The sequence below is a fragment of the Streptomyces sp. NPDC051921 genome (assembly GCF_040680975.1).
Lineage (GTDB): Bacteria > Actinomycetota > Actinomycetes > Streptomycetales > Streptomycetaceae > Streptomyces.
Map to the genome: position 1 here is coordinate 1 of NZ_JBFAXU010000018.1, position 111,805 is coordinate 111,805.

At 72.6% G+C, this 111,805-nt stretch carries 107 protein-coding genes and 1 pseudogene (1 of these 108 cut by a window edge); 42 read left to right on the forward strand and 66 right to left on the reverse strand.

Features of this window, described 5'->3' with window-relative positions; genetic code table 11:
- Positions 1-539: 539 nt before the first annotated feature.
- On the forward strand, positions 540-1,538 hold the full coding sequence (gene trpS / locus AB0M16_RS23190) for a tryptophan--tRNA ligase (protein ID WP_365345831.1): 999 nt from the start codon (positions 540-542) through the stop codon (positions 1,536-1,538).
- Here the strand turns inward: trpS and AB0M16_RS23195 are convergent.
- Complete coding sequence (locus AB0M16_RS23195) at positions 1,505-2,515, reverse strand: helix-turn-helix domain-containing protein (protein ID WP_365345833.1); 1,011 nt, start codon at positions 2,513-2,515, stop codon at positions 1,505-1,507. The two genes, trpS and AB0M16_RS23195, sit on opposite strands and share 34 nt — an antisense overlap.
- A 74-nt stretch (positions 2,516-2,589) precedes the next feature.
- On the opposite strand from AB0M16_RS23195, the gene AB0M16_RS23200 reads away from it, so the two are divergent.
- Entirely contained in the window at positions 2,590-3,180 is a 591-nt protein-coding gene (locus tag AB0M16_RS23200) for a cysteine hydrolase family protein (RefSeq protein WP_365345835.1), read from the forward strand.
- 15 nt (positions 3,181-3,195) lie between these two features.
- Here AB0M16_RS23200 and proC read toward each other — a convergent pair whose 3' ends face one another.
- From proC to AB0M16_RS23225, 5 genes are all read right to left on the reverse strand, one after another.
- On the reverse strand, positions 3,196-4,005 hold the full coding sequence (gene proC, locus AB0M16_RS23205) for a pyrroline-5-carboxylate reductase (protein WP_365345837.1): 810 nt from the start codon (positions 4,003-4,005) through the stop codon (positions 3,196-3,198).
- Positions 4,006-4,089: 84 nt separating this feature from the next.
- Positions 4,090-4,827, reverse strand: a complete 738-nt coding sequence (locus AB0M16_RS23210) for an ABC transporter permease (RefSeq protein ID WP_365345839.1) — start codon at positions 4,825-4,827, stop codon at positions 4,090-4,092.
- Positions 4,828-4,855: 28 nt separating this feature from the next.
- Entirely contained in the window at positions 4,856-5,677 is an 822-nt protein-coding gene (locus tag AB0M16_RS23215; RefSeq protein WP_365345841.1) for an ABC transporter ATP-binding protein, read from the reverse strand.
- A gap of 110 nt (positions 5,678-5,787) precedes the next feature.
- Positions 5,788-6,294: a hypothetical protein gene (locus AB0M16_RS23220; RefSeq protein WP_365346135.1), complete on the reverse strand. Its 507-nt coding sequence runs from the start codon at positions 6,292-6,294 to the stop codon at positions 5,788-5,790.
- A 71-nt stretch (positions 6,295-6,365) separates the two neighbouring features.
- Positions 6,366-6,662 carry an SH3 domain-containing protein gene (locus AB0M16_RS23225; protein ID WP_365345843.1) on the reverse strand — a complete coding sequence of 99 codons (297 nt, stop codon included), beginning with the start codon at positions 6,660-6,662 and terminating at the stop codon, positions 6,366-6,368.
- 169 nt (positions 6,663-6,831) lie between these two features.
- Here AB0M16_RS23225 and AB0M16_RS23230 point away from each other — a divergent pair, with 169 nt between their 5' ends.
- Positions 6,832-8,970 carry a serine/threonine-protein kinase gene (locus AB0M16_RS23230; protein ID WP_365345845.1) on the forward strand — a complete coding sequence of 713 codons (2,139 nt, stop codon included), beginning with the start codon at positions 6,832-6,834 and terminating at the stop codon, positions 8,968-8,970.
- A 46-nt stretch (positions 8,971-9,016) separates the two neighbouring features.
- Here the strand turns inward: AB0M16_RS23230 and ilvD are convergent, their stop codons facing one another.
- From ilvD to AB0M16_RS23250, 4 genes are all read right to left on the reverse strand, one after another.
- Positions 9,017-10,870 carry a dihydroxy-acid dehydratase gene (ilvD, locus tag AB0M16_RS23235; protein ID WP_365345847.1) on the reverse strand — a complete coding sequence of 618 codons (1,854 nt, stop codon included), beginning with the start codon at positions 10,868-10,870 and terminating at the stop codon, positions 9,017-9,019.
- A 117-nt stretch (positions 10,871-10,987) separates the two neighbouring features.
- Complete coding sequence (locus AB0M16_RS23240; protein WP_365345849.1) at positions 10,988-11,602, reverse strand: TetR family transcriptional regulator; 615 nt, start codon at positions 11,600-11,602, stop codon at positions 10,988-10,990.
- On the reverse strand, positions 11,599-12,444 hold the full coding sequence (locus AB0M16_RS23245; RefSeq protein ID WP_365345850.1) for a sugar phosphate isomerase/epimerase: 846 nt from the start codon (positions 12,442-12,444) through the stop codon (positions 11,599-11,601). Before AB0M16_RS23245 ends, AB0M16_RS23240 begins: the two co-directional genes overlap by 4 nt.
- A 153-nt stretch (positions 12,445-12,597) precedes the next feature.
- Complete coding sequence (locus AB0M16_RS23250; RefSeq protein ID WP_365345852.1) at positions 12,598-13,524, reverse strand: Ppx/GppA phosphatase family protein; 927 nt, start codon at positions 13,522-13,524, stop codon at positions 12,598-12,600.
- Between the two features lie 41 nt (positions 13,525-13,565).
- Here AB0M16_RS23250 and AB0M16_RS23255 point away from each other — a divergent pair, with 41 nt between their 5' ends.
- On the forward strand, positions 13,566-14,441 hold the full coding sequence (locus AB0M16_RS23255; protein WP_365345854.1) for a hypothetical protein: 876 nt from the start codon (positions 13,566-13,568) through the stop codon (positions 14,439-14,441).
- Positions 14,442-14,470: 29 nt separating this feature from the next.
- Here the strand turns inward: AB0M16_RS23255 and AB0M16_RS23260 are convergent, their stop codons facing one another.
- A complete protein-coding gene (locus AB0M16_RS23260; protein ID WP_365345856.1) occupies positions 14,471-16,171 on the reverse strand; it encodes a hypothetical protein in 1,701 nt (566 codons plus the stop codon).
- 206 nt (positions 16,172-16,377) lie between these two features.
- Between AB0M16_RS23260 and radA the strand changes: the two genes are divergently transcribed.
- Positions 16,378-17,781, forward strand: a complete 1,404-nt coding sequence (radA, locus tag AB0M16_RS23265; protein ID WP_365345858.1) for a DNA repair protein RadA — start codon at positions 16,378-16,380, stop codon at positions 17,779-17,781.
- A 159-nt stretch (positions 17,782-17,940) separates the two neighbouring features.
- The gene (gene disA / locus AB0M16_RS23270; protein WP_365346137.1) at positions 17,941-18,999 is read left to right on the forward strand and encodes a DNA integrity scanning diadenylate cyclase DisA; all 1,059 of its coding nucleotides are present in this window, start codon (positions 17,941-17,943) and stop codon (positions 18,997-18,999) included.
- A gap of 165 nt (positions 19,000-19,164) precedes the next feature.
- On the opposite strand, the gene AB0M16_RS23275 is transcribed toward disA, so the two are convergent.
- The gene (locus tag AB0M16_RS23275) at positions 19,165-19,986 is read right to left on the reverse strand and encodes a hypothetical protein (RefSeq protein WP_365345860.1); all 822 of its coding nucleotides are present in this window, start codon (positions 19,984-19,986) and stop codon (positions 19,165-19,167) included.
- Between the two features lie 185 nt (positions 19,987-20,171).
- On the opposite strand from AB0M16_RS23275, the gene AB0M16_RS23280 reads away from it, so the two are divergent.
- From AB0M16_RS23280 to cseC, 6 genes are all read left to right on the forward strand, one after another.
- Positions 20,172-20,834 (forward strand): phosphatase PAP2 family protein, encoded by a 663-nt coding sequence (locus tag AB0M16_RS23280; RefSeq protein WP_365345862.1) that lies wholly within the window; start codon positions 20,172-20,174, stop codon positions 20,832-20,834.
- A gap of 33 nt (positions 20,835-20,867) precedes the next feature.
- Positions 20,868-21,803, forward strand: a complete 936-nt coding sequence (locus AB0M16_RS23285; protein WP_365345864.1) for an A/G-specific adenine glycosylase — start codon at positions 20,868-20,870, stop codon at positions 21,801-21,803.
- Between the two features lie 174 nt (positions 21,804-21,977).
- Entirely contained in the window at positions 21,978-22,559 is a 582-nt protein-coding gene (locus tag AB0M16_RS23290; protein ID WP_365345866.1) for a SigE family RNA polymerase sigma factor, read from the forward strand.
- Positions 22,547-23,236: a hypothetical protein gene (locus AB0M16_RS23295; protein ID WP_365345868.1), complete on the forward strand. Its 690-nt coding sequence runs from the start codon at positions 22,547-22,549 to the stop codon at positions 23,234-23,236. The genes AB0M16_RS23290 and AB0M16_RS23295 overlap by 13 nt, the downstream gene beginning before the upstream one ends.
- Before the next feature lie 35 nt (positions 23,237-23,271).
- A complete protein-coding gene (gene cseB, locus AB0M16_RS23300; RefSeq protein WP_365345870.1) occupies positions 23,272-23,973 on the forward strand; it encodes a two-component system response regulator CseB in 702 nt (233 codons plus the stop codon).
- Complete coding sequence (cseC, locus tag AB0M16_RS23305) at positions 23,970-25,283, forward strand: two-component system sensor histidine kinase CseC (RefSeq protein ID WP_365345872.1); 1,314 nt, start codon at positions 23,970-23,972, stop codon at positions 25,281-25,283. The genes cseB and cseC overlap by 4 nt, the downstream gene beginning before the upstream one ends.
- 70 nt (positions 25,284-25,353) lie before the next feature.
- Here the strand turns inward: cseC and AB0M16_RS23310 are convergent, their stop codons facing one another.
- The 3 genes from AB0M16_RS23310 to AB0M16_RS23320 all read right to left on the reverse strand — a co-directional run bounded on the left by AB0M16_RS23310 (position 25,354) and on the right by AB0M16_RS23320 (position 27,969).
- Entirely contained in the window at positions 25,354-25,803 is a 450-nt protein-coding gene (locus tag AB0M16_RS23310) for a VOC family protein (protein ID WP_365345874.1), read from the reverse strand.
- Between the two features lie 28 nt (positions 25,804-25,831).
- On the reverse strand, positions 25,832-26,227 hold the full coding sequence (locus tag AB0M16_RS23315) for a helix-turn-helix transcriptional regulator (protein WP_365346139.1): 396 nt from the start codon (positions 26,225-26,227) through the stop codon (positions 25,832-25,834).
- A 152-nt stretch (positions 26,228-26,379) separates the two neighbouring features.
- Complete coding sequence (locus AB0M16_RS23320; protein WP_365345876.1) at positions 26,380-27,969, reverse strand: MDR family MFS transporter; 1,590 nt, start codon at positions 27,967-27,969, stop codon at positions 26,380-26,382.
- A 107-nt stretch (positions 27,970-28,076) separates the two neighbouring features.
- Here AB0M16_RS23320 and AB0M16_RS23325 point away from each other — a divergent pair, with 107 nt between their 5' ends.
- Positions 28,077-28,640 carry a helix-turn-helix domain-containing protein gene (locus tag AB0M16_RS23325; protein ID WP_365345877.1) on the forward strand — a complete coding sequence of 188 codons (564 nt, stop codon included), beginning with the start codon at positions 28,077-28,079 and terminating at the stop codon, positions 28,638-28,640.
- 10 nt (positions 28,641-28,650) lie between these two features.
- Here the strand turns inward: AB0M16_RS23325 and AB0M16_RS23330 are convergent, their stop codons facing one another.
- Positions 28,651-29,355, reverse strand: a complete 705-nt coding sequence (locus AB0M16_RS23330; RefSeq protein WP_365345879.1) for a M23 family metallopeptidase — start codon at positions 29,353-29,355, stop codon at positions 28,651-28,653.
- Between the two features lie 484 nt (positions 29,356-29,839).
- Between AB0M16_RS23330 and AB0M16_RS23335 the strand changes: the two genes are divergently transcribed.
- The gene (locus AB0M16_RS23335) at positions 29,840-32,860 is read left to right on the forward strand and encodes an NACHT domain-containing protein (RefSeq protein ID WP_365345881.1); all 3,021 of its coding nucleotides are present in this window, start codon (positions 29,840-29,842) and stop codon (positions 32,858-32,860) included.
- Between the two features lie 93 nt (positions 32,861-32,953).
- On the opposite strand, the gene AB0M16_RS23340 is transcribed toward AB0M16_RS23335, so the two are convergent.
- Entirely contained in the window at positions 32,954-35,476 is a 2,523-nt protein-coding gene (locus AB0M16_RS23340) for an ATP-dependent Clp protease ATP-binding subunit (protein WP_365345883.1), read from the reverse strand.
- A 463-nt stretch (positions 35,477-35,939) separates the two neighbouring features.
- On the opposite strand from AB0M16_RS23340, the gene AB0M16_RS23345 reads away from it, so the two are divergent.
- Positions 35,940-36,572 carry an SCO3374 family protein gene (locus AB0M16_RS23345; protein WP_365345885.1) on the forward strand — a complete coding sequence of 211 codons (633 nt, stop codon included), beginning with the start codon at positions 35,940-35,942 and terminating at the stop codon, positions 36,570-36,572.
- On the opposite strand, the gene AB0M16_RS23350 is transcribed toward AB0M16_RS23345, so the two are convergent.
- The 10 genes from AB0M16_RS23350 to AB0M16_RS23395 form a co-directional block, all read right to left on the reverse strand.
- Complete coding sequence (locus AB0M16_RS23350; protein ID WP_365345887.1) at positions 36,551-36,889, reverse strand: Lsr2 family protein; 339 nt, start codon at positions 36,887-36,889, stop codon at positions 36,551-36,553. The genes AB0M16_RS23345 and AB0M16_RS23350 overlap by 22 nt on opposite strands.
- Before the next feature lie 154 nt (positions 36,890-37,043).
- Positions 37,044-37,565 (reverse strand): amino-acid N-acetyltransferase, encoded by a 522-nt coding sequence (locus AB0M16_RS23355; protein ID WP_365345889.1) that lies wholly within the window; start codon positions 37,563-37,565, stop codon positions 37,044-37,046.
- A gap of 9 nt (positions 37,566-37,574) precedes the next feature.
- A complete protein-coding gene (locus AB0M16_RS23360) occupies positions 37,575-38,018 on the reverse strand; it encodes a BlaI/MecI/CopY family transcriptional regulator (RefSeq protein WP_365345891.1) in 444 nt (147 codons plus the stop codon).
- 124 nt (positions 38,019-38,142) lie between these two features.
- The gene (locus AB0M16_RS23365; RefSeq protein ID WP_365345895.1) at positions 38,143-38,322 is read right to left on the reverse strand and encodes a hypothetical protein; all 180 of its coding nucleotides are present in this window, start codon (positions 38,320-38,322) and stop codon (positions 38,143-38,145) included.
- Positions 38,323-38,336: 14 nt separating this feature from the next.
- On the reverse strand, positions 38,337-38,960 hold the full coding sequence (locus AB0M16_RS23370; RefSeq protein WP_365346141.1) for a hypothetical protein: 624 nt from the start codon (positions 38,958-38,960) through the stop codon (positions 38,337-38,339).
- A 153-nt stretch (positions 38,961-39,113) separates the two neighbouring features.
- A complete protein-coding gene (locus AB0M16_RS23375; RefSeq protein WP_365345897.1) occupies positions 39,114-39,920 on the reverse strand; it encodes a type III pantothenate kinase in 807 nt (268 codons plus the stop codon).
- Positions 39,920-40,939, reverse strand: a complete 1,020-nt coding sequence (gene nadC / locus AB0M16_RS23380) for a carboxylating nicotinate-nucleotide diphosphorylase (RefSeq protein ID WP_365345899.1) — start codon at positions 40,937-40,939, stop codon at positions 39,920-39,922. Before nadC ends, AB0M16_RS23375 begins: the two co-directional genes overlap by 1 nt.
- Complete coding sequence (locus AB0M16_RS23385) at positions 40,936-42,627, reverse strand: L-aspartate oxidase (RefSeq protein ID WP_365345901.1); 1,692 nt, start codon at positions 42,625-42,627, stop codon at positions 40,936-40,938. The genes nadC and AB0M16_RS23385 overlap by 4 nt, the downstream gene beginning before the upstream one ends.
- On the reverse strand, positions 42,624-43,688 hold the full coding sequence (gene panC, locus AB0M16_RS23390; RefSeq protein ID WP_365345903.1) for a pantoate--beta-alanine ligase: 1,065 nt from the start codon (positions 43,686-43,688) through the stop codon (positions 42,624-42,626). Before panC ends, AB0M16_RS23385 begins: the two co-directional genes overlap by 4 nt.
- A complete protein-coding gene (locus AB0M16_RS23395) occupies positions 43,685-44,740 on the reverse strand; it encodes a DUF2520 domain-containing protein (RefSeq protein WP_365345905.1) in 1,056 nt (351 codons plus the stop codon). The genes panC and AB0M16_RS23395 overlap by 4 nt, the downstream gene beginning before the upstream one ends.
- Before the next feature lie 123 nt (positions 44,741-44,863).
- On the opposite strand from AB0M16_RS23395, the gene AB0M16_RS23400 reads away from it, so the two are divergent.
- A complete protein-coding gene (locus tag AB0M16_RS23400) occupies positions 44,864-46,051 on the forward strand; it encodes a beta-eliminating lyase-related protein (protein ID WP_365345907.1) in 1,188 nt (395 codons plus the stop codon).
- Positions 46,052-46,191: 140 nt separating this feature from the next.
- Here AB0M16_RS23400 and AB0M16_RS23405 read toward each other — a convergent pair whose 3' ends face one another.
- Positions 46,192-46,398, reverse strand: a complete 207-nt coding sequence (locus AB0M16_RS23405) for a hypothetical protein (protein ID WP_365345909.1) — start codon at positions 46,396-46,398, stop codon at positions 46,192-46,194.
- 100 nt (positions 46,399-46,498) lie between these two features.
- On the opposite strand from AB0M16_RS23405, the gene AB0M16_RS23410 reads away from it, so the two are divergent.
- Positions 46,499-47,587 (forward strand): DUF5937 family protein, encoded by a 1,089-nt coding sequence (locus AB0M16_RS23410; RefSeq protein ID WP_365345911.1) that lies wholly within the window; start codon positions 46,499-46,501, stop codon positions 47,585-47,587.
- Between the two features lie 117 nt (positions 47,588-47,704).
- On the opposite strand, the gene AB0M16_RS23415 is transcribed toward AB0M16_RS23410, so the two are convergent.
- Genes AB0M16_RS23415 through AB0M16_RS23425 form a run of 3 tightly spaced genes read right to left on the reverse strand, consistent with a single transcriptional unit; the run spans position 47,705 to position 50,225 of the window.
- On the reverse strand, positions 47,705-48,313 hold the full coding sequence (locus tag AB0M16_RS23415; RefSeq protein WP_365345913.1) for an ATP-binding protein: 609 nt from the start codon (positions 48,311-48,313) through the stop codon (positions 47,705-47,707).
- Between the two features lies 1 nt (position 48,314).
- Positions 48,315-48,983, reverse strand: coding sequence for a response regulator transcription factor (locus AB0M16_RS23420; protein ID WP_365345915.1), 669 nt, complete (start codon positions 48,981-48,983; stop codon positions 48,315-48,317).
- A 39-nt stretch (positions 48,984-49,022) separates the two neighbouring features.
- Entirely contained in the window at positions 49,023-50,225 is a 1,203-nt protein-coding gene (locus tag AB0M16_RS23425) for a sensor histidine kinase (RefSeq protein WP_365345917.1), read from the reverse strand.
- A 148-nt stretch (positions 50,226-50,373) separates the two neighbouring features.
- Between AB0M16_RS23425 and AB0M16_RS23430 the strand changes: the two genes are divergently transcribed.
- Both AB0M16_RS23430 and AB0M16_RS23435 read left to right on the forward strand, forming a co-directional pair.
- A complete protein-coding gene (locus AB0M16_RS23430) occupies positions 50,374-51,495 on the forward strand; it encodes an SAM-dependent methyltransferase (protein WP_365346143.1) in 1,122 nt (373 codons plus the stop codon).
- A gap of 94 nt (positions 51,496-51,589) precedes the next feature.
- The gene (locus AB0M16_RS23435; protein WP_365345919.1) at positions 51,590-52,732 is read left to right on the forward strand and encodes an NADH-quinone oxidoreductase subunit D; all 1,143 of its coding nucleotides are present in this window, start codon (positions 51,590-51,592) and stop codon (positions 52,730-52,732) included.
- Positions 52,733-52,828: 96 nt separating this feature from the next.
- Here AB0M16_RS23435 and AB0M16_RS23440 read toward each other — a convergent pair whose 3' ends face one another.
- From AB0M16_RS23440 to AB0M16_RS23455, 4 genes are all read right to left on the reverse strand, one after another.
- Complete coding sequence (locus AB0M16_RS23440) at positions 52,829-53,941, reverse strand: hypothetical protein (protein WP_365345921.1); 1,113 nt, start codon at positions 53,939-53,941, stop codon at positions 52,829-52,831.
- Positions 53,942-54,072: 131 nt separating this feature from the next.
- Positions 54,073-55,062: an ABC transporter substrate-binding protein gene (locus AB0M16_RS23445; protein ID WP_365345923.1), complete on the reverse strand. Its 990-nt coding sequence runs from the start codon at positions 55,060-55,062 to the stop codon at positions 54,073-54,075.
- Positions 55,063-55,077: 15 nt separating this feature from the next.
- Complete coding sequence (locus tag AB0M16_RS23450) at positions 55,078-55,743, reverse strand: ABC transporter permease (protein ID WP_365345925.1); 666 nt, start codon at positions 55,741-55,743, stop codon at positions 55,078-55,080.
- A gap of 1 nt (position 55,744) precedes the next feature.
- The gene (locus AB0M16_RS23455) at positions 55,745-56,434 is read right to left on the reverse strand and encodes an ABC transporter permease (protein WP_365345927.1); all 690 of its coding nucleotides are present in this window, start codon (positions 56,432-56,434) and stop codon (positions 55,745-55,747) included.
- Positions 56,435-56,575: 141 nt separating this feature from the next.
- Here AB0M16_RS23455 and AB0M16_RS23460 point away from each other — a divergent pair, with 141 nt between their 5' ends.
- Positions 56,576-57,589 carry an ATP-binding cassette domain-containing protein gene (locus AB0M16_RS23460; protein ID WP_365345929.1) on the forward strand — a complete coding sequence of 338 codons (1,014 nt, stop codon included), beginning with the start codon at positions 56,576-56,578 and terminating at the stop codon, positions 57,587-57,589.
- Here AB0M16_RS23460 and AB0M16_RS23465 read toward each other — a convergent pair.
- Entirely contained in the window at positions 57,576-58,688 is a 1,113-nt protein-coding gene (locus AB0M16_RS23465) for an alpha/beta hydrolase-fold protein (protein ID WP_365345931.1), read from the reverse strand. The two genes, AB0M16_RS23460 and AB0M16_RS23465, sit on opposite strands and share 14 nt — an antisense overlap.
- A 172-nt stretch (positions 58,689-58,860) precedes the next feature.
- Between AB0M16_RS23465 and AB0M16_RS23470 the strand changes: the two genes are divergently transcribed.
- From AB0M16_RS23470 to AB0M16_RS23495, 6 genes are all read left to right on the forward strand, one after another.
- The gene (locus AB0M16_RS23470) at positions 58,861-60,702 is read left to right on the forward strand and encodes a phosphatidylglycerol lysyltransferase domain-containing protein (RefSeq protein WP_365345933.1); all 1,842 of its coding nucleotides are present in this window, start codon (positions 58,861-58,863) and stop codon (positions 60,700-60,702) included.
- Positions 60,703-60,769: 67 nt separating this feature from the next.
- Positions 60,770-61,630 (forward strand): dihydropteroate synthase, encoded by an 861-nt coding sequence (folP, locus tag AB0M16_RS23475; protein ID WP_365345935.1) that lies wholly within the window; start codon positions 60,770-60,772, stop codon positions 61,628-61,630.
- Positions 61,627-62,091: a nuclear transport factor 2 family protein gene (locus AB0M16_RS23480; protein WP_365345937.1), complete on the forward strand. Its 465-nt coding sequence runs from the start codon at positions 61,627-61,629 to the stop codon at positions 62,089-62,091. Before folP ends, AB0M16_RS23480 begins: the two co-directional genes overlap by 4 nt.
- Positions 62,092-62,212: 121 nt before the next feature.
- Positions 62,213-62,572: a dihydroneopterin aldolase gene (folB, locus tag AB0M16_RS23485; RefSeq protein ID WP_365345939.1), complete on the forward strand. Its 360-nt coding sequence runs from the start codon at positions 62,213-62,215 to the stop codon at positions 62,570-62,572.
- Positions 62,569-63,168 carry a 2-amino-4-hydroxy-6-hydroxymethyldihydropteridine diphosphokinase gene (gene folK, locus AB0M16_RS23490; protein WP_365345941.1) on the forward strand — a complete coding sequence of 200 codons (600 nt, stop codon included), beginning with the start codon at positions 62,569-62,571 and terminating at the stop codon, positions 63,166-63,168. Before folB ends, folK begins: the two co-directional genes overlap by 4 nt.
- 61 nt (positions 63,169-63,229) lie before the next feature.
- Positions 63,230-63,718 carry a DUF3180 domain-containing protein gene (locus AB0M16_RS23495; RefSeq protein ID WP_365345943.1) on the forward strand — a complete coding sequence of 163 codons (489 nt, stop codon included), beginning with the start codon at positions 63,230-63,232 and terminating at the stop codon, positions 63,716-63,718.
- 132 nt (positions 63,719-63,850) lie between these two features.
- Here AB0M16_RS23495 and folE read toward each other — a convergent pair whose 3' ends face one another.
- From folE to dacB, 6 genes are all read right to left on the reverse strand, one after another.
- Positions 63,851-64,456: a GTP cyclohydrolase I FolE gene (gene folE, locus AB0M16_RS23500; RefSeq protein ID WP_365345945.1), complete on the reverse strand. Its 606-nt coding sequence runs from the start codon at positions 64,454-64,456 to the stop codon at positions 63,851-63,853.
- Between the two features lie 100 nt (positions 64,457-64,556).
- A complete protein-coding gene (gene ftsH / locus AB0M16_RS23505) occupies positions 64,557-66,581 on the reverse strand; it encodes an ATP-dependent zinc metalloprotease FtsH (RefSeq protein ID WP_365345947.1) in 2,025 nt (674 codons plus the stop codon).
- 189 nt (positions 66,582-66,770) lie between these two features.
- Positions 66,771-67,310, reverse strand: coding sequence for a hypoxanthine phosphoribosyltransferase (gene hpt, locus AB0M16_RS23510; RefSeq protein WP_345530466.1), 540 nt, complete (start codon positions 67,308-67,310; stop codon positions 66,771-66,773).
- Between the two features lie 42 nt (positions 67,311-67,352).
- Positions 67,353-68,372, reverse strand: coding sequence for a tRNA lysidine(34) synthetase TilS (gene tilS, locus AB0M16_RS23515; protein WP_365345949.1), 1,020 nt, complete (start codon positions 68,370-68,372; stop codon positions 67,353-67,355).
- Positions 68,373-68,569: 197 nt separating this feature from the next.
- Entirely contained in the window at positions 68,570-69,718 is a 1,149-nt protein-coding gene (locus tag AB0M16_RS23520; RefSeq protein WP_365345951.1) for a zinc-dependent metalloprotease, read from the reverse strand.
- Positions 69,719-69,813: 95 nt separating this feature from the next.
- Complete coding sequence (dacB, locus tag AB0M16_RS23525) at positions 69,814-71,241, reverse strand: D-alanyl-D-alanine carboxypeptidase/D-alanyl-D-alanine-endopeptidase (RefSeq protein WP_365345953.1); 1,428 nt, start codon at positions 71,239-71,241, stop codon at positions 69,814-69,816.
- Positions 71,242-71,346: 105 nt separating this feature from the next.
- Here dacB and AB0M16_RS23530 point away from each other — a divergent pair, with 105 nt between their 5' ends.
- Positions 71,347-71,838: an inorganic diphosphatase gene (locus tag AB0M16_RS23530; RefSeq protein WP_365345955.1), complete on the forward strand. Its 492-nt coding sequence runs from the start codon at positions 71,347-71,349 to the stop codon at positions 71,836-71,838.
- 144 nt (positions 71,839-71,982) lie between these two features.
- Positions 71,983-73,644, forward strand: coding sequence for a threonine/serine exporter family protein (locus AB0M16_RS23535; RefSeq protein WP_365346146.1), 1,662 nt, complete (start codon positions 71,983-71,985; stop codon positions 73,642-73,644).
- A 33-nt stretch (positions 73,645-73,677) separates the two neighbouring features.
- Here AB0M16_RS23535 and AB0M16_RS23540 read toward each other — a convergent pair whose 3' ends face one another.
- Positions 73,678-74,376 carry a VTT domain-containing protein gene (locus AB0M16_RS23540; RefSeq protein ID WP_365345957.1) on the reverse strand — a complete coding sequence of 233 codons (699 nt, stop codon included), beginning with the start codon at positions 74,374-74,376 and terminating at the stop codon, positions 73,678-73,680.
- A 161-nt stretch (positions 74,377-74,537) separates the two neighbouring features.
- Between AB0M16_RS23540 and AB0M16_RS23545 the strand changes: the two genes are divergently transcribed.
- A complete protein-coding gene (locus tag AB0M16_RS23545; protein ID WP_365345959.1) occupies positions 74,538-74,906 on the forward strand; it encodes a YbjQ family protein in 369 nt (122 codons plus the stop codon).
- 9 nt (positions 74,907-74,915) lie between these two features.
- Here the strand turns inward: AB0M16_RS23545 and AB0M16_RS23550 are convergent.
- Positions 74,916-75,673 (reverse strand): annotated as a pseudogene (locus tag AB0M16_RS23550) (MerR family transcriptional regulator).
- Between the two features lie 139 nt (positions 75,674-75,812).
- Here AB0M16_RS23550 and AB0M16_RS23555 point away from each other — a divergent pair.
- A complete protein-coding gene (locus AB0M16_RS23555; protein WP_365345961.1) occupies positions 75,813-77,081 on the forward strand; it encodes an ion channel protein in 1,269 nt (422 codons plus the stop codon).
- 38 nt (positions 77,082-77,119) lie between these two features.
- Complete coding sequence (locus AB0M16_RS23560) at positions 77,120-78,535, forward strand: glutamate decarboxylase (protein WP_365345963.1); 1,416 nt, start codon at positions 77,120-77,122, stop codon at positions 78,533-78,535.
- Positions 78,536-78,543: 8 nt separating this feature from the next.
- Here the strand turns inward: AB0M16_RS23560 and AB0M16_RS23565 are convergent, their stop codons facing one another.
- The 7 genes from AB0M16_RS23565 to AB0M16_RS23595 form a co-directional block, all read right to left on the reverse strand.
- The gene (locus tag AB0M16_RS23565; protein WP_365345965.1) at positions 78,544-79,548 is read right to left on the reverse strand and encodes an exo-alpha-sialidase; all 1,005 of its coding nucleotides are present in this window, start codon (positions 79,546-79,548) and stop codon (positions 78,544-78,546) included.
- A 477-nt stretch (positions 79,549-80,025) separates the two neighbouring features.
- Positions 80,026-80,790: an ABC transporter permease gene (locus tag AB0M16_RS23570; protein ID WP_365345967.1), complete on the reverse strand. Its 765-nt coding sequence runs from the start codon at positions 80,788-80,790 to the stop codon at positions 80,026-80,028.
- Positions 80,787-81,743, reverse strand: a complete 957-nt coding sequence (locus AB0M16_RS23575) for an ATP-binding cassette domain-containing protein (protein WP_365345969.1) — start codon at positions 81,741-81,743, stop codon at positions 80,787-80,789. Before AB0M16_RS23575 ends, AB0M16_RS23570 begins: the two co-directional genes overlap by 4 nt.
- 195 nt (positions 81,744-81,938) lie before the next feature.
- A complete protein-coding gene (locus AB0M16_RS23580) occupies positions 81,939-82,583 on the reverse strand; it encodes a PadR family transcriptional regulator (RefSeq protein ID WP_365345971.1) in 645 nt (214 codons plus the stop codon).
- Positions 82,584-82,649: 66 nt separating this feature from the next.
- Complete coding sequence (locus AB0M16_RS23585) at positions 82,650-83,192, reverse strand: DinB family protein (protein ID WP_365345973.1); 543 nt, start codon at positions 83,190-83,192, stop codon at positions 82,650-82,652.
- Between the two features lie 430 nt (positions 83,193-83,622).
- Complete coding sequence (locus AB0M16_RS23590; RefSeq protein ID WP_365345975.1) at positions 83,623-85,098, reverse strand: aldehyde dehydrogenase family protein; 1,476 nt, start codon at positions 85,096-85,098, stop codon at positions 83,623-83,625.
- 94 nt (positions 85,099-85,192) lie between these two features.
- Entirely contained in the window at positions 85,193-86,065 is an 873-nt protein-coding gene (locus AB0M16_RS23595; protein WP_365345977.1) for a helix-turn-helix transcriptional regulator, read from the reverse strand.
- 329 nt (positions 86,066-86,394) lie between these two features.
- Between AB0M16_RS23595 and AB0M16_RS23600 the strand changes: the two genes are divergently transcribed.
- Entirely contained in the window at positions 86,395-86,898 is a 504-nt protein-coding gene (locus tag AB0M16_RS23600; RefSeq protein ID WP_365345979.1) for an ATP-binding protein, read from the forward strand.
- Positions 86,899-87,038: 140 nt separating this feature from the next.
- Here AB0M16_RS23600 and AB0M16_RS23605 read toward each other — a convergent pair whose 3' ends face one another.
- From AB0M16_RS23605 to AB0M16_RS23635, 7 genes are all read right to left on the reverse strand, one after another.
- Entirely contained in the window at positions 87,039-87,251 is a 213-nt protein-coding gene (locus tag AB0M16_RS23605; RefSeq protein ID WP_365346148.1) for a DUF397 domain-containing protein, read from the reverse strand.
- Positions 87,252-87,490: 239 nt separating this feature from the next.
- Positions 87,491-88,465, reverse strand: coding sequence for a hypothetical protein (locus AB0M16_RS23610; RefSeq protein WP_365345981.1), 975 nt, complete (start codon positions 88,463-88,465; stop codon positions 87,491-87,493).
- A gap of 89 nt (positions 88,466-88,554) precedes the next feature.
- A complete protein-coding gene (locus AB0M16_RS23615) occupies positions 88,555-89,100 on the reverse strand; it encodes a SigE family RNA polymerase sigma factor (protein ID WP_365345983.1) in 546 nt (181 codons plus the stop codon).
- Positions 89,101-89,184: 84 nt separating this feature from the next.
- Positions 89,185-89,757 (reverse strand): hypothetical protein, encoded by a 573-nt coding sequence (locus tag AB0M16_RS23620; RefSeq protein WP_365345984.1) that lies wholly within the window; start codon positions 89,755-89,757, stop codon positions 89,185-89,187.
- Positions 89,758-89,844: 87 nt separating this feature from the next.
- Positions 89,845-91,890 (reverse strand): FUSC family protein, encoded by a 2,046-nt coding sequence (locus AB0M16_RS23625; protein WP_365345985.1) that lies wholly within the window; start codon positions 91,888-91,890, stop codon positions 89,845-89,847.
- 610 nt (positions 91,891-92,500) lie between these two features.
- Positions 92,501-93,646, reverse strand: coding sequence for a DUF2786 domain-containing protein (locus tag AB0M16_RS23630; RefSeq protein ID WP_365345987.1), 1,146 nt, complete (start codon positions 93,644-93,646; stop codon positions 92,501-92,503).
- On the reverse strand, positions 93,643-93,768 hold the full coding sequence (locus tag AB0M16_RS23635; RefSeq protein ID WP_365345989.1) for a hypothetical protein: 126 nt from the start codon (positions 93,766-93,768) through the stop codon (positions 93,643-93,645). Before AB0M16_RS23635 ends, AB0M16_RS23630 begins: the two co-directional genes overlap by 4 nt.
- A gap of 598 nt (positions 93,769-94,366) precedes the next feature.
- On the opposite strand from AB0M16_RS23635, the gene AB0M16_RS23640 reads away from it, so the two are divergent.
- The 3 genes from AB0M16_RS23640 (at position 94,367) to AB0M16_RS23650 (ending at position 98,165) form a co-directional block, all read left to right on the forward strand.
- On the forward strand, positions 94,367-95,314 hold the full coding sequence (locus AB0M16_RS23640; RefSeq protein WP_365346150.1) for an ABC transporter ATP-binding protein: 948 nt from the start codon (positions 94,367-94,369) through the stop codon (positions 95,312-95,314).
- Positions 95,308-97,545, forward strand: coding sequence for an FtsX-like permease family protein (locus AB0M16_RS23645; RefSeq protein ID WP_365345991.1), 2,238 nt, complete (start codon positions 95,308-95,310; stop codon positions 97,543-97,545). The genes AB0M16_RS23640 and AB0M16_RS23645 overlap by 7 nt, the downstream gene beginning before the upstream one ends.
- 137 nt (positions 97,546-97,682) lie before the next feature.
- Positions 97,683-98,165: a DUF1877 family protein gene (locus AB0M16_RS23650; protein ID WP_365345993.1), complete on the forward strand. Its 483-nt coding sequence runs from the start codon at positions 97,683-97,685 to the stop codon at positions 98,163-98,165.
- A 43-nt stretch (positions 98,166-98,208) separates the two neighbouring features.
- Here AB0M16_RS23650 and AB0M16_RS23655 read toward each other — a convergent pair whose 3' ends face one another.
- On the reverse strand, positions 98,209-98,688 hold the full coding sequence (locus tag AB0M16_RS23655) for a DUF4265 domain-containing protein (RefSeq protein ID WP_365345995.1): 480 nt from the start codon (positions 98,686-98,688) through the stop codon (positions 98,209-98,211).
- A 242-nt stretch (positions 98,689-98,930) separates the two neighbouring features.
- Complete coding sequence (locus AB0M16_RS23660; RefSeq protein WP_365345997.1) at positions 98,931-99,848, reverse strand: NADP-dependent oxidoreductase; 918 nt, start codon at positions 99,846-99,848, stop codon at positions 98,931-98,933.
- Between the two features lie 119 nt (positions 99,849-99,967).
- On the opposite strand from AB0M16_RS23660, the gene AB0M16_RS23665 reads away from it, so the two are divergent.
- Entirely contained in the window at positions 99,968-101,410 is a 1,443-nt protein-coding gene (locus AB0M16_RS23665; protein ID WP_365345999.1) for a LuxR C-terminal-related transcriptional regulator, read from the forward strand.
- Between the two features lie 220 nt (positions 101,411-101,630).
- Positions 101,631-103,334, forward strand: a complete 1,704-nt coding sequence (locus tag AB0M16_RS23670; RefSeq protein ID WP_365346001.1) for a bifunctional 3'-5' exonuclease/DNA polymerase — start codon at positions 101,631-101,633, stop codon at positions 103,332-103,334.
- A gap of 122 nt (positions 103,335-103,456) precedes the next feature.
- Here AB0M16_RS23670 and AB0M16_RS23675 read toward each other — a convergent pair whose 3' ends face one another.
- Positions 103,457-104,785 carry a hypothetical protein gene (locus tag AB0M16_RS23675; RefSeq protein WP_365346003.1) on the reverse strand — a complete coding sequence of 443 codons (1,329 nt, stop codon included), beginning with the start codon at positions 104,783-104,785 and terminating at the stop codon, positions 103,457-103,459.
- Positions 104,786-104,830: 45 nt separating this feature from the next.
- Positions 104,831-105,340, reverse strand: coding sequence for a SigE family RNA polymerase sigma factor (locus AB0M16_RS23680; protein ID WP_365346005.1), 510 nt, complete (start codon positions 105,338-105,340; stop codon positions 104,831-104,833).
- Positions 105,341-105,553: 213 nt separating this feature from the next.
- Between AB0M16_RS23680 and AB0M16_RS23685 the strand changes: the two genes are divergently transcribed.
- Positions 105,554-105,955, forward strand: coding sequence for a DUF6479 family protein (locus AB0M16_RS23685; protein ID WP_365346007.1), 402 nt, complete (start codon positions 105,554-105,556; stop codon positions 105,953-105,955).
- A 24-nt stretch (positions 105,956-105,979) separates the two neighbouring features.
- Positions 105,980-106,759: a sigma factor-like helix-turn-helix DNA-binding protein gene (locus AB0M16_RS23690; RefSeq protein ID WP_365346009.1), complete on the forward strand. Its 780-nt coding sequence runs from the start codon at positions 105,980-105,982 to the stop codon at positions 106,757-106,759.
- An 86-nt stretch (positions 106,760-106,845) separates the two neighbouring features.
- On the opposite strand, the gene AB0M16_RS23695 is transcribed toward AB0M16_RS23690, so the two are convergent.
- A complete protein-coding gene (locus tag AB0M16_RS23695) occupies positions 106,846-107,190 on the reverse strand; it encodes a VOC family protein (RefSeq protein WP_365346011.1) in 345 nt (114 codons plus the stop codon).
- Between the two features lie 118 nt (positions 107,191-107,308).
- On the reverse strand, positions 107,309-108,004 hold the full coding sequence (locus tag AB0M16_RS23700; RefSeq protein WP_365346013.1) for a pyridoxamine 5'-phosphate oxidase family protein: 696 nt from the start codon (positions 108,002-108,004) through the stop codon (positions 107,309-107,311).
- A 141-nt stretch (positions 108,005-108,145) separates the two neighbouring features.
- On the opposite strand from AB0M16_RS23700, the gene lepB reads away from it, so the two are divergent.
- Positions 108,146-108,934: a signal peptidase I gene (lepB, locus tag AB0M16_RS23705; RefSeq protein ID WP_365346015.1), complete on the forward strand. Its 789-nt coding sequence runs from the start codon at positions 108,146-108,148 to the stop codon at positions 108,932-108,934.
- A 332-nt stretch (positions 108,935-109,266) separates the two neighbouring features.
- On the opposite strand, the gene AB0M16_RS23710 is transcribed toward lepB, so the two are convergent.
- On the reverse strand, positions 109,267-109,833 hold the full coding sequence (locus AB0M16_RS23710) for a Uma2 family endonuclease (RefSeq protein WP_365346017.1): 567 nt from the start codon (positions 109,831-109,833) through the stop codon (positions 109,267-109,269).
- A gap of 252 nt (positions 109,834-110,085) precedes the next feature.
- On the opposite strand from AB0M16_RS23710, the gene AB0M16_RS23715 reads away from it, so the two are divergent.
- Together AB0M16_RS23715 and AB0M16_RS23720 are read left to right on the forward strand one after the other, a co-directional pair.
- Positions 110,086-110,307, forward strand: a complete 222-nt coding sequence (locus AB0M16_RS23715; RefSeq protein WP_365346019.1) for a hypothetical protein — start codon at positions 110,086-110,088, stop codon at positions 110,305-110,307.
- Between the two features lie 601 nt (positions 110,308-110,908).
- Complete coding sequence (locus AB0M16_RS23720) at positions 110,909-111,460, forward strand: EF-hand domain-containing protein (RefSeq protein WP_365346021.1); 552 nt, start codon at positions 110,909-110,911, stop codon at positions 111,458-111,460.
- 213 nt (positions 111,461-111,673) lie between these two features.
- Here AB0M16_RS23720 and AB0M16_RS23725 read toward each other — a convergent pair whose 3' ends face one another.
- Positions 111,674-111,805, reverse strand: partial view of a GNAT family N-acetyltransferase gene (locus AB0M16_RS23725; protein WP_365346023.1) — the 3' end only. It continues 429 nt past the right edge of the window; the window shows 132 of its 561 coding nt (coding positions 430-561); its start codon lies off the right edge, out of view; the stop codon is at positions 111,674-111,676.

Genomic DNA, 111,805 nt, shown 5'->3' on the forward strand with positions numbered 1-111,805 from the left:
TTCGCTCCGGGCCCTTCCGGCGGTTCCGACTCTATCAGATCCTTTCGGCGTCTGATTCCCAGTCAGCGGGATTTGTCTTTGCGGCTGTTGGGCCGCTCCGACCGGTGAGACTTTAGCGGATTCCCCGCCCCCGACGCTAATCGGCGGCACACGCTCAAACCTTCGAACGCGGATTCCTCATTTCGCAAGAACGCACGGAAAGGCAAAACGGCACGACGAATCGATGCCGTCAGGCTCTGGTGCTTCTTGCGGAATCGCTGTCCGGGGCCGACCGGGGCCGGTGCTCACGTCGGACAACTCGGAGAACACTACGGATCGCGTAATCCCATGTCAACCCCGGGCCTGAGGCGTACCCTCTGCGTATGACAACGCATGCGCACACCACCCAGTGGTGGGCCGCCTGACGGCGGCCCGTACTCACGCATGCAGACACGGCCGCCGCTTCGGCGGCCGTTCGCGTATCCCCCTCCGGGAGTCCGGCCGACGGGCCGGCGGGCGCTCACACGAAGAGCAGCCAGGAGAGAGGGAGAACGAACGCGATGAAGCGGATCTTCAGTGGGGTGAAGCCGACCGGGCACCTGACACTGGGCAACTACCTCGGGGCCGTTCGGCAGTGGGTCGAGGTGGACCAGCACCGGGCGGACGCGTTGTTCAGTGTCGTGGACCTGCATGCGCTGACCGTGGAGCACGATCCGGCGAGGGTACGGCGGCTGAGCCGGCAGGCGGCGACCCTGCTGCTCGCGGCGGGCCTGGATCCGCAACTCTGCACGGTGTTCGTACAGAGTCACGTGGACGAGCACGCGCGGCTCTCGTATCTGATGGAGTGCGTCGCCACGGATGGCGAGATGCGCCGGATGATCCAGTACAAGGAGAAGAGCGTCCGGGCCCGGGACACCGGGCAGGGCGTGCGGCTGTCGCTGCTGACGTATCCGGCGCTGATGGCGGCGGACATCCTCGCGTACGGGACTCATGAGGTCCCGGTGGGTGAGGACCAGACGCAGCACGTGGAGCTGGCGCGGGATCTCGCGGTGCGGTTCAACCACCGGTACGGGCACGTGTTCACGGTGCCGAAGGCGACGAGTCCGGTGGTGGCGGCGCGGGTCATGGACCTGCAGGACCCGATGTCGAAGATGGGGAAGTCGCACGAGAACCAGGCCGGGATCGTCTATCTCCTCGACGACGCGGACACCGTGCGGCGCAAGGTCATGCGCGCGGTGACGGACAGCGGACGTGAGGTCGTCCACGACCGGGAGGCCAGTCCCGGGATCGCCAATCTGCTGGATCTGCTGGCGGCCGCGACGGGTGGGAACCCGATCGAGCTCGCCGGTGTATACGAGTCGTACGGGTCGTTGAAGAAGGACACGGCGGAGGCGGTGGTGGAGCTGCTGCGGCCGGTGCGGGAGCGGCATGCCGAGCTCGCGGCGGATCCGGGGCACGTGGACAAGGTGCTGCGGGAAGGGGCGGAGCGGGCGCGGGGGATGGCGCGGCCGCTGGTCGACTCGGCCTACCGGGCGATCGGACTGTTGCCGGCCGTCTGACGGAAGGCGTTGCGGTAGTCGCGCGGGCTGGTGGCGAGGTGCGAGGCGAAGTGCTGGCGCATGGTGACCTCGCTGCCGAAGCCCGCGCGGCGGGCCACTTCGGGGAGGGGGTGGTCCGTGAGTTCGAGGAGTTTCTGGGCGGCGGCCACGCGCTGGGTGATGAGCCAGTGGAGGGGGGTGGTGCCGGTGGTGGCCTGGAAGTGGCGGGCGAAGGAGCGGGGGGACATGCCCGCGTGGGCGGCGAGGCCGGCGATGGTGTGGGGCTGGTCGATGGTCGCGAGCGCGTGGGCGCGGACGGCGGCGAGGGCGTCGGCGTCGCGGTCGGCGCGCGGGGTGGGGCGTTCGATGAACTGGGCCTGGGTGCCGGTGCGGAAGGGGGCGGTGACCATGGAGCGGGCGATGGTGGCGGCGACCTCGGCGCCGTGGGCGGTGCGGACGAGGTGGAGGCACAGGTCGATGCCGGCGGCGGTGCCGGCCGAGGTCCAGATACCGGTGTCCTCGACGAAGAGCGCCTCGGGTTCGACGCGCGCCTGGGGGTAACGGTCGGCGAGGGTGCCGGCCAGGTGCCAGTGGGTGACGGCACGGCGGTGGTCGAGGAGGCCGGCCCGGGCGAGGACGAAGGCACCCGCGCAAAGCGAGGCGACGGGGATCCCGGCGGTGTGGGCGCGACGGAGGGCGTCGAGGACGGGTGGGGGGACGTCGGCGTCGGGGTCCTCGATGCCGGGGACCAGGACGAGGTCGGTGGGGGTGAGTGCGTCGAGCCAGTCGAGCGGGCGGTCGGGGGTGAGGGAGAGGCCGCCGCGGAGCGTGATCGGGGTGGCCGGGTCCGCGGCGAGGCGGCGGAGTTCGAAGGGAGGAACGCCTCGGGTGCGGCGGTCGCTGCCCCAGACCTCGGTGATCACGGAGACGTCGAAGGCGCGGATGCCGGGGAAGGCGAGGAGGGCGATGCGCTGGGGGGTCTCGGTGTCTGCCGTCATGGTGGCAGTAACCCATCGATCGTCGGCTTTTCTTCCTCTGGGGTGGGTGGGGGGTCGGCGGCAGGATCGTGGGCATGGAGATCAACGAGAACGCGGCGCTGGTGGTCATCGATGTGCAGAAGGGGTTCGACGACGAGGGTTTCTGGGGGCGGCGCAACAATCCGGAGGCCGAGGACAACATCGTGGCGCTGGTCGAGCGGTGGCAGGAGACGGGGCGGCCGGTCGTCTTCGTGCGGCACGACTCGGAGCGGGAGGGTTCGCCGCTTCGGGCCGGGACGGAGGGCAACGGGTTCAAGGACGTCGTGGAGGAGCGGCGGGGGAAGGGGGCGGGGCCGGAGCTGCTGGTCACGAAGAGGGTGAACTCGGCGTTCTACGGGGAGCCGGATCTGGACGCCTGGCTGAAGGGGGCGGCCGTCGAGCAGCTCGTGATCGTCGGGATCCAGACCAACATGTGCAACGAGACGACCGCGCGGATGGGCGGGAACCTCGGGTACGACGTGGTGTTCCCGATCGACGCGATGCACACCTTCGACCTGGCCGGGCCGTTCGGGTGGACGCGGAGTGCGGAGGAGCTGACCCGGGCGACTGCGGTGTCGCTGCACGGTGGGCAGTTCGCCCGGGTCGTGACCACGGAGGACGTGCTGAGGGGTGCGGCCGCGCGCTGATGCGGGGCCGGGTGGTCAGCCGTTGCCGGAGGCGAGCTCGCGGCTGCGGTCGCGGGCGGCCTCCAGGGCGGCGATGAGGGCGGCCCGGACGCCGTGGTTCTCCAGCTCGCGGATGGCGGAGATGGTGGTGCCGGCCGGGGAGGTGACGGCCTCGCGGAGCTTGACCGGGTGCTCGCCGCTGTCGCGGAGCATGACGGCGGCGCCGATGGCGGCCTGGACGATCAGGTCGTGTGCCTGGGCGCGGGGCAGGCCGAGGAGGATGCCGGCGTCGGTCATGGCTTCGACGAGGTAGTAGAAGTACGCCGGGCCGGAGCCGGAGAGGGCGGTGGCGGCGTCCTGCTGGGACTCGGGGACGCGCAGGGTCTTGCCGACGCCGCCGAAGATCTCCTCGGTGTGGACGAGGTGCTCGGGGGTGGCGTGGCTGCCGGCGGAGATGACGGACATGCCCTCGTCCACGAGGACGGGGGTGTTGGGCATGACGCGGACGACGGGGGTGCCCGTGGTCAGGCGTTCCTCGATGAAGGCGGTGGGGATGCCGGCGGCGGCGCTGATGACGAGGCGGTCGGCGGCGACGTGCGGGGCGAGCTCGTCGAGGAGGCGGCCCATGTCCTGGGGCTTCACGGCGAGGATGAGGGTGTCGGCGCGCTTGGCGGCGTCGGCGTTGCTGACGGCCTCGACCCCGTAGCGGGCGTGGAGTTCCTCGGCGCGTTCGGTGCGGCGGGCGGTGACCAGGAGGTTGGCGGGGCGCCAGCCGGCGCGGATCATGCCGCTGAGGAGCGCTTCACCGATCTTGCCGGTGCCGAGGACTGCGACGGTCTGGGTCATGGCTCTGTTCACCTCGCCGATGGGATTACGTGTCGCCATCCTCGCACCGGGTCGCGTGCCGTGGCGTGGGTGTCCGAGGGGCGGTCAGGCGGTGCGGCGGCGGAGGGTGGCCGCGCCGAGGGCGAGGACGAGGACGGCGCAGCCGGCGACGACCAGGGCGTCGCGGAGGAAGTCCGCGGTGACGTCGGTGTGGCGCAGGACCTGGTTCATGCCGTCGACGGCGTACGACATGGGCAGGGCGTCCGAGATCGCCTCCAGGGCGGGGGCCATCCGGTCGCGTGGGGTGAACAGGCCGCACAGCAGCAGCTGGGGGAAGATCACGGCCGGCATGAACTGGACGGCCTGGAACTCGGAGGCGGCGAAGGCCGAGACGAAGAGGCCGAGGGCGGTGCCGAGCAGCGCGTCGAGCAGGGCGACGAGGAGCAGCAGCCAGGGGGAGCCGACGACGTCGAGGCCGAGGAACCAGACGGCGAGGCCGGTGGCGAGGGCGGACTGGACGACGGCGACCAGGCCGAAGGCGAGGGCGTAGCCGGCGATCAGGTCGCCTTTGCCGAGGGGCATGGCGAGGAGGCGTTCGAGGGTGCCGGAGGTGCGTTCGCGCAGGGTCGCGATGGAGGTCACCAGGAACATGGTGATGAGCGGGAAGATGCCGAGGAGTGAGGCGCCGATGCCGTCGAAGGTCTGCGGGCTGCCGTCGAAGACGTAGCGGAGCAGGAAGAGCATCAGGCAGGGCACGAGGAGCATGAGGGCGATCGACCGCGGGTCGTGGCGGAGCTGGCGCAGGACGCGGGCGGCGGTGGCGAGGGTGCGGTCCGCGTTCACGGCTGCTCCTTGGTGGTGGTGCGGGCGGTCACGGCTGTTCCTTGGTGGTCGCGGCGCGGGCGGCCGCGGCGTCTACGAGGTGGAGGAAGGCGTCCTCGACGGTGGCGGTGTCGTTGCGGTGGCGCAGGGCTTCGGGGGTGTCCTCGGCGAGCAGTTCGCCCGCGCGCAGCAGGAGGAGCCGGTGGCAGCGCTCGGCCTCGTCCATGACGTGGGAGGAGACCAGGAGCGTGGTGCCGCGGTCGGCGGCGATGTGGTGGAAGAGGTCCCACAGGTCGCGGCGGAGGACCGGGTCGAGACCGACGGTGGGTTCGTCGAGGACGAGGAGTTCGGGGGTGCCGAGGAGGGCGACGGCGAGCGAGACGCGGCTGCGCTGTCCGCCGGAGAGGCGGCCGGCGAGGGCGTCGGCGTGGGAGGTGAGGTCGACGTCGCCGATGGCCCGGTCGACGGCGGCCCGGCGCTCGGCGCGGCGGGGGCGGCCGGGGAGGAGCACGGCGGCGAAGTAGTCGAGGTTCTGGCGGACGGTGAGGTCGTCGTAGACGGAGGGGGCCTGGGTGACGTAGCCGATGCGGGAGCGCAGGGCGGGGTCTCCGGCGGGTCGGCCGAGGACGTCGAGGGTGCCGGTGACCTTGGCCTGGGTGCCGACGATCGCGCGCATGAGGGTGGTCTTGCCGCAGCCGGAGGGGCCGAGGAGGCCGGTGATGCGGCCGCGGGGGACGGTGAAGTCGAGGCCTCGCAGGACGGTGCGGTCGCCGCGCACGACGGTGAGGGCGGTCGCGGTGACGGCCGCGCCGGGGGCCCGGACGGCCTCGGGGGCGGTTGCCGGGCCTGCCTCACCGGTTTTATTCATCATGCGATGAATAGTGGGCCCGGGGGTGCCACACGTCAAGGACCCCGGACGACATGACGTCCGGGGTCCTTGAGGTCGATCGCGTGGGTCGATCGTGTGCGGTCGGTCGCGTGCTAGCGGCGCTTGGGCTTCTTGCGCGCCGACGGGTTGCCGGTGCGGCCGGTGCGGCGCTTCTCGTAGCGCGTGACGGCCTCCTCGTACTCCTCGCGCCGGAGCTTCTCCCCGGGCGCCTCGGTGAGGCTGCGGACGAAGTACGCGAGGAGCGAGCCGATGAAGCCGATGGCCTTCAGGCTGCGCAGGGACTCCTCACGGGCCGGGTCGGCCGGGCGGCGGACGAAGCCCTCCCAGGTCTTGCGGAAGGCGATCGCGCTGCAGACCGCGAACATCACGACCACGAGCGTGTTGACGAAGCCGCCGACGTTCGCGATCTCCAGGCCCTGGTAGGCGAAGCGCAGCACGAAGCAGCCCGCGACGGCGGCGGCGAGCGAGCCGAGGGCCACGCCGAGACGGCGCAGCCCGTAGTGGCCGCCGTGGTCCAGCCAGGTCGTGCCGAAGAAGCGGAGCTCCTCGGGCTGCGGCCCGGCGGGAGTGCCGGCCTTGCTCTGCTGCTCGCCCTTCACGGGCTGCTCGTCGCCCGCGGGCTTCTCGTCGCTCACGGGATCGATTATCCCCGGTGGGGGCGCGACCGCCGTCAGCCGCAGCGGCGGGTCACGTAGCCGTCGCGGCCCGTGTTCACGTAGGCGTCGGAGACGAACTGCCCGCTGCCGATGTTGTCCCAGATGTCGGTGGTGCCGTAGGGCCCGGAGATGCGCTCGCCCGGCGTCTGGCAGTAGATCGACACCCAGGCGCCCAGCGCCAGGGTGCGCACGACCGGATACTTGGTGCTCGGTCCCGAGCGCACGTTCACCCGGTAGCCGGGGGCGACCGGGTAGGAGGCGACCTCCGTCGCCGTCGTCACGGACTCCAGCGTCTCGTTCTCGGTGCTCATTCCACTCCCCCGTTCGGCGCGGAAGCGCTTCCTCGGAAACGCTCCGGTGAATTTCACCCTGCGCGACGCGCAGGCTAGCAAGCCCCACCGACTTCGGCAGCACCATCGACTAGGCTCCGTGCGTCGCGCACGCGCGCGGACTCAGACGGGAACCACACGGGGGTGGGCGATGCCGCCGTTGCGCAGTACCGGTGCCGACCGGGGCGCGGAAGAGCCCGACTACGCGGGCGAGTACCGGCTCCAGGCCTGCCTCGGCGCCGGCGGCATGGGCGTCGTCCACCTGGCCACCTCCGCCTCGGGCCTGCGCCTCGCGGTCAAGGTGGTGCACGCGCAGTACGCGGAGGATCCCGAGTTCAGGGCCCGCTTCCGCCAGGAGGTCGCGGCCGCGCGGCGGGTGAGCGGGGCGTTCACCGCGCCCGTCGTGGACGCCGACCCCGACGCCGTACGCCCCTGGATGGCCACCCTCTACGTACCCGGCCCGACCCTCGCCGACCAGGTGAAGCGGAGCGGCCCGCTGTCCCGCGCCGAGCTGCGCCGGCTCACCGCCGGGCTCGCGGAGGCACTGCGGGACATCCACCGGGCGGGCGTGGTCCACCGGGACCTCAAGCCGAGCAACGTACTGCTGACCGACTCCGGGCCGAAGGTCATCGACTTCGGCATCTCCCGGCCGGTCGACAGCGACCTGCACACGGAGACGGGAAAGCTGATCGGCTCGCCGCCGTTCATGGCGCCCGAGCAGTTCCAGCGGCCCCGCGAGGTCGGGCCGTCCGCGGACGTGTTCGCGCTCGGCTCCGTCCTCGTGCACGCGGCCACCGGCCACGGGCCCTTCGACTCCGACAGCCCGTACATCGTGGCGTACCAAGTCGTCCACGACGAGCCGGATCTGACGGGCGTTCCGGACGAGCTGGCGCCGCTCGTGGCCCGCTGCCTCGCCAAGGAGCCGGCCGAACGGCCCACGCCCGCCGAGATCATGGCGGCGCTACTGCCCCCCTCGTACGAGGCGAACGCCTTCATACCCGCCCAGCGGCGCGCCCCGAGCCCCGCCGCCGCGCCCTCCCCCGCCGCCGCCCCCTCGGGGGCGTGGGACGCCGACACGCCCGTACGTGCCGCGGCCCCGCGCAAGCGGCGGGGCCGCCGGCTGCCGATCGCCCTCGGTGTCCTGCTCGCCCTGGCGGCGGGCGGCACCGTCGCCCTGCTCGGGGCCCGGGACGGGAAGGCGCCGGACGCCCCGGCGCACCCGGCGCAGGCCGCCAAGTCCTTCACCGGCTGGCAGACCCTGCTCGCGAAGGGCGGCGAGCCCGCCGCGCCCGCCTGCGCGCTCGCCGAGGGCGCCCTCTACTGCTCGGGCCCCGGCGTCGGCGTCGCCCGGCTCGACCCCGCGACCGGCCGGATCCTCTGGTCGCAGCCTGCCGAGGCCTCCGCCCCCAGCAAGCCGCACGCCCCCGCGCTGCTGTCCGGCGGCACGGTCGCCGTCGACACCATGGGCGGCCTGCGCGGCCACGCCGCCGTGGATGGCAAGCCCGCCTGGCGCACCCACCCGTCCGTCCCCGAGTCCGTGCGGCCGGCCGGTCCCGTCGTGGTCCTCTGCGGCAACACACGGCAGCTGCGCGCCGTCGACACCCGCACCGGCGCGCAGGTGTGGCGGCACGCCCTGCGCGGTCACGACGTCCCTCAGCTCGGTCCGTACGACCCCGCGACCGGCCTGCTCACCGTCTTCGAGCCGGCGGCCGACGCCGCGCACACCCTGGTCAGCGCGGTCCGGCCGGCCACCGGGGAGGTCGTCTGGTCGCACCGCCTCACGGGCGACCTCACCCCGGTCGGGTACGCCGAGGGCGGTGCGCTGGTCCTGACCGACGTCTACCGCGCCACGGCGACCGAGGCCCTGGTCACCTACGACCCCGAGCGGGGCGAGACGCGACGCGTTCCCCTGCCGTACCGCGTGGCCGACGCGCAGGTCACCGTGCGCGGCTCGGCCGCGTACCTGCTGAGCGGGCTCGGGCAGCTGACCGCCGTCGAGCTCGACGAACGGCGGGTCCTGTGGACGCTGGAGACCGGCAGCGGCAACGTCTCCGCACCCACCCCCGCGGACGGCGACCGGCTGTACGTCTCCGCCTCCGACGGCCGGCTGCTCGCCGTGGACACGGCACGCGGCGTCCTCGCCGGCCAGACCCGGCCGCGGCTGGGCGACGGCCGCCTGAGCTACATCCCCACCGTGCCCGCGCCCGTGGCGGCCGGGAACCGGGTGTACGGGACGGCCCCGGACGGCTCGGTCTTCGCGGTGGACGGGCGGGACCCGGGCAGCTGGTGAGCCCCGTGTGTGGGCGGCGGGGCCGCCGCCCACCATGCGGCGGGTGTCAGCCGAGCTTCGACACGTCGCGCACCGCGCCCTTGTCCGCGCTCGTCGCCATCGCCGCGTAGGCGCGCAGCGCCGCCGAGACCTTGCGCTCGCGGTTCGTGGGGGCGTAGACGCCGTTCATCGCCTCGCGGCGGGCGGCCAGGGTGGCGTCGTCGACCAGGAGCTCGATCGCCCGGGTCGGGATGTCGATGCGGATGCGGTCGCCGTCCTCGACGAGGGCGATGGTGCCGCCCGACGCGGCCTCCGGGGAGGCGTGGCCGATGGACAGGCCCGAGGTGCCGCCGGAGAAGCGCCCGTCGGTGACCAGGGCGCAGGTCTTGCCCAGGCCGCGCCCCTTGAGGAACGAGGTCGGGTAGAGCATCTCCTGCATGCCGGGGCCGCCCTTGGGGCCCTCGTAGCGGATGACGACCACGTCGCCGTCTTTGACCTGCTTGTTGAGGATCTTCTCGACGGCCTCCTCCTGCGACTCGCAGACGACCGCCGGGCCCTCGAAGGTCCAGATCGACTCGTCGACGCCGGCGGTCTTCACCACGCAGCCGTCGACCGCGAGGTTGCCGCGGAGCACGGCGAGGCCCCCGTCCTTGGAGTACGCGTGGGCGCCGTCGCGGATGCAGCCGCCCTCGGCGTCCGTGTCGAGGGTGTCCCAGCGCTCGGACTGGGAGAAGGCCTCGGCGGAGCGGACGCAGCCCGGGGCCGCGTGCCACAGCTCGACGGCCTCCTCGGAGGGGGAGCCGCCGCGCACGTCCCAGTTCTTCATCCAGTCGGCGAGGGAGGGGCTGTGGACGGCGTGGACGTCCTCGTTGAGCAGGCCCGCGCGGTGCAGCTCGCCGAGGATGGCGGGGATGCCGCCGGCCCGGTGCACGTCCTCCATGTAGTACGTGCCGCGCGGGGCGACGTTCGGGGCGACCTTGGCCAGGCAGGGGACGCGGCGCGAGATGGCGTCCATGTCGGTCAGGCCGTAGTCGAGCTCGGCCTCCTGCGCGGCGGCGAGCAGGTGCAGGATCGTGTTGGTGGAGCCGCCCATGGCGATGTCGAGGGCCATGGCGTTCTCGAAGGCCGCGCGGGTGGCGATGTTCCGCGGCAGGACGGAGGCGTCGTCCTCGTCGTAGTAGCGGCGCGTGAGGTCGACGACCGTGCGGGCGGCGCTCTCGTACAGGGCGCGCCGGGCGGTGTGGGTGGCGAGGACGGTGCCGTTGCCGGGCAGGGAGAGGCCGATGGCCTCGGTCAGGCAGTTCATCGAGTTGGCGGTGAACATGCCGGAACAGGACCCGCAGGTCGGACAGGCGTTCTCCTCGATGCGGAGGATGTCCTCGTCGGAGACCTTGTCGTTGACGGCCTCGGAGATCGCGTCGACCAGGTCGAGGGTGCGGACGGTGCCGTCGACGAGCGTCGCGCGGCCGGACTCCATGGGGCCGCCGGAGACGAAGACCGCGGGGATGTTGAGGCGCAGGGCCGCCATCAGCATGCCCGGGGTGATCTTGTCGCAGTTGGAGATGCAGATCAGGGCGTCGGCGCAGTGCGCCTCGACCATGTACTCCACGCTGTCGGCGATCAGGTCGCGCGAGGGCAGGCTGTAGAGCATGCCGCCGTGGCCCATGGCGATGCCGTCGTCGACGGCGATCGTGTTGAACTCGCGGGCGATGCCGCCGGCGGCCGTGATGGCCTCGGAGACGATCCTGCCCACCGGCTGCAGGTGGGTGTGGCCGGGGACGAACTCCGTGAAGGAGTTGGCCACGGCGATGATCGGCTTCCGTCCGATGTCCGCGCCCGGTACACCGGAGGCGCGCATAAGGGCGCGGGCGCCCGCCATGTTGCGGCCGTGGGTGACAGTGCGGGACCTCAGCTCGGGCATCGTCGCTCGCTCCTCAGTGATGGGTGTGTCTGAAGTCGAGCGTACGCTTCGACTCCAAGATCTGGACATGCTGTCCGCGATGCGGGACAGGTGTTCAGTGTTCGGTCAGCCGGCGGTTCAGCGTTCGGTCAGGTAGCGCTGGAGGGTCGGCGACACCTGGGCCACGATCTCCTCCGGGTCCACCGAGGCCAGCGGCTCGACCTGGATCACGTACCGCAGGATCGCGATCCCGATCATGTGCGAGGCGGCCAGCTCGGCGCGGAACTTCGGCTCCGGTACGTCGAGCTCGGCGGCGATCCGCTCCAGGAGGCGGCGCAGGACGAAACCGCGCAGCACCTTCGCCGCCGCCTCGTGCGTCAGCGCCGAGCGGATGATCGCGAGCAGCGGGGCGCGGGTCGCCGGGTTCTCCCAGACCGAGATGAAGAAGCGGGCGAGGCGCTCGCCGATCGCCTCGCGCGGACCGCCGACGATGGCCGGAACGACGGTCGCCGGCTCGAAGGACACCTCGATCGCCGCCGCGAACACCTCGTCCTTCGTGCCGAAGTAATGGTGCACGAGCGCCGGGTCGACCCCGGCGGCCTTCGCGATGCCGCGCACCGAGGTCTTGTCGTAGCCGCGCTCGGCGAACTGCGCCCGCGCCGCCTCCAGGATCCGCTCGCGCGCGCCGGGTCCGCTCTCCTCCGCGGCGGTACGGGAGGGGCGGCCGCGCCGCCGGGGGGACGCGTCCGTCATGCGCCGGGCACCCGGGGCGACACCGCGGGGGCGCCCGGGGCGGCGGCCAGGTGGAGCCGGGTGAAGGCGAGGGCCTCGGCGAGATCGGCCTCGCGTTCGGCGGAGGACATGGCCCGGCGGGTGTTGACCTCGATGACGACGTGCCCGTCGTAACCGCTGCGGGCCAGCCGCTCCAGGAGCTCGGCGCACGGCTGGGTGCCGCGGCCCGGCACCAGGTGCTCGTCCTTGGCGGAGCCGCGCCCGTCGGCGAGGTGGACGTGGCCGAGGCGGTCGCCCATGCGGTCGACCATGGCCAGGGTGTCGGTGCGGGCGGTCGCGGTGTGCGACAGGTCGACGGTGAAGTGCCGGTAGTCGTCCTTGGTGACGTCCCACTCGGGGGCGTACGCGAGCATCTCGCGTTCCTTGTACCGCCACGGGTACATGTTCTCCACCGCGAACCGGACGTCCGTCTCGTCGGCCATCCGCCAGATGCCGGACACGAAGTCCCGCGCGTACTGGCGCTGCCAGCGGAACGGCGGGTGCACGACGACCGTCGAGGCGCCCAGCTTCTCGGCCGCCGCCCGGGCACGCTGGAGCTTGACCCACGGGTCGGTGGACCAGACGCGCTGGGTGATCAGGAGACAGGGGGCGTGCACGGCGAGGATCGGGACCTGGTAATAGTCCGAAAGGCGGCGCAGGGCCTCGATGTCCTGGCTGACCGGATCGGTCCACACCATGACCTCGACGCCGTCGTAACCGAGGCGCGCGGCGACCTCGAAGGCCGTCGCCGTCGACTCCGGATACACCGAGGCCGTCGACAGCGCGACCTTCGCATCCGGGATGCGCACCGCTGGTTCTGCCACGGAGACAGCGTACGGGGCGGGCCGGACGACCGGGGCGTGGTTCCGGTCACCCGACCACCCGGCGCCGCCGTGGACGGCCCGGCCCGTCCGCCCCCGAAGCGCCGGACGGGGCCCGGCGCCCGGCGGGCCACGGCAGGTGGCCCGGGCGGCGGGCTACGGCAGGTGGTCCAGGCGGCGCAGGATCACGCCCTCCCGCAGCGCCCACGGGCAGATCTCCAGCTCTTCGACGCCGAACAGGTCCATGGCGCCCTCGGCGACCAGCGCGCCCGCCAGGAGCTGGCCGGCCCGGCCCTCGGAGACGCCGGGGAGCGCGGAGCGCTCGGCGACGGTCATGGCGGCGAGCCGCGGCAGCCACTCCTCCAGGGACTTGCGGCTGAGGTTGCGCTGGACGTAAAGGCCGAAGCCCGAGCCGGGGGCTCCGGCGATGCGCGCCAGCTGCTTGAAGGTCTTCGAGGTGGCCACGACGTGGTCGGGGCGGCCGAAGCGGCTGAACTCGCCGACCGTCCGGGCGATCTGCGCCCGGACGTGGCGGCGCAGCGTCTTCACGTCGTCCGGGTCCGCCGGGTCCCCCGGCAGCCAGCCCGAGGTGAGGCGTCCCGCGCCGAGCGGCAGGGAGACGGCCGTGTCGGGCTCCTCGTCGATGCCGAAGGCGACCTCCAGCGAGCCGCCGCCGATGTCCAGGAGGAAGAGCTTGCCCGCGGACCAGCCGAACCAGCGCCGGGCGGCCAGGAAGGTGAGCCGGGCCTCCTCCTCGCCGCTGAGGACCTGGAGCGCGATCCCGGTCTCCTCGTAGACGCGGGCGAGGACGTCGTCGGCGTTGCTCGCCTCGCGCACCGCCGAGGTCGCGAACGGCAGCACCTCCTCGCAGCCCTTGTCCTCGGCGGCCGTGAGGGCGTCGCGGACCGTGGCGACGAGCCGCTCGACCCCGGCGTCGGCGATGGCCCCGCGCTCGTCGAGGAGCTCGGCGAGGCGCAGCTCCGCCTTGTGGGAGTGGGCGGGCAGCGGACGGGCGCCGGGGTGCGCGTCCACCACCAGCAGGTGCACTGTGTTCGAACCGACGTCGAGGACTCCGAGTCTCATGGACGGAACGCTACTGCGCGCGCCCGCATACGCTTGGACTTGTGCCAAAGACGAAAAAGGCGAAGCCGGGCAAAGCCGGTGCCGACGAGAGCGCGGCGAAGACCGCGAGGGCCGCGCACGCGGCCAAGGCCGTGAAGGTCGGGAAGAAGCGGGCCAAGGGCGAGGAGCCCGACGAGAAGGGCCTGGACTTCCCGCGTGCCTGGGTGGAGTTCGCCGACCCGGAGGACGAGGAGCAGGTCTACCGCTGCGACCTGACCTGGCTCACCTCCCGCTGGACCTGCATCTTCGGCAACGGCTGCCAGGGGATCCAGGAGGGGCGGGCCGACGACGGCTGCTGCACGCTCGGCGCGCACTTCTCCGACGAGGACGACGAGAAGCGGGTCGCCGAGCACGTCGCCCGGCTCACGCCGGAGCTGTGGCAGTTCCACGGCGTCGGCACGGATTCGGGCTGGGTGCAGGTCGACGAGGACGGCGACCGGCAGACCCGCCGCTGGCAGGGCTCCTGCATCTTCCAGAACCGCCCCGGCTTCGCGGGCGGCGCGGGCTGCTCGCTGCACATCCTGGCCGTGCAGGAGGGCCGGGAGCCGCTGGAGACCAAGCCGGACGTGTGCTGGCAGCTGCCGGTGCGGCGGACCTACGACTGGATCGACCGGCCCGACGACTCCCGGGTGCTCCAGGTGTCGATCGGCGAGTACGACCGGCGCGGCTGGGGCCCCGGCGGCCACGACCTGCACTGGTACTGCACGACCGCGAGCTCGGCGCACGTCGGCAAGGAGCCGGTGTACGTCTCCTACCGGCCCGAGCTCGTCGAGATGATGGGCCAGGCGGCGTACGACGTGCTGGTCGGGCTGTGCGAGGCGCGGCTCGCCTCGCAGCTGCCGCTGGTCGCCCCGCACCCGGCCGACCCGGCCCCGTAGGGCTCGGGGCCCGTCCGGCGGATCAGGATTCAGGGGGCGGACGGCGCGGGGTCCGTGCTCGGGGAGTCCGTCGCCGGGTCCGTGGGCGCCGGTGTCGTCGGATCGGTGGTCGGCTCCGTCGTCGGGGGCTGGGTCGTGGGCTCGGTCGTCGACGGCGGGGTGGTCGGCGGCTCGCTGGTCGGCGGCGGGGTCGTCGGCTCCTGGGTGGCCGGCGGCGTGGTCGGCTCCGTCGTGGGCGGCGGCGTCGCCCCGTACCCGTCGATCCGCACCACTGCGCCCGAGGGACGGACGCCGATCCGGGCGCTCCAGGCACCGGCCGGCTCGCGGGAGCGGTCGACGAAGATCCGGACGGTGACCGACTCGCCGGGACGCAGGGTGCCGGAGGCCTGGCTCACGTACAGCCAGGGCGCGTCGGACCAGAGCGCCCAGGCGGCGGGCGCGCCGCCCCCGTTGGTGAGCGTGAGCAGGGTCGTCGCGCCGCTGCCGCGTGCGTCGACGGTGATCCGGGCGGGGCCGGGCCTGCCCGGGACGCCCGGGCCGGCGGGCGCGCCGGGGCTGATGACCTCGACGGACACGTCAGGGGAGCGACTGCCGCGGGTGAACCGGGGGTCGGGGGTGGTGCGGGCGTTGCCGGTGTTCTCGTAGTTCTCGTAGCGCCCGCCCGGGCGCCCGTCGGTGCCGCCGCGCGAGCCTTCCGGCTCGTCCGCCTCGCGCGCGCTGATCCTGGCCCCGTCCTGGCCCTCCCCCTCGGCCGGCGCGCCGCGGTACGAGGCCCACAACGCGAGGACCGGGGCGGCGACGACCGCCGCGACCACGGTGGTGGTCACGGCGCGGGCCCGCATCCGGTCGCGGCGCGCCGCGTGGTCCTTGGGGTCCATCGGGAAGCCGGTCGGTCCGAAGCGGGGAGCGCCCGCCCGGGCGCGCGGGACGTGCAGCATCGCCACGTAGGCGGCGGCCCGCGGCGCCTCGACGATCGGGAGCCGCCCGGCGGGCGTGGCGGCGGCGCCCGGCCAGGGGCCGCCGGCACCGGCCCGTTCGGCGGTGCGACGGCAGCGCGGGCAGTCGTCGACGTGCCGGACGAGCTCGGCGCGCAGCGCGGCGGAGAGCAGCACCTGGTGGTCGCCGGTGAGCCGGGCGACGGTGGGGCAGTCACCGGTCTCGACGACGGCGAGGGCGGCCCGGGTGCGTTCGACCTCGCAGCCCGCGGAGGAGAGCAACTCGCGGGCGGCCAGCGGGTCGAGGGACAGCACCGCGGCGACCTCGCGGGGGCCGAGGCCGTGCCGCACGGCGAGCTCCAGGGCCTCGCGCTGCTCGGGCGTGGTGCCGGCGGCCTCGGGCCAGGCGAGCGCGGCGAGTTCGCCGCGGCGGCGCTCGGCGACCTCCGGCGCGACGCGGGGCGGCGCGGGCTCGGCGACCGGGGGGCGGCCGGTGTGGGCGCCCTGCCGCTTGCGGCGCTGCTCGCCGAGGCTGCGCAGACAGGCCCAGCGGGCCAGGGCGTAGAGCCAGGCCCGGCGCCCGGACTCGTCGGCGGGGCAGCGTCCGTGGTGACGCTCGGCGACGGCGAGGACGTCGCCGAGGACGGCGGTGGCCGTGTCGTGGTCGCACAGCACCGAGAGGCAGTACGTGAAGAGGCCGTCCAGGTACTCCTCGTACCGGGCGGGGGGCCGCTGGCCGAGGGTGCGGGGGCCTCCGGTGCTTCGGGTCGGTTGTTCCAGCCTGCTGCTCGTCACTGGGCGACCGTAGGCGGGCGGACGGGGGGTCTTCGTACCGCTTGCACACTTTTAATCCGTACGGGTGAAGGCGCCACACGAAGGGGGACAGGAACCCAGTCCTCCGTCCGGTTCTCCGTCCTTTCTCCGTCGGTTCTGCGTCTTTCCCGCACCGTTCCGCCGTCGCCGGGACCGTCCTGTCAGTGGCGGGGGCTACGGTGTCGCTCATGGCTGCTCGTACCAAAACCGCCAAGGACCGGCCGTCCTACCGCTGCACCGAGTGCGGCTGGCAGACCGCCAAGTGGCTCGGACGTTGCCCGGAGTGCCAGGCCTGGGGGACGGTCGAGGAGTACGGCGCGCCCGCCGTGCGGACCACCGCCGCCGGGCGGGTCTCCAGCGCCGCGCTGCCGATCGGACAGGTCGACGGGCGGCAGGCGACCGCCCGCAGCACCGGCGTCGACGAGCTCGACCGGGTGCTCGGCGGCGGACTGGTGCCGGGCGCGGTCGTGCTCATCGCGGGCGAGCCGGGCGTCGGCAAGTCCACGCTGCTGCTCGACGTGGCGGCCAAGGCGGCCAGCGACGCGCACCGCACGCTGTACGTGACGGGCGAGGAGTCGGCGAGCCAGGTCCGGCTGCGCGCCGACCGGATCAAGGCGCTCAGCGACCACCTCTACCTGGCGGCCGAGACCGACCTGTCCGCGGTGCTCGCGCATCTGGACGACGTCAAGCCCTCGCTGCTGATCCTCGACTCGGTGCAGACGGTCGCCTCGCCCGAGATCGACGGCGCCCCCGGCGGCATGGCGCAGGTCCGCGAGGTCGCCGGCGCGCTGATCCGGGCCTCCAAGGAGCGGGGCATGTCCACCCTGCTCGTCGGCCACGTCACCAAGGACGGCGCCATCGCCGGCCCCCGGCTCCTCGAGCACCTGGTCGACGTGGTGCTGCACTTCGAGGGCGACCGGCACGCCCGGCTCCGCCTGGTCCGCGGCGTGAAGAACAGGTACGGGGCGACCGACGAGGTCGGCTGCTTCGAGCTGCACGACGAGGGCATCACCGGGCTCGCCGACCCCTCGGGCCTGTTCCTGACCCGTCGCGACGTGGCCGTGCCCGGTACCTGCCTGACGGTCACCCTGGAGGGCCGCCGGCCGCTGGTGGCCGAGGTGCAGGCGCTGACGGTGGACTCGCAGATCCCCTCGCCGCGCCGCACCACCTCCGGGTTGGAGACCTCCCGGGTGTCGATGATGCTGGCCGTCCTGGAGCAGCGCGGCCGCATCAGCGCGCTCGGCAAGCGGGACATCTACAGCGCGACGGTCGGCGGTGTGAAGCTGTCCGAGCCCGCCGCCGACCTGGCCATCGCACTCGCCCTCGCCTCCGCCGCCAGCGACACGCCGCTGCCGAAGAACCTGGTCGCGATCGGCGAGGTCGGCCTCGCGGGCGAGGTCCGCCGGGTGACGGGCGTCCAGCGCCGGCTCGCCGAGGCGCACCGGCTCGGCTTCACGCACGCGCTGGTCCCGGGCGATCCCGGCAAGGTCCCGCCCGGCATGAAGGTCACCGAGGTGGCCGACATGGGAGACGCCCTGCGGGTGCTGCCGCGCAGCCGCCGGACACGTGCGCCGCAGGAGGCGGAGGGATAGGGGTACGGGCAGCGGGAGGGGCGCGGCCCGCCCGGTCGGCGGGCGGGATCCCGGCGCGCGGCGGAGGGCCGCGAGGCGGTGTCGCTAGACTTTGCCCTGGTCTCGCCCATCCGTACGAGCCGGAGGAGTGCAGTGGCAGCCAAGGACAACGAGGCACTGATGCGTGCGTCGCTCAGCGCCGTCGCCCCCGGCACCGCCCTCCGCGACGGGCTCGAACGCATCCTCCGCGGCAACACGGGCGGCCTGATCGTCCTCGGCATGGACAAGTCGGTCGAGGCGATGTGCACCGGCGGTTTCGTCATCGACGTCGAGTTCACCGCGACCCGGCTGCGCGAGCTCTGCAAGCTCGACGGGGCGATCGTCCTCGACAAGGACATCAGCAAGATCCTGCGGGCCGGCGTGCAGCTGGTCCCGGACGCGTCCATCCCGACCGAGGAGACCGGCACCCGGCACCGTACGGCTGACCGGGTCTCCAAGCAGTGCGGCTTCCCGGTCGTGTCGGTCTCGCAGTCGATGCGCCTGATCGCCCTGTACGTCAACGGCGAGCGCCGGGTCCTGGAGGAGTCGGGGGCGATCCTGTCCCGCGCCAACCAGGCCCTGGCGACCCTGGAGCGGTACAAGCTCCGGCTGGACGAGGTGGCCGGCACGCTCTCCGCCCTGGAGATCGAGGACCTGGTGACCGTCCGGGACGTCACCGCCGTCGCCCAGCGCCTGGAGATGGTGCGCCGGATCGCCACCGAGATCGCGGAGTACGTGGTCGAGCTCGGCACCGACGGCCGACTGCTCTCGCTCCAGCTCGACGAGTTGATCGCGGGCGTGGAGCCGGAGCGCGAGCTGGTCATCCGCGACTACGTGCCCGAGCCGACCGCCAAGCGCTCCCGTACGGTCGCCGAGGCGCTGACCGAGCTGGACGCGCTGACCCACGCCGAGCTGCTCGAACTGCCGATAGTGGCGCGGGCCCTCGGCTACAGCGGCTCCCCCGAGACCCTCGACTCCGCGGTCTCCCCGCGCGGTTACCGGCTGCTCGCCAAGGTGCCGCGCCTGCCGGGCGCGATCATCGAGCGGCTCGTGGAGCACTTCGGCGGGTTGCAGAAGCTGCTCGCGGCGAGCGTGGACGACCTGCAGACCGTGGACGGCGTCGGCGAGGCCCGGGCGCGCAGCGTCCGCGAGGGCCTGTCGCGGCTCGCGGAGTCCTCGATCCTGGAGCGGTACGTCTGAGGCTCGACGCCCCACGCGCCACCGGGCCACCGGCCACGACGGCAGACGGCGAGGCCCCGGGAGGAATCCCGGGGCCTCGCTCCGTTCTCCCGGCGTCTGCGCCCTCGGGTCGGCCGTCGGCACGGCCTTAGGCCCTCGTCCTCGAGCCTTGTTGTCGGCCCGGCGTCAGTCCTTGTCCAGACGGAACGCCACGGGCGACACCGTCAGGCCCGGCACCGCCGCCTCCACCAGGTAGTTGCCGGGGCCGACCTCACCCGCCGGGGCGGTCGCGCACTGGGCGACGCTGCGCCGGCGGTCCCACTCCACGGTGTGCGTGATCGTCGCGCCGGCCGGCACCTTCAGGAACAGCGGGGCCGCCACCCGCGGGCAGTCCTTCGAGGACCACAGCACGCCCTTGGTGTCCCGGACCGTCAACACCGCGCTCTTCGGCCCGAGATCGGCCTTGCAGTCGGCGGCCGAGGCATTCTTCACGACCAGTTGGAAGTGGGGCTTCTCGCCCGGCTCGTAGGCGACCTTGCTGCTGCGGAAGGTCAACTGCAGCGTTCCGGGAGCGCAGTTCGGCAGCGGAGAATTGGCCGGAACCTGCTGTGCCGCTCCGGTGCCCGCGCCGCCGTCGCCGCCCGCGCCGTCCGTGTCGCCGTTCTTGCCACCGCCGGAGGCCCCGGCGGTGGCACCGGCGTCCGTGCCGCCGTCGCCGGCACCCGCGCTGTCGCCGCCCTCGGTGTCGCCACCGGCGCCCGACTCATCGCGTCCGCCGGGCTGTTGGCTGATCGCCGGGCCGGTGCCGGAGGGGCCGGGCGTGATCGAGGGTGCGGGGGAAGAGCCGTTGGCGGCGTCGTTCGGCTTCTTGCCCCCGCCGTCACCTCCGGAGGTGACGGCCCACACGGCGAGCAGCGCGAGCACGCCGATCAGGCACAGCGCGACCGCCCTCCGACGCCAGTAGATGGAGGAGGGAAGCGGCCCGACCGGATTGCGCAGAGATCCCACGCCACGAACCTTACGAGAGAACGCGGCCAACTCCCGCCCCACATGCCGCCCCAGGCACCAAGTTTTGCCGATGATCACATCCGCGGGGACCGGGATCCTCCGCCGCACCCCCTACTTTCGTCGGGGACCGCTGTCGTCCTTCGGTCCGGGCGGACGGCTCCCGGCGCCGGTTAACGTCGTTGACCATGGACAACCTCCCCCATCTCTCCGACGGCCTGTACCTCGACATCACGACGTTCGCCCACTCCACCCCGCACTGGTTCCAGAAGCTCGCGGAGGTGTGGACCGAACTCGGGCTGCTGCTCTTCGCGGTGCTGTTCGTGGCCGGCTGGTGGCGGACCCGCCGCGGTGCGTCGGACGCGATGGCGCTCGCCCTGCTCGCCCCGCTCGCGACGGCCTTCGGCTACGTGGTGAGCGAGAGCCTGAAGTCCCTGGTCGACGAGGAACGTCCGTGCCGGGCGGTGGCCGGGGCGCCCGTCTCCCTCGTCGCGTGCCCGCCGCACGGCGACTGGTCCTTCCCCAGCAACCACTCGGCCATCGCGGGTGCGGCGGCCGTGGCGCTGGCCCTGTCGTGGCGCGGGATCGTCTGGCTGACCGCTCCCATGGCCCTGCTGATGGCCTTCTCCCGGGTCTTCGTCGGCGTCCACTACCCACACGACGTGACCGTCGGCCTGCTGGTCGGCGGCGCGGTGGCCTTCGTGGTCGTCAAGGCGGCGAAGCGCCCCGTCCGCGCGCTCGTGGACACGGCGCGATCGAGCCGCAGCGGGGCGGTGGTGTGGTGCGTGGGGCGTGGGCTCCCTGCGCACGCCTCCGCGCGCCCCGAGGGCGTGCGCCACGGCGCGTACTGATCGTCCGGGGAACGTGCCAGGATCGGAGGTGCCATGACTACCCCATCCTCTGCATCCGCCGGTTCCCCCGAGACCGCCGCCGCCGTCCCCGTGGCCCCCGCCGAACTGCACGGGCCCGTCCTCGCCTGGTTCGACCGGCACGCCCGCGATCTGCCGTGGCGCCGCCCCGAGGCCGGGGCGTGGGGCGTGATGGTCAGCGAGTTCATGCTCCAGCAGACCCCGGTCGTGCGCGTGCTGCCGGTCTACGAGCAGTGGCTGGCGCGCTGGCCGCGCCCCGCCGACCTGGCCGGCGAGGCGCCCGGCGAGGCCGTCCGCGCCTGGGGCCGGCTCGGCTATCCCCGCCGGGCGCTGCGGCTGCACGCGGCGGCCGTGGCCATAACGGAGCGGCACGGCGGTGACGTGCCGAGCGATCACGGGCAGCTGCTCGCGCTGCCGGGGATCGGGGAGTACACGGCGGCCGCCGTGGCCTCGTTCGCCTACGGGCAGCGGCACGCGGTCCTCGACACGAACGTGCGCCGGGTCTTCGCCCGGGCGGCGACCGGTGTGCAGTACCCGCCGAACGCCACGACCGCCGCCGAACGCCGGCTGGCCCGGGCGCTGCTGCCCGAGGAGGAGGCGACGGCGGCCCGCTGGGCGGCGGCCTCCATGGAGCTGGGCGCGCTGGTGTGCACGGCGAGGAACGAGGACTGCGCGCGCTGCCCGCTGGCGGACCGGTGCGTGTGGCGTCTGGCCGGGAAGCCGGCCCACGACGGGCCGCCGCGCCGCGGCCAGACGTACGCGGGCACGGACCGGCAGGTGCGGGGCAAGCTGCTCGCCGTGCTGCGGGAGGCCGTGGACCCGGTGGAGCAGGCGGACCTGGACGCGGTCTGGGACGAGCCGGTGCAGCGCGCCCGCGCCCTGGACGGCCTGGTCGCCGACGGCCTGGTCGAGCCCCTGGACGGCGGTCGTTACCGCCTTCCACTGGCCTGAGCCCGTCCCGCCTTCGATCCGAAGGATCCGGAACCTGTGGATCCGCTGTTACACAACCGATGGGTAGCCGTGCGCCCGCCGAGGGCTGCCCCGCACAACCCCGTGACAACTGCTCCGTAGCGTCGTCGACGTCAAGCAAACAGGGCAGGTCACGGGGTTCGGAGGCGGTTCGGGATGGCGCACGGCGAGGTGCTCGATTTCGAGGAGTACGTACGCACGCGGCAGGACGCGCTGCTGCGCAGCGCCCGCCGTCTGGTGCCCGACCCGGTGGACGCCCAGGACCTGCTGCAGACCGCGCTGGTCCGCACGTACGGGCGCTGGGACGGCATCGCCGACAAGTCGCTGGCCGACGCCTACCTCCGCCGAGTCATGATCAACACCCGGACGGAGTGGTGGCGGGCCCGCAAGCTCGAAGAGGTGCCCACCGAGCAGCTGCCCGACGCGCGCGTCGAGGACGCCACCGAGCAGCACGCCGACCGCGCCCTGCTCATGGACATCCTGAAGGTGCTCGCGCCCAAGCAGCGCAGCGTCGTCGTCCTGCGGCACTGGGAGCAGATGAGCACCGAGGAGACCGCGGCCGCGCTCGGCATGTCGACCGGTACGGTGAAGAGCACGCTCCACCGCGCCCTGGCCCGACTGCGCCAGGAACTGGAGAGCCGGGCCGCCGAGGGCGACACCCGGGCTCTGGACGCGGGTGTCCTGGAGCGGACGACCGTACGAGGCGACGAGCGGAAGCAGGAGCGGTGCGCGGCCTAAGACCGGCTTGGGGTGCCAGAGAACGGGCGGCGGGCGTCGCGGCGGTGGCCGGGCTCGCCGCCGTCGGCGTGCTCGTGGCCGGCTGCTCGACCGGCGGCACCGGCTCGCGCGACGAGGGCGCGGCCCGCTCGGACGAGGCCGCGTCCACGGCGCCGGTCACCCCCACCCCGTCGGCGTCGCTCGCCAAGGACGGCGAGCTGGCCTTCGAGAAGGTGGACCCGATCGCGCTGCTCAAGGGCGATCCGAAGATCGGCGAGCGGGTCAAGGCCGATCTGAAGCCGTGCGCCGCGGACGTCTACCCGGTGGACACCTCGTACGGGAACCTCACCAACTCCAGCGCGCCGGACGTCGTGGTCAACCTGATGACCTGCGGGGACTCGGTCGGCATCGGCACGTACGTGTTCCGCGAGGAGAACGACAAGTACACGAACGTCTTCACGGCCGAGGACGCGGCGGTGTACGCGACGATCGACCGGGGGGACCTGATCGTCACCAAACAGGTGTACGCGAAGGGCGACCCGGTCGCGTACCCCTCGGGCGAGGACGTGATCACCTACCGCTGGACGGGGAACAAGTTCACCCAGCACGACTGGGTGCACAACGACTTCAGCAAGGCGGTGGGCGACGGCGGCATCGACGGTGCCGTGCCCGCGCCGAGCGAGCCACCCGCGAACTGACCCCCGACCCGAAGTACCCGGAAGGCGCACGCACCATGGCCGAGACCCATGTCCTGTTCGTCGAGGACGACGACGTCATCCGTGAGGCCACCCAGCTCGCCCTGGAGCGGGACGGCTTCACGGTGACCGCCATGCCCGACGGACTGTCCGGACTGGAGGCCTTCCGGGCGAACCGGCCCGACATCGCGCTCCTCGATGTCATGCTGCCCGGCATGGACGGCGTCAGCCTGTGCCGGCGCATCCGCGACGAGTCGACCGTGCCGGTGATCATGCTGTCGGCACGGGCCGACTCCATCGACGTCGTCCTCGGCCTGGAGGCCGGGGCCGACGACTACGTGACCAAGCCCTTCGACGGCTCGGTGCTCATGGCCCGGATCCGCGCCGTGCTGCGCCGCTTCAACCACGCGGGGGACCGCGGCGCCGGTGACGGGGACGAGGACGAGGCGGCCGGCGGGGTGCTGGTCTTCGGCGAGCTGGAGGTCGACACCGAGGGCATGGAGGTCCTCAGGGGCGGGGCGCCGGTCGCCCTCACCCCGACGGAGATGCGCCTGCTGCTGGAGTTCTCGTCGGCGCCGGGCACGGTGCTGTCCCGGGACAAGCTCCTGGAGCGGGTCTGGGACTACGGCTGGGGCGGCGACACCCGGGTCGTGGACGTCCATGTGCAGCGGCTGCGCACCAAGATCGGTCAGGACCGGATCGAGACGGTCCGCGGCTTCGGCTACAAGCTCAAGGGATGAAGGGCCTCGCCCTCCGTACGGGGGTCCGCTGGAAGATCGCCGTCGCCATCGCGGCGGTCGGCGCGCTCATCGCGGTCACGCTCAGCCTCGTCGTCCACAACGCGGCCCGCGTCTCCATGCTCGACAACGCCCGCGACGTGCAGATGTGGCGGCTGCTGTTCGCCCAGCGCGTGTACGAGACGTCCAAGCCGAAGGAGCCTCGCTTCGGCACCAAGGTCAATGACCCGGCGCTGCCGCCCCAGCTCGACGAGCTGATGCGCGACGGCCGCCGCGGCACGTACGTGCAGGAGCACCGCAGCGGCCCGCCGGACGTGTGGGCGGCCGTGCCGCTCGCCAACGGCGACGTGCTGTCGCTGCACGTGCCCTTCGCCGACCGCAGCGCCACGATCATGAAGGACCTCGACCGGGCCCTGATCATCGGCTCGGTGTCGGTGGTCTTCGGCGGCTGCGCGCTCGGTGTCCTCATCGGCGGTCAGCTCTCCCGCCGGCTCCGCAAGGCCGCCGCCGCGGCGGGGCGGGTCGCCCAGGGCAACACCGACGTCCGGGTCCGCGACGCCGTCGGCGGGGTCGTACGCGACGAGACCGACGAACTGGCCCGCGCCATCGACGGGCTCACCGACGCCCTGCAGGAGCGGATCGAGGCCGAGCGACGGGTCACCGCGGACATCGCGCACGAGCTGCGCACGCCGGTGACCGGGCTGCTCACGGCGGCCGAGCTGCTGCCGCCGGGCCGCCCGACCGAGCTCGTCCGCGACCGGGCGCAGGCCATGCGGACCCTGGTCGAGGACGTCCTGGAGGTGGCCCGCCTCGACAGCGCCTCGGAGCGGGCCGAGCTCCAGGAGGTCGCGCTCGGCGAGTTCGTCGAGCGCCGGGTCCGGGTGCTCGACCCCGAGGTGGTCGTCCGGGTCGTCCACGAGTCCTGGGTCAACACCGATCCGCGGCGCCTGGAACGCATCCTGGGCAACCTGCTCGCCAACGCGGCCAAACACGGCAAGGGCCCCGTCGAGGTCACCGTCGAGGGCCGGGTGGTCCGGGTCAGGGACCACGGCCCGGGCTTCCCCGAGGCGCTGCTCAAGGAGGGCCCGAGCCGCTTCCGGACCGGCAGCAGCGACCGCGCGGGCCAGGGCCATGGTCTGGGCCTGACCATCGCGACCGGCCAGGCCCGGGTGCTCGGCGCCCGCCTCACCTTCCGCAACGCGGCTCCCGAGGGCACGCTGAACGGCGCGGGCGGCGCCATCGCCGTGCTGTGGCTCCCGGAGCACGCCCCGACGAACACGGGGAGCTTCCCGCTCCTGCGCCTGGCGGACTGACCGGCGCCGCGGGTCCGACCACCGCGCCGGGGCCGGTCACCGCTCGCGTCTGTCACCGCGCCGGGGCCGATCACCGCTCGGGCGGGGTGCCGAAGTCCTTGGAGAAGTCCAGTTCTTCGTTGCGCTGGGTCAGCGAGTACCAGTTGCCGTTGTCGTCGCGGAAGATCGCCTCGATCCCGTACGGACGCTCCTGCGGCTCCTGGAGGAACTCCACCCCTCTCGCCCGGAACGTCTCGTAGTCACCCCGGCAGTCGTCGGTGCGGAACGCCCCGGCCCCCAGGACGCCCTTGCTGACGAGCGTCTTCAGGGCGGTCGCGGACTCCTCGTCCATGGCCGGGCCGTCCGGGCTCATCAGGGCCAGCTCGACGTCCGGCTGGTCCTTGGCGCCGACGGTGATCCAGCGCATGGGTCCCATGGCGAGGTCCGTGCGCACCTCGAAGCCCAGCTTCTCGGTGAAGAACTTCCTCGTGCGCTCCTGGTCGAGCGTCCAGACGGTGGTGATGCCCAGTCCCTTGATCATGCGTCCACCGTAGGCGGCCGCCCCCGCGTCAGGCTTCTCCGGAATTGCGCTGCTCCACGGGAGCGCGCGGCTCCCGCCCCGGGAAGGCGCCCGCGTACAGCAGGGCGAAGCAGCCGGGTATGAGCGCGGCCCCGCGGCCCACGTGCCGGGCGCGGTACTCGCTCGGGCTGAGTCCGGTCTGGCGCTTGAAGCGGGTGGAGAAGGTGCCGAGGCTGCTGAAGCCGACCAGGGCGCATATCTCGGTGACGGTCAGGTCGGCGGTGCGGAGCATCTCCTGGGCCCGCTCGATGCGACGGCGCGACAGGTACTGCCCGGGCGTCTCGCCGTAGGCCGCCTTGAAGGCGCGGACGAAGTGGAACCGCGAATAGCCGGCATGGCCGGCCACCGCGTCCAGGTCGAGCGGCTCGGCCCAGTCGCGGTCCATCGCGTCCTTGGCGAGGCGCAGCCGGCGAAGCAAGGCCAGCCGCGCACCCGCGGGGGTGCTGGTCTCCACGGACGGAAGCGTCGCACGCGCCACTGACAACGGCCCCGACGTCCGCAGGACGACGGGGCCGTGGGGCCGAGTGGCGGGCGGGGTCAGACGGTCTCGGCGACCTTGACGGCACCGTCGCTGTCGTCGGTGTCCCCGGAGTCCTTCCCGGGGAGGCCGGTGCCGCGCAGCGCCACCTCCTTGACGAAGAAGGCGAGCACGAAGCCGAGGACGGCGACGGCCGAGCCGACCAGGAAGGCGGAGTGGGTGCCGGCGGCGACCGCGTGCTGGTAGGCCTCGCGGAGCGCGGCCGGCAGCTTGGCGAGGCTCGCGGCGTCGAGCTGCGCCGAGCGGGCGGTCGCGGCGCCGCCGCCGCGGGCGGCCATCTCGCTCTGGACCTGGTGGTTGAACAGAGCGCCCATGATCGCGACGCCGAAGGAGGAGCCGAGGGTCCGGAAGAGGGTGGTCGACGAGGAGGCGACACCCATGTCCTTCATCTCGACGCTGTTCTGCGCGACGAGCATCGTGATCTGCATCAGGAAGCCCATGCCGGCGCCGAGCAGCGCCATGTAGACGCCCGAGACGAGCCGCGTGGTGTCGGTGTCCATCGTGGACAGCAGGTAGAGACCGACGACCATGAACGCGCCGCCGATGATCGGGAAGATCTTGTACTTGCCGCTGGTGGTGGTGACGCGGCCGGCGATCATCGAGACGACCATCATCGACAGCAGCATCGGCAGGAGCAGCAGGCCGGAGTTGGTCGCGGAGGCGCCCTGCACGGACTGCTGGAACAGCGGCAGGAAGAGGACCGCGCCGAACATCACGAAGCCGGTGAGGAAGCCGATCACGGACATCAGGGTGAAGTTGCGGCTGCGGAAGATGTGCAGCGGCATGATCGGGTCGCTCGCGCGGGTCTCGACGAAGAGGAAGGCCGCGAGGGCCACGACACCGCCCACCGCGAGACCGACGATGTTGGCGGAGCCCCAGGGGTACTCGGTGCCGCCCCAGGTGGTGACCAGGACGATCGCCGTGATGCCGACGGTCAGGAGGGCGGCGCCGGCGAAGTCGATCCGGGTGCCGCCGGGGCGCTGCTTGCGCGGCAGGTGCAGCACGGTGGCGAGCATCGCGAGGGCGACGACGCCGAGCGGCAGGTTGATGTAGAAGGACCAGCGCCAGCCCCAGTGGTCGGTGATGGTGCCGCCGACCAGCGGTCCGCCGATCATGGCGAGCGCCATGATGCCGGCCATCATGCCCTGGTACTTGCCGCGGTCCCGGGGCGGGATCAGGTCGCCGATGATCGCCATCACGCCGACCATCAGACCGCCGGCGCCCAGGCCCTGCACGGCGCGGAAGCCGATGAGCTGGCCCATGTCCTGGGCCATGCCGCTGAGCGCCGAGCCGATCAGGAAGATCACGATCGAGGTGAGGAAGACGCTCTTCCGGCCGAACATGTCGCCGAGCTTGCCCCAGATCGGGGTGGAGGCGGCGGTGGCCAGGGTGTAGGCGGTGACGACCCAGGAGAGGTGCTCCAGTCCGCCGAGCTCGCCGACGATCGTCGGCATCGCGGTGCCGATGATCATGTTGTCCAGCATCGCGAGCAGCATCGCGATCATGAGGGCGAGGAGGACGACGCGGACGCTGCGCGGCTGGTCGGCCGTCTCCTCTGCTGCTGTGGTGTCTTTTTCGATCGTTGCCATGCTGTCCCCGCCACTTCCTTACTTGCCGCCCGGCTAGTTACTACACTGGGGAAAGTAGACCGGTAACTAGCCGGGCGTCAAGTAAGTTTTGGTGGAAGCGAGCGACCATGGCCCAGGCCCGAGGCAACACCCGTCAGCGCATCCAGGACGTTGCCCTCGAACTCTTCGCCGAGCAGGGGTACGAGACGACCTCCCTGCGGGAGATCGCGGAGCGCCTCGACGTCACCAAAGCCGCGCTGTACTACCACTTCAAGACCAAGGAAGACATCCTCGTCAGCATCTTCGAGGACCTCACCCGCCCCATGGACGAGCTGATCGCGTGGGCGGGCGAGCAGCCGCGCACCCTGGAGACCCGGCAGGAGATCCTGCGCCGCTACCAGGAGGCGCTGCTCGCCGCGTCCCCCCTCTTCCGGTTCATGCAGGAGAACCAGGCCGCGGTGAGCAAGCTGAGCGTCGGCCTCACCTTCAAGAAGCGCATGATCGCGCTGACGGGACTGCTCCAGGACGCGGACTTCGCGATGACGGACAAGGTCCGCTCCATCAGCGCGATCTTCACGCTGCACGCGGGCGCGTTCTTCATGCACCACGTCGAGGGCGACCCCGAGGAGAAGCAGGAAGCCGTCCTCGAGGTCGCCCTCGATCTGATCGGTCAGGCCCACCAGGGCCGGTAGACCGTCAGGGTCAGATGCGCACGCCGTGCGACGCCAGGAAGGCGGCCGGGTTCAGGGCGGAGCCGTAGTTCGGGGTGGTGCGGATCTCGAAGTGCAGGTGCGGGCCGGAGGAGTTGCCGGTGTTGCCCGAGAGGGCGATCTGCTGGCCGACGGAGACCTTCTGGCCGATGCCGACCTTGATCTTCGAGAGGTGGGCGTACTGCGAGTACGTGCCGTTGGCGTGCTTGATCACGATGGCGTTGCCGTACGCGGGGCCGTCACCGCCGCCGTACGGGCCGGCCTTCACGACGGTGCCGGAGGCGGCCGCCTTGACCGGGGTGCCGACCGGAACGGCGAAGTCCTGACCGGAGTGCTTGTGGGCCCACATGGCGCCGCCCTGGTTGAAGCTGGCGGTCAGCGTGTAGGAGGTGACCGGCTTGACCCAGGACGGGGCCTTCTTGGCGGCCACGACCTTGGTCTGCGCCTTGACGGCGGCGGCCTTCACCTGAGCGGCCTTGGCCTGGGCGGCGGCCTGCGCGGCGACCTGGGCCTGGACGTTGGCCTGCTTGGCCACGGCGGCGGACGCGGCGATCGCGGTCGGGGCGTTCGCGACGGCGGCGTTGCCCTCGGCGGCGAACGCGGAGCCGGCACCGGCCACCAGCGACGCTCCCAGACCCGCGGCGGCGAGGGCGACGGCGGTGGTACGGATGCTGGGCTTCATGACGCGCTTCGACATACGGGGGAGAACCTCCGGACAGAACGGGACCCGACGCGGAAGTGGTGAGCGCCGGGCTTGCTCATCCTTGGTAACCCGGACTCCCATCCCGGCCAAAACACCCCATCTACGACATCGCGTCGTAGCGATCTCCGGGGAAGTTCACCTCTTGACGGCCCCAGCGAGTCCAGACGAAATCGGACAAAGCGACCCGCGTAGACCTGTTTAACCGCATGTCGCGAGCCCCCCGAACCCCAGAAAGGGCGCCCCGCATCCGCCCCCGGGCCCTCCGGGACCTAGGTCCCGGCGGTTTAGTCCCTCATGTCCCGAATCCAGAGCAAAAGTCGCCACTATTCCGCCTAGTACCCTTCGAAACCCCTGTGCGCCTTGTCACCACGGCGCGCCCGCCATTGCGACCTGGGTCACGCGACCGAGCGCTCCGGAGCGACGTCCCGCACTACGCTGACCGCTCTGGGGACACACGGGGAAGCACAGGGGGACACCTATGGATCCGGCACTCATCGGCGCCCGGCTCGCCGGCAGCACGATCGGCCCGCTCCTGAAGAAACTCCTGGTCAGCGACGGTCCCGGAGCCGGCCTCCCGGGTGACGCCCGGCCCGTCCGGCTCTCCGGCCGCCTCTCCTTCCGCGGCGAGAAGCGCACCCTGACCGAAAAGGACGTCCGCCGCCTCGCCGCCACCCTCGTCGACCGGGCCGCATACGGCCCCGGCGAGCCGCCGTTCCCCGCCGACGAGACCGAGGCCGTCACCGACGCCCTCGCGGCCACCCTCCTCGCCCTCGGCGACCTCGACATGGACGACGTCCAGGCCGTGGCCCTGGGCCACCGGGCCCTGGCGGCCCGCCTGCGCGCCGCCGCCCCGGCTCCCGACGGCCTGGCCGGCGCGTCCGTCGTCTTCCTGGACGCCGTCACCGAGGCCGCCTGCCGCCACATACTGGAGTTCTTCGCCCAGCGCTCCACCTTCGTGGCCCGCACCCTCGTCGAGCAGACCCGCGGCCAGGCCGGCCTGCACGCCAAGACCGACCTGCTCCTCTCCCGCGTCCCGCACCCGGACGTCCGCGACGCCGAGTTCGAGCGCCGCTACCTCGCCCACCTGGCGAACAAGCACGGACGCCTCACGATCTACGGCATCGACCTGCACCACTCGCCCGACGAGTGGCCGCTGGACATGGCGTACCTGTCGCTGGAGGCGACGGGGGCGGACTTCGTGACCGGGACGCCGGGCGAGGAGGGGCGCCTCGGTCCCCAGCAACGGGGCTCCGTACGCGCCGACCTCTCCCTCGCCCGGCACGACCGGATCCTGCTGCGGGGCCTGGCCGGCTCCGGCAAGACCACCCTCGTCCAGTGGCTGACCCTCTCCGCGGCGGCCCGGGGCCGCACGGAAGGGATGGAGTACCTCTACGGCCGCATCCCCTTCGTCCTCCCCCTGCGCGCCCTCACCCGGCACGGCGAGCGGCTCCCGGCCGCCGAGCACTTCCTCTCCGCCGCCGGCAGCCCCCTCAGCGCCCCCGACGGCTGGGTCGACCGGGTCCTGACCGCCGGACGCGGCCTGGTCCTCGTCGACGGCATCGACGAGATCCCCGAGGCAGAACGCGGCCGGGCCCGCGCATGGCTGCGCGACCTGCTCGCCGCCTACGGGGAGGGCAACCGCTGGCTCGTGACCTCACGCCCCACCGCCGTGGGCGACGACTGGCTGGCCCGGGACGGCTTCACGGAACTGACCCTCTCGCCCATGACGCGTACGGAGGTGGCCACCTTCGTACGCCGCTGGCACCAGGCCGCCGGGCCGGACGCCGCCCCCTACGAGCAGCCGCTGCGTGACGCCCTGCGCACCACGGAGGACGTCGCCCGGCTCGCCACCAACCCCCTGATGTGCGGCCTCATCTGCGCCCTCCACCGCGACCGGCGCGGCTTCCTGCCCCGCGGCCGCAAGGCGCTGTACGAGGCCGCGCTGTCGATGCTGCTGAGCCGCCGCGACCGGGAACGGGACATGGGCAACCCGTACGGCATCGAGCTCGGCGAGGCCTCCCAGATCCAGCTCGTCCAACGGCTCGCGTACTGGCTCACGCTCAACGGCCGCACACAGATGGACCGTACCCATGCCCGGTCGGTCGTCCAGGAGGCCGTGCCGGCGGTCCCGGAGGCCTCGGCGTACGACGCGGACAAGGTGTTCACCCACCTCCTGCACCGCAGCGGGCTCCTCCGCGAGCCCACCGCCGACACCGTCGACTTCGTCCACCGCACCTTCCAGGACTTCCTGGCCGCCAAGGCCCTCGTGGACCGCTGGGACATCGGGGTCCTGGTCGCCCACGCCTCCGACGACCAGTGGGAGGACGTCATCCGCATGGCGGTCGGCCATGCCCGCCCCCGGGAATGTGCGGAGATCCTGCGCGAGCTGCTGGCTGCCGCCGACGCGGCGCAGGACCGCGGTGCGCAGCTGCGCGTCCTGCTCCTGGCCGCGTCGGCCCTGGAGCACGCGACCGAGGTGGCCCCCGAGGTACGGGCCGAGGTCCTGGCCCGCACGGCCGAGGTCATCCCACCCCGCACTCCGGACGAGGCGCGGGAACTCGCCCTGGTGGGCCGGCTCGTCCTCGACCTGCTTCCCGGCCCCGAGGGGCTCAGCGACGAGGAGGCCAAGATGGTGGTGACGACGGCCACCCACATCGAGACCGATCACGCGATCCCCTACCTGGCCCGGTTCGTTTCCCACCCCTCGCTGCCGGTCCGGTCCCAGCTCATGTGGGGGTGGATCCGCTTCGAGGCGGAGCCGTACGCACAGGCGATCATCGCCCGGCTGGACCCGACGGACCTCCTGCACACCGTCGCCGACGACGAGCGGGCCCGCGAAGTCCTCCGCCTCCCGGTCCCTCCCGAGGGGCTGGACATCCGCGGCAGGGTGTCGGACGGCCTGGTGGCCGCCCTGCTCGCGCACTGCGATCCGCGGGTGCTGGAGCTGTCGCGGGACGACGAGCGGCCGGACCTGACCGCGCTCGCCCCGCTCACCCGGCTCGACAGCCTCACCCTGTTCCTCAGGGACGCGGCAGAGTGGCGGCTCGACGGCCTTCCCTCCGACGGTCCGCTGCGCAACCTGTACTTCCCGACCTGGCCCTCGGACGGGCTCGCGGCCCTCCGCCGGTTCCCCCACCTCGATCAGCTCGTGCTCTGGGCCGCGGGGCTGAACGAGCAGCGCTGGCACCAAGTGGCAGCGGTGCCACGCCTGCCCGTGCTCGGCATCCACGCCACCGATCTGCCCGCCTGCCCGGACGGCACGCGACTGCCCGGTGTCGACGAACTGGCCGTCGAGGCGCGAAGCGCCGATCTGCCCTCGCTGCGCCGCCTCGTACGGCTCTTCCCCGGCTTGCGGAGGCTGGACCTGTACGCCGACCCGGCGGAGACGCTGGACGTGTCGCCCCTCGCGGCCCTCCCACGACTCGCCGAGCTCCACGCCGCCGGCCTGGTCCTCACGGGCAGCGAACACCTCCCCCAGACCGTCCGGGTCGTCACCTGAGGAGAGGGGCGGCCCCGGCAAGGCGAAGGGGCGGCCCCGGGACCTCTTCAGGTCCCGGGGCCGCCCCTTCAGCCGTTCAGCCTCGGCGCGGTGTTACGCGTCCTTGGACAGGTTCGGGCCCGCCCCGCCCGCCGCCTCCACCGGAGGGACGTCCGGCAGGGCCGACTTCTCCTCGCCGCGGAAGGTGAACTTGCGCTCCTCGCCCTCGCCCTCCGTGTCCACGACCACGATGTGGCCGGGGCGCAGCTCGCCGAAGAGGATCTTCTCGGACAGGGTGTCCTCGACCTCGCGCTGGATCGTCCGGCGCAGCGGCCGGGCGCCCATGACCGGGTCGTAGCCCTTCTTCGCGAGGAGCTCCTTCGCGGACTGGGAGAGCTCGATGCCCATGTCCCGGTCCTTCAGGCGCTCGTCGACGCGGCTGATCATGAGGTCGACGATCTGGAGGATGTCCTCCTGCGTCAGCTGCGGGAAGACGATGATGTCGTCCACACGGTTGAGGAACTCCGGGCGGAAGTGCTGCTTCAGCTCGTCGCTGACCTTCGCCTTCATCCGCTCGTAGTTGGACTTCGTGTCGCCCTGGGCCGCGAAGCCGAGGTTGAAGCCCTTCGAGATGTCCCTGGTCCCGAGGTTGGTCGTCATGATGATGACCGTGTTCTTGAAGTCCACGACCCGGCCCTGGGAGTCGGTCAGTCGACCGTCCTCCAGGATCTGGAGAAGGGAATTGAAGATATCGGGGTGGGCCTTCTCGACCTCGTCGAAGAGGACCACGGAGAACGGCTTGCGGCGCACCTTCTCGGTGAGCTGGCCGCCCTCTTCGTAGCCGACGTATCCGGGCGGAGAACCGAACAGACGCGAGACGGTGTGCTTCTCGCTGAACTCCGACATGTCGAGGGAGATCATCGCGTCCTCGTCGCCGAAGAGGAATTCGGCGAGCGCCTTGGACAGCTCGGTCTTACCGACACCGGACGGACCGGCGAAGATGAACGAACCGCCGGGGCGCTTCGGGTCCTTCAGACCGGCTCGCGTACGCCGGATGGCGCGCGAGAGGCCGATGACGGCGTCCTTCTGCCCGATGACGCGCTTGTGGAGCTCGTCCTCCATGCGGAGCAGGCGCGAGGACTCCTCCTCGGTCAGCTTGAAGACCGGGATGCCGGTGGCGGTCGCCAGGACCTCGGCGATCAGCTCGCCGTCGACCTCGGCGACGACGTCCATGTCGCCGGCCTTCCACTCCTTCTCCCGCTTGGTCTTCGCGGCGAGGAGCTGCTTCTCCTTGTCGCGCAGGGAGGCGGCCTTCTCGAAGTCCTGCGAGTCGATCGCGGACTCCTTGTCCCGGCGGACGGCGGCGATCTTCTCGTCGAACTCGCGGAGGTCCGGCGGCGCGGTCATCCGGCGGATGCGCATCCGGGAGCCGGCCTCGTCGATCAGGTCGATCGCCTTGTCCGGCAGGAAGCGGTCCGAGATGTAGCGGTCGGCCAGGGTCGCGGCCTGGACGAGGGCCTCGTCCGTGATGGAGACACGGTGGTGGGCCTCGTAGCGGTCGCGCAGACCCTTGAGGATCTCGATCGTGTGCGGCAGCGACGGCTCGGCGACCTGGATGGGCTGGAAGCGGCGCTCCAGCGCGGCGTCCTTCTCCAGGTACTTCCGGTACTCGTCGAGCGTGGTGGCACCGATGGTCTGGAGCTCACCGCGGGCGAGCATCGGCTTGAGGATGCTGGCGGCGTCGATCGCGCCCTCGGCGGCGCCCGCACCCACGAGGGTGTGGAGCTCGTCGATGAACAGGATGATGTCGCCGCGGGTGCGGATCTCCTTGAGGACCTTCTTCAGGCGCTCCTCGAAGTCACCGCGGTAGCGGGAGCCGGCGACCAGCGCGCCGAGGTCCAGGGTGTAGAGGTGCTTGTCCTTGAGGGTCTCGGGCACCTCGCCCTTGACGATGGCCTGGGCCAGGCCCTCGACGACGGCGGTCTTGCCGACGCCGGGCTCGCCGATGAGGACCGGGTTGTTCTTGGTGCGGCGGGACAGCACCTGCATGACCCGCTCGATCTCCTTCTCGCGCCCGATGACCGGGTCGAGCTTGGACTCGCGGGCCGCCTGGGTGAGGTTGCGGCCGAACTGGTCGAGGACCAGGGACGTCGAGGGGGTGCCCTCGGCAGGACCGCCGGCGGTGGCGGCTTCCTTGCCCTGGTAGCCGGAGAGCAGCTGGATGACCTGCTGCCGCACCCGGTTGAGATCGGCGCCCAGCTTCACGAGGACCTGGGCGGCGACGCCCTCGCCCTCGCGGATCAGGCCGAGCAGGATGTGCTCGGTGCCGATGTAGTTGTGGCCGAGCTGGAGGGCCTCCCGGAGCGACAGCTCCAGGACCTTCTTGGCACGAGGGGTGAAGGGGATGTGCCCGGACGGGGCCTGCTGGCCCTGGCCGATGATCTCCTCCACCTGCTGGCGGACCGCCTCGAGCGAAATCCCGAGGCTCTCCAGGGCCTTAGCGGCGACACCCTCACCCTCGTGGATAAGGCCCAGGAGGATGTGCTCGGTGCCGATGTAGTTGTGGTTGAGCATCCGGGCTTCTTCCTGAGCCAGGACGACAACCCGCCGCGCGCGGTCGGTGAACCTCTCGAACATCGTTAATCGCTCCTCAGAGCGGTCAGTCAGTTAGGGGTCGATCCCCTCCCTGTCCTTCCGCAGCTTAGTCCCGCAAGCGGGGACCGCTCATTCCAACTGCCGACATCCGTCCGGATCACCCCCTTACTTCTCGGGGAGACCTGCTGCCGAACAGCCGACAAATGCTCCAACTCGATGGTGCGAGACGATGTTCCCGCAGGCCAAGCTGTTACCCGCGCCTCCAGTACGCCGATGGCGAACGTGAGACGCTTCTGCCCGCGAGACGCCCCTCCTCACATGGAATGTCTTACCCGTAAGCACGGACACTCCATGCGGCACACCCCGGTTCCCTCCGCTACGGGCGAACAACCTTGCGCTCACGAATGCACCCGTACGCCCCCATCATGGACACACTGCGCACCGGATCAAGGACCCTGCGTCACCGGAGGCGTAACCCGTGAGCCCCCGTCGGCGTTCCCCCGGTATGGCCTCCACCGTCCCCCTCCCCCGCTCGCCGCTCGACAGCGGCGGGGCGACGGCGCGGTGGTACGAGCACGAGCTCGGCTGGGCGACCGCGGCCGGGCCTCCCGTGCAGCTGGTGACGGGGCTGCGCTTCGACGTCCTGGAGCTGCCCGCGGCGGCCGGCCGGGGCGTGCTGCACCGGATGGGCGCCGCCGTCGGCCCGGTGGCCCTGATGGGGCGGCGGATGCGGATGCTCGTGGCCGCGGGGAGCGCGGAGGAGCTGCCCGGGCTCCTGGACTGGCTGGAGTGGGGCGGGATCTCACTGGATCTGGGGATGCTGGGCACCGACGGCCGGATGACCGCCCCCGCACCCCCAGGCCGGAGACCGACCGGTCGGAGCGGTTCCGGCCGACCGGGCGCCGCGGTGTGGCTGAGGGCCCCGGAGCCGGGACGCGAGGTCGAGTCCTCGCTGCCGGCCCTGCGGCCCTCACTGCGGGGCGGTACGGGCGCCCCCTGCCTGGCGCGGCTCGTGGCCGTCGCCGCCGCCGAGTGCCACCGGGCCCGGCTGCTGAGTGCTGCCCGTGGCCACCGGCCGGAGCCGGGGGCGGGGACGGGCGCTCAGCAGCTGACCGCTCAGCGGTTCGCGTCCTCGTAAGCCTGCTTGATGTCGGCCGGCACGCGGCCGCGGTCGTTCACGTTGTAGCCGTTCTCCTTGGCCCACGCACGGATCTTCGCGGTGTCCGGGCTGCCGCCGGCAGCGGCGACGCGGCCCTTGCCCCGGGCACCGGCGCTGCGACCACCGGTACGGCGGCCGCTCTTGGTGTACGGCTCGAGCAGGTCACGGAGCTTGTCCGCGTTGGCGGTGGTGAGGTCGATCTCGTAGGACTTGCCGTCCAGCGCGAACGTCACGGTCTCGTCCGCCTCGCCGCCGTCGAGGTCGTCGACAAGAAGGACCTGAACCTTCTGTGCCACCGGATTTCCTTTCATCGAAAATGCAGTACGCGGAAAGGAAACCGCTTTTCCCGGAAAAACACAAACCCCTGGCAGAGGTTCAGAACCCCGGCAACGCGGGAAACGTGCGCGATTCGGACATAGGCACTCCGATCCATGACCGTCCGGGCTCTCGTCACAGGTGCAGAAGCATCCGGCTGTTGCCCAAGGTGTTCGGCTTCACTCGTTCGAGACCCAGGAACTCCGCGACACCCTCGTCATAGGAACGCAGGAGCTCGCTGTAGACATCTCCGTCGACCGGAGTCTCGCCGATCTCGACGAAGCCGTGCTTCGCGAAGAAGTCGACTTCGAAGGTGAGGCAGAAAACCTTGCGCACCCCGAGCCATCGGGCGGTGTGCAGCAACTTGTCGAGCACCTGATGTCCCACTCCGGCGCCCTTGAACTCCGGATCGACCGCGAGGGTGCGCACTTCGGCGAGGTCTTCCCACATCACGTGCAGGGCGCCGCAGCCGACGACCGTGGCGTCGTCGTCACGTTCGGCGACCCAGAACTCCTGGATGTCCTCGTAAAGGGTGACCGTCGCCTTGTCGAGCAGGATGCCGCGCCGCACGAAGGGGTCGACGAGGCGGCGCACTGCGGCGACATCGGAGGTGCGGGCCCGGCGCACGGTGACGGCATTGGCGGAAGCGGATGACATGGGGGGACGTTATCGCCCGGGACCTGCGGGAGCCTCGCCGCCCTCGGAGGATTCGGCGGGGCCGGCGGCAGCGGCGGGGCCGCCTTCGGGGGTGTCCCGCTGGACGATACGGACGGCGTCGTTCAGTGCTTCGCGCTGTTCGGGCGACATCATGCCGAAGAAGGCGACGAGGGCCGCGGCGGGGTTGTCGCTCTGCGCCCAGGCCTCGTTCATCAGCGCGGCCGAGTAGGCGGCGCGGGTGGAGACCGCCGTATATCGATAGGCGCGGCCTTCGACTTCCCTGCGCACCCAGCCCTTCTGATGGAGATTGTCCAATACGGTCATGACGGTGGTGTAGGCGATGGACCGTTCCTGCTGGAGATCCTCCAGGACTTCCCGGACGGTTACCGGGCGGTTCCATTGCCAGACGCGGGTCATCACCGCGTCTTCCAGCTCTCCCAATTGACGGGGCACAGCGCCACCTTAGTGCGAGTTCACCGCATATCGGTCTCTTTGTGGAGAAAAAGCCCTGTAAGACAGCAAAAAGGACGTACGGCCCTGTTGCGTCGGTCGTACGTCCTCGGGACTTGCGGGCCCGCTACGGGGCGGTGGTGCCGTTGTTCTGGCGGGCGGACTCGGCGCGTGCGAGGGCGGCGTCCACGAGCGCGTCCTCCTTGGCCTTGTTCGGTCCGCCCTGGCTCTTCACGATCACCACGACGAGGGCGATGAAGAACGCGGCCATCACGACGGGGGGCACGAGCGCGGATACGTAGTCCATGGCGTCCAGAGTAGCTATCCGGCCGCGCGTTCCTCGGGCGGGGGCGGCGGAACGGGGCGTCGGCGCGGCGGGAACACCTCGGACGGTTTGGGCACCGGCCGCTCGCCGGGCGCGGGCGGCTTGGGGGCGGGCTTCGCGGGCCCGCCCGGGGAGGAGTCGGGCCTGGGCCCGTCGTCCGAGGCGCGCCCGCCGGGCAGGGCGAGCAGGCGGGCGCGCGGGACCGGGGACGGGACGCCCACCGGGGCGGTACGGCCCCGGACCTGGGCGACGCGGGCGAGCCGGGCGCGGACGGATCGTTCCGCCAGGACCTGGCAGCGGGCCAGGAGCGCGGCGGCCGCGGGGTTGGAGCGCAGCGCTCGGAGAGCGGCGAGGTCGTCGGCCCCGGGGTCGTAGCCGGCGGCCAGGGCGTCCCGGAGGAGCTCCAGGTAGCCGGCCAGCGAGCCGGGCAGGGCCTGGCGGTAGCGGACCAGGTCGGCGAGGAGGAAGGCGCGCTCCCGGCCTGCCTCGCGCACCGCCTCGTCCACGGAGTCGGCCAGGCGCAGGCAGTCCTGGACGTCGTCGTCCTGAAGGGGGGCAGGGTTGAGTGCGGTGGCGAGGGCGCGTCGGAGCACACGCAGCTCGTCCGCGCTGAACGCCATGCCGCCACGGGATCCGTAGGGCGTGGGCATGGGCCGACGATACGCGCTAATCGGACAAATCTGCCGCTTATCGATCTTCCCGGCGGGTCGGGGACGACCGACTCCCGGGACACCCCCGGCCTGATCCGAAAGGCAGGCCCGCCCTCGCCCGCCCTACATCCGGGCGACGTTCCGCTCGTAGACCATCCGCAGGCCGATCAGGGTCAGCCACGGCTCGTGCGCGTCGATCTCCTTGGAGTCGGCGAGCACCATCGGCGCCAGCCCACCCGTCGCGATCACCGTCACGTCCGACGGCTCCCCGTTCGCACCGACCAGCTCGCGCTTCATCCGCGCGACGACGCCGTCCACCTGTCCCGCGTAGCCGAAGACGATGCCGGACTGCATCGCCTCGACCGTGTTCTTGCCGATCACGCTGCGCGGGCGGGCCAGCTCGATCTTGCGGAGCATGGCGCCCTTCACACCGAGCGCCTCGACCGAGATCTCGATGCCCGGGGCGATCGCGCCGCCCGCGTACTCACCGCGCGCGGTGATCGCGTCGTACGTCGTCGCCGTGCCGAAGTCGACGCAGATCGCCGGACCACCGTAGAGCTCGACCGCCGCGACCGCGTTGATGATGCGGTCGGCGCCGACCTCCTTGGGGTTGTCCGTGAGGACCGGGACGCCCGTCTTGACGCCCGGCTCCACGAGCACGGCCGGGACGTCGCCGTAGTAGCGCCGGGTCACCTCGCGCAGCTCGTGGAGGACCGAGGGGACCGTCGCGCAGATCGCGATCCCCCCGATGCCGTTGCCCAGCTCGGCGCCGAGCAGCGGATGCATGCCCATCAGGCCCTGCAGCAGGACAGCCCACTCGTCGGCGGTGCGGCTCGGGTCGGTGGAGATCCGCCAGTGCTCGACGATCTCGTCGCCGTCGAAGAGCCCGAGTACCGTCTGCGTGTTGCCGACGTCGATGGTGAGCAGCATCAGGAGCGCACCTCGCGCAGGTCGAGGCCGATGTCGAGGATCGGGGACGAGTGGGTGAGGCCGCCCACCGCCAGATAGTCCACACCGGTCGCCGCGTACGCCGCCGCGTTCTCCAGCGTCAGCCGGCCGGAGGACTCCAGCACCGCCCGGCCGGCGACCAGGGCGACCGCCTCCTCGGTCTCGATCGGGGTGAAGTTGTCCAGCAGGATCAGGTCGGCGCCCGCGTCCAGGACCTCGCGGACCTGGTGCATCGTGTCGACCTCGACCTCGATCGGCAGGTCCGGGAACAGCTCCCGCACGGCCTTGAACGCCTGCGCCACGCCACCGGCGGCCACCACGTGGTTGTCCTTCACCAGGGCCGCGTCCGACAGCGACATGCGGTGGTTGACGCCGCCGCCGCAGCGCACCGCGTACTTCTCCAGGGCGCGCAGGCCCGGGGTGGTCTTCCGGGTGTCGCGGACCTTGGCCCGCGTGCCCTCCAGGGCGTCGGCCCACCTGCGGGTGGCGGTGGCGATCCCGGACAGGCGGCACAGGATGTTCAGGGCGCTGCGCTCACCGGTGAGCAGGTCGCGGGTGCGGGCGGTGACGCTGAGCAGCTTGTCGCCGGCCTCGACCCGCTCGCCGTCCTCGACGTGCCGCTCGACCTCGAACTCGTCGGTGCAGACGATCGACAGGACCGCCTCGGCGACCCGCAGGCCGGCCACCACACCGGCCTCGCGGGCGGTGAAGTCGGCGGTCGCGACGGCGTCCTCGGGGACGGTCGCCACGGTCGTCACGTCCACGCCGCCGTCGAGGTCCTCGGCGATGGCCAGGTGCGCGATGTCCTCGACCTGGACCGGGTCGAGGCCGGCGTCGGCGAGCAGCTGGGCGAGCGCCGGGTCGAGCCCGCACTCGAACTCGTCGGCCCCGCCGCAGCCGCAGCCGTCGCCGCAGCCTCCGGCGGTCCCCTCCGGGGCGGCGTTGATCTGGATCAGGGGGACGTCCACGGGCTGCGGACGTGCTTCCTCGGGCGTGCTCACGACAGCGGCTCCAGGGGTGCGTCGGTGGTTACGGGCGGAAAGTCTGCGCCGGTGGTGCCCCGCACCACCAGTCGTCGGTCGGACGTCAGGCGGACGACCAGATGGCGGCGCCAGGTCGCGTCGTCACGGTCGGGGCGGTCCTCGCGCCAGTGGCAGCCGCGGGTCTCCTCGCGCGCGCGGGCGGCGGCCACCAGGACCCGGGCGACGCACAGCAGGTTGGTGGTCTCCCAGGCCTCGACGCCGGGCTCGGCCGCCTTGCGGTCCTCCTCGGCGTCGAGCCGCAGGCGTTCCAGGGCGTCTGCCGCGACGGCCAGGCTCTCGGCGGAGCGCAGCACGCCCGCGCCCTCGGTCATGATCCGCTGGATCTCCCGGCGGACCTCGGGGACGAGCAGCGAGAGCTCCCGGGCCTCGGCCGGGACGTCCGGCAGGCCCTCGCGGTGGGGGCCGTGCGCCACGATGTCGGCGACGATCCGCTCCGCGAAGACCAGGCCCTCCAGGAGCGAGTTCGAGGCCAGCCGGTTGGCGCCGTGCACGCCGGTGCAGGCGACCTCGCCGCACGCGTACAGGCCGGGCACGGTCGTACGGCCGTGCAGATCGGTGCGGACGCCGCCGGAGGCGTAGTGGGCGGCCGGGGCGACCGGGACCGGCTCGGTGACCGGATCGATGCCGTGCGACCGGCAGGCGGCCAGGATGGTCGGGAAGCGCTGCTCCCACATCTCGGCGCCGAAGTGCCGGCCGTCGAGGTACATGTGCTCCGTACCCCGTTCCTGCATGCGGCGCGTGATCGCCTTGGCGACGATGTCGCGGGGCGCCAGCTCGGCCAGCTCGTGCTGCCCGACCATGAAGCGGACCCCGTCGGCGTCGACCAGGTGGGCGCCCTCGCCCCGGACCGCCTCGGAGACCAGCGGCTGCTGGCCCTCGGAGTCGGCCCCGAGGAAGAGCACGGTCGGGTGGAACTGGACGAACTCGAGGTCGGAGACCTCCGCGCCGGCCCGCAGCGCGAGCGCGACGCCGTCTCCGGTGGAAACGGCAGGGTTGGTGGTGGCGGAGAACACCTGGCCCATGCCGCCGGTGGCCAGGACCACGGCGGGGGCGTGCACGGCGCCCACGCCGTCGTGCTGCCCCTCACCCATCACGTGCAGGGTGACACCCGCCGTGCGGCCCTCGGCGTCCTTGAGGAGGTCCAGGACGAGCGCGTGCTCGATGGTGCGCACGCCCCGCTCGCGTATCGCCTCGACCAGGGCACGGGAGATCTCGGCTCCGGTCGCGTCGCCGCCGGCGTGCGCGATCCGGCGGCGGTGGTGGCCGCCCTCGCGGGTCAGCGCGATCGCGCCGTCCGCGGTGAGGTCGAAGGAGGCACCCGTCTCGATGAGCCGGCGCACCGCGTCCGGCCCCTCGGTGACGAGGGCGCGCACGGCCCGCTCGTCGCACAGCCCCGCCCCGGCGACGAGCGTGTCGTCGAGGTGCTGCTCGGGGGTGTCGCCCTCGCCGAGCGCCGCGGCGATGCCGCCCTGGGCCCAGCGGGTGGAACCGGCGTCGAGCAGGGCCTTGGTGACGACGACGGTGCGCAGCCCCGCCGCGGTGCAGCGCAGGGCCGCGGTCAGACCCGCGACACCCGAGCCGACCACGACGACGTCGGCGTCGACGGTCCAGCCGGGGGCGGGCGCGTGCAGCCGTATTCCGGTCACTTCGTGGCTCCGAAGGTCAGGGGGAGGTTGTCGATGAGCCGCGTGCTCCCCACCCGCGCGGCGACGGCGAGGATCGCCTCTCCGTCATGGTCGTCCGCGACCTCCGTGAAGTCGGCCGGGTCGACCAGGGCCAGGTAGTCCAGGGTGAGCGGCGGCTGCGCCTTCGCCGCGTCGTCGAGCACGGCGCGGGCGGCCGCCCGCACGGCCCCGGCACCCCTGCCCTCGGACGCCTGGGCGACCGCGTGGGCGTCGGCGGCGGCGCGGGCCTCACCGAGCCGGGACAGCGCCTCGGCACGGTTCTCGGCCCGCCCCTGGGCTCCGGGCAGGGCGGCGGCGCGGGCGCGCAGCGCCTCCTCGGCGGCGAGCCGGTCGCGGGCGGCGAACAGCGCGCGGGACAGCGCGAGGGCGGTCTGCCGCTCCTCGGCCGACAGGTAGCGGTTACGGCTGGACAGAGCCAGGCCGTCGCCCTCGCGGACGGTCGGCACGCCGACGATCTCGACCGGGAAGTTCAGGTCGCGGACCATGCGCCGGATCAGGGCCAGCTGCTGCGCGTCCTTCTGGCCGAAGAAGGCCAGGTGGGGCTTGGTGAGGTGGAGGAGCTTGGCGACGACGGTGAGCATCCCGTCGAAGTGCCCCGGCCGGGAGGCGCCCTCCAGAAGCTCCCCCATGGGGCCCGCGGTGATCCGGACCTGCGGTTCGCCGCCGGGGTAGACCTCGTCGACGGAGGGACCGAAGACGGCGTCGGCGCCGGCTTCGGCCGCGAGCAGCAGGTCGGCGTCGAGGGTGCGCGGGTAACGGTCGAGGTCCTCGCCCGCGCCGAACTGGAGCGGGTTGACGAAGACGGTGACGACGACGGTGCCTTTCTTCCCGGCCCGCTCGCGTGCGGTACGGATCAGGGTGGCGTGACCCTCGTGCAGCGCGCCCATCGTCATGACCACGGCAAGGGTGCCCCGGGGCCGGTGTCCGACGAAGTCCTCGAGGTCCTCGACCGTGGGAAGCAGCTCGGCCGGGTGGCGGACGGGCTGGCCGCCGTCGGCGCGGTCGCGGGCGAACAGGCTCATCGGTCGTCTCCTTGCGGCCCGTCGGCGGGTCCGGTCGTGCCGGTGGTTCCGGTGGTTCCGGTGGGGCCCGCCGAGGCGTCGGCGGCGAGCACGCCCAGCAGGTCCTCGGCGAGCTCGGGCTTGAGCAGGCCGTGCGCGAGTGCGCGGTCGGCGGTGGCGCGGGCCATCGCGAGGTAGCCGGCGACGGTACCGGGCGCGTGCTTGTGCAGCTCGGCGACGTGGGCGGCGACCGTGCCGGCGTCGCCGCGGGCGACGGGCCCGGTGAGGGCGGCGTCGCCGGAGCGCAGCGCGTTGTCCAGGGCGGCGCCCAGCAGCGGGCCGAGCATCCGGTCGGGGGCGGTGACGCCGGCCGAGCGGAGCAGGTCCATGGCCTGGGCGACCAGGGTGACCAGGTGGTTCGCACCGAGGGCGAGGGCCGCGTGGTAGAGCGGGCGGTTCTCCTCGGCGATCCACTCGGGCTCGCCGCCCATCTCGATGACGAGCGCCTCGGCCGCGAGCCGCAGCTCGTCGGGGGCGGTGACGCCGAAGGAGCAGCCGGCGAGCCGCTGGACGTCCACGGAGGTGCCGGTGAAGGTCATGGCGGGGTGCAGGGCCAGCGGCAGGGCGCCGGCGCGGCGGGCCGGGTCGAGGACCCGGACCCCGTAGCGGCCGGAGGTGTGCACCAGGAGCTGGCCCGGCCGTACGGCGCCGGTCTCGGCGAGGCCCTCGACGAGACCGGGCAGGGCGTCGTCGGGCACGGTGAGCAGGACCAGGTCCGCGAGGGCGAGCACCCGCGCGGGCTCCACGACCGGCACGTCCGGCAGCAGGGCCGCGGCGCGCCGCCGGGAGGCGTCGGAGACCGCCGAGACGGCCACCGGGCGGTGCCCGGCGAGCTGGAGGGCGGCGGCGAGGGCGGGGCCCACGCGGCCCGCGCCGACGACTCCGACGCCGAGCCTGGCGGGGCGGTCCTCGGCCCGGTCCGCCTGGGGGTGCCGGGGTTCTGGTGGTGCGTTCACTGTTCGGGTCGGCCTTCCGTTCCAGTCCTCGGTGGGTACCGGACGATTTCTGGTCATGCTACGCCAGCGTTTCGCGCCCTCCTGCGGCTGTCCACAGGGTGTGGGCGGCGGTACGGCCGGCGAACGGAGGCTGTGGAAAAGCGCGTGGAGGGCGAGGGCCCCATGGCCCATGATCGGGCCATGGAATCCGATCAGCCCGCGGAAGAGCGGCGAACGGCCGGGGCCGGACACAGCCCGGAGGAATCGGCCCGGGTGCACCGGGCCAAGGTGTGGGGCGGCGCCCCGCGCAAACTGTGGGACGCCTCGATGGACGGCAGCGCCGGAGCCCGGCTCCGCGAGCTGGCGGACTGGGCCGCGGGCACGCCGTACGGGGACACGCCCGTCGACACCTACGGCGACACGGTGGTCGAGCAGCTGGAGCGACGGGTCGCCGAGGAGCTGGGCTTTCCGGCGGCGGCCTTCTTCCCGACCGGGACCATGGCCCAGCAGATCGCGTTGCGCTGCTGGGCCGGGCGCACCGGGAATCCCGTGGTCGCGCTGCACCCGCTCGCCCATCCGGAGGTGCACGAGAACCAGTCCTTCGGGCGGGTGAGCGGCCTGCGCACGACCCACCCCACGGACGAGCCGCGGCTGCCGACGGCGGACGAGGTGCGGGAGCACGCCGAGCCGTTCGGCGCCCTGATGCTGGAGCTGCCCCTCCGGGACGCCGGATTCGTCCTGCCCACCTGGGACGAGCTCGTCGACGTCGTGGACGCGGCCCGGGAGCGGGACGCGGTGGTCCACTTCGACGGGGCGCGGCTGTGGGACTGCCCGACGCATTTCGACCGCTCGCTGCCGGAGATCGCAGGGCTCGCGGACAGCGTCTACGTGTCGTTCTACAAGTCGCTCGGCGGCCTGTCGGGCGCCGCACTGGCCGGCCCCGAGGAGCTGGTGGAGGAGGCGCGGCTGTGGCGCCACCGCTACGGCGGCCAGGTCTTCCAGCAGTACCCGGCGGCCCTCTCGGCGCTGCGCGGACTGGACACCGAGCTCCCCCGGCTGCCCGCGTACGTGGCGCACGCGCGCGTGGTCGCGACCGCGCTGCGGGAGGCCTTCGCGGAGGCCGGTGTCGGCTGGTACCGGGTGCACCCGGAGGTCCCGCACACCCACCAGTTCCAGGTCTGGCTGCCGTACGGACCCGACGCCCTGACCGCGGCCGCGCTGTCCCTGACGGAGGACACCGGCGCCGCCCTGTTCCGCCGCTGGTTCCCCGCTCCCGCGGGCGGCCCGCCGGGTGTGGCCGCGACGGAGGTGACGATCACCGCACCGGGCCTGGAGTGGACGGCGGAGGACGTGAAGAAGGCGGTACGGGACTTCCTGGCCCGGCTGTAGCCCCCTGCGCCTCCCGCCCGAGCCGGGGACCAGGGCCGGGCCGGGGACCAGGGCACGGCGGGTGGCCGGCGCCTGGGCGCGGCCGGGGTCCGGCGCGCGGCCGCGCTCAGGGCGTGTCCCGCACGGGCGGGCCACCACAGCTAGGTCGTCCCGCGGTGCAGCCAGCACCTGAGTGCCCTGCGGACGCGGCCCCTGGCCGGGCGGCCCGCCAGGACCGCCTCGAAGCGCCGGTGGTCGCGGGCGGCCCGCAGCGCCGCGACGTCGAGGGCGCCGGGCACGGGCGGCGGGGGCTCGTCGTGCCGGGCGGCGCGGTAGGCGTCGAAGAGGTACTGGTGGAGTGCGTTCATGGGCCCACCGTGCGCCGGGGCCGCGGCGTGCGGCCCGCGGATTGACGGGGCTCGTCAAACGGCAGGACAGGCACCCCACCGCACCCCGCACCATGGGTCCGTGAGCGTGACCATCGACATCACCGGACTGCCGCACGAGCGGATCACCTTCTGCCCCTCGCCGCTGGCCGAGCTCGGCAACGCCCTGCACGCCCTCGCCGAGCCGGGCCACCACGCCAGACTGCACGCCTGGACGACCACGACGGCCGCCGCGCTCAAGCCCGAGCTCGCCGACCGGCTGCACGAGGCCGACTTCATGTGGCGGTCCACCCGTTCCGACTTCCTGCTGCCCGCGCACCCCCGGGAGACCCTCGCCGAGGAGCTGGACGACCTCGACCGCCTGGACGACGAGAAGTTCGTCGGCGCGGCCCTGGAGATCTCGTGCAGCACCCTCAACACCGACGGCATCCCCTCCCCGCTCGTCGACGAACGGTCCCGGCGCCGCGCGCTCGACCTGGCCGCGGCGCGCGGCCCGCGCCAGTCCGCGTTCGTGGAACGGATGCTCGCCGAGCCGACCGCCACGCGCGCCTGGATCCGCCGCCTCCTGGAGGACTGCGACCAGGTGTTCTTCGCCGACACCTGGCGCCGGGTCCGCGTCCAGCTCGCCGCCGACGCCCGGCACAAGACCGAGCTGCTCCGCCGCAAGGGCCTGGCCGAGGCCCTGACGGCCGCCTCTCCCGCGCTGGCCCTGGAGGAGGACGAGCGCGGCTCACGGATCGTCGTGGACAAGCTGGTGCACGGCCGGACCGAGGCCCACGGCGGGGCCGTGACGCTGATGCCGACCGCGTTCGGCTGGCCGCACCTCTTCGCCCTGTCCGCACCCGGCTGGCAGCCCGTGATCCAGTACCCGGCCGACGCCGGTGAGATCGGCGGCGCCGAGCCGGTCGAGACGGTCAAGCTGCGCCTCGAGGCCATCGCCCATCCGATGCGGATGCGGCTGTGCCGCAGCCTGGCCCGCGGCCCGTTCTCGACGAGCGAGCTGGCCGACGCGTACGGCATCACGGCCCCGGAGGTCTCCCGCCACCTCTCCGTCCTGAAGAAGGCGGGCCTTCTGACCACCCAGCGCCGTGGCCGCTACGTGCTGCACCAGCTGAACCCCTCCGTCGTCGCCCGCCTGGGCAGCGACTTCCTGGAGTCGGTGCTGCGCTAGAGAGGCGGCGCGGGCGGGCGGGGGCGGTGCTCCGACAGGAAGGCGGCGCGGGCGGGCGGGTGGTGCTCCGCCAGGAAGGCGGCGCGGGCGGGCGGGTGGTGCCCCGCCGGACCGGTCCTAGTCGAAGCGGATGTGCGCGAGTCCCACCCGGATCCGCCGCAGCCGGTGCCGTAGCGCCCCGTCCGTGTTCGGCGTGATCCGCAGACCCGCCAGCTCCGCGATCCGGTCGGCGACCCGCGGGACGGTGAGTTCGTCCGTACGGATGTGGTGGGCGAACCGCGCGTCGGCGAGGGCAGCCAGGCAGCCGTCCAGCTTCCGCACGGCGAAGCTCTCGCGCTTGAGCCCGCGCCCGAGCCCCCGCTCGGCGAGGCGCGCGAGCACCGTCCCGCGGTCGGCGAGCAGCGCGAAATGCCGCACCCGCTCCTCGCCGTGGACGGCCCGCAGCCGCCCGACGATCTCCTCGAAGTAGGCGGGCTCCACGAGTGTCATCGGCACCAGCACCGGCCCCTGGTGGCTCCGCAGCGCCAGGTCGAGCACCTCGTACACGCCCTGCCGCCAGGCGGCGAGGTCCTGGAAGTCGCCCCGGAGCTCGGGCGGCAGCGTGCGGTGCAGCCCGAAGCCCACGTGTTCCGGGTCGCAGACGACGCTGCCCGGCAGCCGCCGCAGCAGCTCGTACGCGGTCTGGGTCTTGCCGCCGCCGAACGGCCCGTTGATCCAGAGCAGCACGTCAGCGGCCGCCCGCGCGCACGAGCCCCGTCTCGTAGGCGAGGACGACGACCTGCACCCGGTCGCGCAGGTCCAGCTTGGTGAGGATGCGGCCCACGTGCGTCTTCACGGTCGCCTCGGACAGCACCAGCCGGGCGGCGATCTCGCCGTTCGACAGGCCCTGTGCCACGAGCAGCATCACCTCGCGTTCCCGGTCGGTGAGCCGGTCCAGCTCCTTGTGCTCCGGCTCGCGCCCGGACGACGGCAGCATCGGCGAGAAACGGTCCAGCAGGCGACGGGTGGTCGACGGGGCGACGACCGCGTCGCCGCTGTGCACGGAGCGGATCGCGCCGAGCAGCTCGGCCGGCGGCACGTCCTTCAGCATGAAGCCGCTGGCGCCCGCCTTGAGGCCGGAGAACGCGTACTCGTCGAGGTCGAAGGTGGTCAGGATCAGCACCTTCGGCGCGTCCGGCTGCGAGCAGATCCGCCGGGTCGTCTCCACGCCGTCCAGCTTGGGCATGCGCACGTCCATCAGCACGACGTCCACCGATGTGCTCCTCAGCACCTCCAGGGCCTCCACGCCGTCGCCCGCCTCGGCCACGACCTCCATGTCCGGCTGGGCGGCGAGCACCATGCGGAAACCGGTGCGCAGCAGCACCTGGTCGTCGACGAGCATCACGCGGATGGACATGTCAGGAGTCCCCTTCCAGGGCGCTAGGGAGCTACGGAGCTAGTGAGCGGGCTTGAGCGGCAGCAGGGCGCTGATGCGGAAGCCGCCGCCGGGACGCGGGCCTGCGTCCAGGGTGCCGCCGACCATGCCGACACGTTCACGCATGCCGATCATGCCGTGGCCACGCCCGTCGGCGCCCCCGTCCTCGTACATCTCCTGCGGCGCCCCCCGTCCGTCGTCCTCGACGAGCAGTCCGAGGCCGTCGTCGAAATAGACCAGGCGGACGCTGGCGCCGACGTCGGGGCCGCCGTGCTTGCGGCTGTTGGTGAGGGCTTCCTGGACGATCCGGTACGCGGTGAGCTCGACGCCGCTGGGCAGCGGGCGCGGGGTGCCCTCGATCTTGAAGTCGACCGCGAGTCCGGCACCGCGCACCTGCTCGACCAGCTCCTCGATCTGCTGCACGTCGGGCTGGGGCACGTACTCACCGGCCTCCTGGTGCTCCCCGGTGCGCAGGATGCCGAGCAGCCGGCGCATCTCGGCGAGCGCCTGGCGGCCGGTGCCGGCGATGGTCTCCAGGGCCTGCTTGGCGGTCTCGGGCGAGGAGTCCATGACGTACGCGGCACCGTCGGCCTGCACCACCATCACGGACACGTTGTGCGCGACGACGTCGTGCAGCTCGCGGGCGATCCGGGCGCGCTCGGCGGCGACGGCCACCTTGGCCTGCGCCTCCCGCTCCTGCTCCAGGCGGGAGGCGCGCTCCTCCAGCTGTGCGAAGTAGGCACGGCGGGTGCGCAGGGAGTCGCCGAGGACCCAGGCGAGCGCGAAGGGCACGGTCATGATCACGGTGAAGAAGACGCGGGCGGCGGAGGAATCCGTCTCGGTCATGGGCCAGCGCAGCTGCGACAGCGTCGCGGCGCTCAGTCCGCCGGCGAGTGCGAGCCGGGAGGCCCAGCGGGGGCCGTCGTGCGCGGCGACGGTGTAGATGATCACGAGCATGGCGAAGTCGGCCATGAAGGGGACGATCCCGAACGCGAGCTGGGCCAGGCCGAGCGCGACCGCGAGCACCAGCATCCTCTCCGGCATGCGCCGACGCAGGGCCACGACCAGGGAGAACAGCGCGGCGACGGCGCCGTAGGCGACGGGCTTCCCGGTCGCCGGGTAGGTCGAACCCACCCACAGCAGGGAGAACCCGAACAGGACGACCGCCCAGAAGGAGTCGACGCCCGTCGGGTGTCTGCGGATGAAGTCGTAGAGACGCTGCACGTAACCCAGCGTAGGGAAAGCGGATAGGTGCAGGGGTCAACCGTGGGAGCGATCCTTCCCGTGAGGCCCGTACTCCCCAAGGTGGAGACTGGGACGCGTGACGGATGAGACGTGTCAGTGGGACGGGTGGCTCGGGTGGCGGGCGGCCATGGAACGGGCGCTGTACGGCCCCGGGGGCTTCTTCCTGCGCCCCGAAGGCCCGGCCGGCCACTTCCGCACCTCGGTGCACGCCTCCCCGCTCTTCGCCGGCGCGGTGGCCCGGCTCCTGGTGCGGGTCGCGGAGGATCTCGGCACGGACGAGCTCGCCTTCGTGGACGTGGGCGCCGGGCGCGGAGAGCTCCTCACGGGAGTGCTCGCGGCCGCCCCGGCGGGCCTCCGGGTCCGCCCCTACGGGGTGGAGCGCGCCGCCCGGCCCGCGGACCTGGACCCGCGGATCACCTGGACCGATCGGATCCCGGACGGCGAGCGCGGCCTGCTCTTCGCGAACGAGTGGCTGGACAACGTGCCGGTGGACATCGCCCAGGTCGACGAGACCGGGGCCGTTCGCCACGTCGAGGTACGGGCCGACGGAACGGAACGGCTCGGCGCCGCGGTGTCCGGCCCGGACGCGGAGTGGCTGGACCGGTGGTGGCCGCTGCGCGAGCCCGGCGAACGCGCGGAGATCGGCCGCCCGCGCGACGAGGCCTGGGCGGCGGCGGTCGCCGCCCTCGCGGCGGGCACGGCGGTGGCCGTCGACTACGCCCACCTCCACCCCTCCCGCCCCCTCTTCGGCACCCTCACCGGCTACCGGAACGGCCGCGAGGTCACCCCGGTCCCGGACGGCTCCTGTGACCTGACGGCCCACGTCGCGCTGGACGCGTGCGCGGCGGCGGGGGCGGGTGCTGTGGCGTGGTCGGGAGGTGCGGCGAGGTCGGGAGCTGCGGCGGGGTCGGGAGCTGCAGCGAAAGCGGCTGCGGCAAAGGCGGCTGCGGGCATCGGCACCGGCACCGATGACGGGGCCGGGACCGGGGGCCGGGCCTGGGCCGGGACCGGGACCGGGACCGGGGCCGGGACCGGGACCGCCCCAGGGATCGTGACGCAGCGGGAGGCCCTGCACGGCCTCGGCGTCACCGGCGCCCGGCCCCCGCTCGCCCTCGCCTCCACCGACCCCGCCGGATACGTCCGCGCCCTCGCGGGCGCGGGCGAGGCCGCGGAGCTCACGGCGCGCGGCGGGCTGGGCGACTTCCTGTGGCTGACGCAGCGGGTGCCGTCCGGCACCCGGGGGGCATAGCCGCACGCCGCGTTCCGGGGGCGGGACGGCGTCCGGGCCCCGACGGCCCGGACGGCCGTCCCGCCCGGGCCCTCGGTGACGGATACTGTCCCGCATGACGGAGACGACGGTCGGAATCGGCGGCGCGGCGGAGAGCACCGACATGGTGCTGAACATCGGGCCGCAGCATCCCTCCACGCACGGCGTGCTCCGGCTGCGGCTGGTGCTCGACGGCGAGGTGGTGCGCGAGGCCGAGCCGGTGATCGGCTACATGCACCGGGGCGCCGAGAAGCTCTTCGAGGCGCGGGACTACCGGCAGATCATCATGCTGGCCAACCGGCACGACTGGCTCTCCGCCTTCTCCAACGAGCTCGGGGTCGTCATGGGCGTCGAGCGGATGCTGGGCATGGAGGTCCCGGAGCGCGCCGTGTGGACGCGGACGCTGCTCGCCGAGCTGAACCGGGTGCTCAACCACCTGATGTTCCTCGGCTCGTACCCGCTCGAACTGGGCGGGATCACCCCGGTCTTCCACGCCTTCCGCGAGCGCGAGGAGCTCCAGGCCGTGATGGAGGAGGTCTCCGGCGGCCGGATGCACTACATGTTCAACCGGGTCGGCGGCCTCAAGGAGGACCTGCCCGCCGGCTGGCTGGGGCGGGCGCGGGCGGCCGTCGCGGACGTGCGGTCGCGGATGGACGTGTACGACCGGCTGGTGCTCGGCAACGAGATCTTCCGGGGCCGGACGCGCGGGGTCGGGGTGCTCCGCCAGGAGACCGTCCACGCGTACGGCGTCTCGGGGCCGATCGCCCGCGCCTCGGGCGTCGACTTCGACCTGCGCCGCGACGAGCCGTACCTCGCGTACGGGGAGCTCCAGGACGTCCTGCGGGTGGTGACCCGGACCGAGGGCGACTGCCTGGCGCGCTTCGAGTGCCTGCTCGACCAGACCCACAACTCCCTGGAGCTCGCGGACGCCTGCCTGGACCGGCTGGACGCGCTGCCGCAGGGGCCGATCAACCAGCGGCTGCCCAAGGTCCTGAAGGCGCCGGAGGGACACACGTACGCGTGGACCGAGAACCCGCTGGGGATCAACGGCTACTACCTGGTCTCCAAGGGCGAGAAGACGCCCTACCGGCTCAAGCTGCGCTCGGCCTCGTACAACAACATCCAGGCCCTGACCGAACTGCTGCCGGGCACGCTCGTCGCCGACATGGTGGCGATCCTCGGTTCGCTGTTCTTCGTCGTCGGCGACATCGACAAGTAGGCGGCGAGGAAGCGCCGAGCCCTGCTCGGCCCCCTGCATGGCGAAAGCCGGTGGACCGTGTCCACCGGCTTTCTCGCCTTCGTCGCCCCGGGCCCGCTACGAGTTGACCGCGCCGCGCAGCTCCGCCACGTCGAGCTGCTCCGTCTCGTCGTGCGCCGTCAGGTCGATGACCTGGCCGATCACCCGCTGCTCGGCGGGGCGCCGGGCGGCGGCCGCGAGGACCTCCTCGCCCACGACGTCGGCGAGGTCCGCGTCCTGCACGGCCTCGATGGCGGCCGCGGCCTTCTTCGCGCTCTGCGCGCCGTGCGTGCCGAAGTAGTCGAAGCCGCCCGCGGGGCGCGCGACCTGCCGGCGCGCGGCGTACGGGACGATCGCGGCCGCGGCGGGCACGTGCCGCATGGCGGCGGCCTTGGTGTGCTGGGCCTCGTCCTGGGCCGGGGCATCAGCCTCGGCCTGGGCCTGGGCATCAGCCTCGGCCCGGGCCTGGGCCTGGGCAGGGTTGCCGGACGCGCCCGGCGCGCCGGGCGCGGCCTCGACGGGCGCCACCTCGCCCTTGGGCCTGGTCTCGATCTCGGCCTTGGGCGCGGGCTCGGCCTCGGACTCCGGCGCGGGCGCCGACTCCGGCCCGGGCTCCGGCTCCGGCTGCTCCTCCGCCCTCGCCGCCAGGTTGCGCAGCGCCTCCGCCGCCCGGCGGTAGGACTCCGGGGTCGGCGTGGAGCCGGCCGCGGGCAGCGCCTTGGTCTCGGTCGCCGCGCTCGACTCCAGGGCGAGCATGCGGCGGCCCTCCAGGGCGCTGGCACGCTCGGTCTCCGCCGTGGCGTAGCGGCGCAGCAGGTCGGCGTGCTCGCTGCGGAGGCCGGCCAGCTCGACGCGCTTGGCGCGCAGCTTGGCGTCGAGGCGGGTGCGCAGCTCGCGCGACTCCTCCAGATCGGACTCCAGCTCGGCGATCCGCTCCTCGGTCTTCCACTGGTCCGCAGCGCGGGCCCGGGTCAGCTCGGCGACCTGGCGGCCGGCGCTCCGGTCCCAACTGCGCATGAGGACGGCGCCGGTGACGGCCGAGGCCGCCGCGGCGGCGACGAGCAGCCGCAGCGCCATGGGATCACCGAGCAGCCAGGCGGCCGCGGCACACACGACCGACGCCCCGGCGACCGCCGAGGGCGGCAGGAGCTTGTGCAGAGGCGGGGAATGGCGGTGACGTCCACGTGGCATGGCCTGAAATTTACCGTGCGTAGGCGCCGAATGGGGGGTCGGCCCGGCAATCTCTTGGCGAGTTCTCGCCGTAGGCGAGCGGGCCGTCCCCATTCCCGGACGGGGCCCGGCCGACTCCCCTTACCCGGCGCCTACTTCTTGAGCAGCCCCTTCGACTCCAGATAGGCCTTCGCCACGTCCTCCGGCTTCGCCCGCTCGGCATCGACCTTCCGGTTGAGTTCGGCGAGATCCGCCGTCGTCAGGACCTTGGTGATCTTGTCGAGCGCGGCCGCTATGTCGGGCGAACCGGCGTCCGCGGCATTGACGACGGGCAGGACGTTGTCCGCGTTCTGCAGCTTCTTGTCGTCGTCGAGGAAGACGAGTCCGTAGGACTCGACGGTGGCGTCCGTCGTGGTGGTGAGGACGAGCTGGTCGACCCCGTCCTTGACGGCCTGCTTCGCCTGCGGGGTGCCCACGCCCTTGGGGTCGACGCCGGTCACGTCGATCCCGTAGGTCTTCTTCAGACCCGGGGCGCAGAAGGGCCGGATCTCGCATTCGTCGCCGGCCGCGATCTTCACCTTGAGCTTCGCCCGGCCGAGATCGGAAAGCGTCTTCAGCTTGTTCTTCTCCGCGAATTCCCGGCTCACCGCGAACGCGTTCTGGTCGACCGCCGAGCCGACCGCGAGCACCTTCAGCCCGCGCGGCTCGGCGAGCTTCTTCAGCGCCTCCGCGGTGGCGGCCGGGTCTCCTGACGCGACCGGCTTCTCCTCGGGCGCCTTCGGCCCGTTGACCTTCGCGTTGAGGAATTCGGCGAGTGTCGCCGCGTATTCCGCCACGACGTCGATCTCGCCCTTCTCCAGGGACGGTTCGTAGAGCTCGCGATTCTTCACGGTCGTGACGCTCGCCGCGTATCCGGCGTCGTCGAGGACCTGCGCGTAGAGCTCGGCGAGGATCTTCGACTCGGTGAACGCCGCCGCACCGACGACGACCGAGCCCTTCGCCCCTCCCGCGCCGGCGTCCGCGCCGCCGTCCTTCGCCTTCTCCAGGCTGTCGCCGCCGCACGCGGACAGTGAGACCGTCAGCGCCGCCACAGCCAGTGCCGCACTCGCGATGCGCGAGGTCCTGCTCACAAGATCACCCATCTCAGTCGTCGTCCGTCACCGCGGGACCCCGCGGCCGAGGAGCCGGTCCGCGGCCACGAGGAGCGCCTCCACGAGGAGGGCGAGCAGGGCCACGAGCACGGCGCCCGCGACCACCTGCGGTGTGTTGTACGTGTTGAACCCGGCGGTGATGATCCGGCCGAGGCCGCCCTGGCCGACCATGGCGGCGATCGTCGCGGTGGCGACCACCTGCACCGCCGCCGAACGCAGACCCGTCATCAGCATCGGCCGGGCGAGGGGCAGTTCGACTCCCCGGAAGAGCTGGACGCCCGACATCCCCATGCCACGGGCGGCCTCGACGACCGCGCGGTCGACCTCCCGTACGCCCACGTAGGCGTGGGTGAGCAGCGGCGGTGTCGCGAACAGCACGAGCGCGATCACCGTCGGCACGTACCCGGCGTTGCGCAGCGGCGAGACCATGAACAGGGCGAGGACCGCGAAGACGGGGATCGCCCGGCCCGCGTTGGAGATGTTGACCGCGAGCGCGCCGCCCCTGCCCAGGTGCCCGAGCCACAGGCCGAGCGGCAGGGCGAGGGCACAGGCCAGGAGCAGGGCGGTGCCGCTCACGTACAGGTGCTCCGCCAGCCGGTGCCATACCCCGCTCTCGCCCGACCAGTTGGCGCCGGTGGCCAGCCAGGACCAGGCATCCGCGACGACGTTCACGTCAGGCCCCTCCCGCCCGCTCGGCGCGTATCCGCGTCCAGGGCGTCAGGAGCCGCTGGAGACCGAGGAGCAGCAGGTCGGCGGCGATCGCGAGGAGCACACAGAGCACGGAGGCGGCGAGCACCTGGGCCTTGAAGAAGGTGGGCAGCGCGTCCTCGATCAGATTGCCGAGGCCGCCGCGGCCGACGATGGAGCCGACGGTGGTGAGCGCGATCGTGGAGACCGTCGCCATCCGCAGGCCGGCCATCAACGCCGGCAGCGCGAGCGGGAGCTCGACCTCCCAGAGTATCCGGCCCGATCCGTACCCCATGCCGCGGGCGGCCTCCTTGGTGTCCTCGGGCACGGCCGCGAGGCCGGCCAGGACGCCGCGCACCAGGATCGTCAGCGAGTACAGCACGAGGCCGGTCACGACGAGCGCGGAGGACAGCCCGAGGAAGGGCAGCAGCAGCGAGAACATCGCGAGCGAGGGGATCGTGTAGAGCAGGGTGGTGAGTCCGAGGACCGGGCCGGAGAATCGCGGTCTGGCCCGTACGAGCAGGGCGAGCGGAAAGGCGACGACCAGCCCGAGGAGCACGGACACCACGGTGATTCCCACATGCTGGAGGGTGGCGTCGGTCAACTCCTGGGCACGGGTGCGCAGATACTCCCCGCAGATCCAGTCGTTCGTCACCAGGCAGTTCGCCGCGGCCATGCGCAACCCCCCTTCGCCACGCGCCTCCGAACATCTGTCTGGCGACCCTAACCCCCGCCGCCGACAATCGCCGGGGACCGCCACGCTCTGGCAATACTTCCTTCACACAAGCGGGACCGCGAAGGGTCAGAATGGGGAACCATGATCCGGTTCGAGCACGTGACCAAGCGCTACGCGGACGGCACCACCGCCGTCGACGACCTCTCCTTCGAGGTCGCCGAGGGCGAGTTGGTCACGCTCGTCGGCCCGTCCGGCTGCGGCAAGACGACCACGATGAAGATGGTGAACCGGCTCGTCGAACCCACCGGGGGCCGCGTCCTGCTCGGCGGCGAGGACGTCGCCTCGGTCGACCCGGTCCGGCTGCGCCGCACGATCGGCTACGTGATCCAGCAGGTCGGGCTCTTCCCGCACCGGACCGTCCTCGACAACACGGCCACCGTGCCGGCCCTGCTCGGCTGGAAGAGGGCCGAGGCCAGGGAGCGCGCCGCGGAGCTCCTCGACCTGGTCGGGCTCGACCCCGGGACGTACGGCCACCGCTATCCCGAGCAGCTCTCCGGCGGCCAGCGCCAGCGCGTCGGCGTGGCCCGCGCACTCGCCGCCGACCCGCCGGTCCTGCTCATGGACGAACCCTTCGGAGCGGTCGACCCCGTGGTGCGCGAGCGGCTCCAGACCGAGTTCCTGAACCTGCAGGCCACCGTGCGCAAGACGGTGCTGCTCGTCACGCACGACCTGGAGGAGGCCGTGCGGCTCGGCGACCGCATCGCCGTCTACGGGCAGGGCCGCATCGAGCAGTTCGACACCCCCGCCACCGTGCTCGGCGCCCCCGCCACGCCGTACGTCGCCGGCTTCGTCGGCGCGGACCGCGGCCTCAAGCGGCTCGCCGTCACCCCCGTCACCGAGGCCGACCTGGAGGAGCCCGCCGGGGGCGCGGATCCGGCCGTGCCGCTCGGCGCCTCCCTGAAGGACGCCCTCGCCGCGCTCCTCCAGCACGACGGCGGCCGGATCGCGGTGCACGCGCCCGACGACCCGGGCCGCGTGCTCGGCTCGCTCACCACCGCGGGCGTCCACCGCGCCCTGCGCCGTACGAGCCCCCAGGGGCAGGCGGGTCCGGCGGGCGGCGCGAGCCCCGCGGGCGAGGCGGTCAGCTCGCGCTGAGCCGGCCGCTCATCCACACCAGGCCCGGCGGGATCTCCCGGTTCCAGGTGTTGAAGTTGTGGCCGCCGCTCTCCAGCGTGATCGAGGAGACCCGGGCCGGGGCCTTCACCTTCTTGATGAAGGCCTGCGTCCCCTTGAGGTTCCCCTCGCCGCGCTTCGACGTCGTCACCAGGAACGACGAGTTGCCCTGCGGCAGGTGCTCCAGGCTCCACAGCAGGTCGGCCCGCTTCTTCGCCGCCTTGTCGCCCTGGAACAGGTCGCCGGTCGTCACGTCGTCGGCCGCCTTGTAGTACGCGGAGAAGCCCGCGCCCGCCGCGAACCGGTCCGGGTGGTGCAGCGCGATCTTCAGGGCGCAGTAGCCGCCGGTCGAGTTCCCCATGAAGCCCCAGTTCCGCGCCTTCGTCCCCACCCGGTAGGTCTGCGAGATGGCCTTCGGCAGGTCCTCGGCGAAGAAGGTCTCGGTCTGCGGGCCACCCGGGACGTCGACGCACTCGGTGTCCCGCGGCGGCGCCACGGTCGGCCGCAGCATCACGAGGATCATCGGCTGCATCTTCTTGTCCTTGGCCTGCTGGTAGGCCGTCTTCGGGTACTTCAGGCCCTTCAGCAGGTTCTCCGCCGTACCCGGGTAGCCGGTCAGCACCACGGAGGCGGGGAAGGTGGACTTCGCGTACCGGCTCTGGAAGTACTCCGGCGGCAGGTACACGTACGCCGACGAGTCGATCTTGGACTTCTCGCCCGCCACGACGACCTTCTGTATCTGTCCGCCGATCGAGGGACGGCCGCCGCCCGGCACGTCGAGCGCCTGGGTGCCGACGACCTTGACGTCCTTGGAGCCGGCGGAGTGGTCCACCACCACACCCATGTCCTGCTCCTGCCCGAACAGGTCGGCCCACGAGCCGTAGAAGAGGAAGGAGTTGTTCGCGGCGAGACCCACCGAGGCGAACAGCGCCACCTGGGTGGCGAGCAGGAGCCCGACCCGCCCCAGGACGGACTTCCAGCCGCCGCGCGCGAGCCTGGGCCACAGCCAGATCGTCGCGACGAACAGCACCACGGCCAGCGTGACCGCCAGCGCGAGGACCTTGTTGCTGGTGAGACCCATGAGACGTCCGAGCTCTCTTCCTGGAATTTCCCTGAGATTTCCCTGACGGGGAGTGAACCCGCCACATCGCTGCTCCGTCCTAGAAGGCGCAAACCTCCGGCACGCCCGCCCGACCAGCGTGGCCCAGCCGGATCAACGATCTTTCGCGGAGCCACGGGAAGCACGGGAAGCGATGTCTGTCACGGTAGATGGGGACAAATCCGGATCGGTTCCGGATCGAGTACGCCAGATTCTGCGCGGACCCCGACCCGAAAGGGTCCCCGCGCTCGTCGGAACGGCCTGCACACTGATCGGCCTGATCGACATCGCCGCAGGAGTCTTCCCGCGGTTCCGCGCCAGCCGCATGCACGCCGTCGCCGAGGTGCTCCCCGGCACGCTCGGGCCGCTCTCGGCAGCCCTCTCACTCAGCGCCGGCGTCCTCCTGCTGCTCCTCGCCCACGGCCTCAAGCGCAACAAGCGCCGCGCCTGGCGAGCCGCAGTGGTCCTGCTGCCCCTCGGCGCCGTCGCCCAGTTCGTCTGGCGCCACTCCGTCACCGGCGCCGTCCTCTCACTCGTCCTGCTGACCCTGCTGGTACGCCACCGGGACCAGTTCGCGGCCCTGCCCGACCCCCGCAGCCGCTGGCGCGCCCTCGCCAACTTCGTCCTCATGGGCGCCGGATCCCTCACCCTCGGCCTCGTCATCGTCAGCGCCCACCCGCGCCGCATCGTCGGCAGCCCCAGCCTCGCCGACCGCCTCGAGCACGTCCTGTACGGCCTCTTCGGCATCGAAGGCCCCGTCGGCTACACCGGCGGCGTCGACTGGACCGTCGGCTACTCGCTCGGCGCCCTCGGCATGCTGACCGCCCTCACCACCATCTACTTCGCCTTCCGACCCGAACACCCCGCCGCCCGGCTCACCGAGGACGACGAGACCAAACTCCGCGCCCTCCTCCACAAGCACGGCGCCCGCGACTCCCTCGGCCACTTCGCACTCCGCCGCGACAAGGGCGTCGTCTTCTCCCCCAGCGGCAAAGCCGCCGTCTGCTACCGCGTCGTCTCCGGCGTCATGCTCGCCAGCGGCGACCCCATCGGCGACGTCGAAGCCTGGCCCGGCGCCATCGAACGCTTCATGGACGAGGCCAAGGCCCACTCCTGGACCCCCGCCGTCATGGGCTGCTCCGAGACCGGCGGCCAGGTCTGGACCCGCGAAACCGGCCTCGACGCCCTCGAACTCGGCGACGAGGCGATCGTCGACGTCTCCGACTTCTCCCTCTCCGGCCGCGCCATGCGCAACGTCCGCCAAATGGTCAAGCGCATCGAACGCAACGGCTACACCACCAAAGTGCGCCGCGTCGCCGACCTCAGCGACGGCGAACTCGCCCGCATCCACCGCGCCGCCGAGGACTGGCGCGGCACCGACACCGAGCGCGGCTTCTCCATGGCCCTCGGCCGCATCGGCGACCCCGGCGACGGCGACGCGGTCATAGCGACCGCCCACAAGGACGACCCCGAGAACGCCGACTCCCCCTACGGCGACCTGAAGGCGATCATCCACTTCGTCCCCTGGGGCACCGACGGCATCTCCCTGGAACTCATGCGCCGCGACCGCAGCGCCGACCCCGGCATGAACGAGCTGCTGATCGTCGCCGCCCTGCAGAACGCCCCCCGCCTCGGCATCGAGCGGGTCTCCCTCAACTTCGCCATGTTCCGCGCGGCCCTCGCCCGCGGCGAGAAGATCGGCGCCGGCCCCGTCCTCCGCGTCTGGCGCGGACTCCTCGTCTTCCTCTCCCGCTGGTTCCAGATCGAGTCCCTCTACAAGTTCAACGCCAAGTTCCAGCCCCGCTGGGAACCCCGCTTCGTCGTCTACCGCAAAAGCCGCGACCTCCCCCGCATCGGCTTCGCCGCCATGCAGGCCGAAGGATTCGTGACCCTCTCCCTGCCCCGCCCCCTCACCCGCCGCACCCGCACCACCACCCCCCGCCCCTGCGCCCACATCGTCCCGTCCCAGGCCGAGCACGAGGTCCGCGCGGCATGACCCCGGGCGCCCACGGGGCCCCGCCCCGCGGGCGCCCGATCCGCACACCGGGCCCTACGCTGGACGCATGAGTACGACGATCGACCGGGGCACGGCGCTCGGCCTGCCGGAGTGGGACCGCTGCGCGGTCATGGGCGTGGTCAACGTGACCCCCGACTCCTTCTCCGACGGCGGCCGCTGGTTCGACACCACGGCCGCCGTCAAACACGGCCTCGACCTCGTCGCCCAAGGCGCCGACCTCGTCGACGTCGGCGGCGAATCCACCCGCCCCGGCGCCACCCGCGTCGACGAGGAAGAAGAACTCCGCCGCGTCGTCCCCGTCGTCCGCGGCCTCGCCGCCGAAGGCGTCACCGTCTCCGTCGACACCATGCGCGCCACCGTCGCCGCCCGCGCCGTCGACGCCGGCGCCACCCTCGTCAACGACGTCAGCGGCGGCCTCGCCGACCCACAGATGGTCCCCACCGTCGCCACCGCCCAGGTCCCCTTCGTCGTCATGCACTGGCGCGGCTTCAGCGAGAACATGAACAGCCTCGCCGTCTACGACGACGTCGTCGACGAAGTCGTCACCGAACTCCGCACCCGCATGGAAGCCGTCATCGACGGCGGCGTCGCCCCGGAGCGCATCGTCCTCGACCCCGGCCTCGGCTTCGCCAAACTCGCCCCCCACGACCTCGCCCTCGTCGCCCACCTCCCCCAGCTGCGCGCCCTCGGCCGCCCCCTGCTCGTCGCCGCCTCCCGCAAGCGCTTCCTCGGCCACGTCCTCGCCCACGACGGCGCCGCCCCGCCCCCCGCCCGCGAACGCGACGCCGCCACCGCCGCCGTCTCCGCCCTCGCCGCCCACGAAGGCGCCTGGGCCGTCCGCGTCCACGAGGTCCGCGCCACCGCCGACGCCGTACGGGTCGCCAGAGCCGTCGAGGGAGCCAGGTGACCCGCGCCCGCCAAGCCGACCGCGCGGCCGTCGAAGCCGCCAACACCGCCTTCTACGAGGCGATGGAACAGGGAGACTTCGACGGCATCACCGAACTGTGGCTCGACGACGGCGCCACCGAGATCTCCTGCGTCCACCCCGGCTGGCCCGTCCTCACCGGCCGCGGCGAAGTACTCCGCTCGTACGCCCTGATCATGGCGAACACCGACTACATCCAGTTCTTCCTCACCGACGTCGAGATCTCCCTCGCCGACGACGTGGCGGTCGTCACGTGCACCGAGAACATCCTCAGCGGCGGACCGGCCGAGGACGGCGCCTCGCTCGGCCCCCTCGTCGGACAGCTCGTCGTCGCCACCAACGTGTTCCGCCGCACGTCGGAAGGGTGGCGCATCTGGTCCCACCACGGCTCACCGGTGATCCCCGAGACCGACACCGGCGACGACGAGGAGACCACCGACTGAGCCGACCCGACCGAGCCCCCGCCCCGGCCGTCGGTGCCCGCAGGTAGATTCGATGCTGGACACCCGGCCGTCCGCACCCGGCTGCGTGGCCACCCGAACTACGACAGCAGGAGTGATTCGCGTGGATCGTGTCGCGCTGCGCGGCCTCAAGGCCCGAGGGCACCACGGCGTCTTCCCCAAGGAAAGGGAAGAAGGACAGACGTTCATCGTCGACCTCACCCTCGGCCTCGACACCCGCGCCGCCGCCGCCGCCGACGACCTGACGAAGACCGTGCACTACGGCGTGGTCGCCGAAGAGGTCGTAGACGTCGTCCAGGGCGAACCGGTGGACCTCATCGAAACCCTCGCGGAGCGGATCGCCCAGCAGTGCCTCAAGCACGCCGGCGTCCAGGAGGTCGAGGTCGTCGTCCACAAGCCGGACGCGCCCATCACCGTCCCCTTCGACGACGTGACCATCACCATCACCCGGAGCCGCGCATGAAGCCCCAGCACAGCGATCCGACCGTACAGCCCGTACCGGCGGCCGTGACCGCCGCCGTCGACGCGGCCGACGTCACCCTCTCCAACCCCAAATGGGCCGTCCTCGCCCTCGGCGCCAACCTCGGCAACCGCCTGGAGACCCTCCAGGGCGCCGTCGACGCCCTCGAAGACACCCCCGGCCTCCGCGTCAAGGCCGTCTCCCCCGTCTACGAGACGGAGCCCTGGGGCGTCGAACCCGACTCCCAGCCCTCCTACCTCAACGCCGTCGTCCTCGTGAAGACCACCCTGCCCCCGGCCTCCCTCCTGGAACGGGCGCACGCCGTCGAAGAAGCCTTCCACCGCGTCCGCGAAGAGCGCTGGGGCGCCCGCACCATCGACGTCGACATCATCACCTACGCCGAAGTCGTCTCCGACGACCCCGTCCTCACCCTGCCCCACCCGCGCGCCCACCAGCGCGCCTTCGTCCTCGCCCCCTGGCACGACGTCGACCCCGAGGCCCAGCTCCCCGGCCACGGCACCGTCACCGACCTCCTCGCCGCCCTCGGCCACGAGGGAGTCAAGGCGCGCACCGACCTGGAACTCCGACTCCCCGAGTAGTCGTTAGGCTCCTCAGAGACAGCACGGACAGGCGCTCGGACCAGACGAAGGACGACACCCGGTGAAACAACTGCGGCTCAAGGTGCTCGCCGGACTGTTCATCGCGGCCGGCGTCCTCTCCTGGGGCGCCGCGCGGCTCTGGGACTCCGTCGGCACGCTGCCCAGCGTGCCGCTCGCAGCCCCCATCGTCCTCGCGGCCATCGCCGTCATCCTCACCGCCACGGCCCTCTCGCTGCGCGCCCGCCTCAAGGCCCAGCGCGAGCGCCGCCCCGGCGCCAAGGGCGTCGAACCCCTGATGGCCGCCCGAGCCGTCGTCTTCGGCCAGGCCAGCGCCCTCGTCGCTGCCCTGGTCGCCGGCCTGTACGGCGGCACAGGCGTTTTCCTCCTCGGCTCCCTCGACGTCCCCGCCCGCCGCGACCAGGCCATCTACGCCGGCTTCTCGGTCCTCGCCGGCATCGGCGTCATCGCCGCCGCCCTCTTCCTGGAACACGTCTGCAAGCTCCCCGAGGACGAGGACCACAACGGCCCGGGCCGCGCCCCGGTCTCGTAGCCCCCGACCGGCTACCAGGGCTCACGCACGAGGTGCCCACCACCCGGAACGCCCGTGCCCCACACCGATCCCCCTGATCAGCGGTCGACTCCACTGATCGGGGACGGTATGGGGCACGCGGACGGCTCGCTGCTAGCGGGCCAATATCAGGGACATCGCCTCGGCTCGCGTAGTGGCGTCACGAAGTTGCCCACGCACTGCCGAGGTCGTCGTCTTCGCACCCGGCTTACGGACGCCGCGCACGGCCATGCACATGTGCTCGGCTTCGATCACGACGATCGCGCCGCGAGCGTCGAGGATCTTCATCAACGAGTCGGCGATCTGCGTCGTCAGGCGCTCCTGGACCTGAGGGCGGCGAGCAAACACGTCGACCAGACGAGCGAGCTTCGACAGGCCGGTAATTTTGCCCGTTTCGGCCGGAATGTATCCAATGTGCGCTACGCCATGGAATGGCAGAAGGTGATGTTCGCATTGGGACACCAGTTCGATATCCTTCACGAGCACCATTTCGTCGTGTCCGAGGTCGAACGTCGTCGTGAGGACGTCCTCGGGCTTCTGCCACAAGCCCGCGAAAAGCTCCTTGTACGCCCGCGCCACACGCGCCGGCGTCTCCCTGAGACCCTCGCGGTCCGGGTCCTCGCCGACCGCGATGAGGAGCTCACGTACGGCGTTCTCTGCGCGCTTCTCGTCGAACTCGCCGATCGTGCCCTCGCCGTCCAGCGTCACCGGGTCGGTCATGTGTGCCTCGTTCCGTCTGTCTGAACACGGCGCGAAAAAAGCCGCGCCCCCACAGGCTAGAACCTGTGGGGGCGCGGCTTCCATTCCGGGCCTACGGAGCCTACGGCTCCGGGGTGTCCTCCGGGGCCACCTCGATGGCCTTCGTCGTGTCCACCGGGGTGGTCGCCGAGGAGGAGCCGTTGGCGCTGTTGGTCAGGGCCAGCTCCTTCGGGGAGAGCACCGGCGGGCGCGTGGACGGCGTGCGGCGGGCCGAGCCGGTCCAGGCCGGGCGGGCCGGGCGCTTGACGATGGGGGCGAAGATCTCGGCGATCTCCTCCTTGCCCAGGGTCTCCTTCTCCAGGAGGGCCAGGACGAGGTTGTCGAGGACGTCTCGGTTCTCGACGAGGATCTCCCACGCCTCGTTGTGCGCGGTCTCGATGAGCTTCTTGACCTCTTCGTCGACCAGCGCGGCGACCTCTTCCGAGTAGTCGCGCTGGTGGGCCATCTCACGGCCGAGGAAGGGCTCGGTGTTGTCGCCGCCGAACTTGATGGCGCCGAGCCGCTCGGTCATGCCGTACTGGGTGACCATCGCGCGGGCCGTGGCGGTGGCCTTCTCGATGTCGTTCGCGGCGCCGGTGGTCGGGTCGTGGAAGACCAGTTCCTCGGCGGCGCGGCCGCCCAGCATGTAGGCAAGCTGGTCGAGCATCTCGTTGCGCGTGGTCGAGTACTTGTCCTCGTCGGGGAGGACCATGGTGTAGCCCAGGGCCCGTCCGCGGGACAGGATCGTGATCTTGTGGACCGGGTCGGAGTTCGGCGAGGCCGCCGCGACCAGGGCGTGGCCGCCCTCGTGGTACGCGGTGATCTTCTTCTCCTTGTCCGACATGATCCGGGTCCGCTTCTGCGGGCCCGCGACCACGCGGTCGATCGCCTCGTCCAGCGCCTTGTTGTCGATGAGCTTCTTGTCCGAGCGGGCGGTCAGGAGGGCCGCTTCGTTCAGGACGTTGGACAGGTCGGCGCCGGTGAAGCCGGGGGTGCGCCGGGCGACGGCGCCGAGGTCGACGTCCGGGGCGACCGGCTTGCCCTTCTGGTGGACCTTGAGGATCTCCAGGCGGCCCTGCATGTCCGGGCGGTCGACGGCGATCTGGCGGTCGAAGCGGCCGGGGCGCAGGAGGGCGGGGTCGAGGATGTCGGGCCGGTTGGTGGCGGCGATCAGGATGACGCCGCCCTTGACGTCGAAGCCGTCCATCTCGACGAGCAGCTGGTTGAGGGTCTGCTCGCGCTCGTCGTGGCCGCCGCCGAGGCCGGCGCCGCGGTGGCGGCCGACCGCGTCGATCTCGTCGACGAAGACGATGGCCGGGGCGTTGGCCTTGGCCTGCTCGAAGAGGTCGCGGACGCGGCTGGCGCCGACACCCACGAACATTTCGACGAAGTCGGAGCCGGAGATCGAGTAGAACGGCACCCCGGCTTCGCCGGCGACGGCGCGCGCGAGGAGGGTCTTGCCGGTTCCGGGCGGGCCGTAGAGCAGCACGCCCTTGGGGATCTTGGCGCCGACGGCCTGGAACTTGGCCGGCTCCTGGAGGAATTCCTTGATCTCGTGGAGTTCCTCGACCGCCTCGTCCGAGCCTGCGACGTCGGCGAAGGTCGTCTTGGGGGTGTCCTTGGTGATGAGCTTGGCCTTGGACTTCCCGAAGTTCATGACGCGGGAGCCGCCGCCCTGCATCTGGTTCATCAGGAAGAGGAAGACGACCACGATGAGGACGAAGGGCAGCAGGGAGAGCAGGACCGAGACGAACGGGGACTGCTTCGTCGGGGAGACGGTGTAGCCGCCCTCGATCTGCCCGGCCTCGAACTTCTCCTGCAGCTTGTCGGCCAGGTCTGCGCCCTGGGTGCCGATGTAGCTGGCCTGGACCTTGCCGCTCTTGTCGATCTTCTGGCCGTCGACGAGCGTGATCTTGATGACCTGCTCGTCACCGGTGGTGAGCTGTGCGGATTTGACCTGGTTCTTGTCGATCGCCTGGACGACCTTGCCGGTGTCCACCGTCTTGTAGCCCTCGGACGAGCCGACGACCTGCATCAGCACGACCACGGCGAGGACGGCCAGCACGATCCACATGACCGGCCCGCGGAAGTATCGCTTCACGTCCATCCATACGGGGCGTACAAGACGCCCCGTCCCTCCTGCCCGTAGGTGAATGCTGCTCAGTAGCTGCGGTTGTTTGGAGCTGCGGTATGAAAAAGCTGTTCTTCGGACGGTACCCCAGCATTGTCGCCCGCGACCGTCTTCCCATGGTTCAACGGAGGGAAGACGGTGCGGGTTCCCTTGGGGCGGGGTTACTCAGCCGCCGTAGACGTGCGGGGCGAGGGTGCCGACGAACGGGAGATTGCGGTACTTCTCGGCGTAGTCCAGGCCGTACCCGACGACGAACTCGTTCGGGATGTCGAAGCCGATCCACTTGACGTCGATGGCGACCTTCGCGGCGTCCGGCTTGCGCAGGAGGGTGCAGACCTCCAGGGAGGCCGGCTCGCGCGAGCCGAGGTTGGACAGGAGCCACGACAGGGTCAGGCCCGAGTCGATGATGTCCTCGACGATCAGGACGTGCTTGCCCTTGATGTCGGTGTCGAGGTCCTTGAGGATGCGGACCACGCCGGAGGACTGGGTGCCGGCGCCGTACGAGGAGACGGCCATCCAGTCCATGGTGACGGGGGTGGACAGCGCGCGCGCCAGGTCCGCCATCACCATCACGGCGCCCTTGAGGACGCCGACGATGAGCAGGTCCTTGCCCGCGTACTCCGTGTCGATCTTCGCGGCCAGCTCGGCCAGCTTCGCGTCGATCTCTTCCTTGGTGATGAGCACCGACTTGAGGTCGGTGCCCATGTCCTTCTCGTTCACCCGGGTCACTTTCGTTGCAGCCTTGCGTCAGCCTTGCCGAATGACCAGTCTGCCACCCTGGCGGCGTGCCTCGACGCGGCCGGGCAGGTTGATGGCTCCTTGGCCGCGCCAGCCGGTGATGAGCCGGTCGACCTCTTCGATGTGGCGGGCGAAGAGGGAGCCGGCCGGCGCGCCTTCGGCGATCATGGCGCGGCGCAGGACGCGGCGGCGGACGGCGGGGGGGAGTCCGAAGAGTTTGGCGCACTCGAGGCGGCCTGCTTCGTCCCGTACGGCGAGTTCGACGTCGGCGGCCCAGGAGTCGAGGGCGTCGGCGTCGTCGCGGGAGAGCTGGGCCGTTCGGGCGAGGGCTTCGACGACGCCTTTGCCGAGGGCTTTCTCCAGGGCGGGGAGGCCTTCGTGGCGGAGTCGGGAGCGGGTGTAGGCGGGGTCGCTGTTGTGCGGGTCGTCCCAGACGGCGAGTTCCTGGGCGATGCAGGCCTTGCGGACGGTCTGCCGGTCGAGTTCCAGGAAGGGGCGGCGGTAGCGGCCTGCGGCGCCGGAGACGGCGGCCATGCCGGAGAGGGAGCGGATGCCGGAGCCGCGGGCGAGGCCGAGGAGGACGGTTTCGGCCTGGTCGTCGCGGGTGTGGCCGAGGAGGACGGCGGTGGCGCCGTGGCGCTCGGCGGCGGCGTCGAGGGCGGCGTAGCGGGCGTCGCGGGCGGCGGCCTCGGGTCCGCCGTCGCGGCCGACGGTGACGGCGACGGCTTCGACGGGGTCGAGGCCGAGGGCGGTCATGCGCTCGGCGACCTCGTGGGCGCGCTGTCCGGAGCCCGCCTGGAGGCCGTGGTCGACGGTGATGCCGCCGGCGCGGAGGTCGAGCTTGCGGGACTCGAAGGCGAGCGCGGAGGCGAGCGCCATGGAGTCGGAGCCGCCGGAGCAGGCGACGAGCACGAGGGGGTGCGGGGTGGTGCCGCCCTCGGGGTGCTGGGTGGTGTGTGCGGTGAGGACGTCGTGGAGTACGCGGCGGACCGCCAGGCGTATCGCCGCGACCGCAGGATGGGGACCCATGTCCGGTGCCCTTCGTGGAGAGAGTGGGGTGCCTCGGTCGGAGTCTTAACGGTCGGAAGTGGGGTTTCGGTCACTCAGAGTGCGTCGATGGTGACAGAACCTGGCCGTTACCCGAGCATTGCACGCCTTACCCGCCGTCTACGGTCCCTCGGATGGGTGATTGGTGGGGTGTTCTTCGGTCTTCCGACGCACCTGTCTCATGAGTCTGCCTTACGGTGCACCCTCGCCACCCAGTCGGCCGGTTTCGCGATCTCGGACTTGGTGGGGAGGGTGTTGGGAGAGGTCCAGATCCGGTTGAAGCCGTCCATGCCGACCTGGTCGACGACGGCTCGTACGAAGCGCTCGCCGTCGCGGTACTGGCGCAGTTTGGCGTCGAGGCCGAGGAGCTTGCGCAGGGCGAGGTCGAGGCGGGAGGCGCCGCGGGCGCGGCGTTGCTGGAATTTCTCGCGGATCTCGGCGACGGAGGGCACGACGTCGGGGCCGACGCCGTCCATGACGTAGTCGGCGTGGCCTTCGAGGAGGGACATGACGGCGGTGAGGCGCCCGAGGATCTCGCGCTGTTCGGGGGTCTGGACGAGTTCGACGAGCGAGGGTGCGGGTTCGCCGTGTTCGCCTTCGGGGCGGCCGCCGACGAGGGCCTGGGCGGCCTCGCGGAGCCGTTCGACGACGGTGGAGGGGTCGACGTCGGTGGCGGCGAGGAAGGACTGGATCTCGCCCTGGAGGTGGTCGCGGAGCCAGGGCACGGCGGTGAACTGGGTGCGGTGGGTCTCCTCGTGGAGGCAGACCCAGAGCCGGAAGTCGTGCGGGGAGACTTCGAGCTCGCGTTCGACGTGGACGATGTTGGGGGCGACGAGGAGCAGTCGGCCGCCGCCGTCCGGGCCGGCGGGCAGTTCGCGGGTCGCGGGGGCGAAGGTCTCGTACTGGCCCAGGATGCGGGAGGCGAGGAAGGACAGGAGGACGCCGAGTTCGACGCCGGTGACCTTGCCGCCGACGGCGTTGAGCACGGTGCCGCCGGAGCCGGTGGAGCGGCGTTCCTTCATCTTGTCGAGGAGCGGGGAGAGCAGTTCGCGGAAGCCGGCGACGTTGGCCCTGATCCAGCCGGCCCGGTCGACGACCAGGACGGGCGTGTCGGTGATGTCGGCGGGGTCGTGGTCCTCGGGGATCATGCGGGTGTAGGCCCGGACGTGTTCCTCGGCGGCTTTGGCGTGTCTGCGGAGTTCGGCGACGACCTCGCGGGCCTCGTCCCGGGTGACCTCGGGGCCCGGGCGCACCAGGCGGGTCGCCGTCGCGACGGCGAGATTCCAGTCGACCATCCCCGATGTGCCTGCACCACCGATGCTCGTCATGCGTCAACCGTACGTTCTCGGCGCCTGTTCGGTGAGGGTTCGGGCGAGTTCGGGGCGGGTCGGGCGGGAGCGGAACGGCCCGGGTCGGGGGTGGGTCAGCGGGGTGGGGCGAGGGCTGCGGAGAGGCGGTCGAGGGCGGGCTGGGCGGTGTCCGGGGAGCTGGTGCGGCCGGCGAGGAAGGCGAAGGCGAGGAGTCGGCCGTCGGCGGTGACGACGGTGCCGGCGAGGGTGTTCACGCCGGTGAGGGTGCCGGTCTTGGCGCGGACCAGGCCGGCGCCGGAGGTGGCGGCGCCGGTGCCGAAGCGTCCGGCGAGGGTGCCGCTGAAGCCGCCGACGGGCAGTCCGGTGAGGACGGGGCGCAGTGCCGGGCGGGCCGGGTCGGCCGCGCGGGTGAGGATGCCGGTGAGCAGGGCGGCGGAGACGCGGTCGCGGCGGTCGAGGCCGCTGCCGTCGGCGAAGCGGGCTCCGGCGAGGGGGAGGCCCAGGCGGGCGAGTTCGTCGTGGACGGCCTTCTCGGCGCCGGTGAAGCTGGCGGGCTGCTTGCGGGCGAGGGCGGTCTGCCGGGCGAGGGCCTCGGCGAGGTCGTTGTCGCTGTGGGTGAGGGTGCGCTCGACGAGGTCGGCGAGGGGCGCGGATTCGGTGCGGGCCAGGGGGGTGCTCTTGGGGGCCTTGGCGGGCTGGGGTGCGCCGTGGACGGTGATGCCGGCGTCCTCGAGGAGCCGGGCGAAGGTAGCGGCGGTGTCGCCGGCCGGGTCGCCGGTGCGTGGTGCGGGTCCGCTGCGGCTGCCGTCGAGGCGGCCCTCGTCGGTCATGAGGGCGTTGACGGGGGCGAGGTTCTCGTTGCGGCCGATCGGGTGGAGCTGGGGGCCCTTGTAGAGGCTGGTGTCGTAGCCGAGGCGGACGGGGGCGGGGGCGGTGGTGCCGTGGGCCTTGAGGGCGCGGGCGGTGGCCTCGGCGAGGGCTTTGAGGCGGGTCCGGTCGAGGGTGGGGTCGCCGCCGCCGACGAGGGTGACGGTGCGGTGGTCGGGGGAGGCCACCGTGGTGGTGGCGATGCGGTGGTCGGGGCCGAGGGCGGAGAGGGCGGCGGCCGTGGTGGCGATCTTGACGGTGGAGGCGGGGGTCATGGGGGTGCTCGCGCCTTCGCCGTAGAGGGGGCGGCCGGTGGCGGCGTCGACGACGGAGGCGGTGCGCAGGGTGCCGAGGCCGGGGTCGGCGAGCAGGGGTACGAGGACGGCCGCGAGGTCGTCGCCCGACCGGGTGATCCCCGGGGCGTGCGGGGTGCTGCCCAGGGCGCGCAGCACGCCGGGGGCGCTGGGGGCGGGGGCGGGGCGGCGGGGGGCGGTCGCGCCGGGGGCACCGGCGTGATGTGCGCCACCTCGGCCGTCGGCGGAGACCGCGCGGGCGCGCTCGGCCTTACGCTGACCGGAGTCCCACGGGCCGGCCGCGGCCACCGCACCGGCGGCCAGGGCCAGACCGAGCGCTGCGGACCCCGCCGCGACCTGCCAGGTTCTCGGCTCCGGCATGTGATGACCAGCCCCTTTCGCGATCAAGACCGTGCGTGAGAGACACTTAACCACCGCGCGTCGTCGCGAGCATTGACATGTGTTGATTCAGGAGGAGATCCACCCGTGGAGTTCGACGTTCTCATCGAGATCCCCAAGGGATCGCGGAACAAGTACGAGGTCGACCACGAGACCGGTCGGATCCGCCTGGACCGCCGTCTCTTCACCTCGACCGCCTACCCGACGGACTACGGCTACGTCGAGAACACCCTCGGCGAGGACGGCGACCCGCTGGACGCGCTCGTCATCCTCGACGAGCCGACCTTCCCGGGCTGCCTGATCAAGTGCCGCGCCATCGGCATGTTCCGCATGACGGACGAGGCCGGCGGCGACGACAAGCTGCTGTGCGTCCCGGCGACGGACCCGCGCATGGAGCACCTGCGCGACATCCACCACGTGGCCGAGTTCGACCGCCTCGAGATCCAGCACTTCTTCGAGGTCTACAAGGACCTGGAGCCGGGCAAGTCCGTCGAGGGCGCCGACTGGGTCGGCCGCGCCGAGGCCGAGGCCGAGATCGAGAAGTCGTACCAGCGCTTCAAGGAGCAGGGCGGCCACTGAGCCCGCGCTCTCCCGAGCCGCTGACCTGTGAAGGGCGGCGCACCTGCTGAGGTGCGCCGCCCTTCGCGCGTTCATACTGGGCTGGTGTCGGGCCCGTATGGGGCGTGACCGCGTGGGTACCAGGCCGGAATGAGGGCGAACAGAGTGGTGGCGAAGCCGGACGGGTCCGAGGAGGCCCCGGAGGACCGGAAGCCGCCTTCGGACGAGGCACGCAGTGCGTTCATCCCGCCGGCCGGGGTGGAGCCGCCGGAACCGCCGGAGGAGGAGCACCCGACCTCCGAGTTCGCCCTGCCCGAGGGGCTCGCCGCCGAGCCGACGACGGAGCAGGAAGGTTCCGCCTTCACTCCCCCCGCCGGCTACTCGGCGCCGCAGGCCCCGCCGCCCGCGTTCACGCCCGCCTACGGCATACCGATGGTCAAGCTGTCGCAGGACGCGCCCTGGCAGGACCGGATGCGGACCATGCTGCGGCTGCCGGTCGGCGAGCGCCCGGTGCCGGAGGCGCCGCGCAAGGACGACGAGACCGGCCCGGCCGTGCCGCGGGTGCTCGACCTGACCCTGCGTATCGGCGAGCTGCTGCTCGCGGGCGGCGAGGGCGCGGAGGACGTCGAGGCGGCGATGTTCGCGATCTGCCGGTCGTACGGTCTGGACCGCTGCGAGCCGACGGTGACCTTCACGCTGCTGTCGATCACGTACCAGCCGTCGCTGGTGGACGACCCGGTGACGGCGAACCGCACGGTGCGGCGCCGGGGCACCGACTACACCCGGCTCGCGGCGGTGTACCAGCTGCTCGCCGACATCAACGACCCGGACCACGAGGTGTCGCCGGAGGAGGCGTACCGGCGGCTCGCGGAGATACGGCGCAATCGGCACCCGTACCCGGGCTGGGCGCTCACGGCTGCGGCGGGCGTCCTGGCCGGGGCGGCCTCGGTGCTGCTCGGCGGCGGGCCGACCGTGTTCTTCGTGGCCGCGCTCGGCGCGATGCTGGGTGACCGGCTCGCGTGGCTGTGTGCGGGGCGCGGGCTGCCGGAGTTCTACCAGTTCCTGGTGGCGGCGATGCCGCCGGCGGCGGTGGGTGTGGCGCTGACGATGCTGCACACGGAGCTGCGGCCCTCGGCGGTGATCACCGGTGGTCTGTTCGCGCTGATCCCGGGGCGGGCTCTGGTGGCGGCCGTGCAGGACGGTCTGACCGGCTTCTACATCACGGCCTCGGCCCGCCTGCTGGAGGTCGGGTACTTCTTCGTGGCGATCGTGGTGGGCGTGCTGTCGGTGCTGTACCTGGCGGTGCAGTTCGACGCGCAGCTCAATCCGGAGGGGACGCTCCAGGCGGTGGAGCGGCCCTGGGTGCAGATCGCGGCGTCGATGGTGCTGTGCGCGACCTTCGCGATCCTGCTGCAGCAGTCGCGGGCGACGGTGCTGTTCGCCACGCTGAACGGCGGGGTGGCCTGGGTGATCTACGCGTCGATCGCGGTGACGGCGGGCGGGTCGACGGTGATGGCGACGGCGGTGGCGGCCGGTCTGGTGGGTCTGTTCGGCCAGCTGGCCGCCCGCTACCAGCACACGTCGTCGCTGCCGTACGTGACGGCGGCGATCGGCCCGCTGCTGCCCGGTTCGGCGACCTATTTCGGGGTGCTGGCGATCGCCCAGAACAACCTGGACCAGGGCTTCGCCTCGCTGGCGAAGGCGGCGGCCCTGGCGCTCGCGATCGCGATCGGCGTGAACCTCGGCGGCGAGCTGGCCCGCCTGTTCATGCAGGCCCCGCGCGCGGCGGCGGCCCGCCGCGCCGCGAAGCGCACCCGAGGTTTCTAGCGTCCGGCGGGGCCGGGGCCCCGGGGCGGGCCGCTAGCGCTTGGCGTGGCGGCCGCGCTCGGTCGGCGGGTTGGGGGTGCCGGGGGCGTCGTGGTCGTCGTCCTGGTCCTTCTTGGACTGGGAGCGGGCGCGCAGGACCTCGATGACGACCGGGATCACGGAGATGAGCACGATCGCGATCAGGATCAGCTCGATGTGCTTGTGGACGAAGTCGATCTTGCCGAGCGCGGAGCCGAGCAGGGTGACGCCGGCGCCCCACAGCACGCCGCCGATCACGTTGAACGTGATGAAGGAGCGGTAGTTCATCCGGCTGACACCGGCGATGATCGGCGTGAAGGTGCGGACGATCGGCACGAAACGGGCCAGGATCAGGGACTTCGGTCCGTGCTTCTCGAAGAACTCGTGCGCCTTCTCGACGTTCTCCTGCTTGAAGAGCTTGGAGTCCGGGCGCTTGAAGAGCGCCGGGCCGACCTTGCGGCCGAAGAGGTAGCCGACCTGGTCGCCGATGATCGCCGCGGCGACCACCAGGGTGCACACCAGCCACAGGGGGTAGTCGAGCTTGCCCGTGGTGACCAGCAGGCCGGTGGTGAAGAGCAGCGAGTCGCCCGGCAGGAAGAAGCCGATGAGCAGTCCGGACTCGGCGAAGACGATGACGAGTACACCGATCAGACCGAAGGTCTGGATCAGATAGTCCGGGTCCAGCCAGCTCGGTCCGAGGGCAAGCGTGTTCACGGGTTCCGGGCTCCTGCGGTCGGGGGGAAGAAGGGGGGCGATCGTACGGAGTGCCGCCCCAAGCTATCAACGTGAGGTGAACGCCCCGGGTTCCACCCGGCCCTCTCCGGGTGCGGGGGGTGGACTCCGGCCCCAGGCTGGGGCCCAGGAGGTGGATGCGCATGGGCATCGACGAGTACGGCGGCGGTCAGACGTCCCAGTCGGATGTGTTGGTGGTCACGACCAACGACGTACCCGGCTACCAGGTGCAGCAGGTGATCGGCGAGGTCTTCGGACTGACCGTCCGCTCGCGGCACGTCGGCAGCCAGATCGGCGCGGGCCTGAAGTCGCTGGTCGGCGGGGAGCTCAAGGGGCTGACGAAGACCCTGGTGGAGACCCGTAACCAGGCGATGGAGCGGCTGGTGGAGCAGGCGCGGGCGCGCGGTGCGAACGCGGTCCTGATGTTCCGCTTCGACGTCACGGAGGCCGCCGACGTGGGCGCGGAGGTGTGCGCCTACGGCACCGCCGTGGTGATCGCGCCGCGCGCCTGAGCCGTCCCGCTACGCCGCCGGGCGCCGCGCGTTCGCGTGGATCGCGCTGCGCAGGTGCCCGGCGAGTCCCTCGTGGATCGCGTCGGAGAAGGCGCGGTGGTTCTCGTCGGAGACGTACGTCTCGGCGAGGCCCTGGTGGATCTCGGGATGGCAGTCGAACCACTTGGTGATGTGGGCGCGGTGGGCTTCGGCGAGGTCCATGGCGGCCGGGGAGCCGGGGCCCGGCCGGCGTCCATGAGGGCGCCGTACGCGGTGCCCCAGGCCTCGATCTCCTCCTTCATGCGCTGCCAGTCGTCCTTGGTGTACGTCGCGACGCGGGCCTGCGTCTGCTCGCGGGTGCGGGTGCTGCCCCAGCGGCGGGCGGACTCCTCGGCGTAGGCCTCCGGGTCCTTGTGGCCGAAGACTTCGCACTTCTCCTCGGGTGTGAGGTTGATGCCCATCCTTCTCGCCTCCATGGCGCGCTCCGCGGCGCCGCCGTCCGCCGGAGCTCCCCGATGCGCGTGGTCGGCAGCGCGCGGTGCCGCCGCAGGTGCTCCTGCGGGTCGGCGCGGGGGTCGGCGAGCAGGACGGCGACCTCGTCGAGGAGGAAGCCCGAGCTCCCGGTAGAACAGGATCTGCTGCAGCCTGTCGAGGTCCGCGTCGTCGTAGCGGCGGTGGCACGCCGCGCTGCGGCTGCCCGGCGAGAGCAGCCCGATCGCGTCGTCGTGGTGCAGGGTGCGCACCGTGGCCTCGGCGAAGCCCGCGACCTGCCCCACGGAGTGGCTCATCGGCTCCCCCTTCTCCTTCCGTCGGTTCGCGCTTTTCTCCTTCCGTCGGTTCGCGCTTCAGCCTCGGTCCTGACGCGACGTGAGGCGCAAGCCCGAATCTCGGGATGTTATGCCCCATTTGCTCACTTATGGTGGGGCGGTGGCCACCGAGACTCCCGCCTCCGAGGCGCCCTTGAGGATCCTGCTGCCTCAGATCCTGCCCGCCCTCGTGGCCGGGGTGGGCTGCGGTCTGCTGTTCCTGGGGCTCAGCGAGCTGGCCGACCAGCTCCAGCACCTGCTGTGGAACGACCTTCCGGACGCGCTCGGCATCGGCCACTACTCCGCTCTCTGGATCATCGTCATGCTCACCGCGACCGGCATCGCGGTAGGCCTCATCGTCTGGAAGACGCCGGGGCACGCAGGCCCCGACCCGGCCACCGAGGGACTCGGCGGGCCGCCGCTGCCGCTCGTCGTGGTGCCCGGCCTGCTCCTCGCCGCCACGCTCGCCCTCGCCGGCGGCGTCAGCCTCGGCCCGGAGAGCCCGACGATCGGCTCCGCCATCGCCCTCACGTACTGGGTGGGGCACCGGTACCTGCCGTCCGCACCCGGCGCCTTCTGGGTGTCCCTGGGCATCGCCGGCACCCTCGGCGCCCTGTTCGGCACGCCGGTCGCCGCCGCGCTCGTCATCTCCGAGGCCCTGGCCTCCACACCGAGCCGGGGATCGCTCTGGGACCAGCTCTTCGCCCCGCTCCTCGCCGCGGGCGCCGGCTCGATGACCACCCAACTGGCCGCCAGTCCCAGCTTCGACATGGGGCTGCCGCCGCTGGACACCCCGGGCTACGAGGACCTCCTCGCCGCCCTCGTCCTCGCCCCCCTGGCCGCCGTCTTCGGCCTCCTCGGCTGCTACGCCTTCCCCCACCTCCACCGGGCCTTCACCCGTCTGGGCCATCCGATGGTGATCCTTCCTCTGGGCGGCCTCCTCCTCGGCCTCCTCGGCGCCCTCGGTGGACATCTGACGCTGTTCAAGGGCCTCACGGAGACCAAGGAGATCGTCGAGGAGATCGGCACCCTCGACTCCGGGGAACTGGCCAAACTCACCGTGGTGAAACTGGCCGCCCTGCTCGTCGCCGGCGCCTGCGGATTCCGCGGCGGCCGGGTCTTCCCCGCCGTCTTCGTCGGCGCCGCGTTCGGACTCTGCGCCCAGGCACTCGTCCCGGAGATGAACCCGACCGTCGCCGTCTCCTCCGGCGTCCTCGGCGTCCTGCTCGCCACCACCCGGCAGGGGTGGGTGAGCCTCTTCGTCGCCGCCGTGATCGCCGCCTCGCCGCCGATGCTCGCCCTGCTCTGCCTCGCCTCCCTGCCCGCCTGGCTGGTCGTCACCGGCCGCCCCTTCCTGCAACTCGACGAGCACGGCAACGCCCTGCGCTGAGCCGACGCCTTCCCGACGACATCCCGGAGGAACCAACCATGGCCCTGCACAAAGGCCCCGCCGAGCAGGACAGCGAACACTTCCGCCGTCTCGCCTTCAACCCCTTCTACGGGGACGCCAACCCGGTCAGCGGCATGACCGAGGCGCCCCCGCGCCACCGTCTGCCGGACGGCCCGCTGCCGCCGATGAGCGCCTATCAGATCGTCCACGACGAGCTGATGCTCGACGGCAACTCCCGCCTCAACCTGGCCACCTTCGTGACCACCTGGATGGAGCCCCAGGCCGGGGTGCTCATGGCCGAGTGCCGCGACAAGAACATGATCGACAAGGACGAGTACCCGCGCACCGCCGAACTCGAGCGCCGCTGCGTCGCCATGCTCGCCGACCTCTGGCACGCGCCCGACCCCTCGGCCGCCGTCGGCTGCTCCACCACCGGCTCCAGCGAGGCCTGCATGCTCGCCGGCATGGCCCTCAAGCGCCGCTGGGCGAAACGCAACGCCGACCGCTACCCCGGCGCCCGGCCCAACCTGGTGATGGGGATCAACGTCCAGGTCTGCTGGGAGAAGTTCTGCAACTTCTGGGAGGTCGAGGCCCGGCTGGTACCCATGGACGGCGACCGCTTCCACATGGACGCCGCCTCCGCCGCCGCGCTCTGCGACGAGAACACCATCGGCGTCGTCGCCGTCCTCGGCTCCACCTTCGACGGCTCCTACGAACCCGTCGCCGACATCTGCGCCGCCCTCGACGAACTGCAGAACCGCACGGGTCTCGACATCCCCGTCCACGTCGACGGCGCCTCCGGCGCCATGGTCGCCCCCTTCCTCGACGAGGACGTGGTGTGGGACTTCCGGCTCCCCCGCGTCTCCTCCATCAACACCTCCGGCCACAAGTACGGACTCGTCTACCCGGGCGTCGGCTGGGCGCTGTGGCGCTCGCCCGCCGAACTCCCCGAGGAGCTGGTCTTCCGGGTCAACTACCTCGGCGGCGACATGCCGACCTTCGCTCTCAACTTCTCCCGCCCCGGCGCCCAGGTCGTCGCGCAGTACTACACCTTCCTCAGGCTGGGCAGGGAGGGCTACCGGACGGTCCAGCAGACCAGCCGGGACGTCGCCCGAGGCCTGGCCGAACGGGTCGAGGCCCTGGGCGACTTCCGCCTCCTCACCCGGGGCGACCAGCTCCCCGTCTTCGCCTTCACCACCGCCCCTGAGGTCACCCGCTACGACGTCTTCGACGTCTCGCGCCGGCTGCGCGAGAACGGCTGGCTCGTCCCCGCCTACACCTTCCCGGCGAACCGCGAGGACCTGTCGGTCCTCCGCGTCGTCTGCCGCAACGGCTTCTCCGCCGACCTGGCGAGCCTCCTCATCGAGGACCTGAAGCAAGTCCTGCCCGAACTGCGGGCGCAGTCCCGGCCGTCCACCCACGACAAGGGCGCTGCGACCTCCTTCCACCACTGAGCGCGGCGCTATCCGCCCGTCGGGCCCCGGTCCTCGCAGGCGAGGGTGAACTCCGACCAGCGCACCCCGTCCCGGGTCGTCGCGTACCGGCAGCGGTCGCCCTCCCGCAGCAGCCCGATGCCGGTGCGCCGTATCCAGGACGTGCCCGCGGCGGCCTGCCGGAAGGTGCGGCCGCCGTCCGCGCTCTCGTACGGCGACCGCTCTCCGTAGACCGTCACGCGGCCGGCCGGGCCCGGCACCGGGAGGCCCGTGACGGTGCGCGGCTCAGCCGCGGGGCCCGTGGTCCACATCCGCGTCCAGGTGCGTCCTCCGTCGAGCGAGCGGTGCAGGGCCCGCATCGGGTTCTTCACCGGCTCGCCGCCCTCCAACTCGCCCAGTTCCGCCGCGTACACCGCGTCCGGACCGACCGCCACGTGCACGGCCCAGAGCCGCGGCAGGCCCGTGACCGCCGGCGGGCTCGGCAGCCGGCTCAGCGTCCAGCTCCGACCCCCGTCACGGGAGAAGGCCAGCGCGTCCCGCCCGGAGACGGGGTCGCGGCCCGAGACCCACCAGGAACCGTCCGGCTCCGCCACGGCGGCCGGCTGCGGCAGGTCCCCGAGCCGCGGCGGCCGGGCCAGGGCCCGCCGCCGCCCGTCCTCCGGCGAGATGACGACGATCCGCTCCCGCGCGCACTCCTGCGTCGGCCCCGGGGAGGGCGGAAGGCACTCGGTGGCGAGGACCGCGCCCGCCGGTATCAGCGGGGTCGTCCCGACCGCGCGCCGCTCGACCGCGCGCCAGCTCCGCCCGGCGTCCGCCGTGAACCAGGTCCGCTCCGGCTCGTCCCCGCCGCCGTCCTCGATCACCGCCCGACCCGGTCCGAGCACCGTCAGCCCCGCCGAGACACCCCTCGACGGCGGTATCTCGGGCAGCGGACTGCTCCGCAGCGCCCAGGACCGCGCGCCCCCGTCGAGGGCGGCCACCTGCTGTCGGCAGAAGCCGTTCTCCGGCCGGGCCCGGTCGGTCACACACTGCACGAGCAGAACCATCCCGCTGCCGTCGGCAGCGAAACCCGCGCTGTGCGCCCAGCCAGGAAGCCCCGGCGCCGACGGGATCCGCGCCGGTGCCCCGTAAGGCCCACCGATGCCGGACGCCGTCGGCGCCCCGGGCCCTCCGGACGCCCGGGGCTTCGCAGCCCCCTCCGTACAGGCCGAGGCGAGCGTCATCAGCAGCACGGCGGCACACGCCGCCTTCCAGGAACCGCGCATCGAACTCCCCCTGTTCTCCTCCACGTTCCGTGTCTGCTTCTGTTACACCGCTCACCGCCTCCGGGTTCCCATCTCCGGAGCACCAATTTCCGAGACCCTTCGCGGCCGCATCCGAGCGAGCCTTCGCGGCTGCATCCCCGGGCACCGTGCCCCATCCCCGGCACCGTGCCCCGCCCTCATCCCCAGGACGGCGCGCGGCCCCACCCCGAGGACCGTGCCCCGACCGCTCCCCCGGCCGTCCGCCCGCTACTTCCCGAGCCGCCCGAACTTCCGTACCGCCAGCGGGAAGAAGACCCCGAGCAGTGCCAGCGGCCACAGAACCGCCGCGCCGATCCAGCCCGGTTCGCCGCCGGGGCCGCCGAACAGGTCGCGTACGGCGGTGGCGGTCGCCGACATCGGGTTCCACTCGACGACCGCGCCCAGCCAGCCCGGCATCGCCTCGGGCGAGGCGAAGGCGTTGGAGAGGAAGCCGACCGGCCAGACCAGGATCTGCACCGCCTGGACCAGCTCGGCGCGCCCCGCGATCAGGGCGAGGAAGATCCCGATCCACAGCATCGCGAAGCGCAGCAGGAGCAGCAGCCCCACCGCGCCGACGAAGGCGCCGAGGCCGCCGTGCACCCGCCAGCCGATCGCGTGGCCGACGCCGATCATCAGGAGCAGCCCCACCGTCGACTGCAGCATGTCGGCCGCCGCCCGCCCCACGAGCACCGCGCCGTCCGCCATCGGCATGGCCCGGAAGCGGTCGATCACCCCCTTGTTCAGGTCCTGGGTGACCGCGGTCATCGTCCCTTCGAGGCCGAAGACCATGGTCAGCGTGAGCATCCCGGGCACGAGGAAGTCGACGTAGTCGCCCTCGACCGCCCGCCCGCCGCCGACCAGGTAGCCGAACATCAGCAGCATCATGACCGGGAAGACGAGCCCGACCACCACCTGCACAGGCTGCCGCGCCCAGTGGGCCAGCTCCCGTCGGGTCATCGTCCAGCAGTCGCTCACCGCGTACGCCGCGCTCATGCAGCCACCTCCTCGACCCGGGCGCTCGTCAGATGCAGGAAGACCTCGTCGAGCGTGGGCCGCCGCAGGGCGATGTCCTCCGCCTCGATCCCAGCCGTCTCCAGGACCCTCACCGTCTCCGCCAGCGAGGCCATCCGATCGCGCACGGGCGCGCTGATCCGCCGCCGGTCCCGGTCGACGTCCGCCCCGGCCGCGCCGAACGGCAGCAGCCGCACCGCCTCGTCGAGTCGGGCCCGGTCCCGTACGACCACGTCGATCCGGTCCCTCCCGACCCGGGTCTTCAGCTCGTCGGGGGTGCCGTCGGCGACCACCCGCCCCTGGTCGACGACCGAGATCCGGTCGGCCAGCTGGTCGGCCTCCTCCAGGTACTGGGTGGTCAGCAGCACCGTCGTGCCCCCGCCGACCAGGGAACGCACGGACTCCCACACCTCCCCGCGCCCGCGCGGGTCGAGCCCGGTGGTCGGCTCGTCGAGGAAGAGCACCTCCGGGTCGGTGACCAGCGAGGCGGCCAGGTCGAGCCGCCGCCGCATGCCACCGCTGTACTGCCGTACGGGCTTGCGGCCGGTGTCCGCGAGCCCGAAGCGCTCCAGGAGCTCGTCCGCGCGCCGCCCCGCGCCCCGCGCGCCCAGGTGGTGCAGCCGGCCGAACATCTCCAGGTTCTGCCGGCCGGACAGCTCCTCGTCGAGCGCCGCGTGCTGGCCGAGCAGCCCGATCCGCCGCCGCACCTCGGCGGCCTCCCGCCGGACGTCGTGCCCGGCCACGCGTACCTCGCCCTCGTCGTGCCGGAGCAGGGTGGCCAGCACCCGTACGGTCGTGGTCTTCCCGGCACCGTTCGGGCCGAGCAGCCCGTGCACCGTGCCCCGCCGGACCGACAGGTCGAGCCCGTCGAGCGCCTGCTTCAGGCCGTACCGCTTCCGCGCGCCCTTCACGAGGATCGCGTCGTCCACTGACATCCCTTTCCTCCCGAAAACCCTGTAGTCAAATTTGACCACTGCCAGGCGGGGGAGATTATGCCCTCATGGGAGTCTAGTCAAACTTGATTAGCTTGGGCTTGGGCTTGGGCTTGGGCTTCGGCTTGGGCTTGGGCTTGGGCTGCGGCCTCGGCTGCGGCTGCGGCTGCGGCTGCGGCCTCGGCCTTGGCCTCGGCTTCAGCTCATCTTCGCGTCGTCCGGGTGCGGACCCGTCGCGTACGGGTTCTCCTCGCCCTCCGCGAGGACTCCCACGAAGGGCTCCCCCTCGCCCGCGAACACGTACGCCCCGCCCTCGATCCGGTCGATCAGGCCGAGCGTCCACTCCCGGCTCGAGTCGGCCGAGTGCACCCAGAGGTGCATGATCTCCCCGATGTGTCCCAGCTGCCCGGGCCCGCCCGCCGGCGTGTAGTACTCGGTGACCGCCGACCGCCACTCGTCCAGGCCCCGCACCCGGGCCCTGAGCAGCTCCACGGCCTCCGCCCGCGGCAGGTCCACGACGAAGCCGAGGGCTGCCGACAGGACGTCCATCGCCTGGTCGTACGTGGACAGGGCCTCGCGCAGCAGCCGGAGGTACTCCTCCCGGCCCGCGTCCGTGATCTCGTACTCGACCCGCGGCGGCCCGCCCGCCGTGCTGGGGGCGATCTCGTCCGCGGCCAGCAGTCCCTGCTTCGCCATCTGCTTCAGCGCGTGGTAGATCGAGCCGGGCTTGGCGTTGGACCACTCGTGCGCGCCCCAGTACTCCAGGTCGTTGCGCACCTGATAGCCGTGGGCGCGGCCGTGCATCTTGACCGCGCCCAGGACGAGAAGGCGGATCGCCGACATCCCACGGACCTCCCTGGTCAATTTCGACCAGGGTAGGCCAGGGGGCGGGGGCGGAGCAGGGCCGCCTCAGGCCTGCTGCTTCTCCAGCTCGATCAGCTCGAAGGACCCCTTGCCGTCGAGCGACTCCCGGATCACGTCCGCGTGCCCGGCGTGCCGGCCGATCTCCTGGACCAGGTGCAGCAGCATCCAGCGCACCGACACCCGCCCGTCCTTCGGGAACCAGGGCGCCGGCGGCAGCGGGAAGGTGTCGTCCAGGCTCGGCACGCTCCGGACGAACTCCTCCGTCTCCTTCGCCACGCCCTCCCAGAAGGCCACGGTCTCCGGGATCGACTCGCCGTCGAGGAGTCGGAAGGCCTCGCTCCAGGTCTCCTGGGTGCGCTGCCGCTCGTTCGGCCGCTGCTGGGCCAGCCGCAGCCAGTTGAGCTCGACCTCCGCGACGTGCTTGATCAGGCCGGAGAGGCTGAGCTCACTGGCGCTGGGGCGGCTCGCCGCCTGCTCCTCGGAGAGCCCGAGGGTCGCCCGTACGACGGCGGCGCGCTGCGCCTCGATGAAGTTGAGGAACGCGCCGCGCTCGTCGCCGGGGGCCTCCGCAGGAACAAGAGCAACCATGATTGTCCGCCTTCCGTGTCCGTAGCTGTCCGTCGCGAGGTCCCGAGCCGTAGCCCCTCCGACAACGACCACGCTACGGATCCTTGCGGACAGCTACGGTCCTCAATTCCCACAAGGACGTCCTCAATCCCGAAGAATTCCGGCCGACGCCCGACGACCCCCGCCGACCCCGGCCGACCCCAGCGAGCCGGGGCCCCGGCCGGCCCGAGCGTGCCCCGACCGACCCGGCCGACCCCGGGCGGAACCCGCTGGCCCCGCCCTGGGCCCCTGAGCCCTTGGGGCCTGGGCACTTGTGGCCTGGGCACTTGTGGCCTGGGTACTTGGGGCCTGGGTACTTGGGGCCTGGGTACTTGGGGCCTGGGTACTTGGGGCCTGGGTACTTGGGGCCTGGGTACTTGGGGCCTGGGCCCAGGGCCTGCGCCCTGCCGCCTCAGAACGGGAAGCGGCTGCGCCCGTACTGGATCGAGATCCACTTCTGCGTCGTGAAGGCCTCGATCATCGCCTCGCCGTTGAGCCGGCCGACGCCCGACTGCTTCTCGCCTCCGAACGGCACGATCGGCTCGTCGTGCACGGTGCCGTCATTGATGTGGATCATGCCGGTGTGGACGCGCTTGGCGATCCGCACGCCCCGCTCGATGTCGGCGGTGTGGACGGCGCCGCTGAGCCCGTACGGGGTGTCGTTGGCGATCCTCACGGCCTCGTCCTCGCCGTCGAAGGGCACGATCAGGGCCACCGGACCGAAGATCTCCTGGCCGAGGACGGGCGCGTCGGCGGCGATGCCGGTGAGGACGGTCGGGGAGACCAGGCTGCCCTCGACCGAGCCCCGCAACAGGGCGGTCGCGCCGCCCGCGACGGTCTGCTCGACGAGCGCGGAGACCGCCTCCGCCTGCTGGGAGTTGATGAGCGGACCGATGTGGGTGGCCGGGTCGGCCGGGTCGCCGACCCGCAGGGTCTTCACCTTGTCGACGAACTTCTCGGTGAACTCCGCCTCCAGGGTGCGGTCCACCAGGATGCGGTTGGCCGCCATGCAGACCTGCCCCTGGTGCACGAACCGGCTGAAGACCGCCGCGTCCACCGCGTAGTCGACGTCGGCGTCGTCGAGGACGATCAGGGCGCTGTTGCCGCCGAGTTCGAGGACGGCGTGCTTGAAGTGCTGGGCACAGACGGTGGCGACGTGGCGGCCGGTGCGGTCGGATCCGGTGAAGGAGATGACCTTCGGGACCGGGTGGGTGAGGAGGGCGTCGCCGATCTCGGCGATGTCGGTGACGACGACGTTGAGCAGTCCGGCCGGCAGGCCGGCGTCCTCCAGGACCTTGGCGACCAGGGTGCCGCCGCAGATCGGGGTGTTCTGGTGGGGCTTGAGCACGACCGCGTTGCCGAGCGCGAGCGCCGGGGCCACCGACTTGATCGACAGCAGGAAGGGGAAGTTGAAGGGCGATATGACACCGACGACGCCGACCGGGAGGCGGTAGACGCGGTTCTCCTTGCCGTCCACGGGCGAGGGCAGGATGCTGCCCTCGGGGCGCAGCGCGAGCTGGACGGCCTCGCGCAGGAACTCCTTCGCCAGGTGCAGCTCGAACCCGGCCTTCAGACGCGTGCCGCCGAGCTCGGCGACGATCGCCTCCGCGAGCTCGTCCTCACGCTCCTCGACGATCCGCAGGGCGCGCTCGAAGACGAGCCGACGCGTGTACGGGTTGGTCTCGGCCCACTCCGCCTGGGCGCGCTCGGCGGCCCGGTAGGCGCGGTCCACCTCGGCGGTGGTGGCGATGGTGATCGCGGCCAGCTTCTCCCCGGTGTACGGGTTGAAGTCGATGATGTCCCACGAACCGCTGCCGGGCTTCCACTCGCCGTCGATGTACTGGTGAGCCAGTTCGGTGAAGTAGGCCGAGGACGAAGCAGACGCCATGGAACGAGACCCCTTACCCGCGGTGGCGGATGTCGGCATGGACAGCCGCCGCGTCACAGCTGCCTCACTGATGTCTCGTCATCGTACTGACGTATCAGGAGAGTTGGAGGAGTCCTCGAAGAAGATCACGGCTTTCCGCGGGATCGGGGCTGTCCGCCTGCAGCCGCTCGAGGACCCTTCCGTACTGGGCGACTTCCTCGCGCTTGTCGAGATACAGGGCGCTGGTCAGCTGTTCCAGATAGACGACGTCCGAGAGGTCCGACTCAGGGAAGCTCAGCAGGGTGAAGGCGCCGCTCTCGCCCGCGTGCCCGCCGAAGCTGAAGGGCATGACCTGGAGCGTGACGTTGGAATGCTCCGAGATCTCGATGAGGTGCCGCAACTGGCCCTGCATGACGGCCCGGTCGCCGTACGGGCGGCGCAGCGCGGCCTCGTCGAGGACGGCGTGGAGGTGCGGGGCGTTCTCCGAGACGAGGACCTTCTGGCGCTCCAGACGCAGCGCGACCCGGCGCTCGATCTCGGCGCGCGGGGCGCCGGGCATGCCCCGGGTCACGACGGCGTGGGCGTAGGCCTCGGTCTGCAACAGGCCGTGGACGAACTGCACTTCGTAGAAGCGGATGAGGGAGGCGGCGCCTTCGAGGCCGATGTACGTCTGGAACCAGCCCGGCAGCACGTCGCCGAAGCTGTGCCACCAGCCGGCCACGTTGGCCTCGCGGACGAGGCTGAGGAGCGCGCCGCGCTCGCTCTCGTCGCTGACCCCGTAGAGCGTGAGCAGATCCTCGACGTCCCTGGCCTTGAAGCTCACCCTTCCCAACTCCATACGGCTGATCTTGGATTCGGACGCTCGGATCGAGTAGCCGGCGGCTTCCCGGGTGATGCCACGCGATTCGCGCAGTCGCCTCAACTGGGAGCCCAGCAGGATGCGGCGCACCACGCTCCCGCTCGTCCCGCTCGATTCGCCTGCCGTCACGGCTCCAGCCTCCCCTTCGCGGTGCTGCTTCTCGCTGTCGAGCCCCCGTCGAGCCCCGGATTCTGCCACTAAACGCTTCAGCGCGTACACATTCGATTACGGATAGACGGCGGGTTCCGGGCACCTCGGGGACGCGGGGCGGACGACTTATGCACAGATTCGGCACGGGGCCGGACAGGTCCGGCGCGTGCACGTGCATCTGCCCTTGCATCCCTTGGGCGCATTCGGAACCATGGTGCTCGCGCAAAGCCGCGTACTCGCGCGGATTGCCGCACCGTTGTCGCACCGCCTTTGTCGCACCACCGCCGCGATTCCCGGGAGTGCCTCGCATGGGACCGAATGGATCGACCATGCTCGAGCCGTTACGGCAGGGGCTTCCGCCGATCGATCCCGCGGCCGTCTCCAACTCCGCCTCCTGCGCCCTCCCGCCCCGCTACGAAGCGGTACGCGGTGCACGGAAGTTCACCAGTCAGACGCTCGACAACTGGGATTTGTCCGAGCGTTTCGACGATGTCGCCCTCGTCGTCTCCGAGCTGGTCACGAACGCCCTGCGGCACGCGGTGCCGGGCGAGGTGGCACCGGAGCGCGAGGAAGGCCTGAATCCGCCGGTGCGACTGCACCTGATGCGCTGGGCGTCGCGCCTGGTGTGCGCCGTGCGCGATCCCAGCCAGGAGAGCCCGGAGGCACGACAGGGCGACGAGGACTTCGCCGCCGAGTCGGGCCGGGGCCTGTTCCTGGTGGAGTCGTTCAGCGACAGCTGGGGCTGGCACCCGCTCGCGGGCACGCTCCAGGGCAAGGTGGTGTGGGCGCTGTTCCGGCTGGGGCCGGAGTAGTCCACGCGGACGTACGGGGAAGGGCCCCGGTGGCAGCAGCCGCCGGGGCCCTTTCTCGTTCGCGGCCCGCGGTTCTCGCTCGCGGCCCGCGTTCCGGCTCGCCGATCGCGGTGCGCGGCTCGCGGCTCGCGGCTCGCGGTTCACACCAGGTAGTCGAACTCCCCGTCCTTGACGCCCAGGAGGAGAGCCTCTATCTCGGCGGGCGTGTAGACGAGCGCGGGGCCGTCGGGGTGGCGCGAGTTGCGCACGGCGACGTCCCCTCCGGGCAGCTTGGCGAACTCCACACAGGAACCCTGGGAGTTGCTGTGCCGACTCTTCTGCCACACGACACCACGAAGCTCCGTGGCCGCCATGCCGTTGTACGCGTGGTGCGCGTGATGCACTGGTAGCTCCCCGAGATCTTTGGTGCAGGTGTCAACTTCCTCGGATCATAGCTGTGTTCACATGCCGATGCATGAGCAGATGCACGTGCACGAGGGGTGGTGTAGCGACTACACGACTCAGCGTGCTACTCCCCGGTACGGGCGGAACGGACGGCTCCCACCAGCATGTTGACCCACACGAGCTGTGACGCAGCGACGGCCCCTCCGGTTCACGACCCGGGCAGGCCGTCGAGGCCCGCCAGGCGCCTGCCCGTGCGGTCGTAGAGCGCGAGGTCCGGCGTGCTGCCCGGATCCCGCCGCGAGGCCGGGGTGTACGCGTACCAGACGCCCCAGCCCGGGCGGCCCGGCAGCTCCAGCAGGGTCGCGAGCGCGGTCCGGCCGTCCGCGTCCCGCAGCTCCACCCGGCCCACCGCGCGCGTGCCGTAATACAGGCCCGACTGGAAGATCCCGGACGCGTCCCCCTCCGACTGGTACGAGATCCCCGGCGCGGACGTCTCCACGTTGCCGTCCGTCACGCTGCGGAAGTCCTCGTCACCCGATGGTCCCGACCAGTGTTTGCCCTCGCTCGTCAGCCACACCCGCCAGCCCCGGCCCGCGTCTACCCGCTGCCCCGCCCGCACCACGCGCACCTCCGTCACCTGCGGCGCGGTCCCCCGGCTCGGTCCGGCCGCGACCGTGGGCAGCGGCGGGACGGGCGGCACGAGCGGAGCGACGCGGACCGGCCGCTCGGTGTCGCCGGGCAGGGACAGCGCCGCCATCGTGGCCGCGCCGGACACCGACAGCACCGCCAGGGTCGCCAGCGTCACCGACCGCCGCCGCCGACGGGCCCGCCCCCGACGCCGAACGGCCGCCAGCGGTACCGGACTCGGCGTGATGTCGTGCGCTGTCCGCGCGAACACGGCCCGCAGGTGCCCGCCCTCGTCGGAGTCGGGATCGGCGTAGGGCTCGGCATAAGGGTCGGCATAAGGGTCGGCATAGAGCTCGCGGTCGGGAGGGGAGCCAGGTTCGGGGCCGGGCTCGGAGCCCGGCTCGGAGTAGGGCTCGGGCTCGGGGCCCGGCTCGGGCTCGGGGCCCGGCTCGGGCTCGGGGCCCGGCTCGGGCTCGGGGCCGGGCTCGGAGCCCGGCTCGGAGTAGGGCTCGGGCTCGGGGCCCGGCTCGGGCTCGGGCTCGGAGCCGGGGGCCATCAACGGGCTCCGCCGGGGGCGGGGGCGGTCATCGTCGGGCTCCGGCCGGGGTGTCGGGCATCATCGGGCTCCGGCGGGGGTGTCGGGCATCATCGGGCTCCGGTGGGCGTGGGGGGAAGGGTGAGGCCCGGATGGCTCCGCAGCGCCGCGAGGCCGCGCCGGGCATGCGTCTTGACCGTACCGATCGAGCAGCCGAGCACCGTCGCGATCTCCTGTTCGCTCAGGTCCTCCCAGTAGCGCAGCACCATCACCGCCCGCTGCCGCGTCGGCAGGTCGGCTAACGCGGCGAGGAGCGCGGTGCGCCGCTCCACCGCCTCCGCGTGCCCCGCGGAGGCGTGCCGCAGCGACTCCGGCAGCACCGGCGTCAGCAGGTGCACCACCCGCTTCCGGCGCAGCCGGCTGAGGTTGTTGTTGATCAGCGCTCGCCGCACGTAGAGGTCGATCTCCTCGCGCGGGACCCGCCGCCAGCGCCCGTACACCTTGGCGAGGGTGGTCTGCACCAGGTCCTCGGCCTCGTGGAAGTCGCCCGTCAGGAGCTGCGCCGTACGCACCAGCCGGGGCCACGCGGCGACGGCGAACGCGGCGAAGCCGTCGTCCTCGTCGGTGGACTCCTGCGGTGCGGGCTCGTACGACACGGTGACGGACCTCGTGCTCGCTGCGGGTGTGAGGCAGGGCCCGCCCCGTGCCGGGCCCTGCCATGTGACACGCACGTCGAGGGGTCAGACGTTCCAGCCCGGCAGCTCGGCGAGCAGCCGCCCGTTGCGGTCGTAGAGCGCGACGGAGGCACCGCCGTCGTTCTCCGGCCCGGTGTGCGCGAACCAGACGCCCCAGCCGGGCCGCCCGGGCAGTTCGAGCAGGGTCGCGGGGGTCTTCGTGCCGTCCGTCCCCGTCAGCACGACCTTCCCGACCTTCTTGGTGCCGTAGTAGAGGCCGGAGTGGAAGACGCCGGCCGCGTCGCCCTCCGACTGGTGGCTGACGCCCGGCCGGGACAGGTCCACGTTGCCGTCGACGACGCTGCGGAAGTTCTCGTAGCCGTCGGGGCCCGACCAGTACTTGCCCTCCTCGGTCAGCCAGACCGTCCAGCCGCGGCCGGCGTCGACGCGCTCGCCGGAGGCGACGACCTGAACGGGGGACGGGGCCTTGGCCGTCACACCCGCGGCAGCGGCGGGAACGGATGCGTGGGCAGTGGCAGTGGCAGTGGCAACGGCCCGGTCAGGGGCCGCGACGGCGGGCGCGGCGGCGGTCGTGCACGCGGCCACGACCACGGCCGCGGCCAGCAGGTACTTCTTCATACGGTTGCTCCTGGTTTCCGGTGAGCGGTCCTCACTTCTTCCAAACCCGCTCCACCGCGCCCCGGATGACATGCCGTACGGAAAATCTCAGTCTTCGCCGTGAACAGCCGACGACAGCTCGTCCAGGGCCTCCAGGAGCAGCACGGCCCCCTTGCGCAGCAGGAAGTGGTCCGGGCCGGCCGCGTCCCAGGCCGCGACCGTCTCCCGCAGGTCGTCCCAGCGGGGCGCCTTCCGCTCCCGCAGCTCCTTCGCGCCCCGCTCCGTCGCCCGTCGCAGCGCCTCGGCCAGGGCCTCGGCCTCCGGAACCGCCGGGGCGCCGCGCTCCGGGAGATGCGCCTCCAGGAGCATCGCGACCCGCCCGAACTGGGCCAGGGCGTGCTCGGCGTCGCCCGCCGCCGCGTGCGACAGGCCCCGGTGCCGCACCGGCTCGTGGCCGGCCCGGGCCACGCCCTCCTGCCAGGCGATGCGGGACCCGCGGGCCTCGAGCAGCGCCTCGCGCACGTCCGGGCAGGCGGGGCCGGCCGGTTGGGCGTAATGGTCGACGACCGAGGCCGCGTACCGCCCGCTCGCCTTCAGCCAGTCGGCGAGCCGGCCGCGCAGCCGGGGCGTCTCCCAGGCCGGATAGACGGCGTACGACAGCATGGCGAGCACGCCGCCGAGGAGGGTGAGGAGCACCCGGTCGCGGACGGTCTGGGCGGCGCCCTCGCCCGCCATGCCGAGCAGGAAGACCACGTACGCGCCGACGCAGACCTGCGTCACGGCGTACCCGGTGCGCATCAGCAGGTACATCCCGAACGCGCACAGGACGGCGAGCGCCGCAAGCGCGTACGTGCCCGGCTGCCCGGCCTGCACGACGCCCGTCGCGACGGCCACCCCGACGAGGGTGCCGCCGAAGCGCGCGACGGAACGCCCGTACGTCTGCGAGAAGTCCGGGCGCATCACCATCACCGAGGCCAGCGGCGCCCAGTAGCCGTGCCCGAGCGGGAGCGCGGTACCGAGGAGGTAGCCGACGGTCGCCACGGCCGTCACCCGGATCGCGTGCCGCAGGATCGGGGACTCGTGCCGCAGTTCCGCCCGCATCCGGGCCAGCGCGACCGGCACGAGCCGGACGAGGGTGGGCCGGCTGCGGGCCGCGGCCGCCGTCTCCGTGCGCGGCTCCGCCGTCTCCACGACGTCGCCGAGCAGCGCCGCGAGTCGGGCCGCGGCCCGCCGGGGCGCGCCGGACAGGATCGCGCCCGTGTCCGGCGTACGGAGCGCGGCGAGCGCGGCCGGCGGCAGCTCGACCGGATCGCCGTGCCGGATCGCGTGCGCGCACGCGTCGAGGGGCGCGCCCGCAGCGCCGAGCAGCTCCCGCACCCGGTCCCGTTCCGGCCCCTCCTCCGCCGCGCCCACCGCCGGGTCCGCCAGCGAGGCCAGCACCGGCCGGATCCGCTCCGCGAGGCCGCGCGCCCCGTGCAGCTCGGCGGGGCGGCGGCGGGCCTGGCGCGGGGTGACGGCGGCCGCGCTGCGGGCCGTCATCAGCGGTACGGGATCGAAGGCGGCGATCGGGTCGTACCGCAGCCGCCGCGCGTAGTCCGCCTCCGCGGCGAGCGCGTCGGCGAGCGCGTCGCGCTGCACGCCCCAACGGCGCACCGGCAGCAGCACGATCAGCCCGGCCTGCACCAGCCCGCCGACCGCGATCATCGCGGCGTGCCCGGCGGCGGTCGCGACGGACGTGGGGAGGGTGACGGTGACGAGCATGATCGCCACGTTGGAGGAGGCGATGAGCCCGACCGTCGGCCCGGCGGCCCATGCGAGCCCGGACAGGAAGGTCCACACCCCGAGGAGGACGAGGAACAGCAGGAGACGGGCCCCGGTCAGATAGCCGAGGAACGTGGACACGGCGAGAGACGCCCCGGAGGCGAGCGCCAGCGTCGGGCGCGGCCGGTACGAACGCTGGAAGGTCGCGATCGCCGCCTGGAAGGCCCCGAACGCCGAGGACGCCGCCACCGCCGGCCCGAACCACGCGAGCGACACCCCCACCACGAGCGCCAGCCCGAGCGCGCCCCGAGCGGCGACCGCCGGTTCCAACCTCCGCCGCTCGACGCTGAGCCCCGAGCGCGCGGTCTCCTTCAGCGCGCGGAGCCAGCTCATGGGGCGAGCCTAGTCGCGACGAGGGGCGAATCGGACATTCCTGGTGCTGGGCGTGGGGGCGCCGACGGGCACCGGGCGGACCTCGCCCCGCGGGGGGTGGGATGAGTGAGCACCTGCAGGACCGCGCCCCGCCGGGGGATGAGTGAGCACCTGCAGGACGCCCCCCACGGTGCACGGGTGAGGCCAGGCCCGGCGGACCTCGCACTGCCGGGGAGTGGGTGCGCCCCCGCCGCCGGCATTGCCCCGCCGGGGCACGGACGGACACCTGGGGGCAATGCCCCACCAGGCCACGCGCGGACGCGGGGGCATCGCCCCGCCGGTACACGGCTGAGTGCCTGGCGGTCCGCGCCCCGCCGGAGTGCGGGCGGGCGCCGGGCATTCCCCACCGGAGTGCGGACGGGCGCCGGGGCCCGGAGTGCGGACGGGCGCCGGGGTGCGGGCGGGCGCCGGGGCATTCCCCACCGGAGTGCGGACGGGCGCCGGGGCATTGCCCCGCCGGGGTGCGGGCGGGCGCCGGGCGACCTCGGTCCGCGACGTACGGCTGAGCGCCGGCGGGCCTCTCCCCGCCGAGCGCGGGTGGGCGCCGGGCGACCTCGGTCGGCCCGGGCGCCTAGCGGATCTCGCCCCGTGGGGGCGCGCCCAGGCCCGCGCGGTCCGCCGCCGACGTGCCGTGGTCCCAGCCCGCCTCGTCCCAGGCGGCGCGGACCCGGGTCGTCCGGGTCTCCGGGAAGAGCTCGTCGGTGCGGGAGGTGACCGCCACCTCGCGGGAGGCGAGGGCAGGGAGCAGCGTCGGGGTCTCGGCCGCGACCCGGCGGGTCGTCGCCGCGAGGCGGGCGCCGAGCCGGTTGGCGTAGGCGAGCAGGAAGGACTGCCGGAAGGACTTGGTGCGCTTGCGGCCGCCCTTCCGCTGTTCGGCCTCCGCGCGGGTCATCGCCGCCGTGCCCTGGACGAGCAGGGAGGTGTAGAGCAGCTCGACGGGCTCCAGGTCGGCCTCGAAGCCGACGACCGTCGAGAATCCGTACGCCTCGTTCCACACGGCCCGGCAGTGGTTCGCCGTGGCGACCGCGTCGAGCAGGATCGCCTTGGCCTGCTCGTACGGCGGGTCCACCCCGATCCGGATCGCCCCCGGCGTCTCCGGCGAGGGCGCGCCGGCGGCCAGGGACGCCTCGTCGAGGCTGTGCCGGGCCATCAGCTCCTGTGCCTTGGCGGTCAGGGCCTCGGCCTCCTCGGCGTACGTGGTCGCCTCGGCCTTGGCGAGCAGTGCGCGGATCCTGGTCAGCATCTTCGGTTCGCCCGCGACGGCGGGTGGCAGGGCCTCGCCGGGCACGGGCCCGACGGCGTCGAGGCGGGGCAGTCGGACGAGGAGCCGGTAGAGCTCCAGGGTGGCGGTGGCGTGCGAGAAGCGGTCGGTGGGGGCCGCTTCCGCGGGGTCGAGCGCGTCGAGCTGCGCCTGCCAGCGGTGCGGGAGCCGCTCGTAGCCCGCGGTCTCCGACCGTACGAGTGTGATGAGCAACCGCACGTGTTCGTCGGCGAGTTCACGGCGAGCGGTGCGGACGAGGTCGGCGGGCTGCCAGCCGCGGGTCCACAGGGTGCGGACGAACTCCCGCCCGCGCCGGGCGACTTCGGCGTCGGCCGAGCGGTCGGCGGCGAGGAGGGAGGCGGCGGTGTCGAGGGCACGGTCGTCGCGCCGGTCCCCGTACAGCGCCTTGAGGGCCTCGTCGACGGTGCTGCCGCTCCTGCTCTCGGTGCCGCTCATGCCGGACGCCTCGCGTCGAACTCCTCGCGGGCGCGGGCGATCGTGGCCCGGTGGTCGAGCGACCGGTCGACCAGCTGCTCGATCAGGTGGGTCTCGGCTCTCGTGACGGCCGTGGTGGTCACGTCGGTGTTCCCTCCGACATCACTGCGCCTCCTTCCAAGATCGTCCCCGCCTCGCCACGATGGTCCCGGGCACTCGTTCACCGTCATCATCCATGCCCAGGGGGTGTCCATGCTGCTCGTCACCCGGTCTCCGGCGCTCTCGGCTCGCTCGTCGCGGAGCGGGTAGCCGACCGCGACGACGTCGTCCTCGGCACCCGCGGCGGGCTGCCCGGCACCCGGCACGTCGACTTCGACGAGCCCGCCACGCTCCCGGAGGCCTTCGCCGGGATCGACACCCTGCTCCTGATCTCGGCCGGGTACAGGGAGGACGACGTGGTCGTGGCCGCCACGAGGCCACGGTCCCGGCCGCCGAGCGGGCCGGGGTCCGCCGCGTCGTCCGCACCAGCCTGTCCGGCGGCGGCGACCACCTGCCGTACGCGCTGGCCCACCGCTGGACCGAGCGGCGGCTGCGGCGGTCGGGAGCCGCTGGACGTCCTGGAGGTGTTCGCGGCCGCCGTACGGGAGGGGTAGGCCTGGCACTACCTCCGGGACGCCCGCTGGTGGTCGTGATCGGGAGGGGCGGAAACGGTTCGCTTGAGGCATGCGACCGAACCCCTCGATGCCCCCGCTGACGCAGCCGTCCCCGCCGGACGCCTTGGCGCCGCCGGACGCCGTGGCGCCGCCGGCGGTACGGCTCCGCGGCCTGCGCCGCCACCACCGGGACGTCCGCGCCCTCGACGGCGTGGACCTCGACTTCCCCGCCGGGACGTTCACCGCCGTCATGGGCCCGTCGGGCTCGGGCAAGTCGACCCTCCTGCAGTGCGCGGCCGGCCTCGACCGGCCGACGGCGGGCAGCGTGGAGGTCGGAGGCGTCCCGCTTGCCGGCCTGAGCGAGCGCCGCCTCACGCTGCTGCGGCGGGACCGGATCGGCTTCGTCTTCCAGTCCTTCAACCTGCTGCCCTCGCTCACCGCCGCCCAGAACGTGGCCCTGCCGCTCCGGCTGGCCGGCCGCCGCCCGTCCCGTACGCGGGTGCGGGAGGCCCTGGCCCGCGTCGGCCTCGCGGGCCGCGAACGGCACCGCCCCGGCGAACTCTCCGGCGGCCAGCAGCAACGCGTGGCCCTGGCCCGCGCGTTGATCACCTGCCCGGCGGTCCTCTTCGCCGACGAACCGACCGGTGCCCTCGACTCGACGACCGGCCGCGAGGTCCTGGCGATGCTGCGCGAGCTGGTCGACGGGGACGGTCAGACGATCGTCATGGTGACCCACGACCCGGTGGCGGCGGCCTGCGCCGACCGGGTGGTGTTCCTGGCCGACGGACGGGTGCAGGGCGAACTGACCGGGCCGACGGCGGATGCGGTCGCGGCCAGGATGGCGGGGTTGGAGACGGCCGCTCCGACGGGCGGGGCCGGCCCGAGCGGTGGCCCGAGCGGTGGGACGAGGCCGACCGGCGCCACGAGTCCGACCGGCGCGGGCGATCCCGCCTCCGCGGCGAGTCCGACCGGCGCGGGCGATCCCGCCTCCGCGGCCCGCCCCGCCTCCGCGTGGAAGTCGGGCGCACCGTGCTGACCGTCGTCCTCGCCGGGCTGCGGGCCCGTTGGGCCTCCTTCGTCGGCGGTTTCACCGCGCTCGCGCTCGGAGTCGGGCTCGTCGCCGTCATGGGGCTCGGGCTGTCGGCCACCGTCCGCGCGCCCGAGCGCGCGCCGGAGCGATTCGCCTCGTCGCCCGTCGTCGTGCAGGGTCATGACCGGATCGCGGTGGAGGTGCGGCGCGGACCGGACACCGGCGTCGCGACAGCACCGCTGGACCGTCCACAGCCTGTGGACAACGAACTCCTGCGCGAACTGCGCGCCCGCTGGACCGTCACGACGAGCGGCACCGTCCCCTCGGCCGGTCCCGACGCCGTCGGGGTCGCCGCCCCGGCGACCGAGGTCCGGGCCCTGGTCGGCGACCGGGCGCGGGTCCTCACCGGCGCGGAGCGGCGGGCGGTCGATCCGGAGGCCGCCCGGGACGCCCGGGCGCTCGTCACCCTCAACGCCCTGCTCGGCACCGCCGGCGGCGTGACCACCTTCGTCTCCGTCTTCGTCGTCGCGTCCACCTTCGCCTTCGCCGTGGCGCTCCGGCGCCGCGAGTACGGCCTGCTGCGCATGGCCGGTGCCACTCCCGGCCAGGTGCGGCGGATGCTGCTCGCCGAGGCGACGGGCGTCGGGGTCGCGGCCTCCGCCGCCGGCTGCCTGCTCGGCGCGTGGGGCACGCCCCGGCTCGCCCGGGCGCTGGTGGACGGCGGGGTGGCCCCCTCCTGGTTCACGATCGACGCGGGCGCGAACGCGGTCGCCTGGCCGTACCACGCGGCCTTCTGGACCGGCGTGACCGTCGCCCTCGCCGGCGCGCTGGCCGCGTCCCGACGGGCCGGGCGGGTCGGCCCGACGGCCGCCCTGCGCGAGGCGGACGTCGACGCGGACGTCCTGCCGCGCGGCCGGGCGCTGCTCGGGGCGGTGCTGCTGCTCGCGGGCGTGGGCCTGACGCTGTGGACGCTCGCGACGGAGCCGTCCGAGCTCCTGAAGCGCAAGACGTACACGACCCAGCCGATGCTGCTGATCACCGGCGTCGCGCTGCTCTCCCCGCTCCTCGTACGGCCCGCCGCCCGGGCGGTACGGCTGTGGGGGGCGACGGGCATGCTCGTGCGGGAGAACAGCGCGGCCGCCGTACGCCGCACCGCCGCCGTCGCCGCGCCCGTCCTCGTGACGGTCGCCCTCGCAGGCACGCTCCTCGGCTCGGCGGCGACCGTGACGGGCGCCAGGGCGACGGAGGCGCGGCAACAGACGACGGCGGCGTACGTGACGACCACGGCGGGCGGGGAGCACCCCGGCGTCGCCTCCCTGCCCACGGCCCGAACCGCACCCGCGTCCGCACCCCCGCCCACGGCCCGAACCGCACCCCTGCCCACCGCCCGAACCGCACCCCCGCCTGCGTCGCGAACCACGCCCCCGCCCGCGCGCCCGGCGTCGGGCGCCGCCACCGGAGCGACCTCCGTCTTCGTACGGGAGGAGGCGGAGGCCCTGGTCAAGTACGGCGCGCGGGCCGTGGCCGACCCGGCCGCCTGGGCCTCGTACGCCCGCCTTCCAGTGGTCGCGGGCGACCCGCGGAAGCTGGACGACGGCTCGATCGTCGTGAACGAGGAGTTCGAGCGGCGGACGGTCGGCGAGACCGTCGAGGTCTGGCGGGCGGACGGCCGCGGGCCGGTCCGGCTGCGCGTCGTGGCGGTGCTCGCGAAGGGGACGGGCGACAACGGCCCGTACGTGACCTGGGCGAACGCGCCGGGCGCGACGGTGGACCGGATCGACGCGGACCGGCCGGTCCCGATGCCGGGCGGGACCGTCCGGACGGCCGACGCCTGGGCGGCCGCGACCCACCCGTCGGCGACCCCGCAGACCCGGCTCGGCCTGCTCCTGGTCCTCGGCATCGCCCTCGTCTACACGGTGATCGCCCTCGCCAACACCCTGCTCATGGCCACCTCGGTCCGCGGCCCCGAACTGACCGCACTCCGCCTGGCCGGCGCCACCCGGGCACAGGTCCTGCGGGTGGTCGCCGGCGAGTCGCTGCTGGCGACGGCGATCGGCGCGGTCCTGGGCCTGGCCGTCACGGCCCTCTGCCTCGGCGCCCTGGGCACCGGCCTCGCGGCCCTTTCCGCCCCGGTCGCCCTGACGGTCCCGTGGGGCCCGCTCGGCTCGGCAGCGGGGGTCTGCGCGGCGGTCGCGACGGTCGCGACGGTCGTCCCCGCGTGGCGGCTGACCCGCTGAGGGGTGAGGCTGGTGAGTCGGGACGGGACAGGGACTGGGGTCGGAGCCGGGTCCCTGTCCCGTCCCGCCTGCGCTGTCAGTGGCGGGCGATAACTTGCCCCTGGACGAACACCGAATCGGGGGCAAGGGGGACCGCTGTGCATCTGCACCTGCGCGCCGCGGCGGAGACGGATCTACGGGACGACCACGAGTGGCTGACCGCGTTCATGGGCGCGGCCTGGGAGAACCACCGGGTCGAGCACGCGGCGGGGGTGTCCGACTCCGTCGAGAAGGACTTCCGGACGCTCCACGAGCTGTACGAGGCGAGCGCCGAGAGCGACGCCTGGCTCCCGGTCTTCGGCGGCCGCCAGCCCGCCGGCGGCCCGTCCGACAGGCTCGCCCACCCGCCCCTGATGCTGCTCGCGCCCGACGAGACGGTCCGGGCCGCGGCCTTCCTCGCGGCGGTCTCCTTCGAGGAACTCTGGTCCCGGGCGGGCGCCTCGATCCACGGCTCCTTCGGTCCCGGCTGGCCCGAGCCCACGGTCCGCGACATCTTCCGGTCCCACCACGAGCACCTCCGCGCCTTCTACGAACGCGCGGCGGTATCGGGCCACGCGGTGGTCAAGGCGGGCTGGTTCTAGCCGGATCGCCGACGTGGGCCCGGCCCAGGCCTGGGGGACCGGCTCACGCCGCGTTCCACGCCTCCGTCGTGCAGCCCGTCTCCCAGTGCCACCACCCGTCCTTCGTGCCCCGCTCCAGCACCTCCTTGATCTCCGTCATCGGCGCATCGGCCGGAACGGTGAGGGCCACGAGGGGGAAATCGCTGCTGAAGGACTCGCCGCCCAGGCCGAACGGGGCAAGCCGTTCGTGGACGGCGCGGGCGCTCGGGCCGAGGGGCCCGGAGCGGACGGGCAGCACGCGGACCGTGACGTTCCCGGACGCGGCCGCCCGGCCCGTGGCCCAGTGCATGCCGTCGGCGTCCGTCGTGTAGCGCACGACGTCCCCCTCGGCCACCCCGTCCTGAAGGAACGGCACGTTGGCCACCCGGGCCGTGTCCTCGCCCACCCGCACGGCCCACAACCCCTCGGTGTCCTGCGGAAGCCAGCCCTCGCGGGGGACGAAACGGAACCAGATCTTGATGCGGTCGGCGGGTGTCTCGCTCACCCGGCGAGGTTAGCCCCCGCGACCGCGGACCGCCCCCGGAACCGGACGCCGGAACCCGGCGCCTGCGCCCTGGGCTGCAGCCCAGGGCCGAGGCCCAGGGCCGGGCCCACGGCTGGGGTCAAGGCTCGGGGTCCAAGGCCCGGGGTCCAAGGCCCGCGGCCCGAGGCCCGCGGCTCAAGGCTCGGGGTCCAAGGCCCGCGGCCCGAGGCCCGGGACACCCCCGTGGTCCCGGAATCCCCTTCTCACGGCAGCAGCACCAGCTTTCCCCGCGCGTGCCCGGCCTCACTCAGCTCCTGCGCCCGAGCCGCCTCCTTCAGGGGGAAGGTGTCCGCGACGTCGAGCCGCAGCCTGCCCTCCACCGCCAGGGCCGCGAGCCCGTCCAGCCACTCACGGGCCGTCGCCGCCTCGACGGTGACACCGGAGAAGACGACGCCGCGCTCGGCGGCGTCCGTGGCCGCGATGGTCACGATCCGCGACGTGTCACCGCCCAGGAGCTCGATGGACACCGGCAGGGTGTCGTGCCCGGCCGCGTCGAAGACCGCGTCGACGCCCTGCGGGGCCGCCTCGCGGACCCGGTCGGCCAGGCCCTCCCCGTACGTCACCGGGGTGACGCCCAGCTCACGCAGGAACGCGTGGTTGCGCTCGGACGCCGTGCCGATCACCGTCACGCCGGCCGCGGCGGCCAGCTGCGCGGCGACCGCGCCGACCGCACCCGCCGCGCCGTGCAGGAGCAGCGTCTCGCCGCGCTCGACGCCGAGCAGGTCCAGGACGCGCCGGGCGGTCTCGCCGGCCACCGGAATGCTCGCGGCCCTCTCCCACGACAGCGCCTCGGGCTTGCGGGCGACGACGTCGGCGATGGCGTACTCGGCGTACGCGCCGGTCTTCGTCCAGCCGAACACCTCGTCGCCGACGTTGAGTTCGGTGACGCCCTCGCCGAGCGCGTCGACCGTGCCCGCGAACTCCAGGCCCGGCACAGCCGGGAAGGTCGTCGGGTAGAACGCCTCCACCCAGCCGTAACGGCGCTTCCAGTCCACCGGGTTGACGCCGACCGCCGCCACCTTCACCCGCACCTCGCCCGGTCCGGGCTGGGGCACGGCCACACCCGCCTCGTGGCGCAGCACCTCGGGGCCGCCGAACTCCTCGTACACGATCGCTTCCATGGTTCCCCCATGTCCTGAACTCGGTTTCGATGGGACAAGCCTCCGCCACGGGCCACCCAGCCCCCGCCATCCGAACGGACAGGCCCACCTACCCGAAAGAACGGCCGTAGCCTGTCCGCATGGAACTCACGGCGGAGCTCACAGAGAACGTCCCCGCGAAGCTCACCCCGGCCCCGGTACCCGCCCCGGCCCCGGCCCCGACCCCGGCCCCGGCCCCGGCGCAGGCCCCGACCCCCGCGCAGGCCCCCGCACCCACCCCCGCGCAGGCCCCCGCGCCCACCCCCGGACTGACCGCGCAACTCCCCTCCCTCAACGCCCTCTTGGCAGCCCACGACATCCTCCGGCAGCCCCTCGGCGAGATCCTGCCCCGCCTCTCCGAGCTCCTCGCGCCGCTCATCCCGCACCGGGCCGCCGCCGAGCTCTCCACGCACTGCGCTCACTCGCCGTTCAAGCGGACCGGCGACGAGGGCGTGCCGTTCACCGCCGCCGAGCTCACCCCGCTCCTCTCCGCCGTCGACGCCGGCCGTCCCTGGCAGGGGCGGGCGGCGGCCGTCGGCGGCGCGGAGCGGGAAGTGGTCGCGGTGCGGAGCGACGCCACGCCCCGCGGTTCGGTGCTCGTGCTCGTACGGGAGGAAGGCGCCGCGCCCGTCGGGCCGGCCGAACTCGCCCTGGCGCAGACCCTGTGGGACCTGGTGACCAGCCACTTCGACCGGTTCGCGAGCGAGGCGATGCCGGGCGCCCTGGCCCGCTCGCGGGCGGCGGCCGACACGCGGGCGCGGGTCACCGCGGAGCTGACCACGGCGCACGCCGCCGCGCTCTCGGGTCTGCTCGGGGTGCTCCGCAGCCGCGCACTGGACGACTCCGCGGCCCGCGCGACCGCCACCGACCTGGCCGTGTCGGCGCTGATCGAGCTGCGGGCCGAGTCCCAACGGGACCGGTCGGTGGCGGAGGAGCCGGTGTTCGAGGCCTTCGCCCGGCTCGCGGACGACCTGCGCCCGATGCTGCGGCACAGCCCCGTGCGGCTCGAACTCGGCCCGCCGGACGGCCCGGACGCCACCCGCACCCTCCCGGCGGACCTGGCGCACGGCGCCCGCGCGATCGTCCGGGCGCTGCTCCTGGTGGTCCTGGAGCAGGAGGCGGTGTCCCGGGTGCACGTCGCCTGGACACTGACGGAACACGCACTGCGCGCGACCGTGCGGGACGACGGCCCCGGCCTCCTCGACGCCTGCCCGGTGGGCGCGGGCAGCGTCACCGACCGCCTGGAGGTGCTCGGCGGGCGCCTGGAGCTCGACGCGGTGCCCGGCTGGGGCACCACCCTCGCCGCGACCCTGCCGCTGTCCACGCCGGACGCCCCGGTCGCCGCCATGGACCCGCTGAGCGGCCTCGGCGAACGCGAGATCGAGGTCCTCACCCACCTGGCCCTCGGGCACCGCAACCGGCAGATCGCGCAGGAGCTGCACATCAGCGAGTCCACGGTGAAGTTCCACGTCGCCAACATCCTGAGCAAGCTCGGCGTCGGCTCCCGCGGCGAGGCCGCCGCCCTGTTCCACAAGGCGGCATGACGCACGCGGGACGGCGGGCGCGCGGGCCACACCGACAGGCGAGACCGCGGGCGCGCGCCACACCGACAGGCCGGACCGCGGGCGCGCCACACCGACGGGCGGAACGGCAGGCGCGCGCCACCCCGACAGGTGTGCGCCCTGCTGCGTGCGTCACGGAATGAAGTAGCAGAAAGAGGCGCAAAAGCACCCTTTGTCAGTGGCGAGTGCCAGACTCGCACCCGTGAACGAGAGGTGGGCGGTCGCGCCCGAGCCGGAGGGGGACGGGGCGCTGCTCGTCCCCCTGGGCGGCGACGGCCTGCCCGTCGGCGAGGTCCTGCGAGAGCCGGACCTGGTGGCGGCCGTCCGCTCCCGGCCGGGCGTCGCCCGCTGGGTGTGGCGGAGCACCGCCGAGGTGTATCCGCGGCTGCTCGCCGCCGGCGTGCGGGTGGAGCGGTGCTACGACGTCGAGGACGCCGAGCAGCTCCTCCTCGGCCACGAGGGGCGGCTCGGCGAGCCCCGCTCCGCCGCTGCCGCCTGGGCCCGGCTGCGGAACGCGCCGGTGCCGCCCGACCCACCGCTCAGGGCCGCCGAACCGACCGCGCAGGACTCCCTCTTCGAGCCCGCCGCCACCACCGTGACGCTTCCCTTCGACGCGCTCCTCGAGGTCTACGCGGAGCAGCAGCGCCGCCACGACCGCGCCGAGCATCCCGGTCGGATGCGGCTGCTCACGGCCGCCGAGTCGGCCGGGATGCTGGTCGCCGCCGAGATGCACCGGGCCGGGCTGCCGTGGCGGGCGGACGTGCACCGGGCGCTGCTGCACGAGCTGCTCGGCGAGCGGTACGCGGGCGGTGGCGAGCCGCGCCGACTGGCGGAGCTGGCGGACGAGGTGTCCGCGGCGTTCGGGCGGCGGGTCAGACCCGATCTGCCCGCGGACGTCGTGAAGGCGTTCGCGCAGGCCGGGATCCGGGTGCGGTCCACCCGGCGCTGGGAGCTGGAGGAGATCGCGCATCCTGCGGTCGCCCCGCTCGTCGCGTACAAGAAGCTGTACCGGATCTGGACGGCGCACGGCTGGTCGTGGCTGGCCGACTGGGTGCGGGACGGGCGCTTCCGTCCCGAGTACCTGCCGGGCGGCACGGTCAGCGGCCGCTGGACCACCAACGGCGGCGGCGCGCTGCAGATCCCCAAGGTCATACGGCAGGCCGTGGTCGCCGACGAGGGCTGGCGCCTGGTGGTCGCGGACGCCGACCAGATGGAGCCCCGGGTGCTCGCCGCGATCTCCCGCGACCCGGGCCTGATGGAGGTCGCCGGACACCCCGACGACCTGTACACCCGCCTGTCCGACCGGGCCTTCTCCGGCGACCGCGACCACGCCAAGCTCGCACTGCTCGGCGCGATCTACGGGCAGACCAGCGGCGACGGCCTGAAGAACCTGGCCGCGCTGCGCCGCCGCTTCCCGCGCGCGGTCGCCTACGTGGACGACGCGGCCAGGGCGGGTGAGGAGGGCCGGCTCGTACGGACCTGGCTGGGCCGCACCAGCCCTCGGGCGGCCGGCGCGGACGAGGACGGGGAGGCCGGCATCCCGCAGGGCGAGCTCCCCCAGGAGCCCCAGGAGGGCGGCGCGGACGGATACGTGCCGGGCTACGCGTCGACGGACGCCCGCGCCCGGGGCCGGTTCACCCGCAACTTCGTCGTGCAGGGCAGTGCCGCCGACTGGGCTCTGCTGATGCTGGCGGCCCTGCGGCGCGCCACCGCCGGAATGCGGGCCGAGCTGGTCTTCTTCCAGCACGACGAGGTGATCGTGCACTGCCCGGCGGAGGAGGCCGAGGCGGTGACGGCGGCGATCCGCGCGGCGGGCGACGAGGCGGGACGCATCGCGTTCGGCGAGACGCCGGTGCGCTTCCCGTTCACGACGGCGACCGTCGAGCGGTACTCGGACGCGAAGTGAGCACGGTGAGGACGGCCCGCTCTCCGGCCCGCCCCGACCCGCGGCCGCCACGAGGCGTGCGGGTCCGGGCCCCCGCCGGGGCCCGGACCCGCACGCTCAGGACCGCCTGACCGCCTCCGCGATCAGCGCGGGTCGTCGCTCAGCTGCCGCCACTTGGGGCTGAGCGCGATCGTCTTCAGCTCCTCGGTGGTCAGCGCCGGCTCGGCGCGCGTCGCGGCCTCGTGCTGGGCGGCCGTGTTGAAGGAGGAGACGACGACCCGGAAGCCGTCCCGGGTCATGGTGTCGGCGCTCCACCAGACCACGCCCTCGCCGCCCTTCTCGCCGGGCCGCTTCTCGAGCTTCACGACGGTGCCGTCGGGCAGCGTCTGGACGTCGCCGCTGCCGAAGAGCTGGTCGCGGACGTCGTTGAAGCCGCGCTGGACGTTGATCCCGACGAGGCTCTTGCCCTTGCCGTCGTTGACGACGAGGTAGCCGTACCCGCCGTCGCCGCCCTTGTCGACGACCTTGAGGCCCTTCCCCTTGGGCAGCAGCGAGCGCAGGGTCGCCTGGACGGCGGCGGCGCTGGGCTCCTGCGGGAGGCCGGCCTTGCTGGGGGTGGGCTTCCCCTTCGGCGGCACGGGCACGGGGATCCTCTTGAGCAGCGGGCGCCAACCGTCGGCCATGACGAGGGTCTTGAGCTGCGCCGGGCCGAAGGGCGGGTTCTCGCGGCTGATCGCGGCGCCCTTCTCGGCCGGCGCGTTGTACTCGCTCACGTCGACGAGGAAACCGTCCCGGGTCAGCAGCACGGCCCGCCAGTTCTTGGTGGGTTCGCGCTTGTCCGGGTACTCGTAGCCCTGGAGGACCATGAGCCGCCCGCCGCCCGGCACCTGCGCGGTCTGGCAGGCGTCGTACGGAACGACCGCCTTGTCCGGGCAGATCACCTGGCCGATGCTGCTCTCCTTGCTCTCGCCCGCGCGGTAGAGGCCGACGCTGACGGCCGCCTTGCCCTTGCCGTCGTCGTAGATGCCGGAGACCGCCTGACCGGTGCCGCCGAGGTTGTCGATCTGCCAGTCCCCCGCCGGAGTGTTCGCCTTGAGCACGGCGGCCAGGTCGGCGACGGGGATCTCGGCCATGCCCTTCACCTGCTCCACCTTGCCGCTGGCGTTGCCGTCGCCCGGCTTGGGCCCGGCGACCGACACCTGCTCCGGGCCCCCGTCGGCGCCGAGGACCGAGCCGCCGTACACCCCGCCCACGCCGATCGCGGCGAGGGCGAGGGCACCGCCGGTCACGGCCAGGCGGCGCCGGACCAGTCGGCGCCGACCCCGGGCGAGGCCGCCGGAGACGAGCTCGCGCCGGTCGTCGGCGGCGAAGCCCTCACCGGTGTGACGCATGACGGCGCCGAGCTCCTCCTCGAAGCGTCCGTTCGTCAGATCGAGTTCGTCGTGCGGTCCGTGCTCTCCGTTGTGAGGCATGGCGAGATCACCGTCTCCGGTTCGTGGGTGGGAAAAAGTAAGGGGTCAGCGGGCGGCGAATTCGGCGATGCTGCCGCCGAGCCGTTCCCGCAGCTTCGCCAGGGCGCGCACCGAACGGGTGCGGACGGCGGCCGAGCTGACGTGCAGGGCGTCCGCGGTCTCCTCGATACTGCGGTCCTCCCAGTAGCGAAGGACGACCACCGCCCGGTCCTTGGGCCCGAGCCCGGCGAGGGCGTCGAGCAGGGCGATCCGCAGCGCCGGGTCCTCGCCGGTCTCGGGAGCGCGGTCGGGCAGCTCCCCGAGGGGGCGCTCGGTCGCCGAGCGGCGCCTCCGGTGGCTGAGGAAGGTCCGCACGAGCACGGTCTGGGCATAGCCCGCGGGGTTGCCGATCCGGTTCGCCCGTCCCCAGAGGGCGTACATCCGGCCCAGCGTCTCCTGCGTCAGGTCCTCGGCGAGATGGGTGTCGCCGCTGGTCAGCAGGCATGCCGAGCGGAACAGATGCCCCGTACGGGCGGAGGCGAACTCCAGGAACTCGTCCGCGCGGGACGTTCTCATGTCCCTCCCCTCCATCGCTGTCACGAGTTCGTTTGCTTGGTGTTACACCTCACTGACGCGATGGGCCCGGGGAAATGTTTCACCCCGGATCTCAGCCCTCTGGATCCGCGCCGCCCTCGGGGAGGGACCCCCGCAGGCCTCGGGAACGAGCTGGGGAAGATCTCGGGAAGACTTCATAGGAACAAACGGGCGGAAAAGGGGTAGACCTGGAGTATGAACACTTTCCTCGTGGATTCGGCACAGGTCACCACGGCGGCCGGTGTCTGGCAGTCCGGCCTCGCCCAGGTCATCGGCGGGATGGTCGTGGTCCTCGTCCTGATCGGCGCCTTCATGCTCGGGATCAGGATCAAGAACAAGGAGCTCCCTCCGCCCGATCCCGATTCCCAGCCGCACCGGCCCGACACGGACGCGCTCCCCGGTGAGATGTCCGAGTACCGCCGCCCGGTCGAGATGCCGCAGACCGACGGCGAGCACCGGCTGATGCCGTACCAGCTCAAGAACGGCGGCACCTCGGGCACCGAGACCAATCCCGACCCGCCGACCGAGGAGAAGCGCAAGTGGGGCGGCATCTCCAGCGGCGGCTTCGGCAGCGGCGGAACGGGCCACGGCGACTGACGCGGCCCGAGGGATGATCCCGCCGTGCTCACCGTGAGCGTGGAGGAGCACCGAACGCGGCTGCGCGCAGTCGCGTTCCGGCTGCTCGGCTCGTACGACGAGGCCGACGAGGCCCTGACGGCGGCCGGACCGCGGCTGACCGGCGCCGCTGCGGACCTGGACGCCCTCGCCCGGGTCTGCCTGGACCGACTGCGCTCGCGCGAGGCCGGGCGGGCGCCCGGGCGCGCCGCGCACCGGCCGCCCCGGCAGGAGGACCGGCAGGAGCCGGAGGAAGCCGTCCTGGCCACGATGCCGCCCTCGGAGCGGCTGGCCTTCGTCCTGCACGACGCCTTCGGGGTGCCGCACGAGGAGATCGCCCCCGTCGTCGAGCTCACCCCCGCCGCCACCCGCCAGCTGGTCGCGCGCGCCCGGCGCCGGGTGGAGGGCACGGAGGAGATGCCCGAACCCGACCTGGCACGCCAGCGGGAGGTGGTCGCGGCCTTCCTGGCGGCCGCGCGGGCCGACGACACGGAGGCCCTGCTCGCGCTGATGGACCCGGACGTGGTCCTCCGGGCCGACGCGGAGGCCGTACGGGCCGGAGCCGCGCCCGCGCACGGGGCGCGGGCGGTGGCACGGAGCCTTACCGGACAGGCCAGGGAGGCCCGCCCCGCCCTGGTGGACGGCGCGGCGGGCCTGGTGCGCTCGACGCCGGACGGCGGACCGGAAGCGGTCCTCGCATTCACGGTCCTGGACGGCCGGATCACCGCGGTGGACGTCCTGGCGGCCCGGGACACCCTGAAAGGGCTGGACCTCGAACCGGCTTAGTGCCGGCAGACCTGGGGCGTACAGGTCCAGGGCCGGGCGCGCCGGCCCAGGTCCCGCCGGAGCGGCCCGGGACCGCCGGACAGCCCCTAACCGGCGGCGGACGACCTGATCCCGATCATGTTCCCGTCCGCGTCCTTGACCGTCGCGATCCGCATCCCGCCGCCGACGTCCTGCACGTCCTGCACGGTCTGCGCACCGGCGTCGAGCAGGCTCCGGAGCGTGCCGGGCAGGTCGTCGACGTCCCAGAAGGCGACGGGCCCGGTCAGCCCCTTGCCCTGGCCGTTGGGGTCGAGCCCGAAGTGCTGGCCGTCGACGTCGAAGCCGACGTAGTACGGCTCGTCGATGCTGGGCCCGGTCCCGAGCAGCGCGGTGAGCAGGGCCTTCCCGCGGTCGAGGTCCGAGACGGGGAAGATCACCGTGTTCATGGGCATGAGGGGCTCCTGGGGTCGCGGCGAGTCGGGGCGAGGGGAATCGCGTGCTCTCCCCGCCATGACACCCGCAGGCCCGGCCCGATGCGCGTCGAAAGCGCACCGGGCAGACCCGAACGGGTCACACCGCGCCGAGAGGCTCCCCGGAGGGCCCCGCGACGACCCGCCCGGCCCGCCGGGCGATGTGCGCGGGCGGCTCGACGCCGGCCGGCAGGAGCGGATCGGGCTCGGGCTGTCCGAACCGGGTGACGAGCGGCAGCACGCCGGCCCAGAGCCCCAGTTCGGCGTCCGGCCCGTCGCCGTCGTCCGGGGGCCCGCTCGCGATCTTCACCGAGGCCTCGGTGAGGTCGAGCGCCACGAGCGAGGTGGCGGCCAGCTCCTTGCGGTTCGGCTGCCGCACGTACTCCCACTGCCCGGGTGAGGACTGCTCGGTGAGCGCGCGCAGCCCGCGCAGCTTCTCCTCGGGGTCGGTCACGATCCGCGGGACGCCGTAGATCATGGCGCTGCGGTAGTTCACGCCGTGCTCGAACACGGACCGGGCGAGCACGAGCCCGTCGACGTGGGTGACGTTGAGGCACACGACCCCGTCGGGCGCCTGCACCAGGCTTCGGCTGGCGACCGAGCCGTGCACGTAGATCCGGTCGCCGTCGACCCCGTACACGGTGGGCACGACCATCGGCGCGCCGTCCACGACGACCCCGAGATGACAGAGGAACCCGGCAGCCAGCACGGCGTCCAGATCGGCCCGCCGGTGACTCCCCTTCTCCCGCATCCGCCGCAGCCGCGTGCGCTCGGTGACCTCGATCTCCGCACCCATCCCGTTCCCTCCCCGTGCAAATGACGCCGGCTCATGACGTCGGCCGCCACCCTATTGCCACCCCTTCGGGGTCACTCGTACGTGGTGCCGGGCGCCCGACGGCCGCCTTCCGAGCGACAAAGGGGCATAGGGTCCGTTGCCATGGCAGGTGTGCGACGAGACCGGGGAGTGGAAGTGGGGGACGTGGCGATCGAGGCGCGGTCCGAGCGGGAGGAGCCGGAGGGCGACGCGACCCGGCCTTCCGGCCGCAGGCCCAAGCGAGGCCGCCCCGCCTGGCTGGAGCTGCCGCTCCTCGCCGCGATCGCACTGGTGCTGGCCTTCCTGATCAAAACGTTCCTGCTCCAGGCGTTCCTGATCCCGTCGGGCTCCATGCAGAACACGCTGCAGCAGGACGACCGGGTCCTGGTCGACAAGCTCACTCCGTGGTTCGGCTCGGAACCCGACCGGGGTGAGATCGTGGTCTTCCGCGACCCCGGGGACTGGCTGGCGGGCCACCCGGTGGCGGAGCCCAACGCGGCCCAGAAGTTCCTGAGTTTCATCGGCCTGATGCCCGCGGCCGGCGAGCAGCACCTGATCAAGCGGGTCATCGGCGTCGCCGGCGACACGATCGAATGCAAGGGCACGGGCCCGCTGAAGGTGAACGGCAAGCCGCTCGACGAGCCGTACGTCTTCGCCGGCAACACCCCCTGCAGCACGGACGCGCCCGGCCAGTTCAAGGTCACGGTCCCGAGCGGCCACCTCTGGGTGATGGGCGACCACCGTCAGAGCTCCCTGGACTCCCGCTACCACCAGTCCGACCCCCGCGGCGGCATGGTCCCCCTGCACGACGTGGTGGGCCGAGCCGTGGTCATCGCCTGGCCGGTCCCCCACTGGGACACCCTGCCGGTCCCGGACACCTTCGACCAGCCGGGCCTGACCCCGACCAACTGACCCCGACCCACCGAACCTGACGCCCCGCTCTCCGGGCCCCCGGGCCCGGAGACCCGCACCCGGCTCCGACTCGGTCGCCGCACCCCCGAACCAGAGAACCCCAGCTCGGACGATGTCCGAGCTGGGGTTCCATCTGAGCCGCCTTCGGGATTCGAACCCGAGACCTACGCAGGACGAGGGCCCGCAAGATCATCCGGGGTGGTGCTGGGCGGTGCCACAGAATCCCGGTTTCCCCGGATCCGGCCCTCACCACTGTGACGTCAGGTCCACCCTGATGCCGCCCCATCCGTTCACACAGCGCTCACGCAATCCGGATCACCCCCAGAAGGAGGTCAGATCCTGCCGAGGTCGACCTCCACCGTGAAGGGCGCCGAAACCTTGACGACACCGGTGAACACTTCCCCGTCCCGATAGGCCCTGGTAGCAGGGTCGAGGACGTAGGTGTACACGAGAGGGACGCCGGTCGCGGCCTGCTCGACCCGCCAGTAGAAGGCGATGCCGGCCTTGGCGTACTGGTCCGTCTTCACAATCCGATCGGTGGTCTCCGATCCCGGTGAGACGACCTCGACGACCAGCAACACGTGCTCGGGACGGGTGGGCGTGATGTCGATCGTGTCCGCGCGGTACACCACGACGTCTGGACGGCGATTGGTGAGCGGGACGTCCTGGAGACGGACATCGAAGTCGGTATCGGCGTTCCAATCAGGCCCCGCAGCGGCCTCCAAGGCATTCGCCAGGATCCGAGCGAGCCGGTTGTGGCGCTTGGACGCACTGGGATTCACAACGACCATCCCGTCCACGATCTCGATCCCGGCACACTGCTCCTCGGACCAGGAGTCGTACTGCTCCGCCGTGATCTGCTCGCGCATCCACGCAGGGGCTGCCATCTCGGCAGTCATGACGCACCTCCCGGACACCATAGGGGCGAACCCGATCCCGCTGAGTTCAGCGTACTGGCTCCGCCGGTCCGGCACGCCGGACGCCAGGACGGCCTCCGCGCTCCCGGCCGTCCGTCCGCAGACCATGAGAAACGTGCACTCCCACAGCATGGAGACGCGTCCCATCAAGCCCGGTCAACTACGAGCGGCAGCACCATTAATGGCACGGTGCGTACTTTCCGAGCGCCGGTCATACCGACATGATGAGCGGCCGTGAAGGACTTGGTGATTCCTCTTCTCATCGCGGTGATCGGATTGGCTGCAACGGTGCTGGGCGCGATCCTTGGAGCGCGAGCAGCCAGGTTCGGCGCCGAGAAGAATGCTGAGGCAGTGCGGCGTCAGGTGCAGGACCAGAGCGCCGTAGAGCATGGCCATGGGAATAGCCCTCCGGATCGGTTGTTGCGCCACGCATCGCTCACGCAAGCAAACAGCTGAGCGTCCAGGCCCACGCCCAACAGCACCCCGGATAACAGAAAAGACCAGGTCAGACGATGTCTGACCTGGTCTTCCTCTGAGCCGCCTTCGGGATTCGAACCCGAGACCTACGCATGACGAGTTGTCCGATCTTGTTCCGGGGGCGTCCACGGACGTCCGGCCAGGATGTTGCGTCGCAGATCAGCGCCCTTGGCGGACACTACCGAACAAAGGCGGACGTGCATGGAGCAGGGGCTCTTTGAGACCACGACTGAGACCGGGCGGCTCAGTATCAGGCTGACCGGAGGCGCCCGCGACCCCCGAGGCCCGGCTCGATTTCACGGAAGCTGTGCCAGAGCCTGAGAACGGGCAGTGGAGGTTCACAACTTCAAGCGGCAGCGGTGGGCGCACTAGTCGAGTATCGCCAGCACGCAGGCAGCGCAAGAACCGGATTCGATACCCGATCCACCTGGGATCACACCGCTCAAGAAGAGGATTCGCATCATCGGGCGAACTTGCCTCTGACATGGGCCTTTGGCAGCATTCGGTAATGATCTCGGGCCTAGCCTCGGGGAGGACGCGTGGATGCGCGCCGCCACCTCACTCCCGAGAAAGGTCAATCATGGCTACCGCCACCACTGACCCGATCAGCATCAAGCTGGACCAGCTGTTCGCCGCCACCGACACCGACGGTGACGGCTACGTCGACTGGAGCGACTACCAGCGCCTCGTCGACCGCTACCTCGCCGGCTACAAGATCGACAAGAACGACCGTCGGGCGCAGGCGCTGCTGATCTCGTACCAGATGCAGTGGGCCGAGCTGCTGCGTCACGCGGACGGCGTCAACCGTCTCTCCAAGGAGCAGTACCACTCCGCCAGCCGTGCGGCGAGCGTGGACACCAGCCGCTTCAACATGGTCGAGGGCGTTCCGCACGCCGTCTTCGACATCATGGACACCGACGGCGACAACACCATCAGCAAGGCCGAGTTCAAGCAGTACCTGGACGTCTGGAACATCACCGACCCCGGCGCCATGGACACCTTCGCCCAGCTGGACACCGATGGTGACGGATGCATCAGCCGGATGGAGTTCATCCGCGCCGTCAGGGAGTTCTTCTACTCCTCGGACCTGGACGCCCCCGGCAGCCTGATCTTCGGACGCCTGTCCCACTGATACACGGGTCACCGGCCGGGACAACAGCCTGCGGACATGCGTCGAGCCGAAGGACGGCATGATCCTCGCCTGACGGTCCTCCTGCAGTGATGCCCGACTGGAAAACGGTCCAGCCCGGAGCCATGGATGGTGGCTCCGGGCTGGACCGCTTTCGACAGTACGGGCCGACGCATTCCAGAGTCAGGGGGGACAGACTCTGGCTGGCAGTCGCGGTCATGACGCCGCTGCAGGCTCCGTTCGGTCTTCAAGACCATGGCGCATGGACGGCTTCGCCACTCTTTGGGCTAGCCACCCCGATACGCGTGGCCCGCCGTTCACGGCCCCACCCTCCGTGACTGTCCGTAC

Excerpts from the sequence above, each read along its gene's own strand:
- AB0M16_RS23320 (WP_365345876.1), bottom strand. The coding sequence starts at position 27,969 with ATGGCAACGATCGAAAAAGACACCACAGCAGCAGAGGAGACGGCCGAC.
- cseC (WP_365345872.1), top strand. The coding sequence starts at position 23,970 with ATGAAGGGCCTCGCCCTCCGTACGGGGGTCCGCTGGAAGATCGCCGTC.
- AB0M16_RS23605 (WP_365346148.1), bottom strand. The coding sequence starts at position 87,251 with ATGGCGGCCACGGAGCTTCGTGGTGTCGTGTGGCAGAAGAGTCGGCAC.
- AB0M16_RS23465 (WP_365345931.1), bottom strand. The coding sequence starts at position 58,688 with ATGGGTCTCACCAGCAACAAGGTCCTCGCGCTGGCGGTCACGCTGGCC.
- radA (WP_365345858.1), top strand. The coding sequence starts at position 16,378 with ATGGCTGCTCGTACCAAAACCGCCAAGGACCGGCCGTCCTACCGCTGC.
- AB0M16_RS23420 (WP_365345915.1), bottom strand. The coding sequence starts at position 48,983 with ATGTCCATCCGCGTGATGCTCGTCGACGACCAGGTGCTGCTGCGCACC.
- AB0M16_RS23330 (WP_365345879.1), bottom strand. The coding sequence starts at position 29,355 with ATGTCGAAGCGCGTCATGAAGCCCAGCATCCGTACCACCGCCGTCGCC.
- AB0M16_RS23620 (WP_365345984.1), bottom strand. The coding sequence starts at position 89,757 with ATGAAGAAGTACCTGCTGGCCGCGGCCGTGGTCGTGGCCGCGTGCACG.
- AB0M16_RS23435 (WP_365345919.1), top strand. The coding sequence starts at position 51,590 with ATGACGGAGACGACGGTCGGAATCGGCGGCGCGGCGGAGAGCACCGAC.
- lepB (WP_365346015.1), top strand. The coding sequence starts at position 108,146 with ATGGCAGGTGTGCGACGAGACCGGGGAGTGGAAGTGGGGGACGTGGCG.
- AB0M16_RS23695 (WP_365346011.1), bottom strand. The coding sequence starts at position 107,190 with ATGCCCATGAACACGGTGATCTTCCCCGTCTCGGACCTCGACCGCGGG.
- AB0M16_RS23590 (WP_365345975.1), bottom strand. The coding sequence starts at position 85,098 with ATGGCGTCTGCTTCGTCCTCGGCCTACTTCACCGAACTGGCTCACCAG.
- AB0M16_RS23710 (WP_365346017.1), bottom strand. The coding sequence starts at position 109,833 with ATGACTGCCGAGATGGCAGCCCCTGCGTGGATGCGCGAGCAGATCACG.
- ilvD (WP_365345847.1), bottom strand. The coding sequence starts at position 10,870 with ATGCCCGAGCTGAGGTCCCGCACTGTCACCCACGGCCGCAACATGGCG.
- tilS (WP_365345949.1), bottom strand. The coding sequence starts at position 68,372 with ATGGGTCCCCATCCTGCGGTCGCGGCGATACGCCTGGCGGTCCGCCGC.
- AB0M16_RS23375 (WP_365345897.1), bottom strand. The coding sequence starts at position 39,920 with ATGCTGCTCACCATCGACGTCGGCAACACGCAGACGGTACTCGGGCTC.
- panC (WP_365345903.1), bottom strand. The coding sequence starts at position 43,688 with ATGAGCCTGTTCGCCCGCGACCGCGCCGACGGCGGCCAGCCCGTCCGC.
- AB0M16_RS23585 (WP_365345973.1), bottom strand. The coding sequence starts at position 83,192 with ATGGTTGCTCTTGTTCCTGCGGAGGCCCCCGGCGACGAGCGCGGCGCG.
- AB0M16_RS23240 (WP_365345849.1), bottom strand. The coding sequence starts at position 11,602 with ATGACGGACGCGTCCCCCCGGCGGCGCGGCCGCCCCTCCCGTACCGCC.
- AB0M16_RS23545 (WP_365345959.1), top strand. The coding sequence starts at position 74,538 with ATGGGCATCGACGAGTACGGCGGCGGTCAGACGTCCCAGTCGGATGTG.
- AB0M16_RS23680 (WP_365346005.1), bottom strand. The coding sequence starts at position 105,340 with ATGAGAACGTCCCGCGCGGACGAGTTCCTGGAGTTCGCCTCCGCCCGT.
- AB0M16_RS23440 (WP_365345921.1), bottom strand. The coding sequence starts at position 53,941 with ATGCCACGTGGACGTCACCGCCATTCCCCGCCTCTGCACAAGCTCCTG.
- AB0M16_RS23285 (WP_365345864.1), top strand. The coding sequence starts at position 20,868 with ATGACTACCCCATCCTCTGCATCCGCCGGTTCCCCCGAGACCGCCGCC.
- AB0M16_RS23405 (WP_365345909.1), bottom strand. The coding sequence starts at position 46,398 with ATGAACGCACTCCACCAGTACCTCTTCGACGCCTACCGCGCCGCCCGG.
- cseB (WP_365345870.1), top strand. The coding sequence starts at position 23,272 with ATGGCCGAGACCCATGTCCTGTTCGTCGAGGACGACGACGTCATCCGT.
- AB0M16_RS23370 (WP_365346141.1), bottom strand. The coding sequence starts at position 38,960 with ATGGCGTTCAGCGCGGACGAGCTGCGTGTGCTCCGACGCGCCCTCGCC.
- AB0M16_RS23700 (WP_365346013.1), bottom strand. The coding sequence starts at position 108,004 with ATGGGTGCGGAGATCGAGGTCACCGAGCGCACGCGGCTGCGGCGGATG.
- hpt (WP_345530466.1), bottom strand. The coding sequence starts at position 67,310 with ATGGGCACCGACCTCAAGTCGGTGCTCATCACCAAGGAAGAGATCGAC.
- AB0M16_RS23675 (WP_365346003.1), bottom strand. The coding sequence starts at position 104,785 with ATGCCTCACAACGGAGAGCACGGACCGCACGACGAACTCGATCTGACG.
- AB0M16_RS23685 (WP_365346007.1), top strand. The coding sequence starts at position 105,554 with ATGAACACTTTCCTCGTGGATTCGGCACAGGTCACCACGGCGGCCGGT.
- AB0M16_RS23315 (WP_365346139.1), bottom strand. The coding sequence starts at position 26,227 with ATGGACCGCGACTGGGCCGAGCCGCTCGACCTGGACGCGGTGGCCGGC.
- AB0M16_RS23340 (WP_365345883.1), bottom strand. The coding sequence starts at position 35,476 with ATGTTCGAGAGGTTCACCGACCGCGCGCGGCGGGTTGTCGTCCTGGCT.
- AB0M16_RS23580 (WP_365345971.1), bottom strand. The coding sequence starts at position 82,583 with ATGTCGGCGATCCGCCTTCTCGTCCTGGGCGCGGTCAAGATGCACGGC.
- AB0M16_RS23400 (WP_365345907.1), top strand. The coding sequence starts at position 44,864 with ATGGAATCCGATCAGCCCGCGGAAGAGCGGCGAACGGCCGGGGCCGGA.
- AB0M16_RS23460 (WP_365345929.1), top strand. The coding sequence starts at position 56,576 with ATGATCCGGTTCGAGCACGTGACCAAGCGCTACGCGGACGGCACCACC.
- AB0M16_RS23230 (WP_365345845.1), top strand. The coding sequence starts at position 6,832 with ATGCCGCCGTTGCGCAGTACCGGTGCCGACCGGGGCGCGGAAGAGCCC.
- folK (WP_365345941.1), top strand. The coding sequence starts at position 62,569 with ATGAAGCCCCAGCACAGCGATCCGACCGTACAGCCCGTACCGGCGGCC.
- AB0M16_RS23560 (WP_365345963.1), top strand. The coding sequence starts at position 77,120 with ATGGCCCTGCACAAAGGCCCCGCCGAGCAGGACAGCGAACACTTCCGC.
- disA (WP_365346137.1), top strand. The coding sequence starts at position 17,941 with ATGCGTGCGTCGCTCAGCGCCGTCGCCCCCGGCACCGCCCTCCGCGAC.
- ftsH (WP_365345947.1), bottom strand. The coding sequence starts at position 66,581 with ATGGACGTGAAGCGATACTTCCGCGGGCCGGTCATGTGGATCGTGCTG.
- AB0M16_RS23290 (WP_365345866.1), top strand. The coding sequence starts at position 21,978 with ATGGCGCACGGCGAGGTGCTCGATTTCGAGGAGTACGTACGCACGCGG.
- AB0M16_RS23570 (WP_365345967.1), bottom strand. The coding sequence starts at position 80,790 with ATGAGCGCGGCGTACGCGGTGAGCGACTGCTGGACGATGACCCGACGG.
- AB0M16_RS23345 (WP_365345885.1), top strand. The coding sequence starts at position 35,940 with ATGGCCTCCACCGTCCCCCTCCCCCGCTCGCCGCTCGACAGCGGCGGG.
- AB0M16_RS23600 (WP_365345979.1), top strand. The coding sequence starts at position 86,395 with ATGGGACCGAATGGATCGACCATGCTCGAGCCGTTACGGCAGGGGCTT.
- AB0M16_RS23430 (WP_365346143.1), top strand. The coding sequence starts at position 50,374 with ATGGAACGGGCGCTGTACGGCCCCGGGGGCTTCTTCCTGCGCCCCGAA.
- folP (WP_365345935.1), top strand. The coding sequence starts at position 60,770 with ATGAGTACGACGATCGACCGGGGCACGGCGCTCGGCCTGCCGGAGTGG.
- AB0M16_RS23225 (WP_365345843.1), bottom strand. The coding sequence starts at position 6,662 with ATGAGCACCGAGAACGAGACGCTGGAGTCCGTGACGACGGCGACGGAG.
- AB0M16_RS23630 (WP_365345987.1), bottom strand. The coding sequence starts at position 93,646 with ATGAGCGGCACCGAGAGCAGGAGCGGCAGCACCGTCGACGAGGCCCTC.
- AB0M16_RS23200 (WP_365345835.1), top strand. The coding sequence starts at position 2,590 with ATGGAGATCAACGAGAACGCGGCGCTGGTGGTCATCGATGTGCAGAAG.
- AB0M16_RS23665 (WP_365345999.1), top strand. The coding sequence starts at position 99,968 with ATGGAACTCACGGCGGAGCTCACAGAGAACGTCCCCGCGAAGCTCACC.
- AB0M16_RS23455 (WP_365345927.1), bottom strand. The coding sequence starts at position 56,434 with ATGGCCGCGGCGAACTGCCTGGTGACGAACGACTGGATCTGCGGGGAG.
- AB0M16_RS23325 (WP_365345877.1), top strand. The coding sequence starts at position 28,077 with ATGGCCCAGGCCCGAGGCAACACCCGTCAGCGCATCCAGGACGTTGCC.
- AB0M16_RS23310 (WP_365345874.1), bottom strand. The coding sequence starts at position 25,803 with ATGATCAAGGGACTGGGCATCACCACCGTCTGGACGCTCGACCAGGAG.
- AB0M16_RS23365 (WP_365345895.1), bottom strand. The coding sequence starts at position 38,322 with ATGGACTACGTATCCGCGCTCGTGCCCCCCGTCGTGATGGCCGCGTTC.
- AB0M16_RS23195 (WP_365345833.1), bottom strand. The coding sequence starts at position 2,515 with ATGACGGCAGACACCGAGACCCCCCAGCGCATCGCCCTCCTCGCCTTC.
- AB0M16_RS23660 (WP_365345997.1), bottom strand. The coding sequence starts at position 99,848 with ATGGAAGCGATCGTGTACGAGGAGTTCGGCGGCCCCGAGGTGCTGCGC.
- AB0M16_RS23575 (WP_365345969.1), bottom strand. The coding sequence starts at position 81,743 with ATGTCAGTGGACGACGCGATCCTCGTGAAGGGCGCGCGGAAGCGGTAC.
- AB0M16_RS23445 (WP_365345923.1), bottom strand. The coding sequence starts at position 55,062 with ATGGGTGATCTTGTGAGCAGGACCTCGCGCATCGCGAGTGCGGCACTG.
- AB0M16_RS23395 (WP_365345905.1), bottom strand. The coding sequence starts at position 44,740 with ATGACCAGAAATCGTCCGGTACCCACCGAGGACTGGAACGGAAGGCCG.
- AB0M16_RS23625 (WP_365345985.1), bottom strand. The coding sequence starts at position 91,890 with ATGAGCTGGCTCCGCGCGCTGAAGGAGACCGCGCGCTCGGGGCTCAGC.
- folE (WP_365345945.1), bottom strand. The coding sequence starts at position 64,456 with ATGACCGACCCGGTGACGCTGGACGGCGAGGGCACGATCGGCGAGTTC.
- AB0M16_RS23520 (WP_365345951.1), bottom strand. The coding sequence starts at position 69,718 with ATGACGAGCATCGGTGGTGCAGGCACATCGGGGATGGTCGACTGGAAT.
- AB0M16_RS23610 (WP_365345981.1), bottom strand. The coding sequence starts at position 88,465 with ATGGCCCCCGGCTCCGAGCCCGAGCCCGAGCCGGGCCCCGAGCCCGAG.
- AB0M16_RS23250 (WP_365345852.1), bottom strand. The coding sequence starts at position 13,524 with ATGAGACTCGGAGTCCTCGACGTCGGTTCGAACACAGTGCACCTGCTG.
- dacB (WP_365345953.1), bottom strand. The coding sequence starts at position 71,241 with ATGCCGGAGCCGAGAACCTGGCAGGTCGCGGCGGGGTCCGCAGCGCTC.
- AB0M16_RS23720 (WP_365346021.1), top strand. The coding sequence starts at position 110,909 with ATGGCTACCGCCACCACTGACCCGATCAGCATCAAGCTGGACCAGCTG.
- proC (WP_365345837.1), bottom strand. The coding sequence starts at position 4,005 with ATGACCCAGACCGTCGCAGTCCTCGGCACCGGCAAGATCGGTGAAGCG.
- AB0M16_RS23470 (WP_365345933.1), top strand. The coding sequence starts at position 58,861 with ATGTCTGTCACGGTAGATGGGGACAAATCCGGATCGGTTCCGGATCGA.
- AB0M16_RS23355 (WP_365345889.1), bottom strand. The coding sequence starts at position 37,565 with ATGTCATCCGCTTCCGCCAATGCCGTCACCGTGCGCCGGGCCCGCACC.
- AB0M16_RS23215 (WP_365345841.1), bottom strand. The coding sequence starts at position 5,677 with ATGATGAATAAAACCGGTGAGGCAGGCCCGGCAACCGCCCCCGAGGCC.
- AB0M16_RS23280 (WP_365345862.1), top strand. The coding sequence starts at position 20,172 with ATGGACAACCTCCCCCATCTCTCCGACGGCCTGTACCTCGACATCACG.
- AB0M16_RS23640 (WP_365346150.1), top strand. The coding sequence starts at position 94,367 with ATGCCCCCGCTGACGCAGCCGTCCCCGCCGGACGCCTTGGCGCCGCCG.
- AB0M16_RS23335 (WP_365345881.1), top strand. The coding sequence starts at position 29,840 with ATGGATCCGGCACTCATCGGCGCCCGGCTCGCCGGCAGCACGATCGGC.
- trpS (WP_365345831.1), top strand. The coding sequence starts at position 540 with ATGAAGCGGATCTTCAGTGGGGTGAAGCCGACCGGGCACCTGACACTG.